The organism is Streptomyces sp. CA-210063 (assembly GCF_024612015.1).
GTDB lineage: Bacteria > Actinomycetota > Actinomycetes > Streptomycetales > Streptomycetaceae > Streptomyces.
In genome coordinates this window covers 9,877,723-9,993,065 of record NZ_CP102512.1, presented here as the reverse complement: position 1 = coordinate 9,993,065, position 115,343 = coordinate 9,877,723, and the positions used below count along the sequence as shown (strand labels likewise).

Annotated in this window: 84 protein-coding genes and 3 pseudogenes (2 of these 87 only partly in view); 49 read left to right on the top strand and 38 right to left on the bottom strand. The window is 71.6% G+C overall.

Translation table 11 applies throughout. The annotated features are described in order from the left end of the window. The 3 genes from JIX56_RS43780 to JIX56_RS43765 form a co-directional block, all read right to left on the bottom strand. Positions 1-1,565, bottom strand: the beginning of a protein-coding gene (locus tag JIX56_RS43780) for a type I polyketide synthase (RefSeq protein WP_443032085.1). It extends 9,676 nt beyond the left edge of the window; the window shows 1,565 of its 11,241 coding nt (coding positions 1-1,565); it begins with the start codon at positions 1,563-1,565; its stop codon lies off the left edge, out of view. Positions 1,566-1,589: 24 nt separating this feature from the next. Continuing rightward, positions 1,590-10,907: a type I polyketide synthase gene (locus JIX56_RS43770; protein ID WP_306819914.1), complete on the bottom strand. Its 9,318-nt coding sequence runs from the start codon at positions 10,905-10,907 to the stop codon at positions 1,590-1,592. Positions 10,908-10,992: 85 nt separating this feature from the next. Further along, complete coding sequence (locus tag JIX56_RS43765; protein WP_257549497.1) at positions 10,993-11,523, bottom strand: NlmOI; 531 nt, start codon at positions 11,521-11,523, stop codon at positions 10,993-10,995. A 218-nt stretch (positions 11,524-11,741) separates the two neighbouring features. On the opposite strand from JIX56_RS43765, the gene JIX56_RS43760 reads away from it, so the two are divergent. After that, complete coding sequence (locus tag JIX56_RS43760) at positions 11,742-12,953, top strand: cytochrome P450 (RefSeq protein WP_257549496.1); 1,212 nt, start codon at positions 11,742-11,744, stop codon at positions 12,951-12,953. A 170-nt stretch (positions 12,954-13,123) separates the two neighbouring features. Here JIX56_RS43760 and JIX56_RS43755 read toward each other — a convergent pair whose 3' ends face one another. The 7 genes and pseudogenes from JIX56_RS43755 to JIX56_RS43720 form a co-directional block, all read right to left on the bottom strand. Continuing rightward, positions 13,124-14,338 (bottom strand): cytochrome P450, encoded by a 1,215-nt coding sequence (locus tag JIX56_RS43755; RefSeq protein WP_257549495.1) that lies wholly within the window; start codon positions 14,336-14,338, stop codon positions 13,124-13,126. A gap of 63 nt (positions 14,339-14,401) precedes the next feature. Further along, positions 14,402-15,403 (bottom strand): 3-oxoacyl-ACP synthase III family protein, encoded by a 1,002-nt coding sequence (locus tag JIX56_RS43750; protein WP_257549494.1) that lies wholly within the window; start codon positions 15,401-15,403, stop codon positions 14,402-14,404. Next, a complete protein-coding gene (gene ccrA / locus JIX56_RS43745; protein WP_257549493.1) occupies positions 15,400-16,767 on the bottom strand; it encodes a crotonyl-CoA carboxylase/reductase in 1,368 nt (455 codons plus the stop codon). The genes JIX56_RS43750 and ccrA overlap by 4 nt, the downstream gene beginning before the upstream one ends. Positions 16,768-16,886: 119 nt before the next feature. Then, on the bottom strand, positions 16,887-17,099 hold the full coding sequence (locus JIX56_RS43740; RefSeq protein WP_257549491.1) for a DUF5988 family protein: 213 nt from the start codon (positions 17,097-17,099) through the stop codon (positions 16,887-16,889). Positions 17,100-17,280: 181 nt separating this feature from the next. Further along, positions 17,281-19,830, bottom strand: a complete 2,550-nt coding sequence (locus tag JIX56_RS43735) for a LuxR family transcriptional regulator (RefSeq protein WP_257549489.1) — start codon at positions 19,828-19,830, stop codon at positions 17,281-17,283. A gap of 503 nt (positions 19,831-20,333) precedes the next feature. After that, a pseudogene (locus tag JIX56_RS43730) lies at positions 20,334-26,884 on the bottom strand (type I polyketide synthase). 114 nt (positions 26,885-26,998) lie between these two features. Further along, entirely contained in the window at positions 26,999-33,613 is a 6,615-nt protein-coding gene (locus JIX56_RS43720; protein ID WP_257549487.1) for a type I polyketide synthase, read from the bottom strand. A 245-nt stretch (positions 33,614-33,858) separates the two neighbouring features. Between JIX56_RS43720 and JIX56_RS43715 the strand changes: the two genes are divergently transcribed. The 4 genes from JIX56_RS43715 (at position 33,859) to JIX56_RS43700 (ending at position 37,026) form a co-directional block, all read left to right on the top strand. Continuing rightward, entirely contained in the window at positions 33,859-34,632 is a 774-nt protein-coding gene (locus JIX56_RS43715; RefSeq protein WP_306819913.1) for a thioesterase II family protein, read from the top strand. A gap of 1 nt (position 34,633) precedes the next feature. Then, positions 34,634-35,497, top strand: a complete 864-nt coding sequence (locus JIX56_RS43710) for a metallophosphoesterase family protein (RefSeq protein ID WP_257549485.1) — start codon at positions 34,634-34,636, stop codon at positions 35,495-35,497. Between the two features lie 7 nt (positions 35,498-35,504). Further along, positions 35,505-36,227, top strand: a complete 723-nt coding sequence (locus tag JIX56_RS43705; protein ID WP_443032084.1) for a 4'-phosphopantetheinyl transferase family protein — start codon at positions 35,505-35,507, stop codon at positions 36,225-36,227. A gap of 229 nt (positions 36,228-36,456) precedes the next feature. Beyond that, the gene (locus JIX56_RS43700; RefSeq protein ID WP_257549483.1) at positions 36,457-37,026 is read left to right on the top strand and encodes a TetR/AcrR family transcriptional regulator; all 570 of its coding nucleotides are present in this window, start codon (positions 36,457-36,459) and stop codon (positions 37,024-37,026) included. Positions 37,027-37,123: 97 nt separating this feature from the next. On the opposite strand, the gene JIX56_RS43695 is transcribed toward JIX56_RS43700, so the two are convergent. Together JIX56_RS43695 and JIX56_RS43690 are read right to left on the bottom strand one after the other, a co-directional pair. After that, on the bottom strand, positions 37,124-37,366 hold the full coding sequence (locus tag JIX56_RS43695) for a hypothetical protein (protein WP_257549482.1): 243 nt from the start codon (positions 37,364-37,366) through the stop codon (positions 37,124-37,126). An 866-nt stretch (positions 37,367-38,232) separates the two neighbouring features. Further along, positions 38,233-38,529, bottom strand: coding sequence for a hypothetical protein (locus JIX56_RS43690; RefSeq protein ID WP_257549481.1), 297 nt, complete (start codon positions 38,527-38,529; stop codon positions 38,233-38,235). 346 nt (positions 38,530-38,875) lie between these two features. On the opposite strand from JIX56_RS43690, the gene JIX56_RS43685 reads away from it, so the two are divergent. After that, positions 38,876-39,706: an alpha/beta fold hydrolase gene (locus JIX56_RS43685; protein ID WP_257549480.1), complete on the top strand. Its 831-nt coding sequence runs from the start codon at positions 38,876-38,878 to the stop codon at positions 39,704-39,706. A 79-nt stretch (positions 39,707-39,785) separates the two neighbouring features. After that, a complete protein-coding gene (locus JIX56_RS43680; RefSeq protein WP_257549479.1) occupies positions 39,786-40,658 on the top strand; it encodes a GNAT family N-acetyltransferase in 873 nt (290 codons plus the stop codon). 68 nt (positions 40,659-40,726) lie between these two features. Here JIX56_RS43680 and JIX56_RS43675 read toward each other — a convergent pair whose 3' ends face one another. Next, positions 40,727-41,710 (bottom strand): hypothetical protein, encoded by a 984-nt coding sequence (locus JIX56_RS43675; RefSeq protein ID WP_257549478.1) that lies wholly within the window; start codon positions 41,708-41,710, stop codon positions 40,727-40,729. A gap of 499 nt (positions 41,711-42,209) precedes the next feature. Further along, entirely contained in the window at positions 42,210-42,431 is a 222-nt protein-coding gene (locus JIX56_RS43670; RefSeq protein WP_257549477.1) for a hypothetical protein, read from the bottom strand. Positions 42,432-43,078: 647 nt separating this feature from the next. Here JIX56_RS43670 and JIX56_RS43665 point away from each other — a divergent pair. The 4 genes and pseudogenes from JIX56_RS43665 to JIX56_RS48220 all read left to right on the top strand — a co-directional run. Continuing rightward, the gene (locus JIX56_RS43665; RefSeq protein WP_257549476.1) at positions 43,079-44,299 is read left to right on the top strand and encodes an SGNH/GDSL hydrolase family protein; all 1,221 of its coding nucleotides are present in this window, start codon (positions 43,079-43,081) and stop codon (positions 44,297-44,299) included. A 45-nt stretch (positions 44,300-44,344) separates the two neighbouring features. Beyond that, positions 44,345-45,685 (top strand): FAD-dependent monooxygenase, encoded by a 1,341-nt coding sequence (locus tag JIX56_RS43660; protein WP_257549475.1) that lies wholly within the window; start codon positions 44,345-44,347, stop codon positions 45,683-45,685. Between the two features lie 507 nt (positions 45,686-46,192). Continuing rightward, on the top strand, positions 46,193-48,100 hold the full coding sequence (locus JIX56_RS43655; RefSeq protein WP_257549473.1) for a hypothetical protein: 1,908 nt from the start codon (positions 46,193-46,195) through the stop codon (positions 48,098-48,100). A 97-nt stretch (positions 48,101-48,197) separates the two neighbouring features. Beyond that, positions 48,198-48,447: pseudogene (locus tag JIX56_RS48220) on the top strand (transposase); the annotation flags it as partial. A 342-nt stretch (positions 48,448-48,789) separates the two neighbouring features. Here JIX56_RS48220 and JIX56_RS43645 read toward each other — a convergent pair. Further along, complete coding sequence (locus JIX56_RS43645) at positions 48,790-49,236, bottom strand: DUF1772 domain-containing protein (RefSeq protein WP_257549471.1); 447 nt, start codon at positions 49,234-49,236, stop codon at positions 48,790-48,792. 91 nt (positions 49,237-49,327) lie between these two features. Between JIX56_RS43645 and JIX56_RS43640 the strand changes: the two genes are divergently transcribed. The 7 genes from JIX56_RS43640 to JIX56_RS43610 all read left to right on the top strand — a co-directional run bounded on the left by JIX56_RS43640 (position 49,328) and on the right by JIX56_RS43610 (position 53,484). Continuing rightward, positions 49,328-49,906: a TetR/AcrR family transcriptional regulator gene (locus JIX56_RS43640; RefSeq protein ID WP_257549469.1), complete on the top strand. Its 579-nt coding sequence runs from the start codon at positions 49,328-49,330 to the stop codon at positions 49,904-49,906. A gap of 62 nt (positions 49,907-49,968) precedes the next feature. Beyond that, the gene (locus JIX56_RS43635; protein ID WP_306819912.1) at positions 49,969-50,247 is read left to right on the top strand and encodes an ArsR/SmtB family transcription factor; all 279 of its coding nucleotides are present in this window, start codon (positions 49,969-49,971) and stop codon (positions 50,245-50,247) included. Between the two features lie 37 nt (positions 50,248-50,284). Further along, positions 50,285-50,566: a hypothetical protein gene (locus JIX56_RS43630; RefSeq protein WP_257549467.1), complete on the top strand. Its 282-nt coding sequence runs from the start codon at positions 50,285-50,287 to the stop codon at positions 50,564-50,566. 87 nt (positions 50,567-50,653) lie between these two features. After that, the gene (locus JIX56_RS43625; protein ID WP_257549466.1) at positions 50,654-51,007 is read left to right on the top strand and encodes a hypothetical protein; all 354 of its coding nucleotides are present in this window, start codon (positions 50,654-50,656) and stop codon (positions 51,005-51,007) included. Between the two features lie 419 nt (positions 51,008-51,426). Continuing rightward, positions 51,427-52,419: a dihydroxyacetone kinase subunit DhaK gene (dhaK, locus tag JIX56_RS43620; RefSeq protein WP_257549464.1), complete on the top strand. Its 993-nt coding sequence runs from the start codon at positions 51,427-51,429 to the stop codon at positions 52,417-52,419. Positions 52,420-52,463: 44 nt separating this feature from the next. Further along, positions 52,464-53,081 (top strand): dihydroxyacetone kinase subunit DhaL, encoded by a 618-nt coding sequence (gene dhaL / locus JIX56_RS43615; RefSeq protein ID WP_257549462.1) that lies wholly within the window; start codon positions 52,464-52,466, stop codon positions 53,079-53,081. Beyond that, positions 53,074-53,484 (top strand): PTS-dependent dihydroxyacetone kinase phosphotransferase subunit DhaM, encoded by a 411-nt coding sequence (locus JIX56_RS43610; protein ID WP_257549460.1) that lies wholly within the window; start codon positions 53,074-53,076, stop codon positions 53,482-53,484. Before dhaL ends, JIX56_RS43610 begins: the two co-directional genes overlap by 8 nt. 96 nt (positions 53,485-53,580) lie before the next feature. Here JIX56_RS43610 and JIX56_RS43605 read toward each other — a convergent pair whose 3' ends face one another. Beyond that, the gene (locus JIX56_RS43605) at positions 53,581-54,264 is read right to left on the bottom strand and encodes a glycoside hydrolase family 75 protein (protein WP_257549458.1); all 684 of its coding nucleotides are present in this window, start codon (positions 54,262-54,264) and stop codon (positions 53,581-53,583) included. Positions 54,265-54,715: 451 nt separating this feature from the next. On the opposite strand from JIX56_RS43605, the gene JIX56_RS43600 reads away from it, so the two are divergent. Both JIX56_RS43600 and JIX56_RS43595 read left to right on the top strand, forming a co-directional pair. Beyond that, positions 54,716-55,696 carry a fibronectin type III domain-containing protein gene (locus JIX56_RS43600; RefSeq protein WP_257549456.1) on the top strand — a complete coding sequence of 327 codons (981 nt, stop codon included), beginning with the start codon at positions 54,716-54,718 and terminating at the stop codon, positions 55,694-55,696. A gap of 206 nt (positions 55,697-55,902) precedes the next feature. Beyond that, positions 55,903-56,451: a hypothetical protein gene (locus JIX56_RS43595; RefSeq protein WP_257549454.1), complete on the top strand. Its 549-nt coding sequence runs from the start codon at positions 55,903-55,905 to the stop codon at positions 56,449-56,451. Positions 56,452-56,490: 39 nt separating this feature from the next. Here the strand turns inward: JIX56_RS43595 and JIX56_RS43590 are convergent, their stop codons facing one another. The 4 genes from JIX56_RS43590 to JIX56_RS43575 all read right to left on the bottom strand — a co-directional run bounded on the left by JIX56_RS43590 (position 56,491) and on the right by JIX56_RS43575 (position 60,949). Next, positions 56,491-57,066: a PadR family transcriptional regulator gene (locus JIX56_RS43590; protein WP_257549452.1), complete on the bottom strand. Its 576-nt coding sequence runs from the start codon at positions 57,064-57,066 to the stop codon at positions 56,491-56,493. A gap of 59 nt (positions 57,067-57,125) precedes the next feature. Beyond that, positions 57,126-59,141 carry an NADPH-dependent 2,4-dienoyl-CoA reductase gene (locus tag JIX56_RS43585; protein ID WP_257549450.1) on the bottom strand — a complete coding sequence of 672 codons (2,016 nt, stop codon included), beginning with the start codon at positions 59,139-59,141 and terminating at the stop codon, positions 57,126-57,128. A gap of 143 nt (positions 59,142-59,284) precedes the next feature. Further along, positions 59,285-60,061, bottom strand: coding sequence for a putative protein N(5)-glutamine methyltransferase (locus JIX56_RS43580; protein ID WP_257549449.1), 777 nt, complete (start codon positions 60,059-60,061; stop codon positions 59,285-59,287). Positions 60,062-60,223: 162 nt separating this feature from the next. After that, the gene (locus JIX56_RS43575) at positions 60,224-60,949 is read right to left on the bottom strand and encodes a GNAT family N-acetyltransferase (RefSeq protein WP_257549447.1); all 726 of its coding nucleotides are present in this window, start codon (positions 60,947-60,949) and stop codon (positions 60,224-60,226) included. Positions 60,950-61,160: 211 nt separating this feature from the next. Between JIX56_RS43575 and JIX56_RS43570 the strand changes: the two genes are divergently transcribed. The 7 genes from JIX56_RS43570 (at position 61,161) to JIX56_RS43540 (ending at position 67,944) form a co-directional block, all read left to right on the top strand. Further along, entirely contained in the window at positions 61,161-61,766 is a 606-nt protein-coding gene (locus JIX56_RS43570; protein WP_257549445.1) for a sulfite oxidase-like oxidoreductase, read from the top strand. Beyond that, the gene (locus JIX56_RS43565; RefSeq protein WP_257549443.1) at positions 61,759-62,529 is read left to right on the top strand and encodes a ferredoxin reductase; all 771 of its coding nucleotides are present in this window, start codon (positions 61,759-61,761) and stop codon (positions 62,527-62,529) included. Before JIX56_RS43570 ends, JIX56_RS43565 begins: the two co-directional genes overlap by 8 nt. Positions 62,530-62,685: 156 nt before the next feature. Further along, positions 62,686-63,270, top strand: a complete 585-nt coding sequence (locus JIX56_RS43560) for an Rv1733c family protein (RefSeq protein WP_257549441.1) — start codon at positions 62,686-62,688, stop codon at positions 63,268-63,270. Positions 63,271-63,453: 183 nt separating this feature from the next. Further along, a complete protein-coding gene (locus JIX56_RS43555) occupies positions 63,454-63,972 on the top strand; it encodes a DUF485 domain-containing protein (RefSeq protein ID WP_257549439.1) in 519 nt (172 codons plus the stop codon). Then, positions 63,966-65,564, top strand: coding sequence for a solute symporter family protein (locus JIX56_RS43550; protein ID WP_257549437.1), 1,599 nt, complete (start codon positions 63,966-63,968; stop codon positions 65,562-65,564). The genes JIX56_RS43555 and JIX56_RS43550 overlap by 7 nt, the downstream gene beginning before the upstream one ends. Positions 65,565-65,668: 104 nt before the next feature. Then, the gene (locus JIX56_RS43545; protein ID WP_257549435.1) at positions 65,669-66,637 is read left to right on the top strand and encodes an acetylxylan esterase; all 969 of its coding nucleotides are present in this window, start codon (positions 65,669-65,671) and stop codon (positions 66,635-66,637) included. A 152-nt stretch (positions 66,638-66,789) separates the two neighbouring features. Beyond that, entirely contained in the window at positions 66,790-67,944 is a 1,155-nt protein-coding gene (locus JIX56_RS43540; protein WP_257549433.1) for a serine hydrolase domain-containing protein, read from the top strand. A gap of 156 nt (positions 67,945-68,100) precedes the next feature. Here the strand turns inward: JIX56_RS43540 and JIX56_RS43535 are convergent, their stop codons facing one another. Next, positions 68,101-68,841, bottom strand: coding sequence for a class I SAM-dependent methyltransferase (locus JIX56_RS43535; protein ID WP_257549431.1), 741 nt, complete (start codon positions 68,839-68,841; stop codon positions 68,101-68,103). Between the two features lie 64 nt (positions 68,842-68,905). On the opposite strand from JIX56_RS43535, the gene JIX56_RS43530 reads away from it, so the two are divergent. Next, positions 68,906-70,492: an alpha-amylase family glycosyl hydrolase gene (locus JIX56_RS43530; RefSeq protein WP_257549429.1), complete on the top strand. Its 1,587-nt coding sequence runs from the start codon at positions 68,906-68,908 to the stop codon at positions 70,490-70,492. Between the two features lie 176 nt (positions 70,493-70,668). Here the strand turns inward: JIX56_RS43530 and JIX56_RS43525 are convergent, their stop codons facing one another. Further along, the gene (locus tag JIX56_RS43525; RefSeq protein WP_257549427.1) at positions 70,669-72,516 is read right to left on the bottom strand and encodes a sulfatase-like hydrolase/transferase; all 1,848 of its coding nucleotides are present in this window, start codon (positions 72,514-72,516) and stop codon (positions 70,669-70,671) included. A 375-nt stretch (positions 72,517-72,891) separates the two neighbouring features. Between JIX56_RS43525 and rho the strand changes: the two genes are divergently transcribed. Continuing rightward, positions 72,892-74,034, top strand: coding sequence for a transcription termination factor Rho (gene rho / locus JIX56_RS43520; RefSeq protein ID WP_257549425.1), 1,143 nt, complete (start codon positions 72,892-72,894; stop codon positions 74,032-74,034). A 79-nt stretch (positions 74,035-74,113) separates the two neighbouring features. Next, the gene (locus tag JIX56_RS43515) at positions 74,114-75,301 is read left to right on the top strand and encodes a D-alanyl-D-alanine carboxypeptidase family protein (protein WP_257549424.1); all 1,188 of its coding nucleotides are present in this window, start codon (positions 74,114-74,116) and stop codon (positions 75,299-75,301) included. A gap of 275 nt (positions 75,302-75,576) precedes the next feature. On the opposite strand, the pseudogene JIX56_RS43510 reads toward JIX56_RS43515, so the two are convergent. The 10 genes and pseudogenes from JIX56_RS43510 to crcB (JIX56_RS43465) form a co-directional block, all read right to left on the bottom strand. Further along, positions 75,577-76,179, bottom strand: a pseudogene (locus JIX56_RS43510) (glycosyltransferase 87 family protein); the annotation flags it as partial. Between the two features lie 251 nt (positions 76,180-76,430). Further along, on the bottom strand, positions 76,431-77,819 hold the full coding sequence (gene mptB / locus JIX56_RS43505) for a polyprenol phosphomannose-dependent alpha 1,6 mannosyltransferase MptB (protein ID WP_257551454.1): 1,389 nt from the start codon (positions 77,817-77,819) through the stop codon (positions 76,431-76,433). Positions 77,820-77,986: 167 nt separating this feature from the next. Next, positions 77,987-78,925 (bottom strand): glutaminase, encoded by a 939-nt coding sequence (locus JIX56_RS43500; RefSeq protein WP_257549422.1) that lies wholly within the window; start codon positions 78,923-78,925, stop codon positions 77,987-77,989. 79 nt (positions 78,926-79,004) lie between these two features. Continuing rightward, positions 79,005-80,417: an aspartate ammonia-lyase gene (gene aspA / locus JIX56_RS43495; protein WP_257549420.1), complete on the bottom strand. Its 1,413-nt coding sequence runs from the start codon at positions 80,415-80,417 to the stop codon at positions 79,005-79,007. A 418-nt stretch (positions 80,418-80,835) separates the two neighbouring features. Continuing rightward, complete coding sequence (locus JIX56_RS43490; protein ID WP_257551453.1) at positions 80,836-81,876, bottom strand: asparaginase; 1,041 nt, start codon at positions 81,874-81,876, stop codon at positions 80,836-80,838. Positions 81,877-81,887: 11 nt separating this feature from the next. Beyond that, positions 81,888-83,348 carry an amino acid permease gene (locus JIX56_RS43485; protein WP_257549418.1) on the bottom strand — a complete coding sequence of 487 codons (1,461 nt, stop codon included), beginning with the start codon at positions 83,346-83,348 and terminating at the stop codon, positions 81,888-81,890. Then, on the bottom strand, positions 83,345-84,076 hold the full coding sequence (locus tag JIX56_RS43480; RefSeq protein WP_257549416.1) for a FadR/GntR family transcriptional regulator: 732 nt from the start codon (positions 84,074-84,076) through the stop codon (positions 83,345-83,347). The genes JIX56_RS43485 and JIX56_RS43480 overlap by 4 nt, the downstream gene beginning before the upstream one ends. A 120-nt stretch (positions 84,077-84,196) precedes the next feature. Continuing rightward, positions 84,197-85,030 (bottom strand): undecaprenyl-diphosphate phosphatase, encoded by an 834-nt coding sequence (locus JIX56_RS43475; protein ID WP_257549414.1) that lies wholly within the window; start codon positions 85,028-85,030, stop codon positions 84,197-84,199. Between the two features lie 117 nt (positions 85,031-85,147). Then, positions 85,148-85,522, bottom strand: a complete 375-nt coding sequence (gene crcB / locus JIX56_RS43470; RefSeq protein ID WP_257549413.1) for a fluoride efflux transporter CrcB — start codon at positions 85,520-85,522, stop codon at positions 85,148-85,150. Then, positions 85,519-86,079, bottom strand: a complete 561-nt coding sequence (crcB, locus tag JIX56_RS43465) for a fluoride efflux transporter CrcB (protein ID WP_257549411.1) — start codon at positions 86,077-86,079, stop codon at positions 85,519-85,521. The genes crcB (JIX56_RS43470) and crcB (JIX56_RS43465) overlap by 4 nt, the downstream gene beginning before the upstream one ends. A gap of 749 nt (positions 86,080-86,828) precedes the next feature. On the opposite strand from crcB (JIX56_RS43465), the gene JIX56_RS43460 reads away from it, so the two are divergent. Continuing rightward, the gene (locus JIX56_RS43460) at positions 86,829-87,665 is read left to right on the top strand and encodes a hypothetical protein (RefSeq protein ID WP_257549409.1); all 837 of its coding nucleotides are present in this window, start codon (positions 86,829-86,831) and stop codon (positions 87,663-87,665) included. A 74-nt stretch (positions 87,666-87,739) separates the two neighbouring features. On the opposite strand, the gene JIX56_RS43455 is transcribed toward JIX56_RS43460, so the two are convergent. Together JIX56_RS43455 and JIX56_RS43450 are read right to left on the bottom strand one after the other, a co-directional pair. Next, positions 87,740-89,308 (bottom strand): glycoside hydrolase family 53 protein, encoded by a 1,569-nt coding sequence (locus JIX56_RS43455; RefSeq protein WP_257549407.1) that lies wholly within the window; start codon positions 89,306-89,308, stop codon positions 87,740-87,742. Between the two features lie 132 nt (positions 89,309-89,440). Continuing rightward, the gene (locus tag JIX56_RS43450; RefSeq protein ID WP_257549405.1) at positions 89,441-91,462 is read right to left on the bottom strand and encodes a beta-galactosidase; all 2,022 of its coding nucleotides are present in this window, start codon (positions 91,460-91,462) and stop codon (positions 89,441-89,443) included. 185 nt (positions 91,463-91,647) lie between these two features. On the opposite strand from JIX56_RS43450, the gene JIX56_RS43445 reads away from it, so the two are divergent. The 5 genes from JIX56_RS43445 to JIX56_RS43425 all read left to right on the top strand — a co-directional run bounded on the left by JIX56_RS43445 (position 91,648) and on the right by JIX56_RS43425 (position 96,810). Continuing rightward, a complete protein-coding gene (locus JIX56_RS43445) occupies positions 91,648-92,970 on the top strand; it encodes an extracellular solute-binding protein (protein WP_257549403.1) in 1,323 nt (440 codons plus the stop codon). Next, a complete protein-coding gene (locus JIX56_RS43440) occupies positions 92,967-93,890 on the top strand; it encodes a carbohydrate ABC transporter permease (RefSeq protein WP_257549401.1) in 924 nt (307 codons plus the stop codon). Before JIX56_RS43445 ends, JIX56_RS43440 begins: the two co-directional genes overlap by 4 nt. Beyond that, positions 93,887-94,792 carry a carbohydrate ABC transporter permease gene (locus tag JIX56_RS43435; protein WP_257549399.1) on the top strand — a complete coding sequence of 302 codons (906 nt, stop codon included), beginning with the start codon at positions 93,887-93,889 and terminating at the stop codon, positions 94,790-94,792. The genes JIX56_RS43440 and JIX56_RS43435 overlap by 4 nt, the downstream gene beginning before the upstream one ends. Further along, a complete protein-coding gene (locus tag JIX56_RS43430) occupies positions 94,789-95,820 on the top strand; it encodes a LacI family DNA-binding transcriptional regulator (RefSeq protein ID WP_257549397.1) in 1,032 nt (343 codons plus the stop codon). The genes JIX56_RS43435 and JIX56_RS43430 overlap by 4 nt, the downstream gene beginning before the upstream one ends. Positions 95,821-96,009: 189 nt before the next feature. Further along, complete coding sequence (locus JIX56_RS43425; protein ID WP_257549395.1) at positions 96,010-96,810, top strand: VOC family protein; 801 nt, start codon at positions 96,010-96,012, stop codon at positions 96,808-96,810. Here JIX56_RS43425 and JIX56_RS43420 read toward each other — a convergent pair. From JIX56_RS43420 to JIX56_RS43410, 3 genes are all read right to left on the bottom strand, one after another. Beyond that, the gene (locus JIX56_RS43420) at positions 96,793-97,338 is read right to left on the bottom strand and encodes a hypothetical protein (RefSeq protein WP_257549393.1); all 546 of its coding nucleotides are present in this window, start codon (positions 97,336-97,338) and stop codon (positions 96,793-96,795) included. The genes JIX56_RS43425 and JIX56_RS43420 overlap by 18 nt on opposite strands. A gap of 104 nt (positions 97,339-97,442) precedes the next feature. Continuing rightward, entirely contained in the window at positions 97,443-99,569 is a 2,127-nt protein-coding gene (gene glgX, locus JIX56_RS43415; RefSeq protein ID WP_257549391.1) for a glycogen debranching protein GlgX, read from the bottom strand. Further along, positions 99,566-100,081, bottom strand: coding sequence for a pep a2 (locus tag JIX56_RS43410; RefSeq protein ID WP_257549389.1), 516 nt, complete (start codon positions 100,079-100,081; stop codon positions 99,566-99,568). The genes glgX and JIX56_RS43410 overlap by 4 nt, the downstream gene beginning before the upstream one ends. 314 nt (positions 100,082-100,395) lie before the next feature. Between JIX56_RS43410 and JIX56_RS43405 the strand changes: the two genes are divergently transcribed. The 7 genes from JIX56_RS43405 to JIX56_RS43375 all read left to right on the top strand — a co-directional run bounded on the left by JIX56_RS43405 (position 100,396) and on the right by JIX56_RS43375 (position 109,259). Further along, positions 100,396-100,764 carry a DUF5133 domain-containing protein gene (locus JIX56_RS43405; protein WP_257549387.1) on the top strand — a complete coding sequence of 123 codons (369 nt, stop codon included), beginning with the start codon at positions 100,396-100,398 and terminating at the stop codon, positions 100,762-100,764. Positions 100,765-100,824: 60 nt separating this feature from the next. Further along, positions 100,825-102,840, top strand: a complete 2,016-nt coding sequence (locus tag JIX56_RS43400) for an alpha-1,4-glucan--maltose-1-phosphate maltosyltransferase (protein WP_257549385.1) — start codon at positions 100,825-100,827, stop codon at positions 102,838-102,840. Further along, a complete protein-coding gene (gene treS / locus JIX56_RS43395; protein ID WP_257549383.1) occupies positions 102,837-104,555 on the top strand; it encodes a maltose alpha-D-glucosyltransferase in 1,719 nt (572 codons plus the stop codon). Before JIX56_RS43400 ends, treS begins: the two co-directional genes overlap by 4 nt. A gap of 29 nt (positions 104,556-104,584) precedes the next feature. Beyond that, positions 104,585-105,973, top strand: a complete 1,389-nt coding sequence (locus JIX56_RS43390; RefSeq protein WP_257549381.1) for a maltokinase N-terminal cap-like domain-containing protein — start codon at positions 104,585-104,587, stop codon at positions 105,971-105,973. Positions 105,974-105,977: 4 nt separating this feature from the next. Continuing rightward, positions 105,978-108,215: a 1,4-alpha-glucan branching enzyme gene (gene glgB / locus JIX56_RS43385; protein WP_257549379.1), complete on the top strand. Its 2,238-nt coding sequence runs from the start codon at positions 105,978-105,980 to the stop codon at positions 108,213-108,215. A gap of 217 nt (positions 108,216-108,432) precedes the next feature. Next, entirely contained in the window at positions 108,433-108,786 is a 354-nt protein-coding gene (locus tag JIX56_RS43380; RefSeq protein WP_257549377.1) for a VOC family protein, read from the top strand. A gap of 71 nt (positions 108,787-108,857) precedes the next feature. Next, the gene (locus JIX56_RS43375) at positions 108,858-109,259 is read left to right on the top strand and encodes a MarR family winged helix-turn-helix transcriptional regulator (RefSeq protein WP_257549375.1); all 402 of its coding nucleotides are present in this window, start codon (positions 108,858-108,860) and stop codon (positions 109,257-109,259) included. Between the two features lie 57 nt (positions 109,260-109,316). Here JIX56_RS43375 and JIX56_RS43370 read toward each other — a convergent pair whose 3' ends face one another. Then, entirely contained in the window at positions 109,317-110,165 is an 849-nt protein-coding gene (locus JIX56_RS43370) for a LysR family transcriptional regulator (protein WP_257549373.1), read from the bottom strand. Positions 110,166-110,502: 337 nt separating this feature from the next. On the opposite strand from JIX56_RS43370, the gene JIX56_RS43365 reads away from it, so the two are divergent. The 6 genes in view from JIX56_RS43365 to JIX56_RS43340 are tightly spaced (at most 23 nt apart) and all read left to right on the top strand, a layout consistent with a single transcriptional unit that may run on beyond the window. Beyond that, on the top strand, positions 110,503-111,219 hold the full coding sequence (locus JIX56_RS43365; protein ID WP_257549371.1) for an alpha/beta hydrolase: 717 nt from the start codon (positions 110,503-110,505) through the stop codon (positions 111,217-111,219). Then, entirely contained in the window at positions 111,216-112,085 is an 870-nt protein-coding gene (locus tag JIX56_RS43360; RefSeq protein ID WP_443031980.1) for a sulfurtransferase, read from the top strand. The genes JIX56_RS43365 and JIX56_RS43360 overlap by 4 nt, the downstream gene beginning before the upstream one ends. Continuing rightward, a complete protein-coding gene (locus JIX56_RS43355; RefSeq protein ID WP_257549369.1) occupies positions 112,082-112,954 on the top strand; it encodes an ABC transporter permease in 873 nt (290 codons plus the stop codon). The genes JIX56_RS43360 and JIX56_RS43355 overlap by 4 nt, the downstream gene beginning before the upstream one ends. Before the next feature lie 5 nt (positions 112,955-112,959). Next, positions 112,960-113,706: an ABC transporter ATP-binding protein gene (locus JIX56_RS43350; RefSeq protein ID WP_257549367.1), complete on the top strand. Its 747-nt coding sequence runs from the start codon at positions 112,960-112,962 to the stop codon at positions 113,704-113,706. A gap of 8 nt (positions 113,707-113,714) precedes the next feature. Further along, positions 113,715-114,689, top strand: a complete 975-nt coding sequence (locus JIX56_RS43345; protein ID WP_257551451.1) for an ABC transporter substrate-binding protein — start codon at positions 113,715-113,717, stop codon at positions 114,687-114,689. A gap of 23 nt (positions 114,690-114,712) precedes the next feature. Continuing rightward, on the top strand, positions 114,713-115,343 hold the 5' portion of the coding sequence (locus JIX56_RS43340; RefSeq protein WP_257549365.1) for an LLM class flavin-dependent oxidoreductase. The gene runs 470 nt beyond the window's last position; only the first 631 of its 1,101 coding nucleotides appear in the window; it begins with the start codon at positions 114,713-114,715; its stop codon lies beyond the right edge, outside the window.

The window sequence follows — 115,343 nt, the reverse complement described above, 5'->3', positions numbered from 1 at the left end:
GTCGACACGGCGTGCCGGTGGAGTGTGCGGGCCTGTGCGCGCAGCGCCGCCTCGGTGCGGGCGGTGAGCGGCCAGGGCAGCAGGGGCGGTTCCGCGAAGGGCCGCGTGGCCGGGGTCTTCGGGGCTGTCGCGTCGTCGGCCGGTACGGCATCGGTCTCGGCCGGTACGGCATCGGTCTCGGCCGGTACGGCATCGGTCTTGGCCGGTACGGCATCGGTCTCGGCCGGTACGGAGTCCGCGTCGGCCGGCGGCTGTTCGACGATGACGTGGGCGTTGGTGCCGCTGATGCCGAACGAGGACACGGCGGCCCGGCGCGGACGCCCCGTCTCGGGCCACGGCCGCTCCCGCGTCAGCAGTTCGACGGCGCCGGCGGCCCAGTCCACCTCAGGGGTGGGCTCGGCGGCGTGCAGGGTGCGGGGCAGGACGCCGTGGCGCATCGCCAATACCGTCTTGATGACTCCGGCGACGCCGGCGGCGGCCTGGGTGTGGCCGATGTTGGACTTCAGGGAGCCGAGCCACAACGGCCGGTCCGCGGGGCGGTCCTGGCCGTACACGGCGAGCAGCGCCTCGGCCTCGATGGGGTCGCCGAGCCGGGTGCCGGTGCCGTGCGCCTCGACCGTGTCGACGTCCGCCGCCGTCAGTCCGGCCGCGGTGAGCGCGGCGCGGATGACCCGTTCCTGGGCGGGGCCGCTGGGGGCGGTGAGGCCGTTGGACGCGCCGTCCTGGTTGACGGCCGAGCCCCGCACGATCGCGAGGACCGGGTGGCCGTTGCGGCGTGCGTCCGACAGCCGCTCGACGAGCAGCAGGGCGGCGCCCTCGGACCAGCCGGTGCCGTCCGCGCCCGCCCCGAACGCCTTGCAGCGGCCGTCCGCGGCGAGACCGCCGTGCCGTTCGAAGCTGAGGAACATGCCGGGCGTGGGCAGCACACACACCCCGCCGGCCAGGGCCAGGTCGCAGTCACCGCGCCGCAGCGCGTCCGCGGCGAGATGGAGGGCGACCAGGGAGGACGAGCAGGCGGTGTCCACGGTGACCGCGGGGCCGTCGAAGTCGAAGGTGTAGGCGATGCGGCCGGAGGCGACGCTCGCCGTGGTGCCGGTCAGGACATGTCCGCCGACGTCGTCGGGTGCCTCGTCGAGGCGGGGTCCGTAGTCCTGGGCGACGAGTCCCGCGAACACGCCGGTCCGTTTGGCGGCGGGCGATCCGGGGTCGATCCCGGCGCGTTCGAAGGCCTCCCAGGAGGTCTCCAGGAGCAGCCGCTGCTGTGGATCCATCGCGGCGGCCTCACGCGGCGAGATCCCGAAGAAGGCGGCGTCGAAGCCGGCCACGTCCGGCAGGAACCCGCCGGGGAACGAGACGTCCCAGCCGCGGTCCGCGGGGACCGCTCCGATGGCGTCCCGGCCGGCCGCCACCAGCTCCCACAGCCGCCCCGGCGAATCCGCGCCGCCCGGCAGCCGGCAGGCCATGCCGACGACGGCGACCGGCTCGTGCGCGCTCGCCTCGGCCCGGCGCAACCGCCCCCGGGTCTCGTGCAGTTCGGCCGTGACGCGCTTGAGGTACTCGACCAGCTTCTCTGCTTCCGCCATGTCCCGTCACTCCCCGTGCTCTCGCCGGCCGGTCCCGAATTCCTGATCGATGAACGAGAAGATCTCGTCGACGCTCGCGGCCCGCAGCGCGGCACGCACGTCCTCGTCCCCGCTGTCGCCCGCCGCCGCGTCCGCCACGTCGCCACCGGCCGCCACGCCGGTGGCGTACCGCTCCTCGCACCGGGCCAGCAGGGCGCGCAGTCTCGTGACGGCGCGGTCCAGGTCCGGCGGGTCCGCGGGTGTGCTCGCCAAGAGGGCCTCCAGGCGGCCGATGCCCTCGTCGAGGGTCCCGGCGGCGGTGTCGGCCGGTGGGCCAATCCGGGTGCGCAGGTAGCGGGCCACGGCCATGGGTGTGGGCTGGTTGAACAGCAGCCCGGCCGGCATACGGTGGCCGGTCGCGGCCGTGAGCCGGTTGCGCAGTTCCACGCCCATCAGCGAGTCGAACCCCAACTCCTTGAAGGTGCGGGCCGGTTCGACGCGGCGGCCGTCGCGGTGGCCGAGCACGGCGGCGGCGTGAGCGCGTACGTGGTCGAGGAGCGCGGTCTCCTGGTCCTGGGCGGAACGGCCGGCCAACAGCTGGTCGAGGGTGCCGTCGCCCGGCCGGTCGAGGGCGGACGCCGGGCCCGCGTCCGTGCCGGGCGCCGTCGTCTCGCGCCAGGCGGAGCCGGCGAGTTCGCGGTACAGCGGCAGGGCCCGGCCCTCGTGCGCGGCGCGGCGTACGCCCGGCAGGGACAACGCCAGCGGCAGCCGCAGGGCCGGTCCGGGCCGCTGCCAGGCCGCGTCGAGGAGGGCCAGGCCGTGCGCGGCGTCGAGGGGCAGCAGTCCGGCGTCGCGCATACGGCGCAGATCGGTGGCGGTGAGCCCGCCGGTCATGCCCGAGGTGGACGTCCAGGGGCCCCAGGCGAGCGAGACGGCGGGCAGTCCACGGCTGCGCCGCAGCTGGGCCAGGGCGTCGAGGAAGGTGTTCCCGGCCGCGTAACTGCCTTGCCCCGCCGCGCCGTTGACCCCGGAGACGGAGGAGAACAGCACGAAGGCGGCCAGGTCGGTGCCGGCGGTCAGCTCGTGCAGGTGCCAGGCGGCGTCGATCTTGGGCCGCAGTACCCGGTCGAGGTCGCCGGGGTCGATGGCCTCGACCACGGCGTCGTGCAGAACGCCCGCCGTGTGCACGACCGCCGTCAGCGGCCGGTCGGCGGGGACGCCGGCGATGACGGCCGCCAGCGCGTCCCGGTCGGCGGCGTCGCAGGCGGCGACGGTGACCCGCACACCGGGTTCGGCGCGCAGCGCGGCGATCGTCTCCCGGGCGTCCGGTGTGTCGGCGCCCCGGCGGCTGACCAGGAGCAGGTTGCGGGCACCGTGCCGGGTGACCAGGTGCCGGGCGACCATGCGGCCGAGGGCGCCGGTTCCGCCGGTGACGAGGACGGTGCCGTCGGGGTCGAAGGGCCGCCGCGGTTCGGGGGTGGTGGCGTCGGGGTCGAAGGGCCGCCGCGGTTCGGGGGTGGTGGCGTCGGGGCCGACGGGCCGCCGCGGTTCGGGAATGGTGGCGTCGGGGCCGACGGGCCCCCGCAGTTCGGGAATGGTGGCGTCGGGGCCGACGGGCCCCCGCAGTTCGGGAATGGTGGCGTCGGGGCCGACGGGCCCCCGCAGTTCGGGAATGGTGGCGGGTGCCGCGGGAGACACGATCCGTGGTGCGTACAGCCGCCCCCCGCGCACCGCGATCTGTGGTTCGCCACTGGCCACGGCGGCGGGCAGCGCGCCGGCCGAGGCGGGGTCGTCGTCGAGGTCGACGAGGAGGAACCGGCCGGGGTGTTCGGTCTGCGCCGAGCGGAACAGGCCCCACACGGGCGCCTGGGCGGGGTCGCACGGTCCGTCGTCGGTGGCGACCGCGCGGCGGGTGACGACGACGAGCCGGGTGTCGGCGAGCCGGTCGTCGGCGAGCCAGGTCCTGGCCAGCCGGGCGGCCCGGTGCGCGGCGGCCCGGGCGGCGTCCGCCATCCGGTCGCCGGCCATGGTGAGCTGCCCCGTCCCGGCCACGGTGAGCTGACCGGTCCCGGGCGCCGTGGGCTGCCCCGTCCCGGGCACGGTGAGCTGACCGGTCCAAGGCGCGGTGGGCTGACCCGTCCCGGCCACGGTGAGCTGACCCGTCCCGGGCACGGTGAGCTGACCGGTCCAAGGCGCGGTGGGCTGCCCCGTCCCGCCCCCGCCGTCACCGGTGGGCGTCGGGTGCGGCGCGGAGCCGCAGCGGGTGACCAGCAGGTCGGGCGTGGTGCCGGCGGCGGTCAACGAGTCGAGGTCCGGGTGGAGTTCGGCGCCGGGCAGGGCGTCGGTGAGTTCCGTGTCGCCGAGCAGTGCCCAGCGCGCGGCAGGCGTGCCGGGGGGTGCCGTGACCGGGTGCCAGGCCAGTTCGTACGGCGTGTCGGTGTCGTAGAGGCCCGGCGTCCGCCCTGCGTCGGCGGGCAGGGGGCTCGGGCGGAGCGCGCCGAGGGTTGCGACGGGCCGCCCGGCGGGGTCGGTGAGCCGGACGGTGACGGTGTCGCCGTCGGCGGGGGTGATCCTCGCCCGCAGCGGGCCGGACGCGTGAGGGGACACGGTGACCTCGCGGTAGTCGGCCCCCGGCCAGTTCTCCGTGTCGTCCGGCCGGGTCGCCCGCAGGGCGTGCAGGACGCCCTCCAGCAGCCCCGGGTGCAGTCCGAAGTCGGCGGCCTCGGCGCCGTCCGTGTGCGGCGGCACCAGTTCGGCCCAGAGCTCGTCGCCGCGCCGCCACATCGCGCGCGGCCCGGCGAAGGCCGGTCCGTACGTCATGCCGTGTGCGGCGTCCCGGTCCTCGTGGTCGCCGATCTGCTGCCTGTCGACAGGCTCGGCGTCCGCCGGAGGCCATGGAGCCGGCTCGTCCACCGGTGGCCACTCCCCCTGCGTGTCAGCGGGCACGGCGGGGGCCAGGACGCCCTCGGCATGGTGCGTCCACGGGGCGGCGCCGTCCTCGGGCCGGGTGTGCACGGTCACCGCACGCCGGCCGCCGGGATCCGGCGCTCCGACGACGACCTGGAGGTCCAGTCCGGCCCGGTCGGGCAGCACGAGGGGTGCGGTCGGCCGCAGTTCGGCGACCTGCCCCGCGCCGGTCTCGCGGGCCGCGGTCACAGCGAGGTCCAGCAGGACGGTGGAGGGGACGAGGGGGGTGCCGTGGACGGTGCGGTCGGCGAGCCAGGGGTGGGTGGTCCTGGAGATCCGGCCGCTCAGCAGGGTGTGCCCCGTGTCCGCGAGAGCGACGGCCGTGGTGAGGACGGGGTGGTCGAGCGGTGTCGCACCGGGCTGGACGGCCGAACCGGCCGGAGCGGTGCGCGCCCAGTACCGCCGGCGTTGAAAGGCGTAGGTGGGCAGGGCGTCGGGAGCGGCGGGCCGCCGCCCGGCGAAGACCGCGTCCCAGTCGGGGTCGGCTCCCGCGAGGTGCAGCCGGGCGAGCGCCGCAGTGGCGGTGTAGGGCTCCGGCTGGTCCCTGCGCAGTACGGGCACGATGAGCGGCGAGGTCCGCGGGTCCGCGCCGGCCCCCTCGGCCTCGGCTTCCCGGACGAGTGCGCACAGGACGGCGTCGGGCCCCAGTTCCACGTACCGGGTCACGCCCAGCGAGCGGAGCGTGCGCACTCCGTCGTGGAAGCGGACGGTTCCCCGCACGTGGCGGACCCAGTGGCCGGGCGAGCACAGGTCGCTCTCCGTGGCCGGTTCACCCGTCAGGTCGCTGATCACCGAGCGGATCGGCGGGTGGTACGTGACGGAACGGGCGACCTCCTCGAACTCGGCGAGCATCGCGTCCATGTGGGGCGAGTGGAACGCGTGCGAGACGCGCAGGGCACGGGTGCGGCGACCCCGTCGGGCCCAGGCGCCCGCGATCTCGCGCACCGCGTCCGCGTCGCCGGAGATCACCACGGACGTCGGTCCGTTGACGGCGGCGAGGCCGACCTCCTGGGCACGGGCGGCGAGTTCGGGCAGGATCTCGTCCTCGGTCGCCTCGACGGCCGCCATGGCTCCGGTGGCGGGCAGCGCCTGCATCAGCCGGCCGCGGGCGGCGACCAGCGCGCAGGCGTCGGGCAGGGTGAGCACTCCGGCGACGTGGGCGGCGGCCAGTTCGCCGACGGAGTGCCCGAGCAGGTGGTCGGGGGCGATTCCCCAGTGCTCCAGCAGCCGGAAGAGCGCCACTTCGAGGGCGAACAGGGCGGGCTGGGCGTACTCGGTGCGGTCGAGCGGTTCCGGTTCGTCGGCGAGCGCCTTCAGCAGCGGATGGGTGAGGTGCGCGTCGAGGTGTACGGCGATGTCGTCCAGGGCGTCGCGGAACGCGGGCTGGGCCGCGTACAGGGCCATGCCCATGCCCGGCCGCTGGCTGCCCTGGCCGGTGAAGAGGAAGGCGGTGCGCCCGGCTTCGGCCACCGACCGGAACGCGGTGGGTGTCTCGGCGCCGGCGGCCAGGGCGTCCAGTCCGGCCAGCGCCTCCTCGCGGTCGGCGGCGACGACTGCCGCCCGGTGCGGCAGGGCGGCCCGGGTGACGGCGAGCGCACAGCCGATCCCGGCCACGGCTCCCTCGGGCGCGGCCTCGGAGGTGGTCCGGGTCAGCCGCGTACGCAGCCGGTGGGCCTGGGCCCGCAGCGCGTCCTCGGTCGCGGCCGACAGGACCAGCGGTACGGGTGCGGAGGCGGCGAGGGCTTCGGGAGCGGGGGCGGCGGGAGCGGGGGCATCCGGAGCCTTGCCGTCGGAGGCGTCGGAGGCCGCCGCCTCGTGCGTGGACTCCTCCAGGACGACGTGGGCGTTGGTGCCGCTGATGCCGAACGACGACACCCCGGCCCGGCGCGGGCGTCCCTCCTCCCCCGGCCACTCCCGCGCCTCGGTCAGCAGGGTGACGGAGCCGGCCGACCAGTCGACCCGGGGTGAGGGTTCGTCCACGTGCAGGGTGCGGGGCAGCGTGCCGTGGCGCATCGCCATGACCGTCTTGATGACGCCCGCCACACCGGCGGCGGCCTGCGCATGACCGATGTTGGACTTCAACGAGCCGAGATACAGCGGCCGTTCACGGTCCTGCCCGTAGGTGGCGAGCACCGCGTGCGCCTCGATCGGGTCCCCCAGCCGGGTTCCGGTGCCATGCGCCTCCACCGCGTCCACCTCGGCCGCCTGCAGCCCGGCGTCCTCCAGCGCCGCACGGATCACCCGCTGCTGGGCGAGCCCGTTCGGCGCGGTCAACCCGTTCGACGCACCGTCCTGGTTGACCGCCGAACCACGTACGACCGCGAGCACCGGGTGACCGTTGCGGCGCGCGTCGGACAACCGCTCCACGAGCAGCACACCCACCCCCTCCGACCAGCCCGTGCCGTCGGCCGCCGCCGCGAACGCCTTGCACCGCCCGTCCACCGCCAGCCCGCCCTGCCGCTCGAACTCGGCGAACAGACCGGGCGTGGCCATCACCGTCACGCCGGCGGCGAGCGCGAGCGAGCACTCGCCGCGCCGCAGCGCCTGGGCGGCGAGATGGAGGGCGACCAGCGAGGAGGAGCACGCGGTGTCGACCGTGACGGCGGGGCCCTCGCAGCCGAAGACGTAGGAGAGACGGCCGGACAGGACGCCGGCGGTGTTCCCGGTGAGCAGATGGCCGCGCAGGTCGTCCGTGGCCTCGTGCAGCCGGGGGCCGTACTCCTGGGACATGGCGCCCACGTAGACGCCGGTAGGGGTGGAGCGCAGCGCGGACGGGGCGACGCCGGCGCGTTCCAGAGCCTCCCAGGCGGTCTCCAGGAGCAGCCGTTGCTGCGGGTCCATCGCGAGGGCCTCGCGCGGTGAGATGCCGAAGAGGTCCGCGTCGAAGTCGGCGGCGTCGGCGAGGAATCCACCACGGTGGTCCGCGCGGTCCCAACCACGGTCGGCCGGCGGCCCGGAGATCGTGTCGGCCTCGTCCAGGAGGGCCTGCCACAGCTGTTCGGGACTGGAGATCCCCCCGGGCAGTCGGCAGGCCATGCCGACGACCGCGATCGGTTCGTCGGCGGCCGTCGGCACCGCGGGCCGGTGCGGGGCCACTGCGGGCGCCGCGGGCCCGGGAGCGATGTCCGGGTCCGCGCTCAGGTGGGCGGCGAGCGCTGTGGGTGTGGGGTGCTCGAACAGCAGAGTGGTGGGCAGCCGTCGTCCGGTCGCGGCACTGAGGCGGTTGCGCAGTTCGAGGGCGAGGTGGGAGTCGAAGCCGAGGTCCTTGAAGGTCAGCCCGGGGGTGATGGCGGCCGCGTGGTCGTGGCCGAGCACGACGGCGGCCTCGGCGCGTACGAGGTCCAGCAGGTCGGCAGGGGTGGTGCGGGCGGACGGTGTCGCGGCCTCGGACGGAGCCGGAGCCTCGGAGATCGCCGGAGCCGGAGCCGGAGCCTCGGACGGTGCCGGAGTCTCCGGCTGGGCAGGGGCGGTCGCCGTTTCGGCGGGCTCCTCCACCGCGCGGCGTTCGTCGGCGCGGGCCGTCGCGGGAGCCAGCCAGTGCCTGCTCCGCTGGAAGGCGTAGGTGGGCAGTTCGGTCCGGGGGCGGTGTCCGGCGAGGGCGGGCGTCCAGTCGACGTCGACCCCCTGGACGAACGCCTGCGCGAGGGACGTCGCCATCTGCTCGGGGCCGCCGTGGTGGCGGCGCAGTGTGGGGACGACCACCGGCTCGGCGCCGGAGCGTTCCACGGCGGCGGCCACGGCGGTGGTGAGCACCGGGTGGGGGCTGATCTCGACGAAGGTGCGGTGTCCCGCCCGGGCGAGTGCCGTCACGGCGGGTTCGAAGGCGACCGTCTCGCGCAGGTTCCGGTACCAGTAGGCGCCGTCCGGCACGGGGTCGGTCGTGCCCCGAACGACGGTGGAGTGGAACGGCACACGGCCGGAACTCGGGGTGATGTGGGCGAGGTCGGCGAGAAGTTCCTCGCGGATGGCCTCGACGTAGGAGGAGTGGGAGGCGTAGTCGACGGCGACGCGGCGGGCGCGGATGTCGTCCGCCGCGCAGGAGGCGAGGAGTTCGTCCAGCGCGTCGGGCGCGCCGGCCACCACGACGGCGTCGGGGCCGTTGACGGCGGCGAGTTCGAGCCGGCCGCCCAGCGCCGCCAGCCGGCCCAGGACGGCGTCCTCGGACTCGGAGACGGCGACCATGCCGCCGTGTCCGGAGAGTCGGCGGCCGATCAGCCCGGCGCGCCGTACGACGATCGTCGCGCCGTCCTCCAGGGAGAGCGCGCCGGCCACGCAGGCGGCGGCGACCTCACCCTGAGAGTGGCCGACGACCGCGGCCGGCTCCACGCCGTACGCGCGCCAGAGCTCCGCGAGGCTCACCATGACGGCCCACAGGACGGGCTGGAGCACATCGACCCGGTCGAGGTCCGGCGCGCCGGGTGCCCCGCGCAGCACGTCGGTGGGAGACCAGTCGACGCATGCCGTCAGGGCGCGTTCGCACCGTGCCCAGCAGTCGGCGAACGCGGGCTCGGCGTCGAGGAGTTCCACCGCCATGCCCGCCCACTGGGAGCCCTGTCCGGGGAACACGAAGACGGGTCCGGGGGCGGCGGGGTCGGTCTCCGGGCCGGTCGCGGTGACGAGACCGGGCGCGGACGCGCCCCGGGCGAGCGCGGCGAGGGCGCCGCGTCGGGCCGAGGGGGCCGTGCCGAGGACGACCGCGCGGTGGGGGAAGACGGTCCGTGAGGTCAGCAGTGCGTGGGCGAGATCGGCCGGGTCGGCGTCGGGGCCGGGGCCGGTGTCCAGGAGCCGCCGTGCCTGTTCGGCGAGAGCCTGTGGGGTCCGGGCGGAGATGACCCACGGCGCGGCGGTGGGCGCGGGCGCCTCGGTGGGCGGGGTGTCGTCGCCCGTCCAGGAGGCGAGGACCACATGGCAGTTGGTGCCTCCGAGACCGAAGGAGCTGACGCCCGCGATCCGGGGTCCGTCGGTGTCCGGCCAGGGCTCGGTGGCGCGCTGGACGGTCAGCCGCAGGTCGTCCAGCGGGATCCGGGGACTGGGGGTCTCGTGGTGCAGGGTCGGTACCAGTCGCCCGTCGCGCAGGCACAGCACCGCCTTGATGAGCCCGGCGATGCCCGCCGCGCCCTCCAGGTGGCCGATGTTGGTCTTGACCGAGCCCACGCGCAGGCGTTGTCCGGCGGGGCGGGCCACGCCCAGGGCGGCGCCGAGCGCGGCGGCCTCGACCGGGTCGCCCTCGGGCGTGCCGGTGCCGTGCAGTTCGACGTACTGGACGGCCGCCGGGTCGGTCGCGGCCCGGGCGCAGGCGCTGAGGATCACCTCGCGCTGTGCGTCGGGGTCGGGGGCCGTGAGCGCGCTGCCGCCGCCGTCGTTGTTGACGGCGCTGCCGCGGATCACGCAGTGGATCCGGTCGCCGTCGGCGAGCGCCGCCGACAGGGGTTTGAGGACGACCAGGCCTCCGCCCTCACCGCGTGCGTAGCCGTTGGCGCGGGCGTCGAAGGTGTGGCAGCGGCCGTCCGGGGAGAGGGCGCCGAGCCGGGTGAGCGCGAGGGTGCTGTCCGGGGAGAGGATCAGGTTGACGCCGCCGGCGAGCGCGAGCGCGCACTCGCCGCGGCGCAGGCTCTCGACGGCCAGGTGGACGGCGACGAGCGAGGAGGACTGCCCGGTGTCGACCGTCAGGCTCGGGCCGCGCAGTCCGAGGGTGTACGAGACACGGTTGGCGAGGACGGAACGCTGCAGTCCGGTGAAGGTGTGCGGGGTGACGGCGTCGGGTCCGCGCTCCTGCACGAGCCGGGCGTAGTCGTCGGCGATGGCGCCGACGAACACACCGGTGCCGCCTGGGGCCTGTTGCGAAAGTCCCGTCGTCCGCCCGAAGGGCGGGGCCGGCGGCGTCCGGTGCGTGCTCTCGGCGTGCCGGGTGCAGGCCCTCGTACTGGATGTACTTGGGTCTGTGCCCGGTGCGGCGGTGGGGACACCTCCCGCTCGAGCGAAGCCGAGAGCGGGGGGGCATGCCGGGCGTCGCCGGGCAGGCGGGACTTTCGCAACAGGCCCTGGGCCGGCGGTGACGATGCCGGCGTGTTCCAGCGCCTCCCAGGCGAGTTCCAGCAGCAGGCGCTGCTGGGGGTCCGTCGCCGCGGCCTCGCGCGGGGAAACGCCGAAGAATCCGGCGTCGAACCGGTCGACCTCGCTGAGGAAGCCGCCCCGGAGGCCGGTCTCGGACAGGCCGGTCCCGGACAGGCCTGGGACGACGCTTCGGCGTTCGGCCGGTACCTCGGCGACGGCGTCACCGCCGCGGGCGAGCAGTTCGGCGAACTCCGACGGGCTGCCGGCCCCCGGCAGGCGGCACGCGACGCCGACGACGGCGATCGCCTCGGACCCACCCGGCATCCGGTTCCTCCATGTGTTCGAGGTGCTCGAGAACGTGCGGGACAACGTGTGCCGTCCGGCGGCGCGCGGCCGGCGGCAGCCCGGCTCAGAACCGGGAGAAGGTGAGCAGGTCCCCGGGGACGAGTTCGTCGCCGACGACGATGAAGCCCTTCTTCTCGAAGTGGTTGTCGTCGATCACCGTGAAGTCGTCCACGAACCGGTGCCGTCCGCCGAACACGGCGCTGTCGCCGGTGATCGTGAAGTGGCCGTCGACCCAGCCGGGGCTGGTGAACGTGCCGTGGTGGCCCCAGTCGTCGTAGTAGAAGCAGGCGAAGGACTTGTCGACGTCGCTCCAGCCGAGGAGCCAGGTGGCCACGATGCCGGGCACCGGGATGTTCTGGGTCCACTCGTAGAACCGGCCGTCGGCCAGCGGGCGTGCGGAGCAGGTGGCCTCGCCGGTGCTGACCTGTTCGGTGGTCAGATTCGTGTACGCGATGCGAAAGTCCCCGAGAATGAAGTCGAGCTGCGCCATTTCCGGTGCCACTTCGCCCCGGGTCGGGAACACGATTTCACCGCTGTCGGCGGGAACGGAATCCCGCAATGCCTCGTCCGAGGACGGTACGGACTGCGCGCTCATGGCCAACTCCTGGAGATCGGAACGCCGTTCCTTGCCCTTGGGAAGTTATGGACCGGCGGATGCCGCGCACAAGCCCGGCCGGATCGGATAGGGGTGCCGGGCGGGCTTTTCGGGGGCTGCACGGAACGGCTAGGGGTGTTTGTCGCGTGAGGACGGCGAATACGCTCGCGCAGACGGGACCGGCTCACCGTCCGGGACCTTCCAGAAGGAGCGAGACGATGACGACCGAACAGCAGTCTCCGGCATCCGAGACGCAGGACGACTTTCCGTCCCTGCTGGCCTGGTTGACGAAGAACCGGCGGGAACGGCCAGTCATGCCCGACGCGTTCCCGGGCCTCTGGCATGTTTTCCGTTACGCCGATGTCGCCCAGGTGATCTCGGACACCGCGGCCTATTCCAGCGACATGTCCGCCATCATTCCGACCCACCCGGACACGGCGTGGATGGCGAAGGGGAACGTGGTCGGCATGGACCCGCCGATACACCGTCGGCTGCGGTCGCTGGTCAGCAAGGCGTTCACACCGCGCCTGGTGGCCGGTCTGGAGCCGAGGATCACGGAACTGACCACCGGTCTGCTCGACGCGGTGGCCGGCCGGGACCGGTTCGACCTGGTGGAGGCCGTCACCCACCCGCTGCCCGTCTTCGTGATCGCCGAGCTGCTCGGCATCCCCGTGTCGGACCGTGCCCTGTTCGAGAAGTGGGCGCTGGCGTTCATCGCGGCCAACGGGGGCGGCGAGAGCGCGCTGCCGAGCGAGGAGAACGTCCTCGCCTTCGCCGAGACCGCCCGGGAGATGCGCGCCTACATGCTGGAGTTCGTCGCCCGGCGGCGCGCGGAGCCGACGGACGACCTGATCAGCCAGCTGGCCACGGCCCGCACCGAGGACGGGCAGCTGGACGACGACGAGATCATCGGCTTCGCCGGCACCCTGCTGATGGCCGGTCACATCACCACCACGGCCGTACTGGGCAGCACGGTGCTGTGCCTGGACGAGAACCCGGGGGCGCTGGCCGAGGTCCGCCGGGACCGCTCCCTGGTGCCGGCCGCGGTCGAGGAGGCCGTACGGCTGCGCCCGGCGTTCTCCCGGCTGGTCCGGATGACCAGGCAGGAGTCGGAACTGGGCGGCGAGAAGATCCCCGCCGGTCAGGTACTGACGCTGTGGACGGTGTCGGCCAACCGGGACCCGGAGCGGTTCGACGCCCCCGACAGCTTCGACCTCCACCGCGACCAGGGCCGCCACCTGGGCTTCGGGCAGGGTCTGCACTTCTGCATGGGCGCGCCCCTGGCCCGTCTGGAGGCACGGATCGTGCTGAATCTGCTGCTGGACCGTTTCCCGGAGCTGACGGTGGCCGCGGGAGACGACGCGGTGGCGTACCACCACCCGAAGAACGTGGTCGGTCCGCGTCGGCTGACCGTCGAGGTGGCCGGCTGAGAAACCGCGGTTCCCGGGAGGGGACCGGCGCTTCGCGCCGAATGGTCCACGCGTCCGCTCCGAATGCGTGGACCATTCGGCGTTTTCGGGCCCGGATCGGCGGCCGGGTCCTCACGCGCCCCGGCCCCGCCGGATGATCTCCGGCGGGGCGGGGTGCGAGGAAGGGCAGGTCACCAGGTGACGGGCATGCGCTCGATCTCGGGGTGCCAGCCGGGCCTGTTGGGCAGCTCACCGACGGCGAGCTTCAGACCGGGCAGCCGGCGGAAGAGGGTGCCGTAGGCGACTTCGAGGCCGATCTTGGTGAGGTTGGCGCCGAGGCAGTGGTGGATGCCGGAGCCGAAGGCCAGATGGCCGCGGCCCGTACGGCGGACGTCCAGCCGGTCGGGGGACGGGTATTCGGCGGGGTCCCGGTTGGCGGCGCCGTTGGCGACCACCACGCCCTCACCCGCGCGGATGAGCAGACCGCCGACCTCGACGTCCTCCAGGGCGACCCGCGGCATCAGGTCCAGCGGGCTGATCAGCCGCATCATCTCGTCGACGGCGCGGGGCAGCAGCCCGGCGTCCTCCTGGACGAGCTCCACCTGGTCGGGGTTCTCCAGGAACAGCCCGACGCCCGCGGTCAGCATGGCCTGGACCGGGGACTGTCCGGCGATGAAGATCAGGAAGCACAGGTTGGCCAGCTCGGTCTTGCTGAGGGTTCCGGTGTTCACGTGCTTCTCGATCACCCGGCTGGTCGGGTCGTCCCCGGGGTTCTCCTGCTTTTCGTCGATGAAGCGCAGGAAGTACTGCTGCAGCGCGACCATCCGGTCCGCCACCTCGTTGCCGACCTGTTCGGTGTCGACGACCGAGATGGCCTTTTCCTTCACCTCACGGCTGTCCAGGAGCCAGGCCTGCATATCGGCGTATTCCATGCCGAGCGCCCAGCAGGTGATGGTGCCCGAAAAGGGTTCGGCGAACGCGGCGACCAGATCCGCCTCATTTCCGCGGGCCTCCATGGCGTCGATGAGTTCGTCGGCCTTCCGCTGCATCTGCGGGCGCAGCAGCTCGGCGCGGCGCAGGGTGAATTCACTCACGACGGACTTGCGCTGCACGGAATGCTGCGGTGGATCCATGGTGAACAGCATCGGAAACGCTCGCGAGGCCTCGAACGCCTCGGCGTAGATGGGGTATCCGGGATTGGTGATGTCGGAGCTGAAGCGGGCGTCGTTGAGAACGGCGCGGGCCTGGTCGTGACGGGTGATCAGCCAGACACGCTTTCCGCTGTACAGGCGTCCCGGCGCGGGAGCGCCCGTGGCCCGCATCGAGCGGTACTCCTCGGGCGGCGCGTAGGGACACTTTCTCAGCAGAGGAAACTCGATGTCGGCGGGAGTGGTGGCTTCGGACACGGGGCGTTCCTTCGATACGAGGAGCCGGGCGGGGAAACGCGGTGATGTACGCGCGTCGATGACCTACGGGTTTCGGGCCGACCAGCGCAGCAGGCACAGCCCGGCCGCCATGCCCGCGCCGAAACCGGCGAGCAGCACCAGTTCGCCGTCGGCCAGCAGGCCCGCGCGGGCGGCCTCGTCCAGGGCCACGGGCACCGAAGCGGCGCCCATGTTCCCGTACTTGACGAGCGGGGTGTGGGTGTGGGCGCCGGTGAGACCGCAGCGCTCGACCAGTTCGCCGAGGAGCACCCCGTTGGCCTGGTGCGGCACGAAGTGCGCGATCCGGTCCAGGGGGGTGCCGGTCCTCTCCAGCAGGGGGCCGATCATCGGAGGCACGTTCCGCATGACGAAGTCGGCGACGCCGCGTCCGGTCATCCGCAGGAAGTGCCCGCCGTTCGCGACGGTGTCAGCGGAGGCGGGCACGCGGCTGCCACCGCCCTCGATCCAGATCAGTTCATGGACGTCGCCGCGCCCCGCGAGTTCGGTGTCGAGGATGCCGTACGGCTCCGGCACGGCCCCGACCACGGCGGCGCCGGCGGCGTCCCCGAGGAGGACGGCGGTGCCGCGGTCGTCGTAGTCGAGGAAGCGCGAGTAGAGGTCGGCGCCGATCACCAGGGCGAGGCTGCCGGGGCGCTGGGCCACCAGGGCGCGGGCGACGTCGAGGGCGTAGACGAAGCCGGCGCAGGCGATGTTGATGTCGAAGCAGACCGCGCGGTGGGCACCGAGCGCGTTCTGCACCAGCGACGAGGTGGGCGGCAGGGGCGCGTCGCCGGTGGAGGTGGCGACGATGAGGTGGTCGATCCGGTCGGCGTCGACGCCGGCCCGCGCGAGCGCGGCGGTGGCGGCGTGCCGGGCCAGGTCGGAGGTGGCCTCGTGCGGGGCCGCGTACCGGCGTCCCTGGATCAGGGTGCGGCGGCCTATCCACTCGGCGGTGATGTTCGGGACGCGGCGGGCTATCTCCTCGTTGGTGATCTCCTCCTTGGGGAGGTAGGAACCGGTGCCGAGGATGCCGATGTTCGGGGTCATGCGGTCACCGCCAGTGCGCCGGGCACGTCCACGGCGAAGGGGCGCAGCGGGTTGAGCCGGTCGGCGCCGATCCGCTCGCGCAGTTCGGGGTCGGTGACGCCGAGGCCCGGTTCGGGGGCCAGGCACAGCACGCCGACCTTGCCGATGTGCTCGTTGCGCTGCACCAGCCGGGTGGCCTCGCCGATCTCGTCCAGGGGGAAGAGCGAGGACAGCACCGGCATGATCCGGCCCTGACCGAACAGGCGGGCGCATTCCCACTGTTCGTGCAGGTTGGCGACATGGCTGCCCATCACTCGCTTGAGCTTCATCCACAGGTACCGGTTGTCGTAGCGGTGCCGGTATCCCGTGCTGGAGCCGCAGGTGATCACCGTGCCACCGCGCCGGACCACGAAGACGGACATGCCGAAGGTGGCCTGTCCGACGTGTTCGAAGACGATGTGCGGGTCCTCGCCGGTCGCACGGCGGATGGCCGCCCCGAGCCGTTTGCCGTCGGCGATGGCCTGCTCGAAGTCCTCGCCGTCGCCCCCGCCGATGCCGATCTCCTCGCGGTCGATGACGATGTCGCAGCCGAGGGCACGCAGCGCCTCGGCCTTGCGGGGCGAGCCGACGACGCCGACGGGGATGCCGCCACCGCTCTTGACGAACTGCACGGCGTAGGCGCCGATTCCGCCGGTGGCGCCCCAGATCAGCACCACGTCACCCTGCTTCATCCGGGCGCCGCGGTCCCCGACGAGCATCCGGTAGGAGGTGCCGGCGCAGGCGGGCACACACGCGGCCTCCTCCCAGGTCAGATGGGCGGGCTTGGGGATGAGCTGACTGGCCCGGGCGAGGCAGTAGTGGGCGAGGCCGCCGAAGTTGGTCTCGTAGCCCCAGGCGAGCTGGTGCTCGCCGAGCATGCCGTCGGCCTGGGAGATGGCCTCCTGCTCGTCGACGCAGGCGGCGTTCACCAGGACGTGGTCGCCCACGCGCCAGCGGCGTACCGCCGAGCCGACCCGGACGACGACACCGGCCGCGTCCGAGCCGAGGACGTGGTAGGGCTGGTCGTGGCGGGCCGCCCAGCCGCCCTGCTTGCCGTAGGAGGCGAGGAAGCGGAAGGTCGGCAGGGGTTCGAAGATGGCGGACCAGACGGTGTTGTAGTTGATCGAGCTGGCCATGACGGCGATGAGGACCTCGTCCGGCGCCGGCTCCGGCATCGGCACGGCGCCGACCCGGAGCGTCTTGCGTACGTCCTTGTCCTCCACGCCCCGGAAGACGTCCACGTCCTCGACACGGAGGTGGGCAGCCGTGAACTCCTCCGGCAGAGCCGCACGCTCCAGGTCCGCGGGGCTCGCGCCCGCCAGCACCGCATCACTCACAGAACCCATGACGGCCTTTCCTCGTACGGCTTTCGGTGTCGACGACGCTAGGCGAGGATCCACCCCCTAACGCCACCCCTCAGAATGCTGAATGACCCCTGAATACCCCCGGCCCTGACCGAAGGGATTCATTCCGCGATGGCGGTCCGCATGGTCCAGCGGAAGACGGCGACTTCCTCGCCGTTGAGGGTGGTGAATTCACCTTCGTGGACGAAGTGCTCGTATCCCGCGCCGAAGCGGTGCTTGATCTTCTCGGTGAGTGAGGTGGTGAACCGCGTCCGTTCCTCGTCGGTCAGGGAGGAAGGGCCACCGGACAGCAGTACTTTGAAGTTCTTCATCATGTGAGTCTCCGGTCGTCTCGGATTTACGGACGGGCGGCGGCGGATTTCCCGTCGCCGCGGCACAACCGTCATCAGGGAATGTGACATTCGCCTCCGGGGCGGACAACCCCTATGTGCACGGCGCGGTACGGTCCCGCGCCCCATAGGGGGAGTTTTCCGGCCCGTCATTCAGGCGGAGCGCTCAGGCCGTCTCCCGCAGTTCCGGTTTGATATGCAACGGGAGTTCCTGGCGCGAGGTGATGTCGAGTTTCTTGTAGACCCGGGTCAGATGCTGCTCGACGGTGCTGACGGTGATGTACAGCTCCGCGGAGATCTCCCGGTTGGTCAGCCCCTGGGCCGCGAGCACGGCGACCTTGCGTTCGGATTCACTGAGGCTGGCCGCCGGGTCGGGGACCACGGCAGGACCGTGCGACGGCCGCTGCGGGTGGCTCCCCCCGAGGCACAGGAAGGCGATCCGGTCGATGAGCGGACCGCCCGCCCCGCACTCGTCCGCCAGTTGCTGGGCCTTGCGCAGGGCCAGGTCCGCCCGCGCGGGCTGGTCCAGGGCCCGGTAGGCCTCGGCCAGTTCGGTGAGGACCCGGGCCAGCTCCCAGGCGCTGCCGGTCGCCTGCAGATCCTCCGCTGCCCGGGTCAGCAGGCTCGGCCGCTCGGAGGCGTCCGCGAGCTGTGCCTTGACCCGCAGCCACCGGCCGTCCACGGGCGCGTGCTGGGCGAGCAGTTGGCCGGCCTCGTGCTCGTTGCCGAGCCGCAGCCACGCCTCCGCCGCGTCGATCCGCCACGACGGCCGGAGACTGTCGTGCAGGTGCCACCTCTCGGCACGCTGTCCGACGGTCAGGAAGTCGGACAGCGCCAGCCGCGGGCGGTTGACGGCCAGCAGAAACCGGCCCCTGGCCCTGACGTAGGGGATCGAGTAGACGCTGGTGAAGAACCCCTCGGGGACGGGTCGGTCCAGGAGCCGCGCGGCCTCCTCGTACCGGCCGGTCGCCGTGCGCACCGTGATCAGCACCGCGAGGGGACCGCCGTACAGCCAGCAGCTGGGCGCCTCTCCGGCCAGGTCCACGACCTCCGCGGCGTACGACTCCGCGTCCGTCAGCCGGCCCATGGCGAGCGCGGCGTCGGCCCGGACGGCCATGAAGAGCTGCCGCCAGCCCTCGGCGCCGCGCTTGTCCGCCTCGCGCATGAAGTGCTCGGACCAGAGGGCCGCGCGGTCCGGCCGGCCGGCCGTCACCAGGTTCGTCAGCTCGGGCAGGATCAGGGCGAGCGTGGTGTCGCCGAGTACGGACGTCCGCAGCTGTTCCTCGGTCTCGTGCACGTGACGTGCCCGCTCGGGAAGTTCCTCGGCGGGCGGGTCGCTCCACGAGGTCGTGCCGGTGCTCCCCCCGTCGCCGACCACCGCGGGCGAGGGCCAAGCGGCCAAGGCGTCCGGTGTGTTCGGGACGAAGGGCATGAGCCGCATCCAGGCCTCGCAGACGGAGTCGGGCCGCGGAGCACCGAGCGGGGCCTCGGCGACCGGTCCGGACACGGCCTCGACGATCAGCGCCGCCTCACCCAGCCGACCGTGCCTGATCAGCAGCCGCGCCCTCAGCTCGGCCGACGCGGGACAGGCATCCACCCCGTGTTCGCAATCGGCGGGGGCCAGGTTGTGCACGTACCACTGCTCGGCCCGCCAGGGGTCCGTGCGCAGCATGACCTGGAAACACTTGACGGTGAGGCGGGCCCGTTCCCAGCAGTCGGTCGCACCCTCGCGGGCGACTCTCAGACACGTGTCAGCGAAATGCGTGTCGTCCTGTTCCAGCGCCTCGTCGGCTGCCCGTTGGAGCGTGGCGATGTGCCAGGGAGCGACCGCCGAGCCGACCTGGAGCAGATAGCCGGCGATGGTACGGGCGTCGGTGCCGCGTTCACGCAGGACCTCGGCCGCGCCGAGGAGCACCGTGGCGCGCTCGCCGGATCCGAGGTACTCCAGCACGGCGGCTTCGATCACGGGATGCCGCAGCCGCCCCGCCTGCGTCAGTCCGGCGGCCTGCAGGAGGCTCTCACCACGCGCGACCTCGGCCGCGTCCAGGCGCAGGACCGCCGCGAGGCTCGCGGAGTCGGAGAACTCCCGGAGAGCGGCCATGCCCACCGCGGCCAGCGCGGCGTACGGCCCGCTGCCGAGGACGCAGTCCAGGGCCGCCCGGGCGAACAGCCCGCCGGGCCGCAGCCACGACGCCGCGCACCGGATTCCGGTGTGCGGACGGATCTCCTCGACCAGGGCACGCACGAGCAGCGGATTTCCGCCGCTCGCCGCGTAGAGCGACTCACGCAGGGCCTCGTCCTCGGCCACGCCGCCGAAGGTGTCCAGCAGTTCCCCTGTCCGGTCCCGGTCCAGGGGGTGCAGCCTGATCCGGTGGAGGTTGGGCTGACGCAGGAGGTCGCATTGGAAGTCCAGGCCGCGCGGGCCGCCCAGCGGCAGCAGGCTGACGACCAGCATCACCCTGCATTTCCGCAGCCGCCTGCGCGTGGCTTCCAGGAGCCAGCGCCACTTGAGCTCCTCGCGGCCGTGCGGATCGTCGAGACAGACGACCAGCGGCGACTTTTCGGCCAAGGCCGCCAGCTGGTCGGTGAACGCCTGGAACTCCGCGGAGCCGTACGAGTCCGACACCTTCGGCCATGACGCCGGTGCGCACCCGAGGCCACGTGAGTCGAGGACGGTCGCTCCTGACTCACGGGCGTGCTGGGCGAAGACTTCCATGAGGTCGGTCTTCCCACTGCCGGCGCCACCTTCCAGAACCACAGTCAGGGCGTCACCGCGTTCACATTCGACAAGGAAGGACTTCATGAGCCGCAACTTGTCGTACCGACCGGAGAGCAACATAGATGTTTCCCCAATCACATCCCACGTTCCCCTGCCGGACTCCTCGGGGTGAGAGGAGAACCGGACGGGACGCAGCACGAATTGCATAAAGTGATGTCCGATATGTTCACCACCACGGCGAAGATCGGATCGATCAGGACATTGCCCATGCCGCCGATTCCCCCTGATCAGCCGAGTGAGGTCCGACCACACCGTGAGCAGAACGAGCGGAATTCGATGTCGTCATTGATGCGGAACCCACGCTCGCCTGCCTCCGTACGGCGGGCACGGGCGGTCACAGTCACCCGCTCCGAGCCCGGTGGCTCACTTCCGAATCTCAATTTATCCAAGATCGACGCACCCACGGAAGTACGCATTCCGGAAAGGCGTGAATCCGACGATCAAGGTTTAGTCGAACGCCCTTCACGGGAATTGAACGCGTTGGTGCCTTCGGCGGAGTATCTCGACCGGGCCATCCGCACGAGGGCCTCGGCGTCCATCTCGCGAATCTCGCCGCTCTGATCCGCCTCCGTGCCCGAGGGCGCGGATGTCGCGGGCGAGGGCGCCGCGCCTGACGCGAGCGCCAGCAGTTGGTCCAGGAGCCCGCTGTCGCGCAGCCTGTCCAGGGGCACGGACATGATGAGGCTGCGCACCTCCGCCTCCTTCGCACCGCCGTCCGCCGCGCCGCCCACGGCACCGGCCGCCGGGACGAGGGCGGCCGACAGATGGGTGGCGAGCGCGTCCAGTCTCGGATGGTCGAAGACCAGTGTCGCGGGGAGCCGCAGCCCGGTGGCGGAATTGAGCCGATTACGCAACTCGACCGCCGTGAGGGAGTCGAACCCCATCTCGCGGAACGACCGCTCGGGATCGACCAGCCCCGCAGTCTCGTGGCCGAGGACGGCGGCGACCTGGTTGCGGACGAGGGTGAGCACGGCGGCCGCCCGCCGCTCCTCGGGCAGGGCCACAAGGCGCCTGCGCAGCACTTCTCCGGGCTCGTGCGTCTCCTGGGCCGCCCGCCGGCGTGCCCGGACTCCCGCCGGCCCGAGCAGGTGGTGGAACAGCGGCGGGAGCGGCTCCCGCGTGTGCCGTGCCCGCAGTGCCCCGGTGTCGAGCGGCGCCGCCACCACGGCCGCGGCGGCGGCTCTGCCGAGCAGGGCCTCGTCGAACAGGGCGAGGGCCTCGTCCGTCGGCAGGGCCCGGAACCCACCGGAGCGCAACCGCCGGTGGTCGGCAGCGTCCAGATGGGCCGTCAGGGCGCTGGTCTGTTCCCACAGTCCCCAGCCGACGGACACCGCGGGCAGTCCGAGGGCCCGGCGCCGGTGGGCGAAGGCGTCGAGATAGGCGTTGGCCGCGGCGTAGTTGGCCTGCCCGGGCGAGCCCAGGGCCGCGGCGGCCGAGGAGAAGAGCAGGAACAGCCGTACGCCCGGCTGGAGTTCGGTGAGCCGGTGCAGCTGCCGGACGCCGTGTGCCTTGGGCCGGAGCACGGCGGAGAGCCGTTCCGGGGTCAGGGAGCCGATCGCCCCGTCGTCGGTGGTGCCCGCGCAGTGCACGATGCCCGCCAGCCGCTGTCCCCGGGCGGTGATGCTGTCGTGCAGCCGGGCCGGCACATCGGGGTCCCCGATGTCGCCGGCCTCGACCACCACGTCGGCGCCCGCTGTGGCGAGTTCGACGCGCAGCGCCTCGGTCTCGGGTGATTCCGAGCCGGAGCGGGACAGGAGGAGCAGATGGCGTGCTCCATGGCGGGTGACGAGATGCCGGGCGACGAGGGCCCCCAGGGTGCCGGTGCCGCCGGTCACCAGCACGGTCTCGCCGGGCGCGAACCCGGCCGGGGGAAGGGTGAGGACGGCCTTGCCCACGAGGGCCGCCTGCGCGAGCGCCCGGAAGGCCTGGGGTGCGCGGTGGATGTCCCAGGTGGTCGTGGCGGGCGGGGTGAGCGTTCCGTCGTCGAACAGCGTCTTCAGCTCGCGCAGGATCTCCTGGATCCGTTCCGGGCCGGGATCGGCCAGATCGAACGGCCGGTACTCGACACCCGGATGGTCGACGGCGAGCCTGCCCGGATCACGCGGATCGGTCTTGCCCATCTCGACGAAGCGGCCTCCTCGCGGCAGCAGCCCCAGCGAGGCGTCGATGAACTCGCCGGCCAGGCAGTTCAGGACGATGTCCATGCCACGGCCGTCGGTGGCGCGCAGGAACGCCTCGTGGAAGTCGGTGGTGCGCGAGTCCGCGATGTGCGCGTCGTCGAGACCGGCCGCGCGCAGCGCCTCCCACTTGGGCCGGGAGGCGGTCGCGTACACCTCCGCCCCCAGATGGCGGGCGAGTTGCACGGCGGCGGATCCGACACCGCCCGCACCGGCGTGGATCAGCACCCGGTCGCCCGCACGCAACCGGCCGAGGTCCACCAGTCCGTGGTACGCGGTGAGGAACGCCACGGTGGCCGAGGCGCCCTGTACGTCGCTCCAGGCGTCGGGCACCGGGGCGAGCAGCCGGGCGTCGGCGACGGAGGTGGGCGCGAAGGGCGTGTCGAGGGTGCCCATGACGCGGTCGCCGGGCACCGGCCGGACGACACCGGGCCCCGTCTCGGTCACCACGCCGCACCCCTCGCTGCCGAGCCGGGCCGCGTCCGGGTACATGCCGAGCGCGATCAGGGTGTCCCGGAAGTTCAGACCCGCCGCTCGGACGGCCACCCGTACCTGTCCCTCGGCGAGTTCCCCGGCGGCGCCCGGATCGGGGACCAGCGCGAGGTTGCCGAACGATCCCGGCTCGGTGACGTCCAGCCGCCAGTGGTCGCGGCCGGCCGGCTCGGTCAGGACGTCCGGTTCCCCGGCGGCCCGGACCAGGCGCCGTCCGTACACGGTGCCGCCGCGTACGGCGACCTCGGGTTCGCCGGTGGCGAGTGCCACGTCGAGCGCGGCCGGGGTGAGCGGCTCACCGTCGCCCGCCATGTCCACGAGGACGATCCGGCCCGGCTCCTCGGCCTGGGCGGAGCGCAGCAGTCCGGCGAGTGCGGCGTGGGCGGTACCGGTGGCGCTGGTCGCGGCGCCGGGCACGGGAGCGGCATCGCGCGTGACGACCACCAGCGGCACGGCGGCGGATCGGGCGGCGCCGAGCCAGTCGCGCACCAGGTCGAGCCCCCACACCGTGGCCCGCTCGGCCGCCTCGACCGAGTCGTTCCCGTCGGCGTCACCGGCGTCCTCGGCGTCGGCGTCCTCGGCAGCCATGACGGGGCAGCAGGCGACGACCGCCGACGGGGCCAGGTCGCCCACACCGAGCGCGGAGTCCAGCTCTCCCACCGTGCCGAAGCTCCGCGCACCTTCCACGGGGACCGGTCCGAGCGACACATAGGTACCGGCTGCGGGGGCATGGGCCGGGAGCTTCGACCACGCGACGCGCAGCAGCGCGTCGGCCCCGTCCGGGACAGCCGGGGCCAGTTGGTGCGGGGACACCGTCCGGAAGGCCAGTTCGTCCACGGACACGACCGGGGCACCGAGGGCGTCCACGGCGTGCAGGGACAGTCCGTCGTCCCCGGCCGGAGCGAGCCGGACCCGCAGCGAGGTGGCGCCCGTCGCGTACGCCGTGACGCCCGACCACGAGAATGGCAGCCGGGCGCCGCCGTCCAGGGTGCCCGGCAGGAGACCGGCACCGTGCAGGGCCGAGTCGAGGAGCGCGGGGTGCACGACGAATCCGTCGCCGCCCCGCGCCGGGTCCGTCTCGACCTCGGCGAACACCTCGTCGCCACGGCGCCAGGCGGCACGCAGCCCTTGGAACGCGGGCCCGTACCCGAAGCCCGCCGTCGCCATCTTCTCGTAGACGCCCTCCAGTTCGACCGGCTCGGCACCGACCGGAGGCCACGCTCCGAGCTCGAAGTCGGGCTTCGGGTCCCCGCCCAGCACGGCGCTGCCGTGCCGGGTCCACTCACCGTCGCCAAACTGTTCGGCACGGGAGAAGAACCGTACGGCCCGGTGCCCTTCCTCGTCCGTCTCGTCCACCACGATCTGGAGCCGCACGGCCTCGGGCCCGGGCAGCAGCAGAGGTGCTTCGAGTACGAGTTCGTCGAGACGGGGTGTGCCCAGCCGCTCCCCCGCCCACAGGGCCAGTTCGACGAAGGCGGTGCCGGGCAGCAGCACGGTGCCCAGCACGGCATGGTCGGCCATCCAGGGCTGATCCTTCAGCGACAGCCGCCCCGTGAACACCGTCGGTCCGTCGTCGGCCGGCTCCACGACGGCACCGAGCAGCGGGTGTTCGGCCCGGCCGAGCCCGGCGAGAGCGGCGTCACCGAGCCTGGCGCCGGGCACCTCCACCCAGTAACGGCGGTGTTGGAAGGCGTAGGTCGGCAGGTCCACCGGCCGGGCATCCATACCGTCGAAGTACGTGCTCCACTCGACCGGCGCGCCGTGCGCGTATGCCTCGCCCAGGGACAGCAACAGCCGCTCCGGACCACCCTCGCCCCGGCGCAAGGTCCCCGTCACGGCCACCTCACGCCCGGCCGCCTGAGCGGTGTCCTGCACCGCACCCGTCAGCACCGGATGCGGACTCACCTCCACGAAGACTCCGAAGCCCTGCTCCAGCAAGGCCCCCGTGGCCCGCTCGAACTCCACCGGCTGCCGCAGATTCCGGAACCAGTACCCGCCGTCCAGCTCCGCCGTGTCCACCCGCCCACCCGTCACCGACGAGTAGAACGGCACGCGCGACGACACCGGCGCCACACCGCCGAGCAGCCCGGCCAACTCCTCCCGCAAGCCCTCGACCTGGACGGAGTGGGAGGCGTAGTCCACCTCGATCCGCCTCGCCCGGGCGCCTCGAGCGACCGCCTCCGCAATCACCTCGTCCAACGCGTCCGGAGCACCGGCGACCACCACGGAGGACGGGCCGTTGACGGCAGCCAGGTCCACCCGACCGTCCGCCACCGCCTTCAGACCACGAACCTCATCCGCCGGCAACTGCACCGACGCCATGCCACCGTGCCCGGACAGGGCCACGATCGCCTTCGAACGCAGCGCCACCACCCGTGCGCCGTCCTCCAACGACAACGCCCCGGCCACCACAGCGGCCGCGATCTCACCCTGGGAGTGACCCACGACAGCGGCCGGCTCCACCCCGTACGACCGCCACACCTCCGCCAGACTCACCATCACCGCCCACAACACCGGCTGGACCACATCCACCCGGCCCAACCCACCACCGTCGCGGAGCACTTCAGACAGCGACCAGTCCACGAACACCGACAACGCCCGCTCACACTCGGCCATCCGGGACGCGAACACCGGCGAAGAATCCAGCAACTCCACCGCCATCCCCACCCACTGCGACCCCTGACCCGGAAACACGAAGACGGCACCGGAGTCCCCGGCCCGGCCCGAGACCACCCCCCACCCGGCCGCCCCTCCGCCACAGCCGACAGGCCCCGCAGCAACTCCTCCCGCCCACCCCCGACGACCACCGCCCGATGCTCCAACGCCGCCCGCGACACCGCCAACGACCAACCGATGTCCACGGGACGTTCCGCTGTGCAGGTCAGCAACCGTGCCGCCTGTCCCCGCAGCGCGGCCTCACTGCGCCCCGACAGCACCCAGGGCACGACCTGCCCGCCCTCACCCGGCTCCGACAACGCCCCCTCGTCATCCCCCTGCTCGAGGATGATGTGCGCGTTGGTGCCGCTGATCCCGAACGACGACACCGCCATCCGCCGCGGACGCCCCGCCTCCCCCGGCCACTCCCGCGCCTCGGTCAGCAACTCCACCGCGCCCGCCGACCAGTCGACCTGCCGTGACGGCGTGTCCACGTGCAGGGTCCGCGGCAGCACCCCGTGGCGCAGCGCCATGACCGTCTTGATCACACCGCCGACTCCGGCGGCGGCCACCGTATGGCCGACGTTCGACTTCAACGAGCCGACGTACAACGGCCGTTCACGACGCTGCCCGTACGTCGCGAGCAACGCCTGCGCCTCGATCGGATCCCCCAGCCGGGTCCCCGTGCCGTGCGCCTCCACCGCGTCCACATCCGACGCCGACAGCCCAGCGCTCGTCAACGCGTCCCGGATCACCCGCTGTTGGGACGGACCGTTGGGGGCGGTCATGCCGTTGGAGGCGCCGTCCTGGTTCACGGCCGAACCCCGTACCACCGCCAGCACCGGATGCCCGTGGCGCCGCGCGTCCGACAGCCTTTCCACCATCAGCACACCCGCGCCCTCGCCCCAGCCGGTGCCGTCGGCGGCGTCCGCGAACGCCTTGCAGCGGCCGTCGGAGGCCAGGCCGCCCTGCCGGGCGAACTCGGGGAAAATGCCCGGCGTCGACATCACCGTCACACCGCCGGCGAGCGCGAGGTCGCACTCGCCGGAGCGCAGCGCCTGCACGGCGAGGTGCAGGGCGACGAGGGAGGACGAGCAGGCGGTGTCGATGGTCAGCGCCGGGCCCTCCAGGCCGAGCGTGTACGCCACCCGGCCGGACATGACGCTGCTGGTCATGCCGGTGAGGGAGGGGGATTCCTCGGAGTCCCGACCCATCGCCAGCAGACCGACGAAATCCTCCGAACCGCCGCCGAAGAAGACACCGGTACGGCTGCCGCGCAGCGACGTCGGATCGATGCCCGCCCGCTCCACCGCCTCCCACGACACCTCCAGCAGCAGCCGCTGCTGCGGGTCCATCGCCAGCGCCTCACGCGGCGAGATCCCGAAGAACTCCGCGTCGAACCCCGCGGGATCACGGAGGAAGCCGCCCTCCATGGTCACCGACGACCCCACGCCGCCGGCCTCCTCGTACAACTCCTCGAGAGGCCAGCCCCGGTCCTCGGGGAAGGCCGATATCGCGTCGACGCCGTCGGCCACCATGCGCCACAGGTCCTCTGCGGAGGCGACCCCTCCGGGGAACCGGCAGGCCATGCCGGTGACGGCGATCGGCTCCCGGGCCTTGTCCTGCGTCTCCCTCAGCTGTTCGCGCAGTTCGCGGGCGTCGGCGATGGCCCGTTTGAGGTAGTCGCGGAGTTTGCTCTCCGTGGCCGTGCCGGGCGTGGGGGGTGTGCTGGGCATGCGTGCGTCACTTCCTCGGGTGGTCGTGCCGGCTCACCGGCCGGGTCAGGACAGCCGGAATCCGTCGTCGACCATGGCGAAGAGATCGTCGTCGGTGGCGGAGTCGAGAGCGGGGTCGGCCGAGTCGCCCTGTGGCTTCCGCCAGGTCTCCAGCAGCGCCCACAGGCGGTCGTCGAGGTCCTTGCGGTCCGGGTCGTCGGGTGCCACCGCCGCCAGGGAGCCGGCCAGGGCTTCGAGGACGGCCAGCGCCTCCTGGGCCGGCGACACCTCGGGCGGCGCGAGTTCCGTGCGCAGCAGGGTGGCCACCGCCTCGGGCGTGGGGTGGTCGAAGACCAGGGTGGCGGGCAGCCGCAGGCCGGTGGCGGCGCCGAGGCTGTTGCGCAGCTCGACCGCGGTCAGGGAGTCGAAGCCCAGCTCGCGGAAGGTCCGTTGGGCGCCGAGGGATGCGGGTGATCCGTGGCCGAGGACCGTGGCCGTGTGCGTGTGGACCAGGTCGAGCAGCAGCCGGTCGCGCTCGGTGTCGGCCAGGGCGGCCAGTCGCTCGGCCAGTCGGGGCTCACCGGCCGCGCCCGGGTCGGCCGTGGCCGCGCGGCGCAGTACGGAGGTCTTGACCAGGCCTCGGAAGACGGGGGCCAGCGTCCCCGCCTCGGCCTGCCCGCGCAGCGCTGCGGTGTCCAGGGCGATGGGTGCGACGGCGTGGGTGTCGGCGGTCACGGCGGTGTCGAGCAGGGCGAGTCCGTGTTCGGCGGTCAGGGGAAGCAGTCCCGACCTGGCCATCCGGCGCTGGTCGGTGTCGCTGAGCCCGGCGGTCATGCCCGCGGACTGCTCCCAGGCTCCCCACAGCAGGGAGAGGCCGGCATGGCCCCGGGCCCGGCGGTGGGCGGCGAGCGCGTCCAAGTAGGTGTTGGCGGCGGCGTAGTTGGCCTGGCCCGGGTTGCCGGTGAAGCCGGAGGCGGAGGAGAACAGGACGAACAGGGCCGGGTCATGGCCGAGTTCACGGGTGAGCGCGTGCAGATGCGCGGCGGCGTCGACCTTGGGGAGCAGGGTGCGGTGCAGTTGCCCGTCGGTGAGCGTGGCGGCCAGTCCGTCGTCGAGGACACCCGCGGTGTGCACGATCGCGGTCGGCGCACGGTCCAGTCCGGCGAGTACGGCGCGCAGGGCGTCGCGGTCCGCGGTGTCGCACGCGGTGACGGTGACGTCGACGGCACCGGCCGCGCGCAGGTCGGCTTCGAGCAGGTCCGCTCCGGGGGCGTCCGGGCCTCGGCGGCTGAGCAGCAGCAGGTGCCGGGCTCCGTGGCGGGCGACGAGGTGCCGGGTGACGAGACCGCCGAGGTTGCCGCTGGCGCCGGTGACGACGAAGGTGCCCTCGGGGTCGGGGCGCCTGGGGACGGTGAGGACGGCCTTGCCGATCAGCTTGGCCTGGCTCAGCGCGCGGAACGCGTCCCGGGCCCGGCGTACGTCCCACACGGTCGACGGCGGTGGGGTGAGGGCGCCTTGGGCGAAGAGGTCGAGGACGGCGGTGAGCATCTCGCGCATCCGGTCGGGCGCGGCTTCCTGGAGGTCGTACGCCTGGTAGGCGACGCCGGGGTGGGCGGCGGCCACGGCTTCGGGCTCACGGATGTCCGTCTTGCCCATCTCCAGGAAGTGGCCGCCGCGGGGCAGCAGTCGCAGGCCCGCGTCGACGAACTCTCCCGCCAGGCAGTCCAGTACGACGTCCATGCCCTGGCCGCCGGTGGTTTCGAGGAAGTGGTCGGCGAAGCCGAGGCCGCGCGAGTCGGCGGTGTGGGCGTCGTCGAGTCCGGCGGCGCTCAGCACGTGCCGCTTGGGCGCGCTGGCGGTCGCGTACACCTCGGCGCCGAGGTGGCGGGCGAGTTGGACGGCCGCGGTGCCGACACCTCCCGCCCCGGCATGGACCAGGACCTTCTGCCCGGGTCGTACGCCGGCCAGGTCCACCAGGCCGTAGTAGGCGGTCAGATAGGCGATGGGTACGGCGGCGGCCTGCTCGAAGGTCCAGTCGCCGGGCATCGGGGCGAGCCAGCGGTGGTCGGTGACGGCGACCGGGCCGAAGGCCGCGGGGGCGAGGCCGAGCACCCGGTCGCCGGGGGCCAGACCGGAGACGCCCGGTCCGACGGCGGCGACGACACCGGCGAGTTCGCCGCCGAGGCCGCGCAGTCCGGGGACGAGGCCGAGGGCGACGACGACGTCCCGGAAGTTCACTCCGGCGGCGCGTACGTCGACGCGTACCTGGCCGGGGCCGAGCGGTGCGGTGAGGTCGTCGGGGGCGGGGACGAGCGCCAGGTCGTCGATGGTGCCGCCGTCGCCGGCCCGGTCGAGGACCCAGGGGCCGGGCCCGGGCGGCGGAAGCAGGGCCGGGTGGCCGCTGAACGGGGTGAGCCGTGGGGCGTGGGCGGTGCCGGAGCGCAGGGCGAGCCGGGGTTCGGCGGCGGTGACGGCCCGGTGCAGGGCGGCGGCCGTGCGGTCGTCGCCGTCCCGGTCGAGCACGGTGATCCGGTCGGGGTTCTCGTGTGCGGCGGAGCCGAGCAGCCCCCACACCGCGGCGGCGACCGGGTCGGGCTCGGGGTCCTCGTCGGTGACTCGTACGGCGTGTCGCAGCAGGACGACCAGGCGGGCGGCGGCGAAGGTGTCGTCGCCGAGCCATCGGCGGACGGTGCCGAGTGCTTCCTCGGTGGCGGTGTGGACGGCCTCGACGGCGGCGGGATCGCCGGGGTCGGTGCCGGCCGGCAGGGCGGCGTCCAGGGAGAGGACCACGTGATCGGCGCCCGCGGTGGCGGTCAGGTCCGGCCGGTGCTCCGCCCCGGGCAGCGCGGGCAGCCGGGCCGGGTCTCCGAGGAGGGCCCAACCACCGGTTGCGGGAGCCGTGTCGGGCAGCGGCACCGGCTCCCAGCCGGGCAGGTGGAGCGCGTCCGCGAGGTCGGCGGCGCGGTCCGTGCCGGTGGCCACGAGGGTGGGGGCGGCGCGGACGGTGAGCGCGCGCACGGTCGCCACCGGCGTGCCGGTGGGATCGGCGAGCGTGAGCGCGAGGGTGTCGGGGCCGGTGGGCGTCAGCCGGACACGCAGGGCGGTGGCGCCGGTGGCGTGCAGGGTCACCCGGTCCCAGACGAACGGCAGGCGGCCCTCGCCGGGCGCGGCGGCGAAGGGTTCACCGGCGAAGACCGCGGCGTGCAGCGCGGCGTCCGCGAGCGCGGGATGCAGCGCGAAGGCCGTGGCGTCGGCCGCGACGGTGTCGGGCAGCGCGACCTCGGCGTAGACCTCGTTCCCGGCCCGCCAGGCCCGGCGCACTCCCTGGAAGGCGGGGCCGTAGGCGAACCCGGCGGCGGCGAAGTCGTCGTAGAGCGAGCCGGTTTCGAGCGGGGAGGCGTCGGCGGGAGGCCAGGAGCCGTTCGTCGCCGAGGCGATGTCGTCCTCGGTGGGGTCGTCCTCGGTGGGGTCGAGGATTCCGTCGGCGTGGGTGATCCACTCGTCGTCGTCGGCGGTCTCCGGCTGGGAGGCGACGCCGAAGGACCGGCGGCCGTCCGCGTCGGGCCCGGCGACGACCACCTGGACGCGTACCCCGCCGGTGGCGGGCAGCACCAGCGGGGCCTGGAGGACCAGTTCGGCCACCGACAGCGCGGCCCGGCCCGTGGCGTCGAGCCGGGAGGCCGCGTGCAGGGCTATGTCCATGAAGGCCGTGCCCGGTACGAGGACGGTGTCGCCCACGGCGTGGTCGGCCAGCCAGGGGTGGGTGTCCAGGCCGAGACGACCGGTCAGCAGGAGGGTGCCGGTGCCGGCGAGGGTGACGGCGGCTCCCAGCAGGGGGTGTCCGGCGGCGGGCAGTCCGGCCGCGCTGGTGGCCGCGGTGGACGGCTTGGGGCGCAGCCAGTAGCGCTGCCGCTGGAAGGCGTAGGTCGGCAACGGTACGTGAGCGGCGTCCCGTCCCGCGAAGCAGACGGCCCGGTCGACCGGGACTCCGGCGGTGTGGAGCCGGGCGAGCGCGGTGACGAAGGTGCGGGTCTCCGGCTGGTCGCGGCGCTGGGCCGCGACCCGCAGGGTGTCGTCCTCGGGGCCGCCGTCGGCGGCGGCCGTCAGCACCGCGTCCGGGCCCAGTTCGAGGAGGGCGGTGGCGCCCGCCTCGCGCAGGGTGCGGGTCACGTCGTGGAAGCGGACGGTGTCCCGGACCTGGCGGGCCCAGTAGCCGGGCACCCTCCACGCCGCGTCGTCCTGGAGGGTGCCGGTGATGCTGGAGACGACGGGAATGACCGGCGGCCGGAATTCCAGCGTGCCCGCGATGGCGCGGAACTCGTCCAGCATGGGGTCCATCAGCGGCGAGTGGAAGGCGTGCGAGACCCGCAGCCGCCGGGTGCGGCGGCCGATGCCCGCGAAGTGCTCGGCGACGGAGGCGACCGCGGCGGCCGTGCCGGAGGCGACCACGGACCGCTCACCGTTGACCGCGGCCAGGGCGACGGCGTTGTCCTGCCCGGCGATCAGCGGGGTGACCTCCTCCTCGGTCGCCTCCAGCGCGACCATCGCGCCGCCGGACGGCAGTGCCTGCATCAGCCGGCCGCGGGCGGCCACCAGCACGCAGGCGTCGGTCAGGGTCAGCATGCCGCTGACGTGGGCGGCGGTGAGTTCGCCGATGGAGTGGCCGGCCACGTACCGGGGCTTGACACCCCAGCTCTCGACCAGCCGGAAGAGCGCCACCTCCATCGCGAAGGTCGCCGCCTGGGTGTACTGGGTCTCGTCGAGCAGTTCGGCGGAGGCTGTGCCCGGCTCGGCGAACACGAGGTCGCGCAGCGGCTGTCCGAGTCGCCCGTCGAGTTCCGCGCAGACGTCGTCGAAGGCCCGGGCGTACGCCGGGAAGGTCTCGTACAACTCCCGTCCCATGCCGGGGCGTTGGGCGCCCTGGCCGGTGAAGAGGAAGGCGCAGACCTGTTCTGTGGCCAGGCCCGTGACCAGTCCGGGAGCGGGCTCGCCGGTGGCGCAGGCGGTGAGGCCCCGCACCAGTTCGGCACGGTCGGCGGCCACCACCACGGCCCGGTGTTCGAGTGCGGCACGGGCGGTGGCCGTGGTGTGACCGAGGTCGAGGAGCCGGTGACCGTCCTGCCCGGCGACCAGATCGGCCAGCCCGGCGGCCTGCGCGCGCAGGGCCTCGGCGTCGCGGGCGGAGACGAAGACGGGGACGGCGGGCAGCAGTGGAGCGGGGGCGGTCGCCTCCGCGGCCGGCGCTTCGGCGGGACCGTCCTCCTCGTCGCCCCGCCCGGCTTCGGACTCGTCTGCCGCCGGGGCCTGTTCGAGGATGACATGGGCGTTGGTGCCGCTCACACCGAACGAGGAGACCGCGGCCCGCCGGGGCCGGCCGAGGTCGGGCCAGTCGCGAGGTTCGGTGAGGAGTTCGACGGCGCCTTCGGTCCAGTCCACCTGTGGTGTCGCCGTGTCGACGTGGAGCGTGCGGGGCAGCTTTCCGTGCCGTATCGCCATCACCATCTTGATGACTCCGGCGGCGCCCGCGGCGGCCTGGGTGTGCGCCAGGTTGGATTTGACCGAGCCCAGCCACAGCGGATGCCCCTCGGGCCGCTCCTTGCCGTAGGTGGCGAGCAGCGCCTGCGCCTCCACGGGGTCGCCGAGCCGGGTGCCGGTGCCGTGCGCCTCGACGGCGTCGACGTCCGCGGCGGTCAGCCGGGCGTTGGCCAGGGCCTGGCGGATGACCCGCTGCTGGGAGGGGCCGTTGGGCGCGGTGAGGCCGTTGCTGGCGCCGTCCTGGTTGACCGCGGTGCCGCGGATCACGGCGAGCACCCGGTGCCCGCGGCGCCGGGCGTCCGACAGGCGCTCCACGGCGAGCAGGGCCGCGCCCTCGCCCCACCCGGTCCCGTCGGCGGCGCCGGCGAACGACTTGCACCGGCCGTCGGCGGCGAGACCGCCCTGGCGGGAGTTCTCGACGAAGGTGGACGGGGTGGCCATGACGGTGACACCGCCGGCCAGCGCCAGATCGCATTCGCCGGCCCGCAGTGCCTGGGCGGCGAGGTGGAGCGTGACCAGCGAGGAGGAGCACGCCGTGTCCACGGTGACGGCCGGGCCCTCGAAGCCGAACGTGTAGGCCACGCGCCCGGAGACCACGCTGCCCGCGACTCCGGTGCTCAGGAAGCCCTGGACCTCGTCGGGCATGGTCGACAGTTCACCGGCGTAGTCGTGGTACATGAGCCCGGCGTAGACGCCGGTGCGGCTCCCGGTCAGGGTGCCGGGGTCGACGCCCGCGTGCTCCAGGGCCTCCCAGGCCACCTCCAGCAGGAGCCGCTGCTGGGGGTCCATGGCGAGGGCCTCGCGCGGGGAGATGCCGAAGAAGCCGGCGTCGAACTCGGCCGCGTCGTGCAGGAACGCGCCCTCGCGGGCGTGGCTGGTGCCCAGCCGGTCGGGATCGGGGGCGAACAGCGCGTCGAAGTCCCAGCCGCGGTCCTCGGGCATGGGGCCCACGGCGTCCCGGCCGTCGTCGACCAGGCGCCACAGCTCGTCGGGGCCGGTGACCCCGCCCGGGAACCGGCAGCCGATGCCGACGATCGCGACGGGTTCGCTGCCGGCGTCCTCCAACTGCTTGAGCCGTCTGTGCGCCTTGCGCAGATCACCGGTCATACGGCGGATGTACTCGACGAGCCGAGCTTCGTCCGTCACTGGAACCCCCGGGGTCTGAGCCGTGCGGATGACACCAGGAGCCGATGGCCGCCGACGGGTGCGGCACGTCGAAGTCGCCCTGGGTACTTGGAGTTTCAATGGAAAGGTGTTTCCGGTCGGTGCGACACCCCTGACCTCGCGGGGGCGTGATAGGGGTGCGGTCAGGGGCCGTACCCGCCGTGCGCGGCACCCCGCGGCTGTTAGCTTCCGAGGACAGGCCTCCCCCGAGCGATCCGGAGCCGCAGGTGACCGCGCAGAGCAAGGACAGGGATCTCTGGATCCGCCGCTACCACGCCGCCGAGGACAGTGACATACGGCTGCTGTGCCTGCCGCATGCGGGAGGCTCGGCGAGCTTCTACTTCCCGGTCTCCGAGGCGCTCGCCCCGCGGGTCGAGGTGCTCGCGGTGCAGTACCCCGGCCGCCAGGACCGACGACTCGAACCTTGTGTGGAGACCCTCCCCGAACTCGCCGACCGGCTGCTGCCGTTGCTCATGGACGGGTGGACGGACAAGCCGCTGGCCCTGTTCGGCCACAGCATGGGCGCGTCGCTCGCCTTCGAGCTGGCCGGCCTGTTGGAGCAGCGGGCCGGCGTGGTGCCACTGATGCTGTTCGCGTCGGGGCGCCGGGCACCGTCCCGGTTCAGGGAGGAGGACGACGTGCACCGGCGCGGTGACGAGGCGCTGCTCGCCGAGATCAAGCGGCTGGCCGGCACGGACAGCCGGATCCTCGGCGACGACGAGGTGCTGCGCATGGTGCTGCCGGCGATCCGCAGCGACTACCGCGCCGCCGAGCTGTACCGCCCGGAGCGGGTGCACCGGCTGAGGTGCCCGGTCACGGCGCTGGTCGGCGACCGCGATCCCAAGGCCCCGCTGGACGACGTACGGGCGTGGCGGGAGCACACCGGCAGCACCTTCGAAATGGAGGTGTATCCCGGTGGCCACTTCTACCTGACCGATCAGGCGCCGCGGGTGATCCGGCGGATCGAGGACGCGCTGACCGGCGCGGCGGCAGATCACTGACATGGCGCCACGACCGAGGCTGCTGGCCGTCAGCGATCTTCACATCTCGTACGAGGAGAACCGGCAGTACCTCGACCGGCTCCGCCCGGGCACCGACGAGGACTGGCTGATCGTCGCCGGTGACGTGGCCGAGCGGGCCGCGGACATCGAGCACGCGCTCGGCCTGCTGTCCCGCCGGTTCGCCAAGGTGATCTGGGTGCCGGGCAACCACGAGCTGTGGACCGTCGACGACGACACGCTCCGGCTGCGCGGCGAGGCCCGCTACCGCCACCTGGTGGACCTGTGCCGCGGGCTCGGAGTCGTCACCCCTGAGGACCCCTACCCGGTGTGGCGGGGCCCGGGCGGACCGGTGGTCGTGGCCCCCTTGTTCCTGTTGTACGACTACACGTTCCGCCCCGAGGGAACCACCACCACGGAGCAGGCCCTGGAACGGGCGTACGAGGCGGGGGTCGTCTGCAGCGACGAGTTCCGGCTCTTCCCCGACCCCTATCCGGACCGTGCGTCGTGGTGCCGGGCGAGGGTGGCGGAGACCGAGCACCGGCTGACCGGGCTCGATCCCTCGGCGGCCACGGTGCTCGTCAACCACTGGCCGCTGCTGCGTGAGCCGACGCGGGTGCTGTGGTACCCGGAGTTCGCGCTGTGGTGCGGTACGGAACTGACCGCCGACTGGCACGTCCGCTTCCGGGCGGCGGCCGTCGTCTACGGGCATCTGCACATTCCCCGTACGACGACGCATGACGGCGTCCGGTTCGAGGAGGTTTCCATCGGCTACCCGCGCGAGTGGCGGCGCCGCGGCCATCCGCGTGGCCTCCTGCGCGACATCCTTCCGGCGTCGGTTCCCGCGACCGCGGAATGGGCCGGGTGATCGCGTGGTGCTCCGGGAACTGGTGCCGGCGTCGGTCGCCGTATCCGAGACCTTCCCGGGCGGCGGTCCGGACGTGGGTTCCGGATGCCCGCCCGCGACCGGACGCCTCTTCCCCGAGGAGGCCGTCCTGGTGCGTGACGCGGTCGCGGCCAGGCGGGACGAGTTCGTCGACGGGCGGACCTGTGCCCGCCGGGCGCTGTCGGCCCTCGGGGTGCCGGAAGCGCCCCTGCTGCCGTACGACCGGGGCTGCCCCCGGTGGCCCGTGGGCACGCTGGGCAGCATCACGCACTGCGCCGGCTATCGGGCGGCCGCCGTGGCGACGACCGCCCAGGTCCTCGCCCTGGGGGTCGACGCGGAGCCGCACGCCCCGACCCCGGACGGGATCCTGGAGGCCATCGCCCGGCCGGAGGAACGCGAGCGACACCGGACGCTGACGCGCGCACTGCCCCACGTGCACTGGGACCGGCTGCTGTTCTCCGCGAAGGAGAGCGTCTACAAGTCCTGGTTCCCGCTGACCCGGCGCCCGCTGGAGTTCGAGGACGCCGACATCGTCCTGACACCGGACGCGGCGGGGCGGCCTCCCGGCACCGGCTCCTTCACGGCCAGGATCCTGGTGCCCGCTCCGACGGCCTCCGACGGCCGGTCCCTCGCCACGCTGCGGGGCCACTGGCTGATACGCGCGGGCCTCGTCGTCACCGCCATCGCCGTGCCCACGACGCGCCCCCGGTAGGCGACACACCGAGCGCGACCGCCGGCAGGACGCCGGGCTACCGCGCCGGAGTTCGAGCCACTGCGGCAGCTCACCAGCGGCCTCCGCTCGATCCTCTCCACGACGCCCGGGCCGACGCCGGCCTGCCCCGGGGCCGGGTGATGATGGCCGCGTCAGCCGGGACCGGGCCATTGACCGAGCCTAAAACCGATCGGTTTCCATTTGGTCCGCATCGAGTTAACCTCGCTGTATGACGACGGAAGTGAAGCCAAGTACCAGAGAGCGGCTGCTGGAGGCGGCGGCCACGCTCACCTACCGGGACGGTGTCGGTATCGGCGTCGAGGCGCTGTGCAAGGCGGCGGGGGTGTCGAAGCGTTCCCTGTACCAGCTGTTCGAGAGCAAGGACGAACTGCTGGCAGCGAGCCTGGAGGAGCGTGCCTCCGCCTATGTGGCGACCCTCCTGCCCGCGCCGGACGACGGCCGGTCACCCCGCGAGCGGATCCTGCACGTCTTCGAACGGGTGGAGTCGCAGGCGGTTACACCGGAGTTCCGGGGCTGCCGGTACCTGGCGGTTCAGATCGAGCTCAAGGACCAGAACCACCCCGCGAGCCGGGTGGCCCACCGGATCAAGGCGAACCTGACGGCGTTCTTCCGTTCCGAGGCCGAACAGGGCGGGGCGAGCGATCCCGACCTGCTGGCCCGGCAGCTCATCCTGGTCTTCGACGGCGCCAGCGCCCGCGCGGGAATCGGAGCCGACACGCTCACCGGGCTCGTCGCACCCACCGTGACCACCCTGCTCGCCGCGGCAGGCGTACGCTGACGCACCCTTTTCGGCGCGGCCCGGTGACCGCTGCGCTCTCCGGGCTGATGCCTGTCTCCGGCAGCCGGAGCGGCTCCCACCGGGTAGCCCGTTGCCGTCAGAACGCGCGGCTGCGGTCGAACCAGGCCAGGGCCTCGTGTGCGGGGATCCGCGGGGAGGCGAGTCGGGCGAGTTGGAGTACGGCGGTGGCGGCGTCCTCACGCTCGGCCGTGTGGATGCCGTCGATCCCGTTGAGCGCGCGGGTGAACCCCTCGATGGCCTCTCGGGCGGCGGCGTGCCCATCGGTGTCGGCTGTGCTGCTGCGGTCGAGGCTCTTGGCGGCGGTCCTGAAGGCGGTCACAGCCTGCTTGGCGGTCTTTCGGGGCCAGGCTGTGAAGGGAAGCCCGGACTCGGCCACGAACCAGGAGGCTGTGCGTAGTTGACTGACTTGCCACACGGCCGAGGCTGTCCGTCCCCCGTGGGCTGTTGTCTCCCATCGAGTGGCCAGGCCACGCTTCTTGAGGTCTGCTCGCAGGCGCTTCCCGACATCAGCCAGGCCCGTCAACGCCGGCAGTGCCCGTGCGCCGGCGGATCCGTCGGCCGGTGCCGGGAAACTGCCCGGCGCCGGCCGGCTGGGAAGGCGCAACGCGACCCGTGGCAGCGGCCCGGGCGCGGGAACCACGGTCAGTACGGACGGGTCGCCCGCGAAGACGACCTCGTTGAACCCGGTGCCGGGCGGCTGCTTGACCGTGATCGACCCTGCCCAGAACCGCCGCAATATCTCGCACGGCAGGGAGGTTACCGACAACGAACTGGGCCATTGGTGTGATGACGGCGCTACGGCGTTGTCGTTGGTCCGGATTGCGCGTTGTGCCGTCTGTGGAACCTCCTTGTGGTGACGCTGTGCCGTCCGCGGCCCCTGCTTGGAGCTCGCTTGCTCGGAGCATCAGCCCCGGCGCCCGTACGCTGCTGCGTGATCAGCTTGTCGACGTGATCGCCCGCGTGCGCTCGGGGGCCGCGTCCGTGGAAGCGGTGGCCTGTGGGAGTGATGGTCCGCTCACTGGAGCGGAGCGCGCCACGACGGAAAGCGGCGTCCCGCAGCGTGCTGGGCAGGACGGGACAAACAGCATCGGGGACACAGGTAGCCGATCGTGACAGCGCCGAGCGGCCCTGAGACGCTCACCATGGGCTCGGCCGGCCCGGACTTCGTGCCCGGATCGCTGACAGCTATCGGTGGGGGACGGCGAGTTCACGGCCGTGGTAGAAGCCCTCCCGCTCCTCGGCGACGTACGGGGCCATGGCCGCACGCCGCTGCTTCTCCGATTCGGAGTCCCGCCAGGAGTCGCAGGCCTCCTCGGAGTCCCAGAAGGACACCCCGGTGATCTCCTGTCCGTCCTTCGACCAGTAGGCGAAGGCACGGCGCAGACCCCGTGGGGAGGGCTCGGGGCGCCATGCACTCTCGAACTCCTCCAGGGTGCCCGGCCGAAGGCGGCGCGTGGTCACCCAGACGAAGTGCTCCTCCATCGCAGCCTCCTCCGCAACGCCGGGCCGGTTCGACGGCCCCTTGGAACCACCGTAGGGACGAGGAGCCGTTTGTGCCTGCGGGGCTCTCGCTTCGCTGGCGCGGTTCCGGGGCCGCGACTCCCCGGGGGCAGGGCCTCTCGAATGGCATCTGTGACCGACTTCATCCACAGTGAACCGTAGCGAATGGCGGAATCAAGCAGAATTTCGCGATGTTTCCCATGTAGTGCTCCATGTCCAGCTCCTCCGCCAGGCAGGACAGGCGCGATTCGTGCAGGGGAGGTGAACGGCCACGGGCATTCCTCTCAGGCCACAGCTGACAGTGCCGGGGCTGTCACCGGCGCGCGGTGTGGGTGTCGAGGCGAGCAGGGCGGTGGTACGCCTGGCCCGGCTCCCGCTCGACCTGGCCGCGGATGGCGTCGGACAGCTGACCGGGCTGCTGGACCGTGCCCTGCACGGGCGGCCGACGGGCCCGGGTGACCCGTTCCCCGCCGATTCGGGTATTCCCGTGCTGTTGGTGCACGGGCTGGCCGACGGCGCATCGGTCATCCCGCCGCTGGAGCGCGAGCTGCGCGGGGACGGCGTGGGGCCCTTCATCCCGGTCGCGTGCAACGCGTTCGGCCAGGACATCCGCACGGCCGCCCGGGCGATGGGCGAGCGCGTCGAGCAGGCGTGTGCCCACGGCGGGGGGCGGACCGCGGTCGTGATCGGATACAGCCTGGGCGGGCTGATCGCCCGCTACTACGTGCAGCGGCTCGGCGGTGACGCGCACGTGCCGCTGGTGATCACGCTGGCGACGCCGCACGGCGGAACCGCCACCGCCCTGCTGGCCCCGGCCCATCCGCTGCTGCGCCAGCTACGGCCGGGAAGCGATCTGCTGACCGAACTCGCCGAACCCGCTCCGGGATGCCGCACCCAGTTCGTGGCCTTCTACAGCGATCTGGACGAGGCCGTCATCCCCGCCACCAGGGGCCGCATCGACCATCCTGACCTCAAGGCACGCAATGTGCTGGTGCCGGGCGTCGGCCACCTGACGCTGCCCCTTCACCGGCCGGTCATCGACGAGACGCGCGCGCTGCTGGCCGCAGCCCAGGCCATGTTCGCCGTATGTACACCGAACGGCGACGGTCCGCGACCCGGTGGGCAGGTCGCCCGCGACACAGTCGCCGATTCCCCGTGACAGCAGGGACAGAACGGGAGGAGGCTGAAGGAGAGCCGGCAAACCGGGAAACACGTCAGCACCTCTGCGGACGGACACCATGGTCTCTTCGCCCAGCCCCGAGAACGGGCCGACGGTGCGCCCGTTCCGTCCCGACGACGAACCGCGGGTGCGAGAACTGATCGATGCCGAGCGGCTGCCGGGACAGCCGCCCTGCACCCCGGAAAGGATGGCCGCCTCGCGTTGCGGTCCTGTTCCTCCGGTCGGCTGGGCGGTACGGGACCGGCCTCAGATCAGTGTCCTGGCCGGTGCCGGGGACCGGCCTCAAGGGGCCATCGCGTATCTGTCATGGGCCGATGTGCACACCGGGGTGATCTGCTGGGTCCACGCCCACGAGAAACCCTCTGCCCTGCGTGCCCTGATCGAGCACGCCCTCGCCTCGCTCGCCCACTGCTCGCTGATCGAGGCATTCGTCGGCGGTCCCCCAGGTCCGCTGGGACCGGGCGGTCTGCCCCGCGCCCACCGCGGCGCCACCCATGACGTCCTGCTGCACAGTGGCTTCACCGGCCGCTGCCAGGGCCGCTATCTGTACTGCGCGCTGTCCCCCGAGCTCCCGCCGGCCGAACCGGTCGCCGATGTCGTCCCCTGCGGCTTCCCCCAAGGCCAGCGGCTGATCGTCCGCGAGGCGGCCGAGCCGGTCGCGGAAGCCGTGATCAGCCTGGGACCCGACCGCACCGCGACCGTGTACTGGATCGAGACCCTGCCCACTCACCGCCGCCGCGGCCTGGGCCACGAGTTGCTCGGCCAGGCCCTGTCGCTGCTGGCCGAGCGAGGTGCGACCGAGGTCGCCCTCGTCGTCGACGACCCCGCGCACGCCGGACAGGACAGCCAGGCCGCGCCCCGGCTCTTCGACTCCTTCGGCTTCACCCTCGTCGACCAGCTGTGGACCTACCAGTGCCGACACCCCGCGTGAGCCGGGGGTGTGACAGCGGCCCCGAAAGGACCGCTGTCACGACGGGACCCTGCCCGATCCCGGGCGGGTCAGGCGGGGATGCGTTCCGCGGCGGAGAGGATGCTGGAGCGTGTCCGGTGACGACGCTCGTAGGTCAGCACCCGCCGGGTGATGCCCTCTTGCGCGTCACCGAGCCGCTTGATGATCTCGTCCTCGTTCATGCTGTCGTAGCCGGGCCAGGGCTCCGGCCCGAGCAGATCAGCGATCCGGCTCAGGATCGCGGGGCGGGCCGCATGGGCACGCTCGTACGCGCCGACCGCGGCCAGATCCCCCTGGGTCAGGTACGGGAGCCGCTCGAGGATCTCCCTCGTGCCGAGCCTGCGGTAGTCGGGGACCGGCAACTCGAAGTCCCTGATCAGGGCCCCCTCGGGTGCCCCCTGGAGCCGGTCCGCACCCGGCATGCGCTCGGCCGTCTCCCGCAGCCAGCTGCTCCAGGCGCGCACCGCATGGGCAGCGCCCGTGGCCTTCGAACCGTCCGTGGTCTGAGCGGCCACCATCGCGGCCTCGGCGCGCTGCTCGAGACTGCCGCCGAGCTCTTCCAGCGCCTCCTCGTGGTCGCGACGGATCGAACTGAGCAGCTCCGAGCTGGCGGCGTCCTGGGTCTCCTGGGCGATACGCTCGGCCGCCCGGCAGATGGCCATGGCGAACGCGGTGACCGCGTACTCGTCCTCGACGTTCTTCAGCAGCTGGTGCTCCGTCGCCGTTCCCCGCCCTCGGAGCACGGCGTTGGGAACGGCCATGGTCACGTCGATGGGCAGCCGGGCGGCCTGCCCGGTCAGGCGCCAGGCGTTTCCCAGCGCGGTCTGCACCAGTCCGCGGGACCGCAGGGTTCCGAGACGTTCGTCGATGCGGTAGATGTGCCCCCGGGCGTCGCCGGCGCGACGCTCCAGGACCTCCCGGTACTCCCCGGCGGGCGTGCCCGCGAGGTGGGCTCTGAAGCGGTTGGCCAGCGCGACTTCGGCCTTGCGGACCTCAAGCAGCGCCGGAACGAGCATGTCTGAAGCTACGGCCATCACGTTTCCTTCGGCTAGTCCGATGCTCGGCGTGGATCGGCCGGTAACCGGTCCGCACCCTGTCCCACAGTGACCACGTATGACCACTTCCGCATCTCCAGCCCCGCCCGGCTCACCCGACACGATGTGGCGGCCGACTGCGCCGAAGAGGCCGGCCGGTTCGATGAGCGCGTCCGTTCCGTCGCGCCGCGCATGTCGGCCTCAGTCACCCGGTGCTCCCGCAGCCACTGCGCCAAAGGGGTCACGATGACGAGTTCTCTTCCCACGCCATGGCCGTACGGCTGCACGCCCTGGAGACGACCGGCCTGACTGGTGCGCGGGATGCAGCCAAGACCTTCGCCCGGAGTTTTGCGGCCGAGGGTGAGGCGAACTGTCACTGTGCGCCAGCTGAAAGGTGATCGGCACCTTCCCGAGTGCTACGGATCGCGGCGCCGATCGATTGCTGCGCTGTGGCCTTCGAAAGGGGGCGTGGGACGTACCAGAGCTGGATCGACGCGGATCAGGGCGGCCGATACATCCAGTTGCCAGCCCGCTGTGTACCCCGGGCGAGGTCCTTGTCACCGAGGGCCGTCCGGGTGCGCGTGCTCAGTGTGTGGATGTGCGGGTCCGTGGGGTCGTGGGCGCCGCGGAGGCGGGCGGCCGCGCCGAGTGTGGCGGCCGCGTCGCGGTGGCGCTCGTGCAGTTCCGCGAGGCCGGCGACGGTCACTGCCACGGTCGCCACGACGGGCAGATCCTGGCGCGTGTGCGGCGCCCGGCTCGTCGTCGGATGCGGCCACATCCAGCCGGTAGCCGCCTGCGGCCTGCATTGACCGCGGCAGAGGAGCCGAGCGCCCGGCGAAGGCGCGACACAAGCGCCTGCAGGGCATGTGCGGGACCGGCCGGAGGGTTCTCGGGCCAGATCGCGTCGATGAGGATGCTCTGGGCGACCGCGCGCCCACCGGCGAGCGCGAGACGTACCACCAGCCCTTGGAGACGGGTCCCTGGAACAGACAAGTCACGGTCACCACGAGATGCCTGGAACGTGCCGAGCAACGTGATGCGAAGCCGCGCGTCCCCATCCATGGGCTGATCTTCGCGCGAGCGCAGCCGGCGAGCCAAATGTGCGCCCAGTCTCCGTGCCGCCCCAGTCGCCCCAACCGCCCCAGTGGCCCCAGTGGCCCCAGTGGCCCCAGCCGCCACGAAATCGAAGCCGCCGGCGTGTGCACAGCGCTGACATGGCCGTGCACACGCCGGCTGATCCCCATGGGGCTCGTGTCAGCGCGGTGTGTGCCCGGTGTGAGCGGCCCTCGCCAGTGTGTGGATGGTGCGGCCGACACCACGAGCGCCGCGATGACGCCGGACTGCCCCACCCGAGAATGGAGAGACGCGATGACTGGGACCACCAGCACTACGGCCGCAGGCAAGGGCCACACCACGGAGCATGCCTGGGTACGGACGTGGGGGGCCGCACCCCACGCACCGATCGAGGAATTCGGGCCCCTTCCCTCGTTCGCCGACACGACCCTGCGCCAGGTGGTGCGCATCAGCGGGGGCGGGAACCAGGTGCGCCTCCGCCTCACCAACGAGTACGGCACCGAGCCCCTGATCATCGGGGCGGCGCAGATCGCTTTCGCCGCGCCCGACGGCAGTGTCCGGCCGGGCAGCGACCGGGTGCTGACCTTCGCCGGCAAGCCGGGCGCCACCGTCCCAGTCGGCGCGCCGATGCTCAGCGACCCGATCGAGCTGCCGTTGCCCGCCCTGTCCGAGCTGTCCATCAGCCTCTACCTGCCCGACGCCGTCAAGAGCACCACCTGTCATGCCATGGGCGTACAGACCTCATGGAGCATCCCGGGCAACGCCGTCGCCGCCCTCACCCTCCCGGCGGAGGCCACGTCCCTGCCGCTGCAGGCCCTTGTCTCCGCGATCGACGTGCTCCCCGACGGTCCGGCCACCGCGATCGCGATCATCGGCGACTCCAACACCGACTGCTCCGGCACCACCCCGGACACCCATCGCCGCTGGACGGACCGCCTGGCCGAACGCCTGGCCGAGCAGAACGGACGCACCGCCCACGTCTCCAATCAGGGGATCAGTGGAAACCGGATGCTGAACGAGGGCCTGGGTGAGGCGGTGCTGGCCCGCTTCGATCGTGATGTGCTGGCCACTCCGGGGCTCGGCTACGTCGTCATCGCCATCGGGCTCGGCGACATCGGCGTCTCCTACCCGCCCCAGGACGGCAGCGGCCCGTCGGACGACTTCCTCGCCATGTTCCCCGGCGCGCCGGTGACGGCCGACGACCTCATCGCCGGCTACGTCCAGTTGGTCGCCCGGGCCCGGGCCCGCGGGGTGCGGGTCTACGGCGCCACACTCACTCCCTACGAGGGCGACGAGATCTTCACGCCGGAAGGCGAGCGCGTACGCCGGGCGGTCAACGAGTGGATCCGCACCAACGGCGCCTTCGACGCGGTCCTCGACTTCGACGCCGTCTGGCGCGACCCGGCCCACCCCGCCCGTATCCAGGACGGACTCCATGCGGGCGATCACCTGCACGGCAGCGACGCAGGCTGTCGGGTCCTTGGCGACTCGATCGACCTGACGCTGTTCCGGTGACGCCCACTCACGCATCGGTGATCGTTGAGATGAAGGGAAAATCTTGTGCATGACGTAGTGATCGCGGGCGCAGGTCCCGTCGGACTGCTCCTGGCCTGTGAGCTCGGTCTCGCGGGGTGCGACGTCCTGGTCCTGGAGCAGGAGCCGGAGACAGGCACCCCCTGGAAGGCGCTTCCCCTGGGTATGCGAGGCCTGTCCGCAGCGTCGGTCGAGGTGTTCCACCGCCGCGGGATGCTGCGGCCGCTGCTGACCGCGTCCGGCGCCCACAGCTATGGCAGTGCCGATCCCGAGGCGCAGGTGGCGCCGGCGCCGCGAAGCGTGAGCCAGTTCGCCGGCATGATGCTCGATCCGGCCGACATCGCCGCCGACGCCCTGCCGTACCGGCTTCCCAGCCCCGTGCTGGAAGGCGTGATGACCAGTCTCGAAGCGGTCGAGACGGTTCTGGCCGGGCGGGCGGCCGAGGTCGGGGGGGAAATTCGCCGCGGAAGGCAGGTCACGGGCCTGCGACAGGATGCGGAGGGCGTCCTTGTACAGGCTGGGGAGGACGAGTGTGCGGCGCGCTGGCTTGTCGGCTGCGACGGAGGACGCAGCACGGTGCGCGGCCTCGCGGGCTTCGAGTTCACCGGCACTCAACCACTGTTCACCGGCTACACCATGCTCGCCGCCGTCGCCGACCCCGCCACGCTGCAGCGCGCGAACGGGTGTCGGCTGTCGCCCATGCCGGCGATGAGAGGCGGATCGTCGCGGCGTCGTTCTGTGCTTGCGCACGAGAGGTCGGCCGGGGAGAGTGCCAATGATGTGAGGGCCGGTCGGAGAACTGCGTCGTGCGACATGGGGGCTACAAGGATGTGCGTGTGGGACGCGGCGGCCAAGGAAGCGGAGGTCGCCAGGTTTCTTCGCGACTACTCGCCAGTAGTCCAAGCCGACAGCAGGCATCCTGCACTTCGCGGCTGTGACGAGGTCGCCTGGTCCGAGATTCCTGGATGTCCCGCCGCGATACCAGCCGTGCTGCGTGGTCTGCTCGATCCGGTCGCTGCTCCTGAGGCCAAGCGAGTGCTCACCAATGTCCTGATGGACAACGTCTTCCAGATGAGCGCTGCGATGCCGGCAGTTCTGCCGTTCCTGCTCCGCCTCGTGGCCGAACCGCGGGTTCCCGTCCGGTCCGAGCTGCTCGACATCCTCCTCGTTGCCGCCGAGTTCTCCCGGCCAGTCGATGCGGGTGACGACAAGGCGGTACTGATCTTCGGTTGTGATGGTGATCATCCGGAACGTGAGCAGTGCAGGGCCGTCTTCGCCGAGCACGCGAGCTTGCTGACCAGGTTGCCGGCCGGACTGATCAGCGCTGCTGACCGGGCATGTCTTGAGCAGGCCGCAGGGTTGCTGTGATCGCGTGCCTTGGCCTTGGCACTGCGCGGCGGTTCACGCTGCCTGCGGAGCTGTGCCGACTTCCGTGGAGAGGGAATCTCACGGATGGCAAGATTCCCCATTTGCCCCATCTGGACTACAACCTTCCGGTGCTGCCGGCCGTCTCACCCGGCGTCAGAGTTATGCGACCAAGCGCGTCGAAGGGGGACATGATGCGAGGTATCAGAGCGGCAGTGGCGGTGCTCGTGCTCGCGGGCGCCACGCTGGACTTTCAAAACACCCCCTAGCCCTCAGCCGGCCCGGCAGGAACGCCATGGTTGCGCCCCTCGCCGCCGAGCTCAACCAGGACTTGTCGGGCGGTCTCTGACGCGACGGCGCCTGAGATCGCCCGGACAAGTCCCAGAGGGGCCAACCCGAACCGGGCGGGGCCGAACGACATCGCAGCCAATGACGTGTGCGCGGGTGAGGGCCGGTTGCGCCTGGGCTGAGGGCCTTGTCCCACCGCGAGTCGGCGGGGATCATGACCGCGTGCAGCGCCGAGAAAAACTCCACGAACTGCTCCCGTGCGCCGGACTCACGGTCGTCGAGGACGTGCGGCCGGGCAGCCTGTTCCCGCCGGAGGCCGGCTGGCGGATCGCGCGGGGGATCGCGGCGCCGGACGGCGCGGTCCGGGAAGCGCTCGACGCCGCGTGGTGGCGCCGCCTCGCAGATGCCGACGGCGAGTTCCTGGTGGCCGTCCTCGGACATCGGATCGGCGGCAACGACTCCTGGTGGACCCGGGTCCGCTACGCCGGCGGTGTGCCGGGGCTGACCGGCGACCCCGGGTTCGTGGCGCTCTCCCTCGACGGGCAGGTGCTGCTGGCGGAGGTGCCCGGTGCGGACGGGCCTCGGGTGACGGCCCTCGACCGACTGCCGGAGCGGCTGGAGGAGGCCGCCGCGGCCGCCGGGCGCGAGACGGAGGTCGAGCGCGCCGAGGCGTGGGCGGCGGTGCCCGGCCGGCCGGCATGGCCTTTGCACTGGGTGGAGGGGATCGGGTCCAATCCGGCCGCGCCGGACGAGCTGCTGATCCGGCTGCTGGATGTGGAGGGGGGCTTCCTGGACGGCTGCGACCGGCCCGCAGTACTCGACGCCGCCGTGGCGCATCCCGATCCGCGGGTGCGCTCGATGCCCGCGGACACCTTCCGGCCCAAGCTCACGTCCGATCAGTGGGTACGCCTGGTCCGCGCCGAACCGTCGCCGAGCCGGCGCGTGCTCTGGGCCGAGCATGCCTGCGCCTGGGGCGTCGAACTCCCCGGGGACCTGTACGACGACCTCCTCGCCGGCCCGTCCCGCGCTCAGGCCGCCCAACTCCCGGGGCTCCCCGCACACCACCTCCCCAGCCTCGCGGCCGACGCCGATCCCCGGGTGCGGGCGACTGCCTGCGCCCGATGGCAAGACCTCGCCGCGCCGCTGCGGGCGCGACTGCTGGCCGACACCGACGACGCGGTGCGTACGACGGCGCTGCTCGCCCACCACACCGACGTCCCGATGCCTCGCGAGGTTTTCGCCGCGCTGCCCGTGCCCCGGCGCGCGCTCGAACAGTGCCGTCTCTCGCCCGAGCTGGAGGCGGAGCTGGTCCGGGACGGGGACGCGGAGGTACGCCGAACGCTGGCCGCCAACCCGCGGCTCAGTGCACACGGCGTCGCCGTCCTGGCGGAGGACCCGTACGACGACATCCGCTCGGCGGTGGCACTGCGGCCCGACCTCAACGAGGAGCAGCGTGCCGCGGTGCGCTACGACTTCGACCCGACGTCGATGTCGCGCACTCTGCCCTGGGTCAAGGGCCTGCACGGTGACGCCGAAGCGATGCGCCGCCTCGCCGTATCGTCCCATCCGCTCATCCGCCGAAGCGTGGCCCGTGCCCGGCGTCTTCCGCCGGACGTCGTGGAGCGTCTGGCGCGGGACGAGGACCGGACGGTCCGCCTGTTCCTCGCCGAATCGTGCGATGACGCGCCGGCCGAGATGCTGCTGGAGGTCTGGCGCTGGTGGGACGGCAGCTTCAGTCACCCCGACCGGCCCCGCAGCCACCCCAACTTCCCCCGTACGGGCCTGCTGCGCTACGCCGGCGACCCCGGTGGGCGGATGCGCCGCCTGGCCCTGGACGATCCGGAGTCCACGCCTGCCGACGTCGCACGTCTCGCCCGCGACCCAGAAGCCGAGGTGCGCCGTCGCGCGGCCGAGGACACCCGGCTGTCACCGGCCGACGCGGTGCGGCTGCTGAACGACCCCGAGGCTTACGTCCGCGGGACCGCGGTGCGCAATCCGCGGCTGCCGGCCCGTGTCCTGGCCGGGCTGCTGCACGACCGCGACACGGCATGCGCGGCGGTCACCAACCCGGCGATCCCGGTCCCCGTCCTGCACCGCATCCTGGCTGCGGCCGCGACAGCCCCGCGCTGAACACCGCCACCCCGCACGGCGGCCGTGACGGTCTGACCTGAACTCCGACACACCCCCGCCCGGCTCGAGTTGGCCCCACCAGGGCACGTATCGGGTTGTGATCAATGAGCGGGAGTTCATCGAGCCGTACCTGTCGATCGGCGAGTACGGCCCGTACCCGGTGCGGCTGCGGCAGCAGTTCGAGGGGGCATGTGGCGGTTTCGGATGGGCGGGCAGTGGCGGGAAATGCCACCGACTTCGGTGCCCGGTCGACCGTCCACAACCGTTTCCGGCAGTGGCGCGACGCCGGTGTCTTCGAGTCCCTGTTGGAGGGGCTGACAGCAGAGGCTGCGAAGCCGTCGACCACGGCGCCGAGCCCTACAAGGAGAGGAACACCGTCGAGCGCCTGATCAACAAGCTCAAGGCGTGGCGGGGCATCGCGACCCGGTACGACAAGACCCCGGAAAGCTGCCTCGCCGGGCTTCACCTGCGTGCCTCGGCGATCTGGATCAAAGACCTCACCCGAACCAGAGCCGCAAGCCGCGCAGGCCATCGAGGGACGGAGCTTGTATCGAGGGACGGAGCTTGTCGGGATCACAGTTGTGGGCTGTCTGCGGCAGTCGCTTCCCGGATGTCGGGAGTGTTCGGTGGCCCGCTGCCGCCCGGGGAACGGGGATCGTGTGCCACCAGCGCGCTGTCGGCCCGCGGGCTCAGGCGAGGGCGGCGACCAGCAGGGTGAAGGCGGCGATGATGACGGCGACGCGGACGTAGTGGAAGCGGTCCCAGCGGTTCTTCTGCTCCTTCCAGTCCTCGGGCCGGTTCTCGGGGGTCCACGTCTTGCTCCGGTTGTTGATCGGGACGAGCAGCAGAAGCGACATGATCACGCTCAGGATCAGCAGCGCGGCGGCGATGACGACGAGGCCGGCGCCGGAGGCGGGCCATCCGGCGACGGCCCAGACGGCGGTGAGGACGAGCGAGGTGATGTACCAGACCGGCATCAGGGCGCCGAGCATCCGGCCCCCGTGGGCGCGGCCGAGCACGCCGCTGTCCTCGGGGAGGGCGTTGAGGATCGGGTTGATGACGAAGGCGACGGAGAACTCCACCCCCACCATCAGGCCGACGACCACGGTGGTGAACACCTCGAGTGCGTTGAGCATGATGACCCCTCCAGGGATCTAGCGCCGCTAGATGATGAAGCAACGCTAATGCTACTGCCGCTCGATTGTCTAGCAGTGCTAGGATCACATCATGTCGGTACAGGAACGCAAGCAGCGCGAACGGGCGGAGCGTGAACGCCTCATCGTGGCGACAGCCCGCGAACTCGCCGAGCAGCAGGGCTGGGACGCGGTCACCACCCGCCGGCTCGCCGAGCGCATCGAGTACAGCCAGCCCGTCCTCTACAGCCATTTCCGCGGCAAGCGCGAGATCATCGGCGCCGTCGCCCTCGAGGGTGCCGCCGAGATGGCCGCGGCGCTGCGGGGCGCGACCTCCGCCGCGGACGGCCTCCGCACCCGGGTCACCGCCCTGGCCCGCGCCTACCTCGACTTCGCCGAACGCAACCCGGCGGTCTACGACGCCATGTTCCAGCTCGACGGCGGCCTGGCGTTCGCGCACGAGGACACCCCCGAGCCACTGAAGGACGCCTTCGCCGCTCTGCTGGAGACTCTCGGCGAGGTAGCCGGGGACGGCGTCCACCCGGGACTGTTCACCGAGGTGTTCTGGGCGGCCCTGCACGGACTGGCCACGCTGACCCGGGCGCGACGGCTCCCGCCGGAGGACACCGAGCGCCGGGTGGAGCTGCTGGTGGACCGGCTCGCCAAGGTCTGACACACCACTCCAGCAGGCATGCGGCCGGGGTCCCGATCGGCGATGCCACGGCCGGCGCTGCCGTGTGGGACGTCAGCGAGTCCGGTGGCCAGGCGCTCGGTGACCTACGGGGACGCACCCGGGCCGCAGCGCTGAACGCGATCGCCGAAGGTTGCAGCACGACAGAGTTGGCGCGCCGCCTGAACATTTCGTCGGCGGCCGCGAACCAGCACGCGACCGTGCTGCGCAACGCCAGTCTGATCACCACCAGCCGGGACGGCAAGGCGGTGCTCCACACCGTGACGTCCCTGGGCACCGCACTGCTGAACTCCGTTTCCCGGAACCCGCCATTGAACCCTTGATCGGCGTCGTTTCGAGCGGGCGGTGATGGAGCGGGCAGTGCCCGAACCGATCGCGCCGGAGCTGCCGGTGCCGGAACTGCCCCACACCCGGATCATCGAGCGGACCCGCCACCGCTACGACGACGTCCACGGCCTGTTAGGGAAGGGCTGGGCGATCAGTGCCATCGCCCGGCGCCTGAACCTCGACCGCAAGCCCGTGCGCCGCTTCCGCGACACCGACCTCGACCAGCCGCTGGCCTCGGCCGGCGACCGCGGGCCTCACCCTGCCGTGGAGTTCCGGTGTCGTCGAAGGGCACGTGAACCGGGTGAAAGCGCTTAAGCGAGCGATGTATGGCCGGCCTCGTTCGAACTCCTCCGGACCCGTGCTTACCCAGTTATGAACGCGGAGTACCCGATACTTACGCAGGTGGGCATACCTACCAGCGATCACAGTGGCCAGCCGCTCGACGCTGCTCTGGCAGACATGGCCAACAACGTCTGCGGCATCATCCGGGGGAGCATCGATCCGGCCCAGGTGGCATCTCGCTTGGGCGCACTCGGCTGGAGGACACGGTCGGCCTCCTGGTACTCCTTTGAAGCCGAGACCGCTTGGTGCCACGTCGAAATCGACAAGACCGACGAGGGGACGACCTTGATCAACGGCGTCATCGACCCGCAGCGGATCGATGACCTGACGAGGCTTCTCGCCAGGCTCGGCTGGCAGCACAACCTCGAACTCTCCGATGAGGACAACAACATCCTCGAAGAGCGTCACCACTGACCGGCCGCATCACGAATCCGCGGCCAGAGCCCCGCTGGAATATCGGTCACCCATCAGCGCCGGGTCGAGCCGTCGTGCACCCGGTCCGTGCCGAGCTCAGGGAAGACCCTCATTCCGGACCGCCCGTGGCGCAACCGGCAGAGCCTCAGGCACCCTGGCACGCTCATGAGCGTGCATGCGCGTGACCTTCGCTGCTGCAAGGTCGATACTTCCAGCAGATGCGATCCCGCCGACCCCGTGCCCGACCACTCCAGATATCTGACACCCCGTCATCAAAGTCAGCACTCAGTCAGCATCAGTACCGCCAGAGCCCGCCAACGACCGCCGGGAACCGCCGATATCGACAACCAGCCAAGCCCATGATGACCTGTGAAGCCGCGGGCCGGAGGCTCGTCCACTCATCTCACCAGGAGGTACCCATGAGAATGCTCATCAACGTCGCGGAGACCGTTGTCGCGGATGCGTTGCGGGGTATGGCGGTCGCGCATCCCGAGTTGACCGTGGACGTGGAGAACCGGGTGGTGGTGCGGCGGGACGCGCCGGTGGCCGGGAAGGTGGGGCTGGTTTCCGGGGGCGGGTCGGGACATGAGCCGTTGCACGGTGGGTTCGTGGGGCCGGGGATGCTGTCGGCGGCCTGTCCCGGTGAGGTGTTCACGTCGCCCGTGCCGGACCAGATGGTGCGGGCCGCGGCGGCCGTGGACAGCGGGGCCGGGGTGTTGTTCATCGTGAAGAACTACACCGGTGACGTGCTGAACTTCGACATGGCGGCCGAACTCGCCGAGGACGAGGGCATCCGGATCGCCAAGGTGCTGGTCAACGACGACGTGGCCGTGACCGACAGTCTCTACACGGCCGGGCGGCGCGGCACGGGGGCGACCCTGTTCGTGGAGAAGATCGCGGGCGCCGCCGCCGAGGAGGGGCAGCCGTTGGAGCGGGTCGAGGCGTTGGCCCGGCAGGTCAATGAGAACTCCCGCAGTTTCGGTGTGGCCCTCAGCGCCTGCAGCACACCGGCCAAGGGCAGCCCGACCTTCGATCTCCCCGCCGGAGAGCTGGAGTTGGGTGTCGGCATCCACGGTGAACCGGGACGTGAGCGGCGCGCGATGATGACCTCGCGCGAGATCGCCGACTTCTCGGTGAACGCCGTCCTGGACGACATGAGCCCGCGCAACCCGGTGCTGCTGCTCGTCAACGGCATGGGCGCGACGCCGCTGCTGGAGCTGTACGGCTTCAACGCGGAGGTGCAGCGCGTGCTCACCGAGCGCGGGGTCGCCGTGGCCCGCACCCTCGTCGGCAACTACGTCACCTCGCTCGACATGGCCGGCGCCTCGGTGACGCTCTGCCAGGTCGACGAGGAGTTGCTGCGGCTGTACGACGCGCCGGTGAGGACTCCGGGACTGCGCTGGGGTGCGTGACGCACCCGTAGGCAGTCGATTCTCATACCACGCAAGGAGATTACGTGCTCGACGCCGACTTCTTCCGTCGTTGGATGACGGCCACCGCGGCCTCGGTGGCCCATGAGGCCGAGCGGCTCACGGCGCTCGACTCGCCCATCGGGGACGCCGACCACGGCAGCAATCTGCACCGCGGGTTCACCGCCGTGGCGGCCGTGCTCGAGAAGGAGGCGCCGGACACGCCCGGCGCCGTCCTCATACTCGCCGGACGGCAGCTCATCTCGACCGTCGGCGGCGCGTCCGGCCCGCTGTACGGCACCCTGCTGCGCCGTACCGGCAAGGCGCTCGGCGACGCCGCCGAGGTGAGCGAGGAACAGCTCACGGACGCACTGCGCGCCGGGGTCGACGCGGTGATGACGCTGGGCGGAGCCGCGCCGGGCGACAAGACCATGATCGACTCGCTGGTCCCGGCCGTGGACGCGCTCGCCGAGTCGTTCACCGCAGCGCGGGCCGCCGCCGACGAAGGCGCCCTGGCGACCACGCCGTTGCAGGCCCGCAAGGGCCGGGCCAGCTACCTCGGCGAGCGGAGCATCGGGCACCAGGACCCCGGTGCCACATCCGCCGCGCTGCTGATCGCGGCCCTCGCCACCGCCGCCGAGGCCCCGGAGGCCACCGATGTCTGACGAGAAGCTCGTCGGCATCGTGCTGGTGTCCCACAGCGCCGCCGTCGCCGCCTCGGTCGCCGAGTTGGCGCAGGGGCTGGCGGGTGCGGGCGCCACCGTTCCCGTCGCCCCGGCGGGCGGCACCGAGGACGGCGGCCTGGGCACCAGCGCCGAACTGATCTCGGCGGCGGCCGCCTCCGTCGACCGCGGCGCCGGGGTGGCGGTCCTCACGGACCTCGGCAGCGCGGTCCTCACCGTGAAGGCCCTCCTCGCCGAGGGCGACGAACTCCCCGCCCACACCCGCCTGGTCGACGCCCCGTTCGTCGAGGGCGCCGTCGCCGCGGTCGTCACGGCCTCGACGGGCGCGGACCTCGCGGCGGTGGCGAGCGCGGCTTCGGACGCGTACGCGTATCGGAAGGAGTGACCCGCCGAGCAAGTGCCTCTTGGGTGAGGGGCCCTGCCACTCCCTCAGGCGGCGGGCCCCGCAGGCATGTTCAGCTCGCCTCCCCGCAACGTATCGCTAGCCCTGCACCAACTTCCGCGCCAGTTCCTCCCCTTGCTCCACCGCCGCCTCCTGGTCCTCGATCGGGCTCACCCGGGAGTCCTCGAAGACGATGTAGGTGACGCCGGAGGCGGTGCCGCCGCTGCGCGGGTCGGGGCGGATGCCGAGGGCCTCGGCCGTGGCGTACGAGGCCTCGCCGATGATGTTCTTGGGGCCGGTGTCACCGACGACGGCGTACTGGATCCGGCCCTCGTAGACGACGGCGGCGACCGAACCGCCCTTGATGCCGTGGACGCGGTAGTCCCAGGTGCGACTCGGGGTGGGCACGACGATGAACGGCAGGGTCTCGGAGCGGAGATACCGTCCGTCGGACTGCCGGAAGGAAGTCGTGGGCTGGAACCACGGGTCGGTGTCGGGGTTGCAGCGCGGGCTCGGCCGGCCGTCGCAGTCGATGTCCATGTCCGCCTTCCAGAACACCGCGCCGTCGAGACCGCAGACGGGGACGACCGCGGGGGTGCCGGCGTCGCTGCGGTAGAGCCCCTCCGACACCCGAACGCACCCGCGCACCCTCGCCAGCAGGTCGGCGGCGGTCACGCTGCCCTCACGCTGGAGGAACTGCTGCGGGTGGGCGAGGGCGGGCAGGGCGACGGGGGCCAGCAGGGCGGCGCCGACGGCGGCCGGCATCAAGGAGCGGACACGCACGATGGGGAACCCTCTCCTGGGGGACATGGCGGACACTCACCCCAAGTTCGTGCGGGCAGGAGAGGTCGGCCACCGGGAGGGGGCCGGACGGATCACGGCGCCCGCCTCGCGGGTGCGCGGCCGAGGGCCCGGGCCGAACTCGGCCCCGGCCGCTCGGCCGCTCTCGGCGGCGCGGGATCGGCGACGACAGCGGCCCGCGCCGTACGGCGTGAACTGACCTGCTGCGCAAGAGAGTTCACGCCGTATCAGGGCACCAGCATACGTAGCCGTGCGCAGTGCCGCGCGCAGTGCCGTGAACCGCGCCGGGGCCACCGCGGGGATCGCGGCGAGCATCCGCGCGGCGCACATGTACTCAGGACGCAACCCTTGATGTGACCGCGTCAGGCATGTCATACATGGAGACAGGTACAGACCAATCCCGCCGTGGTTCGACGTCCGAGGGGGCAGCATCGTGCGAGGCGTTCCCATCCCGGCACTCGCCCTGGTGCCGTTGCTCTGCGGCTCACTGCTCCTCACGGCCGCCTGCGGCATGGACGAGAGCCCCGGTCGCCGTCCGCCTCCGGCCCCGCCCGGCGTCACCGCCGCCGCGGGCAGCGCCACCAGCGTGCACGTCATGTGGAACCGGGCGTCCGGTGAGCCGGAGATCGCCGGATACGAGGTGTACCGGGGCCGGACGAAGGTGAAGGACGTGCCGGGCGGCGAGCACATGGTGGACATCACCCGGCTCGAACCGTCCACCACGTACGTGTTCACGGTCCGGGCCCGTGGCGCCGCCGGGGATCTCGGGCCGCCCAGCGCGGAGGTCCGCGCCACGACACCCGCCGCCGCGCCGGCCGACCGGCGGACCCCGAGCCGGCCGGGGCGCCTCGGCGGAAAGGTGGTCGGGAGCAAGGCGGTCCAGCTGTCCTGGGGGCGGTCGACGGACGACCGGGGCGTGGTGTCGTACGACATCCTGCAGGGCGGTTCGAAGATCCACAGTGTGGGTGGGGCGCAGACGGCGGCCGTGGTCACGGGGTTGCGGCCCGGCACCCGGTACTCCTTCACCGTGCGGGCGCGGGACGCGGCGGACAACGTCTCGCCCGTGAGCCGGGCGGTACGGCTCACCACCGCGCCGGGGGCGGACGACGGGCGGGGCACCGCGCCCACCGGGTTCCGCGCCGGCATGCGCCGGGCCGACGGGGCGTACTCCATCGAGCTGTCCTGGGTGCCGCCGCGTGCCGACGGTGTGATCACGGAGTACGAGATCCAGCTCGACGGGCGGCCTGCGACCACGCTCGTCTGGGGCGGGACCCCGCCCCGGGGCCGAGCCACGTACAGCTTCTACGTGGGCCGGGAGGCCGGGGTGGCGTACCGGGTGCGGATCCGGGCGAAGCTGCCGGACGGGAGCTGGGGCGGACTCTCGGCGGAACGGACGGTGACGACCGCCGGGTGAGCCGGGTCGACCACCGCCGGGTGAGCGCGGTCGGCCGCCGCCGGGTGAGCCAGGTCCCCCGCACGGCGGAATCCGTCACCTGCCCGGGGGCGGTCCGCATGCGGGCGGGGCGAAGGGCACGTTGGCTCACCCTCAGGCAGCACGGGTCTCCCGATCCTCGGCGGCGCAAGGGATGCCGCCAACCGTGCCGCTGGAGGGCAGACCCCATGCGTACGTCTCAGATACTCCTCCGCTCCGGCCTGACGGTGGCCGCCGCCGCGCTGCCGATCGCCCTGACCGCGCCGGCCGCCGCCGTCACCACGGGGATCTCGGTGAGCACCACGGGATCCTCGGTCACGGTCACCACCAGCGATTGCCCCAACAGCACCAACGGCGTGTTCGGCAACGCCTCACTGCTCTCCAACGGGCAGGCGAACTTCTCCCAGGGGCGTCAGGCGACGCTCACCGGCACGAGCACCACCCAGTCCGCGGCCTGGTCGAACGTGCTCCCCGGCACGTACACCGTGATCGTGGTGTGCAGGGACGGGAACACGGCGGGCACCCAGTCGGTCATCGTCACCGCCGCCACCCCCACCATCTCCACGACCGCCTCGCCCTCGACCGCCTCGCCCTCCCTGGGCGTCATGGGCGGCGTCGGCGGTGCCACCCAGGAGTACGGCACCGCCACCCTCGTGGGCGGCGGGGCACTGGTGGCCGCCGGCACGGTGGCCGCGGTCTGGTACCTGCGCCGGCGCGCCAAGCCGCACCGGCTGTGAGCCACGCGTGGGCGGTCGCCGTGTGACACGGACGGCCGCCTACTCGCTCCCCGAACGCTCCGCGCGGCCACCGGTGTCCCCCGGCAGCCGCTCGAACTCCTCCAGGGCGTTGGCCAGCCACTGGGTCCAGAAGGTCTCCAGGTCGATGCCGGCCCGCAGGATCAGATGCTGGAGCCGGTCCTGAGCCGTGTCCCGGCCGGGTCCGAAGTCCCGCTTCTCGATCTCCTCGTACTCGGCCAACTGCCGCCGGTGCAGGACCAGATGGCGGCGCAGGTCGTCCTCAAGACCGGTCGTGCCGACCACCGCCGCGGCGCGCAGCCGTACGAACAGGGCGTCACGCCACGGCTTGGGGTCCTGGGGCGAGGAGGTCCAGCGGGCCAGTTCGTCACGGCCGGCCGGCAGGACCTCGTAGCTCTTCTTCTGGCCCCGCGTCGGAGCCTCGCTCGGCAGGGCCCTGATGTGGCCCTGCGCCTGAAGTTTTCCCAGCTCGCGATAGATCTGCTGGTGCGTCGCCGACCAGAAGTAGCCGATCGACCGGTCGAACCGCCGGGTCAGCTCCAGGCCCGAGGAGGGCTTTTCGAGCAGGGCGGTGAGGATCGCGTGCGGGAGTGACATGGGCTCATCCTAGGAAGGCCCACGGCGCCGAAGCCCGCGCCGAGCCCCCGCCCGGCCTCCTACAGCGCCGCCGCCAGCTCGGTCCCCTGTTTGATCGCGCGTTTGGCGTCCAGTTCGGCCGCCACGTCGGCGCCGCCGATGAGGTGCGCGGAGCGCCCGGCGGCGACCAGGGCGTCGTAGAGGTCGCGGCGCGGGTCCTGCCCGGTGCAGAGCACGACCGTGTCGACCTCCAGGACCTGGCGGACGCCGTCGACGGTGACGTGCAGCCCGGCGTCGTCGATCAGGTCGTACTGGACGCCGGGGACCATGGTGACGCCGCGGTGCTTGAGTTCGGTGCGGTGGATCCAGCCGGTGGTCTTGCCGAGTCCGGCGCCGACCTTGGAGGTCTTGCGCTGGAGAAGGTGCACCGAGCGCGGCGGGGCGGGGCGCTCGGGGGCGGCGAGGCCGCCGGGGGCGCGGTAGTCCATGTCGACGCCCCACTGCCGGAAGTACGCCGCCGGGTCCTCGCTCGCCTTCTCCCCGCCGTCGGTCAGGTATGCGGCGACGTCGAAGCCGATGCCGCCGGCGCCGAGGATCGCGACGCGGTCGCCCACGGGGGCGCCGTCGCGCAGGACGTCCAGGTAGCCGAGGACCTTGGGGTGGTCCACGCCGGGGAGTTCGGGGGCGCGCGGGGTGACGCCGGTGGCGACGACGACCTCGTCGTAGGCCGTGAGGTCGTCGGCCGCGACGCGCGTGTCGAGTCGTATGTCGACGCCGTGCGCGTCGAGCCGGTTGCGGAAGTAGCGCAGGGTCTCGTCGAACTCCTGCTTGCCGGGGACCTTGCGGGCCACGTTGAGCTGGCCGCCGATCTCGCTCGCGGCGTCGAACAGCGTGACCTCGTGGCCGCGTTCGGCCGCGCTCACCGCGCAGGCGAGGCCGGCCGGGCCGGCGCCGACGACGGCGACGCGCAGGCGCCGCCGGGTCGGAGAGAGCACCAGCTCCGTCTCGTGGCAGGCGCGCGGGTTGACCAGACAGGAGGTGATCTTGCCGCTGAAGGTGTGGTCGAGGCAGGCCTGGTTGCAGCCGATGCAGGTGTTGATGGCGTCGGAGCGTCCGTCGCGGGCCTTGTTGACGAACTCCGGGTCGGCGAGCATCGGGCGGGCCATGGACACCATGTCGCCATGGCCGTCGGCCAGCAACTCCTCGGCCAGTTCAGGGGTGTTGATGCGGTTCGTCATCACGAGCGGCACCGAGACCGCGCCCATGAGCTTCTTGGTGACCCAGGTGTAGGCGCCGCGCGGCACGGAGGTCGCGATGGTGGGGATGCGGGCCTCGTGCCAGCCGATGCCGGTGTTGATGAGGGTCGCCCCGGCCGCCTCGACGGCTTTCGCCAGCGTGACCACCTCGTCGAAGCTGGACCCGCCGGGCACGAGGTCGAGCATCGACAGCCGGTAGACGACGATGAAGTCCTCGCCGACCGCCTCGCGCACCCGGCGCACGATCTCGACGGGGAAGCGCGTGCGGTTCTCGTACGAGCCGCCCCAGCGGTCGTCGCGGTGGTTGGTCCCGGCGGCGATGAACTCGTTGATCAGATAGCCCTCGGAGCCCATGATCTCGACGCCGTCGTACCCGGCCTGCCGGGCGAGCCGGGCCGCCCGCGCGTAGTCGTCGATCGTCTGCTCGACCTCGGTGTCGGTGAGGGCGTGCGGGACGTACGGGCTGATCGGGGCCTGGAGGGCGCTCGGCGCGACCAGGTCACGGTGGTAGGCGTACCGCCCGAAGTGCAGGATCTGCATCGCGATCCGGCCGCCCTCGCGGTGTACGGCCTCGGTGATCTCGCGGTGCTGTTCGGCCTCGGCGTCGGTGGTGAGCTTGGCGCCGCCCTCGTACGGCCGGCCGGCCTCGTTGGGCGCGATGCCGCCGGTGACGATGAGACCCACTCCCCCGCGCGCCCGGGCCGCGTAGAACTCCGCCATGCGCTCGAAGCCGCGCGCGGCCTCCTCCAGGCCGACGTGCATGGAGCCCATGAGGACGCGGTTGGGGAGTGTGGTGAAGCCCAGGTCGAGCGGGCTCAGCAGGTGCGGGTAACGGCTCATGGGGCCCTCCGTGCGTGGCGTCGTCCCCACCGTTGTAGACGACGCCACGCAGTTTATGCAACTAGTTGCACAATGGCTGAGGGCAAGGCCACATCAAGGCGAGTGGAAGCCTCGGCATGTCCCTCAGCGCCTTGGCCCCGATCTCAGGGCCGGGTGCCGATCACCACGTGGGCGTATCTCTCCTCCGGGACGGCCGCGTGCGCGGTGAGGCCGGAGCGGCGCAGGGCGTCGAGGGCGTGCGAGGCCTGGCGTTCGCTCGTCTCGACGAGCAGGCAGCCGCCCGGGGCGAGCCACTCGGGGGCCTCGGCGGCGACCCTGCGCAGGACGTCGAGGCCGTCCCTGCCGCCGTCGAGGGCGACGAGCGGTTCATGGTCGCGGGCCTCGCTCGGCAGGAGCGGGACCTCGCCGGTGGGGACGTACGGCACGTTCGCCGCGAGGATGTCGACGTGGCCCCGCAGCCGGGCGGGCAGCGCCGCGAAGAGGTCGCCCTCGTGGGCGTGGCCGCCGTGCGGCGCGATGTTGCGGCGGGCACAGCGGACCGCCGCCGGGTCGATGTCGGCGGCGTGGAGTTCGGCTCCGTCGAGCGACGCGGCCAGGGCGGCGCCCACCGCGCCGGAGCCGCAGCAGAGGTCGACGACGACGCGGGCGCCGGGGACCGTGGCGAGGGCCCGCTCGACGAGGAACTCGGTGCGGCGGCGGGGAACGAACACACCGGGTTCCACGGTGATGCGCAGGCCCGCGAACTCAGCCCAGCCGAGGACGAGTTCGAGGGGCAGGCCCGCGACGCGCCGGTCGACCATGGCGGCGGCCTCGTCCGGGGTGCGCGCGGTGGTGAGGATCAACTCCGCCTCGTCCTCGGCGAAGACGCAGCCGGCGGCGCGAAGTGCCGTGACGACAGAGGTGGTGGAAAGAAGTGGCATGAGAGCCGAGAGCCTTTCGGTGGGCCGAAGGGCGCTCCCGCGGTGGGCCTATCGGCGGTACACCGCGACGCGTTGAGATGAGAGCACCCGACCTGACACAGCGGTAATGGGTCTCACCTCCTCGGTCCACGTGGCGACTGGCCCGGTCACCTTACCGCATGGTCATGGCAGGTCCACGGGTATGCGGGCCCCCGTGAACCGGGTGGTGCCGCGCAGCCGGAAGCCCAGCGACTCGTACAGCCGGACGGCCCCCGTGTTGGCCGCGGCGGCCTGCAGGAAGGGGATTTCGCCGCGCTCGCGGATGCCGTGGGCGACGGCGTGGACCAGCCGGGTGGCGAGGCCCTCGCCGCGGAACGCCGGGTCGGTACAGACCGCGCTGATCTCGGTCCAGCCGGGTGGGTGCAACCGCTCGCCGGCCATCGCGGCAAGGGCGCCGCCCCGGCGTATGCCGAGGTAGGTGCCGAGTTCGATCGTGCGCGGCAGGAAGGGGCCGGGTCGCGTGCGTTCGACCAGGTCGAGCGCCTCGGGCACATCGGCCGGGCCGAGCCGTACGGCCTCCTCGTCCGGCGCGGCGGCGACACCGTCGTCGACGAGCAGGACGCCCTCCAGGTCGAAGGTGATCTCCCAGTCGGCGGGGAAGCGCCCCTCGTAGGCCGCGACCGCGAACTCCCCGCCGGGGCCCGCCATCGCCGCCAGGTCCGTCCAGTCGACGGCGTCGGGCTCGTCGGGCAGGGCGAGCCACGGCGACACCTCGACGGGATAGCGCAGTACCCGGCCGCGCTTCTCGGCGAAGTGGGCGTGCGGTCCGGTGAGGGAGGCGAGCGTGGGGTTGTCGAGGACGTGCGGCGCGGTGCCCGTGCCCTCGATGTCGCTCACGTACTCGGCCATGCTCCCGCTCTCCTCCGCTGCTGTCAGGTCACCGGCCGTATCCGACCGGCTTCGGCTTCAGGTGCCGGGAAGATCGTAGGGGGCGCCGTTCTCGAGGTGCCGGGAATTCCCTACGGGCGTGATGACCGCCGACCGCCCCGGGCGCGGAGCGTGGTTCACCGCCACGTACGGTTGTACGACTCAGCCATCACCGCCGTCACGTTGGACCCCCATGAACGTCACCCGAGGCTTCACCGGACGCCCTCGCGTCCCCCGTCCAGGTCTGCCGCCCGGCCAGTACGACTCCGGCGACGACTGGCCCGTCCTGTCCGCCGAGGTCACGCCCGACCTCGCGCCCGCCGACTGGACGTTCCGGATCGACGGTCTGGTGGCCGAGCCGCGCTCCTGGGACTGGGACGAGGCGCACACGCTGCCCGCGTCGGTGTACGAGGGCGCCATCCACTGTGTGACGAGTTGGTCGAAGTTCGGGGTGCGGTTCGGCGGAGTGTCGCTGGACGCGTTCCTGGACGTGGTCCGGCCCGACGCGTCCGCCACCCACGCGGTCGCGTACGCGCACAGTGGCTACACCACGAACCTTCCGCTCGCCGACCTCACCGGCGGGCGCGCCTGGATCGCCTGGGAGTACGACGGCGAGCCGCTGCCCGCCGAGCACGGCGGGCCGGCGCGGCTGCTGGTGCCGCACCTGTACTTCTGGAAGAGCGCCAAGTGGATCGCCGGCCTGACGCTCCTCGACCACGACGAGCCCGGCTTCTGGGAGCAAAACGGCTATCACGCGCGGGGCAACCCGTGGGAGGAGCAGCGGTACTCCGGTGACTGAGACAGCGACCACTGGAGGTTTCACGCCGCCCACGCGCTTCGCCGTACCCGGGCGCATCGCCGTGAGCGACCGGGCGGCGGCGGTCTGGCAGACGGCGACGCTGACGGAGATCCGGCGGGAGACGCCATCCGTGGCCACGTTCCGGTTCGCGGTGCCCGGGTGGGCGGGGCATCTGCCCGGACAGCATCTGATGCTGCGGTTGACCGCCGGGGACGGCTACACGGCGCAGCGCCACTACTCGCTGGCGTCCCCGCCCGACGACGCCGGGCACATCGAGCTGACCCTGGACCACGTCGAGGGCGGTGAGGTCTCCGGGTGGTTCCACACCGAGGCCCGGCCCGGTGACGAGGTGGCGGTGCGGGGCCCGCTCAGCGGTTTCTTCGCCTGGCCCGGGGACCGGCCGGCGCTGCTGGTCGGGGCCGGCTCGGGTGTCGTACCGCTGATGTCGATGATCCGCCACCACCGGGCGCGCGGCCTCGACGTACCCCTGCGGCTGCTGGTGTCCGCGCGTGGGCCCGAGGAGCTGATCTACGCGGCGGAGTACGGCGCGGAGACCACCGCCGTGTTCACGCGCCGGGCGCCCGACGGGGTGCCGGTGGGCCGGCTGTCGGCGGAGCACGTGGCGCCGCTGCTGGCCGAGCGGCCGCCGGGCGGATGGGAGGCCTATGTGTGCGGCTCCAACGCGTTCGCCGAGCACGCCTCACGGCTGCTGGTCGAGGCCGGGCAGCCGGTGCACCGTATCCGTATCGAGCGGTTCGGCTGACACGTCCGGCCCGGACAGCGCGCCCCGCTGGTTCGCACTTCCATGATTTCTGGCGCAAACCATGCCATCGCGTCCTCTTTCGGGTACACCGGAAGTGCGGACCAGTCCTAACCGGGGTTCTCGTACAGGAGGACCACGCCGGTGAGGGAGGGCGAGATGCGAGGCCAGATGTTCGGATGGCGCTGGCGCCCCAATCCGCTGCGCCGGCGCTCGGACGTCGTCGAGGCGTGGACGGTGCTGCTCGTCGTGTTCCTCCTCGTCCTCGGCGCCCCGGCGGCCGGGATCGCGGTGGGCCGGTGGGCCCACGGGGACGCGCGGGCGCATGCCGCGGCCGAGCGCGCCGCCCTCGACCGGGTCAGCGCCGTGGTCGTCGAGAACGCCCCGGACCCGGTGCCCACGGCCCACGGCGACAAGCAGCCCATGTACTGGGTGAAGGCCCGCTGGACCGAGCCCGCCGGCGGCTCCCGGACCGGCGAGGCTCGGGTGCCGGCGGGCACCGACCGCGGTGACCGCGCCGACGTCTGGCTGGACTCGGCGGGCCGCAGCGTCCAGGCGCCGCCGACCGACACCGCCGTCTGGCAGCACGCACTGTCCATGGGGACCTGTGCCACGGGCGGCGTCGTCGGCATCGTGCTGCTCGGGCATCTCGTCGTACGCCGGGTCGCCATCCGGCATCGGCTGGCCGAATGGGAACAGGAGTGGGCGCGTACGGGCCCCGAGTGGGGGCACCGCTGGGCATGACCATAAGACAAGAACATTGCTCAGCCAATGGCTGCGCACCGCATGTCAGCCACCCTCGAAACATCCACAAAATCCATCTCCTCAACGCAGTTGATACTTCAAGAGCCTTGCTGACATACTCCGCTTCCTCCCCCACAGTTTCCGCACAGTGGCTCGACTCCCGCGATTGTCGAATTCCCTGCGATGATCACCGCGACCGGACCGGGTCGACTGCGAGACATAAGGCAGCGAAGAGGGTGCATTGTGTCCAACTACACGGCACGGTACGACAGTTCCGTCCCGTTTCCTCCCCCGCCCAACCAGGGAGGTGATCCGTTTTCCCCTTCTCCCGCATCCGGCGCGGGGCGCACGCAGACAAGCCGACAGCCCATACACGCACACCCTGAATTTCGTTCAATAAGCGCCGCATATCGCAGATTCGGTGTATGGGCGACCTCGCTGTCCGTAGGTGGATTCCTGACGTACGTCCTGCTGTCGAGTTTCGTACCAGGAGTAATGAACCAGCGGCTGATCGGGCATCTGACGCTGGGACTGACCCTCGGCCTGGCCCAGTTCGCCGTCATGGGGGTGACCGCGTACCTGTACGTACGGCACATGCGGAAGAACTTCGACCCGGTCGCCCGCCGGCTCCGTGCCCACCTGGAGGAGAGTGAGGCCGAGCAGCGTCGCGTTCCGGCCGGACGGCGGCTGCGCACATGGTGACCTTCTCCGCGAGTGTGGCCGACGCCTTCAGCCTGCGGCTGACGTTCGTGCTGTTCCTGTCCGTCGTCGTGATCACCCTGTTCACCGCGTTGCTGACGGCTCCGCAGCGCGACGAGATCAGCGAGTTCTACCTCGGCAACCGTGACATGTCGCCGCTGCGCAACGGCCTCGCGATGTGCGGCGACTACCTCTCGGCCGCGACACTGCTCGGCAGCACCGGCCTCGTCGCCCTGACCGGGTACGACGGTCTGCTCTACCTCGGCGGCACGGTCGTCGCCTGGATGATGGTCCTGCTCCTCATCGCCGAACCCCTGCGCAACTCGGGCAGGTTCACGCTCGGCGACGCCCTGGCCCGGCGGCTCCCACTGCAGCAACGATCCGTCCGGCTGGCGCTCGCCGTCTGCACGCTCACCGTCTGCACCCTCTATCTGGTGGCCCAACTGGTCGGCAGCATCGCGCTGATGACACAGTTCGTGGGGGAACCCGGCCCGACCACGCGGACGATGGTCGTGATCATCATCGGCACGATCGTGACGATCTACGCGGCGATCGGAGGCATGCCGGGTGCCACCTTCATCCAGGTGGTCAAGGCCGTGATGCTCGTCGCCGGTGTCACCGTGGTCGCCGTGCTGGTGTTGAACCGCTTCGACTGGAACATCGACAGCCTCCTGGCGTCCGCGACCGCGGGCAGCGGGCTGGGCGGCGAGTACCTCCAGCCGGGCCTGCGCTACGGGGCGGGCCCCATCAGCAAGATCGACTTCTTCAGTCTGCAACTGGCCATCGTGCTCGGGCTCGCCGCACTCCCCCACGTGATGATGCGGCTGCTCGCGCCCCGCAAGACCCGGGTACTGCGCGCCTCGGTGGTGTGGGCCGTGGGTCTCGTCGGGTTCGTGTGCCTGATGGCCGGTGTGCTGGGCCTCGGCGCCACCGCCGTCGTGGGCCGGGACACCATCTCGGACATCGACCACAAGGGCGACGCGGCCGTACTGCTGCTCGCCCACGAACTCGGCGGCGAAGTCCTCACCGCGATCGTCTCGGCCCTGGCCTTCGTCACGCTCCTCGCGGTGGCGGCCGGACTCACCCTCGCCGCCGCCTCGTCCGTCGCCCACGACCTCTACGGCGAGGTGATCCGCAAGGGCAAGGCCAAGGAGGCGCAGGAGCTGGGCGTCGCCCGGATCGCGGCGGTGGCCATGGGCGTCCTCGGCATGATGTTCGCCCTGCTGGCCTGGGGCACCAACACGGCCACCCTGGCGTTCCTGGCCTTCGCGATCGCCGCGTCCGCCATCCTGCCGACCATCGTCTACAGCCTGTTCTGGCGCGGGTTCACCGCCCGCGGCGCCCTGCTCAGCCTGTACGGCGGTCTGGCCACGTCGGTCCTGCTCGTGCTGTTCTCCCCGGTCGTCTCGTCCACCCCCGACTCGGTCTACCCCCACGCCGACTTCGCGTGGTTCCCGCTGCAGAACCCGGGCATCGTGTCGATCCCGGCGGGCTTCCTGCTGGGGTGGCTCGGCTCCCGCCTCGGTCCCCGGCAGGAGGAGACCGTGTACGAGGACTTCGAGGTCCGGGCCCTGATCGGGGCCGACCAGAGGTGAGCCGTGGGGCGTCGCGGCCCGGAAAGAAACACTCTTGGCGGGCCCGCGGCGCCCCACGTACGGTGTGATCATCCGCACACCCAGAACTCAAAAGGTGGTCCTTCATGGCCCTGTTCGACCTGCCCCTGGACGAGCTCCGTGGTTATCGAAGCGCTTCAACGGAGCCCGAGGACTTCGACGCCTTCTGGGCGAAGACGCTCCAGGAGGCCCGCGAGCACGACCTCGGCGCCCGTTTCGAGCCGGTGGAGACCCACCTGAAGACGGTCGAGGTGTACGACGTCACGTACTCCGGGTTCGGCGGGCACCCGGTCAAGGGCTGGTTCGTCCTCCCGGCCCAGGCCACCGAACCGCTGCCCACCGTCGTGGAGTTCATCGGCTACGGCGGGGGCCGCGGCCTGCCCCACACCCACCTCCTGTGGGCCTCGGCGGGCTACGCGCACTTCGTCATGGACACCCGGGGCCAGGGCAGCGCCTGGGGCGGAGGCGGCGACACCCCCGACCCGGTGGGCGGCGCACCGGCCTTCCCCGGTTTCATGACCCGGGGCATCGACGCCCCCGAGAACTACTACTACCGCCGGGTCTATACGGACGCCGTACGCGCGGTGGAGGCCGCCCGCTCCCACCCGCTGACCGACGCCGCTCGCACGGCCGTCGTCGGCTCCAGCCAGGGCGGCGGCATCTCCATCGCGGTCGGCGGGCTCGTCCCGGACCTGGTGGCGGTCGCGCCCGATGTGCCGTTCCTGTGCGACTTCCCGCGCTCCACGACCATCACCGACCGCGATCCGTACCGCGAGATCGGCAAGTACCTCAAGACCCACCGCGGCCGCACCGAGCAGGTCGGGCGCACCCTCGCCTACTTCGACGCGGTGCACTTCGCCGCGCGCGGCCGGGCCGCCGCCCTCTTCTCGGCGGCCCTGGAGGACCAGACCTGCCCGCCCTCCACGGTCTTCGCGGCGTTCAACGCCTGGGCCGAGGCCAACAAGCGCATCGAGGTCTACGACTTCAACGACCACGAGGGCGGCGGCCCCTTCCAGGAGGCGGTCAAGCTGCGCTGGCTGGCCTCGCAGTTCTGAGAGGGCCGGGCAGCCCGGGCACCGCCCAGGCCGCGCGGGTGCCGGTGACAGCGGTTCCGCCGCACGGGTTCCCTCCTGTCCGACCAGTCGGTATGTTCAGGGAGCCCGGGTGGTCCGCGCCCGGGTGACCTGCGTGGACGACGGAGGGGTGCATGTCTGAGGTGCGGGGTCACTGCGAGGCACGGTTCCAGGCCGTGCGGAGCGCGTTCGAGGAGAACTTCGACGCGCGTGACGAGCTGGGCGCGGCGGTCACGGTGACGCTGCACGGGGAGACCGTGGTGGACCTGTGGGGCGGCTGGGCCGACGGGGCGCGGACCCGCCCCTGGGAGCGGGACACCCTGGTGAACGTGTGGTCCACGTCCAAGGGCCCGACCGCGCTGTGCGCGCACCTCCTCACGGACCGGGGGCTGCTCGACCTGGACGCCCCGGTGGCCGCGTACTGGCCGGAGTTCGCGGCGGCGGGCAAGGAGGGTGTACTCGTACGTCATCTGTTGTCGCACCGGTCGGGGCTCGCCGGGCCGCGTGAGCCGCACTCGTTCGCGCAGCTGTGCGACTGGGAGCTGACGGTGAAGCGGCTCGCGGCGCAGGAGCCCTGGTGGGAGCCGGGCACGCAGTCGGGGTACCACGCGATGACGTTCGGTTTCCTCGTCGGCGAGGTGGTCCGGCGGGTGTCGGGGCTGCTGCCGGGCGCGTTCCTGGAGCGGGACGTCACCGGGCCGCTCGGTATCGACTTCACGATCGGGCTGCCGGACGCGAAGGCGTCGAGGGCGGCCGAGCTGGTCCATCCGCCGACCGCGACGACCAGTGAACAGGCCGCGATCTTCGCCCAGTTGACGCCCACCGCGCTGGCCGCCCTCGCCAACCCGGTGGTCGGCGCCGCCGAGGCCAACAGCCCCGAGTGGCGGGCCGCCGAGGTCCCGGCCGCCAACGGCCACGGCACCGCCCGGGCGGTCGCCGCGCTGTACGGGATCCTCGCGCTGCGGGGCACCTGGGGCGGGCAGCGGGTGCTGTCACCGGAGGCGGCCGAGCGGGTCCGTGAGGCCCAGGGCGGCTGCCGTGACCTGGTGCTGGGCGCGGGGTTCGGCCGCGACACGGAGATCGGCCTCGGGCTGTGGCTGAGCGGCCCGCACGGCTCGTACGGGCCGAACCCGAGGGCTTTCGGCCACGACGGCTACGGCGGCTCCTGCGGCCTCGCCGATCCGGAAGCGGGCGTCTCCCTCGGCTATGTCATGAACCGCATGGGCCCGCGCATCGCCGACGACCCGCGCAAGATGGCGCTGGTCGACGCGCTGTACAGCGCACTCTGACGCGCCGGGGTCGGCCGGCGAACGGCTGGAGCGCCTGCGCCACCGGTGCGGAGCCACCCGGTACACCTCGTTGAAGCGCCGGGTGAACTGATCAAGGCGCGGACTCGCCCCGTCGAACCGCGCCCCCTGCCGGAATCCGGCGATCACCCGAACCGGTCACCCCTTGTGGGTGGCCACCACCATCCGGCACCGCGGGCTGCCGTCGGCGCGCTGCCCGAACTCGGGCAGCGCGAACAGTTCCACCTCGAAGCCGGCGCGTTCCAGCTCGGTCCGTACGACGCCGAGCCGGAACGGCCGGTAGTACATGACGAACGGCGGCCGCCAGACCGCGTTGCGCACCCGCATCGCCGCGTCGAAGCCGAGCGCCGCCCAGTACCAGGGTGAGCGCGGCGGGGCGGGCGCCGGCAGCGGGAAGGCGAAGCGGCCGCCCGGCCGCAGCACGGAGTGGACCTGGGCGAACAGTCCCGGCAGCTCGTCCGGCAGGAAGTGCCCGAACGCGCCGAAGCTGACGGCCAGATCGAAGACGGGGGCGAAGGGGAGGGCGCGGGCGTCGCCGCGCACCCAGGAGACGCGGGGGCCGCCGGGGTCGGGGGCGCCGGAGCCCACCTGCTCCCTCCCCACCGCCAGCATCCCCGCGCTGATGTCGACGCCGGTGACGCTCTCCCGGCACACCTCGCGCAGCACCTCCATCCCGGCCCCGGTGCCGCAGCAGAGGTCAAGCCCGTACTCGAACGGCCCCATCGACGACAGGGCCGCCCCGACCGCGTCCAGGACGCTGTCCGGCGTACGGAACGGGGTCTGGTCGAACTTCGGCGCGAGCAGGTCGTAGCCGTGTTCGACGGACGAGAGCGCCTGAACGGCGAGTTCGCGGAGGCTGGGGCCTTGCGGGGTGAACATCACGTCAGCTTAGGCCTTGGCTCGGGGCAGCGGGCGGCGTACGCCCTCGCCTATGGTCCGGTACATGACTTCGTTCCGTCCTGCCCCGACCTGGCTGGCCGACGCCGTCTTCTACCAGATCTATCCGCAGTCCTTCGCCGACTCCGACGGAGACGGCATCGGGGACTTCGCCGGAATCACCGACCACCTCGACCATCTGTCCTGGCTGGGCGTCGACACCGTCTGGCTGAACCCCTGCTTCGTGTCACCGTTCCGCGACGCCGGGTACGACGTCGCCGACTATCTGAACGTCGCCCCGCGCTACGGCTCGAACGACGACCTGGCGGGGCTCGTCGACGAGGCGGGCCGCCGGGGCATCCGGATCCTGCTGGACCTCGTCGCCGGGCACACGTCCATCGACCACCCGTGGTTCCAGGCCGCCGCGAACGACCCCGACGACCACCGCTACATCTGGACGGCACAGGGCCGCCCCGACGGCTTCGTCGCCTCTCCCGGGACCCGCCCGGGCGCGTACCTCCCGAACTTCTTCGACTCCCAGCCGGCCCTCAACTTCGGCTACGCGCGCGGGAATCCGGCCGAACCCTGGCGGCTGCCGGTCGACGCTGACGGCCCGCGCGCCAACCGCCACGCGCTCCGCACGATCATGGATCACTGGCTGGGCCTCGGTCTCGCCGGCTTCCGTGTCGACATGGCCTCGTCGCTCGTCAAGGACGACCCGGGCAAGGTCGAGACCGCCCGTATCTGGACGGAACTGCGGCACTGGCTGGACACCGCCCACCCGGACGCCGTGCTGCTCGCCGAATGGGGCGAGCCGGAGGTCTCGATCCCGGCCGGCTTCCACGCCGACTTCTTCCTCCACTTCGGAGGCCCCACCGACGGCCTCGCCCTGCGCTCGCTCTGGAACAACGGCGAGGGCACGGTCGAGGAGACCTGGGATCCGCTCGACTGCTTCTTCGACGCGAGCGGCAGGGGATCACCGCGCCCCTTCGTCGAGGCCTGGCGACAGGCGACCACAGCCGTCGACGGCACGGGCTCCATCTCCCTGCCCACCTCCAACCACGACTTCTCCCGCCTCAACTGCGGACCCCGCACGGCCGACCAGCTCCCCGCCGCCTTCGCCTTCCAGCTGACGTGGCCGACGCTCCCGGCGATCTACTACGGCGACGAGATCGGCATGCGCTACGTCCCGGGCCTGCCCGACAAGGAGGGCAGCGTCCTCGGCCCCCGCTACAACCGCGCGGGCTCCCGCACCCCCATGCAGTGGGACGACACCCCGAACGCGGGCTTCTCCACCGCCCCTGCCGACCGCCTCTACCTCCCCGTGGACCCCTCCCCCGACCGCCCGACCGTCGCCGCCCAGCGCGCCGACGACACCTCCCTCCTCCCTCTCGTACGCCGCCTGATCGCCCTGCGCAGGCGCACTCCGGAGCTGGGCTCCAACGGCTCGGTGGAGGTGCTGAACGTGGGGTATCCGTTCGTGTACGTGCGGGGTGGGCGGTACCTGGTGGTGGTCAACCCGCAGCGGCACGAGGCGAGTTGCCCGTACGCGGTTGCCGTCGACAGCGCCCTGGAGGCACAGGGCGTGGAGATCGCCGACGGCACCATCACCGCGCAGGGCTTCGGGTACGGGATCTTCGAACTCGGCGGATGATCGTCAGGGCCCCGGTCCTGGTCCGCGGTCGGTGTCCGTGGAGCCGTATGCCGCTCCCGCCGTGTTCCGCGACCCAGGGGGCGACGGGCTCGGCGGCAGCCGGATCGACACTCTGCCGTGCAGCGGTCCGGAACGCGAGGAGGCCGGGGCGGTGGGCCCCGGCCTCCTCGGTGTGTCTACCGTCCGGGCGAGTCGGCGACAGTCGGCTCCTCGCCGTACGCGGTGAGGAAGCGGTCGCGGAAGGAGTCCATACGCCATACGGGAGCGTCGTCGCCGGGCCGCAGGCCGTCGGACCAACCCCAGTCGTCGATCTTTTCGAGGACCTTCGGGTCGCGGGCGACGATGGTGACGGGTACGTCGTGGTCGGCGCCGTTGCCGCTGACGCTGGCCATGGGCTGGTGGTCGCCGAGGAAGACCAGCACGGTGTTCTCGTCGCCGTACTTCTCCACGTACTCAAGGAGGCTGTGCAGCGAGTACTGGACGGACTTGCCGTACTCCTCCTTCACCTCGACGGGGTCGGTGAACACGTCCGCGGGGTCCTTGCCCGCCTTTTCGACGCCCTGGTAGACCGAGCCGTCGCCGACCTCCTCCCAGCCGATCATCTCCGGCAGCGGCGCCCACGGCTGGTGGCTGGAGGTCAGGATGATCTCCGACATCAGCGGCTTGCCGCCCTTCTTGGCGGCCTCCAGACGCTCGAACGCGGTGAGGGCGTACTGGTCGGGCATGGTCGACCAGCTGAACTTCGGCCCCTGGTAGCCGAGATCGCGGGAGTCGTAGACCTTGTCGAAGCCGTAGAAGTCGCCTTCCGGCCAGTTGTACTGGACGCCGGGCACGACGCCGACCGTCCGCCAGGCACCCGTCTTGGCGAACGCGCCGGGCAGGGTGAGGCGTTCGCCGGCGGTGACCGTGCGGTAGCGGCTCTGGTTGTCGATCCACAGGCCGGTCAGGAACGTGGAGTGGCCGAGCCAGCTGCTGCCGCCGTACGTCGCGGAGGTCAGCCAGCCGCTCTTCGCCGCGAACCCGGCCTTGGTCAGCGCCTCGCCCTCCTCGTCGAGCGCCGCGTTCACGCCCGGCGCGATGGCCGGGTCCTCGAGGGCGGCGCGGCCGTAGCTCTCGACGAAGGAGATCATGACGTCCTTGCCGCGCAGTCCGGTCAGCAGCTGGTCGGCGGGCACCTCGGCGAACTTGTCCTTCTTGACCTCCTTGGCGAACGCGGCCTCGTCCCTGAGCGTCTCCCGCACCCGGTCCCAGCGGTCCTGCACGAACCCGATGGTGTTCCGGGAGGCGACCGCGGTGTTCTCGATCGGTGTCAGGCCGAGCGCCGCGCAGGTGATCCACACGGTTCCGGCGACGATCGTGCCCTTGGTCGCCCGGTCGCGGTCGCTGACCAGGAGGTTCACCAGCCGCACCACCGCCAGCGACATGACGACGAACAGCAGCAGCACCAGGACCGCGAGGCCGATCACGGCGACCTTGGCGCCCGTACCGCCGAGGGTGTCCTGCGTGTACGACTCGGCGTCGTCGAGCAGCCCCCAGTCGAGGACCACGTTGAAGCCGCGGCCTAGGAACTGGTTGAAGCCGATGTCCAGCGCCTTCACGACCACCAGCGCGGCCAGGCCCACCCCGATGACGACCGCCGCGACCAGCCTCGGCCTGCGGGGCAGAACGAGCAGCAGGGCGGCACCGAGGATCGGCTCCACCGGTATCCGCAGGAACTGCCGCGCCACGAAGTACTCGGCCTGGCCCGGCATGAGCAGCGCGAAGAACACCAGGGCGGCGGCCAGCGCGGTGATGCCCCAGGAGAGGCCGCGTGCGGCGACCGGGTACTTCTGCTGGAACGCCGTCCGGTACCTCCGCCATCGGCGGACGGGCCCGCCGGTCTGCGCCGGCGTGTCCTCGACGGGGCTGTCCGACGCCGACGGGTCCGACGCCGACGGGTCCACCGCCGACGACTTGCCCGTCTCGTCCGCCTCGTCCGTCTCGTCCGTGTCCGGTGAGGGGCTGGAGCGCGTGAAGAGCGACACGCGACGTTCCTTCCGTGCGAAGACCGCTGGTGGTGCCCCCATCTGTACGGGGGACCCGCGCCATCAGTTCAAAGACCACGGGTAAGCCATCGGCAAGGAACTCCCCAACGGCCCACCACTAGTGGTGGTACAATTAGCTTGGCACGTGTGTATCGCCCGTTCCCGGGCTCCGGTGCCGCTCTCTCTCAGATCCTGAGATCTCTCCGCTGAACCGCCCGTCGATTCCCGACCGGCCCTCGGCTTCCCCGTACCACCCGCGACGCACAGGCCGCCTCTCACACGCGGCCCTGAACGGCTCAGCCGTAGCCCGGGTGTGTGCCTTCCCCTCCCCTTCCCCCATGCGTTTCCCTCACGTCCTTGAAAGGACCCCCACTCATGACCACCACCACACTCGAACGCACTTCCACAGATCGGCAGCCTCCGGCCCGGGTCACCGGCGTCCTGGAGATCGCACAGGGCGGGCAGGGACACCTGCGCGCCGAGCGCGGCCTGCCCACCGCCGCCGACCCGCAGGTCCCCGCCGCGCTGATCCGCCGGTACGGCCTGCGCAAGGGCGACACCGTCGAGGGCGTACGCGACGGCCGGCGCGGCCTCACCGAGGTCGAGCGGATCAACGGCCGTACGCCCCAAGAGCTGCGCGGCCGCCCGCACTTCCACGACCTCACCCCGCTGCACCCGCGCGAGCGGCTGCGGCTCGAACACCCGGCGAGCGGACTGACGGGCCGTCTGGTCGACCTCGTGGCCCCCGTCGGCAAGGGCCAGCGCGGGTTGATCGTGGCCCCGCCCAAGACCGGCAAGACGGTGCTGCTCCAGCAGGTGGCCGCCGCGATCGCCGCCAACCACCCCGAGGCCCGCCTGATGGTGGTGCTCCTCGACGAACGGCCCGAGGAGGTGACCGACATGCGGCGCTCCGTGCGGGGCGAGGTGTACGCCTCGACGTTCGACCGCTCCCCCAAGCAGCACATCGCACTCGCCGAACTCGTCGTGGAACGCGCCAAGCGCCTCGTCGAACAGGGCGAGGACGTCGTGATCCTGCTGGACTCCCTGACCCGGCTGTGCCGGGCCCACAACAACGCGGCCGCCGCCGGTGGCCGCACCCTCAGCGGCGGTGTCGACGCCGCCGCGCTCCAGGGCCCGAAGCGGCTCTTCGGCGCCGCCCGGCTGACCGAGGAGGCCGGTTCCCTCACCATCCTGGCCACCGCCCTGGTGGAGACCGGCTCCCGTGCCGACGACTTCTTCTTCGAGGAGCTCAAGGGCACCGGCAACATGGAACTCCGCCTGGACCGCGCCCTCGCCGACCGGCGCGTCTTCCCCGCCGTCGACATCACCCCGTCCGGCACCCGCCGCGAGGAACTCCTCCTGACACCGGGCGAGTTGAGCGCCGTACGAGGGCTGCGGCGCGCCCTGCGGTCCCGCGAGGGACAGGCCAACCTCGAAACGCTCCTTGAGCGGCTGCGCGCCACCCCGGACAACGCGACGTTCCTGCGCCAGGTGCAGCCCACGCTGCCGACGGCATGACGTGAGGCATCCGGGTGCTCGATCCGCTCACTCGGCCCGGCATCCCGGACTACGGCACGTCCGTTTCTACGTTTGCGGTATGACCATCGGATTCTCATCCCGTACCTCCCGTGTGGCCCGCGTCGCCGTCTGCTGCTCCGCCGTCTGTACGCTCGCTGCCCTGGCCGTCGCGACGAACCCGGAGGGCGCCGGCCTCCCGTTCGGGACGGGCGCACAGGACGCCAAGGCCGGGCAGGAGCCGCCGTCGCTCTACCGGCCGGGGACACAGGCGCGGCCACGGGCCGGGGCGCCCCGCGTGCCCCGGGACGTCTCCGCGGTGTCGTGGCTGGTGGCCGACGCCGGTACCGGCGAGGTGCTCGCCGCGCACAACGCGCACCGCAAACTGCCGCCGGCGAGCACGCTGAAGGCGCTGTTCGCGCTCACCGTGCTGCCGGGCCTGCCGGCGGGTCTGAGACACACCGTCGAGCGTGCGGAGCTGGCGGGCGTCGGCGCCGGAAGCAGTCTGGTCGGCGTGAAGGAGAACCGCACCTACCGGGTGGCCGACCTGTGGCGCGGTGTCTTCCTCAGCTCGGGCAACGACGCCGTACGCGTCCTGGCCGCCCTCAACGGCGGCTGGCGGGCCACTGCGGAGCAGATGCAGGACAAGGCCCGCTCCCTGGGCGCCCGGGACACCCGGGTCGTCTCGCCCGACGGCTACGACGCGCCCGGCCAGGTGTCGTCCGCGTACGACCTGGCGGTGTTCGGTCGGGCCGGGCTGCGCAACGCGGAGTTCGCCGCGTACTGCTCCACGGCCACGGCGAAGTTCCCGGCGGGTGGCTGGTCGTACGACATCCAGAACACCAACCGGCTGCTCACCGGCGCCGGTGTCGACCGCTACCCGGGGCTGATCGGCATCAAGAACGGCTACACCAGCAAGGCGGGCAACACCCTGATCGCCGCCGCGAAACGGGGCGGACGCACCCTCGTCGTCACGGTGATGCGGCCCCGGACGGGCGGCGGCCTCGCCGTCTACGAGGAGGCACGGTCGCTCCTCGACTGGGGTTTCCGTGCCGCCGGGCGCGTCGACGCCGTGGGCTCCCTCGTGCCGCCGCGCCCGGCGGCGGCTCCTCAGACCGGCCCCGAGTCACCGCCCGTCCTTGAGGAGAAGGAGGAAGTCACCGGTCCCGGCTGGCCGGCGGCGGGCGTGATCACGGGCGCGGCCGGACTCGGTGCGGCGGCCGTGGCACTGGCTCTGCGGCTCAAGAGCGGTCGGCTCGTCCGGGACTGACCGATCGGCAGCCACAGCAGCAGGCCGAGCGTGATCCACACATAGGTGTTGCTGCCGACGAAGCCGCCGATGCCGGACGCGTCGTCGAACCACAGCCAGACGACGCTGCTGCACAGCGCCGCGTAGAGCGTCGCCGCGAGCGGCAGCAGCCGGCGGTGTCTCAGCAGCACGGCGAAGGACGGCAGCAGCCAGACCAGATGGTGCACCCAGGTGATCGGGCTGACCAGGCACGCGGTCAGCCCGGTGAGAGCGAACGCGGCGGTCCAGTCCTCGGCGCGAGCCGCCGTACGCACCCGCCACGCCCACACGCACAGCACCCCGAGCACGAGCAACGCCCACACGGCGCGGCTCGGTTCGTGCGGTGCCACGAGCCGGGCCAGGACGCCTTGCAGCGACTGGTTGGAGACGTAGTCGAGACGGCCGATGCGGCTGGTGTCCCACAGGGCCTCGGTCCAGTAGAAGCGTGAGGCGGACGGGGCGATCCAGGCCGCCGCCGCGGTGGCGGCCGCGGCGACGGCGGTCGCGAGCCCGGCGGCCCGCCACCGCCGGGCGAGGAGCAGCATCCCGATGAAGATCGCGGGCGTCAGCTTGATCGCCGCCGCCAGACCGATGCCCACGCCCGCCCAGCGCGCCCGGCCGGTGGACAGCAGCCACGCGTCCGTGAGCACGAGAGCGAGCAGCAGAAGGTTGACCTGGCCGAAGCTGAAGGTGTCCCGCAGCGGTTCGAACAGGGCGAGCGCGCAGAGGACGAGGGAGGTGCCGAACCAGCCGTAGCGGCGCAGACGCGGCCCGGCCAGCACGCACAGGACGGCCGCGAGCGCCGCCAGGTTCAGTCCCAGGCACAGCACGATCGCCGTGCGCAGCCCGACCAGCGCCATCGGCAGCATGGCGACGGCCGCGAACGGCGGATAGGTGAAGCCGTAGGTGGTGCCGGGCACCAGGTAGTCGTAGATACGGCCGTCGTGGTGGACCCAGGTGTCGATGGTGCCGTGGTAGACGCGCAGGTCGAACCAGTCGCGCAGGAGCGGCACGGTCGCGGTGAACACGGTGACGGTGACGGCCAGGCCGAGGACGAACAGGATCCGGGCGCGGTCGGTGCGCAGCGCGAACCGCCGGTGACGCGGTTCGCTCATGCCGTCCGCTCCAGGACCGGCGCCTGAGCGGCCTGATGGGCCTGCCACAGCACGACCACCGCGAGGACTCCCCCGCACACCGCCAGGGCTATCTGCTCGGTGTCCGCCGGGTAGCCGCTCGGCAGGACGGCGAGCGCGAGCACCCCGCTGGCGGCCGCGATCCGGCGCTGCACGGAGTCGTTCCGCGCGGCGGCGGCGATGAGGAACAGACCCCACAGGGCGTACCAGGGACGGATCGCCGGGCCCAGCACGGCGACGACGGCCAGGCTGAGACCCAGCGCGTACACCGGTCCGGGTCTCAACCGGAGCCATATGAACAGGACGAGGGCCAGGGTCACCAGGAGTCCGGCGGCGCGCCAGGCCGGGAGCGCGAGGGGGGCGAGGTCGCTGCCCAGGTCGTGGAGCAGGGTGCCGGTGGCGCGGCCGAGGACGCTGGTGAGCGACCAGTTCTGCGGGGACACCGGGGTGCGCAGGGCGGCGATCCACCCGTATCCCGTGCCGGCCAGGGTGGTCGCGGCGGCCGTGGTGGCCGAGGCGACGGCCAGCGTGGCCGCCGTCGTCCGTATCCATCCGGTACGGCCGCGCATCACGATCAGCGCCAGCAGGCCGAGCGCGGCGGGGGCCTTGACCAGCGCGGCGAGCGTCACGAGGACGACACCGAGGAGATACCAGCGGCCCCGCGCGGCCACCAGCCCGACCCCCAGCAGACCCAGCATCATCGCGTCGTTGTGGGCCCCGGCCACCAGGTGCAGGAGCACGAGCGGGTTGAGCGCGCCGAGCCAGAGGGCGACGGCCGGGTCGGCCCCACTGTGCCGGGCGAGGCGGGGCAGCGCCACGGCCATCAGGGCCACACCGAGGAGGGCGATCATGCGCATGCCGATGAGTCCGGCCGGTATCCGTCCTTCGGTGAGACCGGAGAGCCCGGAGGCCATGGCGAGGAAGACCGGCCCGTACGGCGTCGCCGTGTGCCGCCACATCGGTGCCACCTCGTCGGCGAGCGGTCCGCCGAGCCGGGCGGGCCCGTGCACATAGACGTCGATGTGCGCGTCGACCATGGCGCCCTGGGCGAGGTAGCTGTACACGTCCCGGCTGAACAGCGGCGGCGCGAGCAGCAGGGGGGCCGCCCAGACGGCCAGCACGAGGAGCAGGGCGCGCGGTGTCGGGGGTTCGGGGCCGCGTATCACCTTCCCCAGCAGCGCCCAGGCGGCTATCAGCAGGACGACGCCGAAGTAAACACCGACCAACCCCAGCGCACCGCGTCCGGATGTCGGCGAGAGCAGATCCTGGACCGGCAGGGCGCCGGCGGTCTCACCTCCCAGGGCGAGGAAAGCGGATCCGGCCAGGCCAAGGGCCTGGCAGCGGCGGAGGTCGACGGGAAAAGCGATGGCCAACACTCGGTCAGCGTGTCAACGCCGGGTGGCGGGGAGGCGACGTGGCGCCTTCCTGCCGGGTACCAGGACGTGACCATGAGCGAACCCGCCGCCGGTCGGCGCCACGGGTTCGATGGCGGCGACGGTCGTGCCGACGGCCCGTCAGAAGATCGACAATCCTGTCAGAAGATCGACAGTCCCGTCAGGGTCGTGAATCGGGTCAGTGCCGCCACGCCCGCCACCGAGTTGCCCCGTTCGTCCAGGCCCGGACTCCACACGCACAGCGTGCAGCGGCCCGGTACGACGGCGATGATGCCGCCGCCCACACCGCTCTTGCCGGGGAGGCCCACGCGGTAGGCGAAGTCGCCGGCCGCGTCGTACGTCCCGCAGGTGAGCATCACCGCGTTGACCTGCTTCGCCTGACTCCGGGTCAGCAGGCGGGTCCCGTCGGCGCGGACACCGTGGCGGGCCAGGAAGGTGGTGGCGAGGGCGAGATCCGCGCAGGACGCGGTGAGGGAGCACTGCCGGAAGTACTGGTCCAGCAGGGCCGGCACCGGGTTGTCGATGTTGCCGTACGACGCCATGAAGTGGGCGAGCGCCGCGTTGCGATCGCCGTGCGCCGACTCGGAGGCGGCGATCTGGGCGTCGAAGTCCAGTTCCGGGTTGCCGCTCTCCGAGCGGAGGAAGGACAACAGCTCGCCCGCCGCGTCGCCGGTACGGGTGTGCAGGCGATCGGTGACGACGAGGGCACCCGCGTTGATGAACGGGTTGCGCGGGATGCCGGCCTCGTACTCCAGCTGGACCAGGGAGTTGAAGGGGTTGCCCGAGGGCTCGCGGCCCACGTGCTCCCAGAGGGCGTCGCCCTCCCGCGCCAGGTCGAGGGCGAGGGTGAAGACCTTGGTGATGGACTGCGTGGAGAACGGCTCCCGCCAGTCCCCCACGCCGTACACCGTGCCGTCGAGTTCCGCGACGGCCATGCCGAAGCTGCGCGGATCGCAGGCCGCGAGCGCCGGGATGTAGTCGGCGGGCCGGCCCCGGCCCGGGGTCCGTTCGATCTCCTCGGCGATGCGTTCCAGGACCGGCTGGAAGGTGAGGGACGACGTCGTTGTCATGATCACCATTGTGCCTCCGTGCCGGTCCTGGCGCGTCGCCGCAGGTCAGGAGAGGGCCAGGTCGGGGATGTGTCAGCCCTGGGGTGCGTCAGGCGAGGGGTGCGCTGCCCGCGAGCACCTCGGGCCTCAGCAGCTCCCGGAGCCGTTCGGCGGGCAACAGGCCCTTCTCCTGGACGAGTTCGGCCACGCCCCGGCCGGTGGCGAGGGCCTCCTTGGCGATGTCGGTGGCCGCCGTGTACCCGATGTGCGGGTTGAGGGCGGTCACCAGGCCGATGGAGTTCTCCACGGCCGCGCGCAGCTCCTCCTCGTTGGCGGTGATGCCGTCGACGCAGCGCTCGGCGAGGGTGAGGCAGGCGGCGCGCAGGTGGGTGATGGACTCGGACAGGGAGTGCAGGATGATCGGTTCGAAGGCGTTCAGCTGGAGCTGTCCGGCCTCGGCCGCCATCGTGATCGTGACGTCGTTGCCGATCACCTCGAAGGCGACCTGGTTGACGACCTCGGGGATCACCGGGTTGACCTTGCCGGGCATGATGCTCGAACCCGCCTGCACGGGCGGGAGGTTGATCTCGTTGAGGCCCGCGCGCGGCCCGGAGGAGAGCAGCCGCAGGTCGTTGCAGCTCTTGGAGAGCTTGACGGCGACGCGCTTGAGGACGCCCGACATCTGGACGAACGCGCCGCAGTCCTGGGTGGCTTCGACCAGGTTGGCGGCGGTGACCAGCGGCAGCCCCGTGATCGCCGCGAGGTGGCGGCGGGCCGACTCGGCGTATCCGGCGGGTGCGTTGAGGCCGGTGCCGATGGCGGTGGCGCCCAGGTTGATCTCATGGATCAGCTCGACGGCCTCGTCGAGACGGCTCCGGTCCTCGTCGATCATGACGGCGAACGCGGAGAACTCCTGACCGAGCGTCATGGGAACCGCGTCCTGCAACTGCGTACGGCCCATCTTGAGGACCTCGCGGAACTCGACGGCCTTACGGGCGAACGAGTCCTGAAGCACCGCCATCGCCTTGAGCAGTCCCTGCACCGCGAAGACCGTCGCGATCTTGACGGCGGTCGGGTAGACGTCGTTGGTGGACTGGCCGAGGTTGACGTCCTCGTTGGGGTGCAGGTACTCGTACTGCCCCTTGGCGTGGCCCAGCAGCTCCAACGCCCGGTTGGCGACGACCTCATTGGCGTTCATGTTGGTGGAGGTGCCGGCGCCGCCCTGGACGACGTCGACGACGAACTGGTCGTGCAGTTTGCCGTCGCGGATCTCCCGGCAGGCCTCGATGATCGCGGCGGCCTTCTCGGGGGCGAGCAGACCGAGTTCCTCGTTGGCGCGGGCGGCGGCCTCCTTGACGGCGGCCAGGGCGTCGATGAGATGGGGGTAGGCGGAGATCGGGGTGCCCGTGATGGGGAAGTTCTCCCTGGCGCGCAGGGTGTGGACGCCCCAGTACGCGTCGGCGGGGACGTCACGGTCTCCGAGCAGATCGTGTTCGCTGCGGGTGGCTGCGGCGGCGGTCATGGCGGGGTGGGCCTTTCTTCGTAGGGTGCGGGTGGGCGAACGGGGCGTACGACGTCTGCGGCGGGTCCTTTTTCGCCCCCGCCGCCCCTACCCGTCCCATCCCAGGGGCTGCGCCCCTTCGACCCGCAAGGGGTGCGTTTTCGGGTGCGGGTGGGTGGGGGGCTGGTCGCGCAGTTCCCCGCGCCCCTGAAAAGCAGGGGCTGCGCCCCTGACTTTTCGGCCCGCAGGGCCGTCGTCTTTCAGGCCCGCAGGGCCTGGTCTTTCAGGGGCGCGGGGAACTGCGCGACCAGCCCCCCACTCACCCGCACCCGCCGAACCACCCCACCGCCCGAGCTCTCACGCGTAGCGGGGTCGAAGGGGCAGCGCCCCTGGGGATGGGACGGGTAGGGGCGACGGGGGCGGAAATGCGCCGGAACGACTACTGGCGCGGCAGTGGATCCAGTGCGCGGACCGGGCGGATCCGGCCGACCTCGCGGCCGCCCCCCAGGAGGGCCTCGCCCGCGAAGGCGGCGAGCGCCTCGGGGGCGACCCCCGCCCGTGCGAGCGCCGCCGCAGTCACCGGCACCCGGGCCCGGTTCGCCCCGTCCGCGATCTTGACGGCGACGGCCCGGCCGTCCGGGAGCGCGGCGACCTGGACGCCCTCGAAGCCGTCCTTGGTGAGCAGCCCGGGCACGGCCCGCATCAGCTCGGCCACATCACGCCCGGCGCCGGACGCCAGCTCGACGTGGTCGCGCATCGCGTCGGCGACCGTGCGCTCGGGGGTGCCCTCGGCGGCGGTGGTGATCCGGGCGAGGGCGCGGGCCAGGCCGTGCAGGGAGACGGAGAAGAGAGGGGCGCCGCAGCCGTCGACGGTCACCCGGGCGATGGCCTGCCCGGTGAGGTCCTCCACGATCTCGGCGATGGCCTGCTGCAACGGGTGCGCCGGGTCGAGGTAGTTCTCCAGGGACCAGCCGTTGAGCCGGCAGGTGTAGAGCATGGCCGCGTGCTTGCCGGAACAGTTCTGCGCGAGCCGCGAGGGCTGTCGGCCCTCACGTATCCACTGGTCCCGCACCGCCGGGTCGTACGGCAGGTCGGTGACGTTGCGCAGATCGTCCTCGGTGGCCCCGGCCAGCTCCAGGATCTGCCGGGCTCCGGCGAGGTGGCGTTCCTCGCCGGAGTGGCTGGCCGCGGTCAGGGACAGCAGTTCGCCGTCCAGGGGCAGTCCGGCGCGCAGCATCGCCACGGCCTGGACCGGCTTGAGCGCCGACCGGGGGTAGAACGCCGCCTCGATGTCGCCGAGTTGGAGTTCCACCTCCCCGTCGGCCCTCAGCACCACGACGGAGCCGTAGTGGATGCCCTCGATGACACCTCCGCGTACGAGGTGGGCGACGGGGGCGTGGAGCGGTTCCCGGATCGCGGGGGCCGCGGCCACCGGAGCCGCAGGGATCGCCGCGGCGCCGGTGGTCGTGGGGTCGTACATCACTGCCTGGTTCACTTCTTCGCTCCGGCCGACTGCTGGGCGACCCGGCGTCGTACGCCGAACCACCCCGCGATCAGCGCCAATACGATCAGGGGGAGGCACAGCACGGTCGTCCGGCCGGCGCCGCCGTCCGCGTACATCAGGACCAGGACCGACGCCAGGAAGAACAGCGTCACCAGCTCGGTCCACGGGGAGCCGGGCAGCCGGTAGCTCGGCCGGGTCAGCTCGCCCTTCTCGGTCTTCTGCCAGAACACCAGGTGACAGATCATGATCATGCCCCAGGTGCAGATGATGCCGATCGCGGCGAAGTTGAGCACGATCTCGAACGCCTCGGCCGGGACCACGAAGTTGAGCCCGACGCCCAGCACACAGATACCGCTGGTGAGCAGGATGCCGCCGTAGGGGACCTGGCTGCGGCTCATCACGCCGGTGAACTTCGGGGCGGAGCCCGCCATCGACATGGAGCGCAGGATGCGGCCGGTGGAGTACAGGCCCGAGTTGAGCGAGGACATGGCCGCGGTCATCACGACCAGGTTCATGATGCCGCCGGCCGCCGGGATGCCGATGTTGGAGAGCACGGTGACGAAGGGACTCTCGCCGGCCTTGTACGAGGACCAGGGCAGCAGCATCGCCAGCAGAAGGACGGAGCCGACGTAGAACAGACCGACGCGCCACATGATCGAGTTGATCGCCTTGGGCATGATCTTCTCGGGGTTCTCGGTCTCACCGGCGGCGACGCCGACCAGCTCGACGGAGGCGTAGGCGAAGACGACGCCCTGGATGATCAGCAGCATGGGCAGCAGGCCGTTGGGAAAGATGCCGCCGTTGTCGGTGATCAGGGACGGGCCGGGGGTGTGGCCGTCGACGGGCTGCTGGGTGACCAGCAGGAAGATGCCGATCAGCATGAAGATGACGAGTGCGCTGACCTTGATGATCGCGAACCAGAACTCCAGTTCGCCGAACATCTTCACCGAGATCAGGTTCACGGCGAGGACGATCCCGAGCGCGATGAGCGCGATCACCCACTGCGGGATGTCGGAGAACATGCCCCAGTAGTGGGTGTAGAGGGCGACCGCGGTGATGTCGGCGATACCGGTGGTGGCCCAGTTCAGGAAGTACATCCAGCCGGCCGTGTACGCGCCCTTCTCGCCGAGGAACTCCCGGGCGTAGGACACGAAGGCTCCGGACGAGGGCCGGTAGAGGACCAGTTCGCCGAGGGCGCGGACGACGAGGAAGGCGAAGAGTCCGCAGACCGCGTACGCGATGAAGAGGGACGGGCCGGCGTCGACGAGACGGCCGCCGGCGCCGAGGAAGAGGCCGGTGCCGATCGCGCCGCCGATGGCGATCATGTTGACGTGGCGGGACTTCAGGGACTTGCTGTAGCCGGCGTCTCCGGCGTCGACGTGACCGGAGGGTTGCCCGGCCCGTACGGCGTCGTCTACGGCGTCTTTTTCGAGGGACTGCTCGCTCACGCCTCGGGTCCGCCTTCCGTGGAGCTTTCCGTGCGGGGGGAACGCACGATGTCGGTGAGGGTGGTCTCGACGCGGTCGAGGTGGTGGGACATGGCCTCCACCGCGTCGTGTTCGGAACCGTCGATCAGCGCCTCGACGATGGCCCGGTGCTCGCGGTTGGACTGCTCGCGACGGCCGCCCAGTTCGTTGAGGAAGGCCGACTGGCGGGCCAGCGCGTCCCGGATCTCCTCGATCACCCGGCGGAACACCGGGTTCTGGGCGGCCTCGGCCACCGCCAGATGGAAGAGCGTGTCCATCGCGACCCAGGCGGTGGTGTCGGTCTCCCGCTCCATCCGGTCCAGCAGATGCGCCAGATGGTCCAGGTTCTCCGGGGTGCGGCGCACCGCCGCGTACCCGGCGACCGGGATCTCCACATGTCGGCGCACTTCGAGCAGGTCGCTCGCCGCGTAGTCGCCGAAGGTGGGGTCCTCGACGGCGTTCGCGATCACGAAGGTGCCCTTGCCGGTGCGGGACTGGGTCAGGCCCATCACCTGGAGAGCGCGCAGCGCCTCACGGAGCACCGGACGGCTCACTTCGAGCTGCCGGCAGAGCTCCGCCTCCGAGGGAAGCTTGTCCCCGATGGCGTACGTGCCGCGCTCGATGGCGTCGCGGAGGTGGGTGAGCACCGCTTCCATGGCGCTGACGCGCCGGGGTGCCGAGCCACCTGTCTGGCTGTCTGACAGGTTCACGGGGGTGATCCTGCGGGTGACAGGAGGGGGCTGTCAAGGGGCCGCGGATTGGATCTTCCAGGTCACGGGCGGTTGTGGATCAGCGCCGCGTCACGCATCGGTGGCGCGGACGGAGCGCCGTCAGCTGAGTCCGCCCGCGCCGAGCAGTCCGAAGAGGAGCACCCCGACGACGATCCGGTAGGACACGAACACATTGAGCGAGTGCCTGGTCACGAACTTCAGCAGCCAGGCGACGGAAGCGTACGCGACCGCGAACGAGACGGTGGTGCCGGCGATCAGCGGGGCCGCGCCCACCCCCGCGCCGAGGGCGTCCTTGAGTTCGTACAGGCCGGCGCCCGTGAGGGCCGGGATGCCGAGGAAGAAGGAGAGCCGGGTGGCCGCGACCCGGTCGAGGTCGAGCAGCAGCGCGGTGGACATGGTGGCGCCGGAGCGGGAGAAGCCGGGGAAGAGCAGGGCGAGGATCTGGGAACCGCCGACCAGCATCGCGTCCCGGAACCGGGTGTCGCCCTCCGCGCGCCTGCGCCGGCCCACCTGCTCCGCGACCCACATCACACCGCTGCCGACGATCAGCGATCCGGCCACCACCCACAGCGAGGCGAGCGGCCCCTCGATGAGCGACCGGGCGGCTGCCCCCACGACCACGATCGGGATCGTCGCGGCGATCACCCACCACGCGAACCGGTAGTCGCGGTCCTGCCGTTCCTTCGCGTCGAACAGTCCACGGAACCAGGCGGAGCCGATCCGCGCGATGTCGTTGCGGAAGTACACGAGCACCGCGGCGATCGCACCCACCTGGATGACCGCCGAGAACCCGACGACGGCCTTGTCCTCGACCTGGATCCCCATGAGCCCCTCGGTGATCTTCAGATGACCGGTGGAGGACACCGGCAGGAACTCCGTCACTCCCTCCACCGCTCCGAGGACGACGGCCTGACCGACGGTGATGGTGCTCATGGGGTCCAGTTCTGCTCGGCGACGGCATGCGGAAGGAACATGAGGGAGGAACACGAGGGAGGAATTCGTACTACGGGCGGGTAAGGACCCCGCCTGCGGCCGGGCAGGCGCCCCCGCCTACGACCAGAGGGCCTCCGCGAGCGCCACCCCCACGAAGACCGCGCCCAGCCCCGCCACCACGCTCGCGATCACGTTGGCGGCGGCGTGGAAGCGGGCGCCGTCCTGGGCGAGACGCAGAGTCTCGTACGAGAAGGTCGAGTACGTGGTGAGCGCCCCGCACAGTCCGGTGCCGAGCAGAAGATGCAGGTGGGAGGTGGCTGCGCCGGCCGTGACAGCGCCGGTGAGGACGCCGAGGACCAGGGATCCGGCGACGTTGACGGTGAACGTGCCCCACGGGAAGACCGTGTCGTGGCGGGACTGCACGGCCCGGTCGGTGAGATAGCGCAGGGGCGCGCCGAGCATTCCGCCGACGATGACGAGCACCCAGTTCACGACGACCTCTTACCTTTCTCACGCGTTTCGGTGGGGCCGGTCTGCCGCGTTGGCGTCGGCCCGGTCCGCTGTGTGTGGGTCGGCCCGGTCCGCAGGGTCAGTCGTGCCGTCGTCGCCGCGAGCCAGACCGCCGCGAGGGCGGCGAGGAGGGTCGCGGCGAGATAGGCGAGGGCGGTGGCCGGGCGGCCCTGCTCCATGAGGCGCTGGATGTCGACGGCGTACGTCGAGAACGTGGTGAAGCCGCCGAGCACCCCGGTGCCGAAGAAGGGGCGGACCAGGCGGTGGACCGCCCATCTCTCCGTGATCAGGACCATGAAGAGGCCGATCACGAAGCAGCCGACGACGTTCACCCAGAACGTGGTCCAGGGGAAGCCGGCGGTCCCCACGGGCCAGAGCAGGGAGGCGCCGTAGCGGGCCGTCGCCCCGATGCCGCCGCCGATGGCGACGACCGCGATCACGGGCGCCTGGCCGTGCCAGGGAGCGGGCCGCGGCGGGTCGGCGACCGGTGCGTCGGGGGAATGAAGGGCTTCGGGTCCGTCCGGGTGCGGGACTGGCATGCGCGTACGTCTCCTACTCGCCGGGGCCCGGACGACTGCCGGGCGCGCTCCGTCGCAAGCAGGGACCGTTGGCGGCGTCGATGCCGCGGTTCGGGTACGGCGGGCCCCACCGCCGCGCCGCGAGGGGGATCGCGGCTGGTCGACAGCGTAGCGCGGCCGCCGTCCGTGCCGTACTGGGCCGGTGGCGAGCGTGGACTCGCCGCGGCCGGGCTTCGCCGGTACCGGGCCCCGGCCAGGCGCAGCCGTCTTTCGCCTCTGACCGACTCCGGCCATCGCTCAGCAGGCCTTCCCCGGCCCACACAGGAGCATGCGGCCGTGACCGGCGGCCTCGCGGCGCTCGGTGGATGCCCTCGCAGCGCGGCGCAACGCCCCGTGGCCTGGCTCGGCCCCGACGCGGACCGTGGGCCGGGCCTGGGCCTGGGCCTGCGCCTGGGGGCTGGGGCCGGCGCGACGCCGACCCTGGGCCTCGGCCCTGCCCGACCCGGGCCGCTCAGCCCGCCTTTCCCGGCAGCTCGCACACTGCGACTGCCCACTCCCACCGGCTCCCCGGGATCAGTCGGCCCGGCGACGCAGGCGCTGGTGACCCTGCGGAAGCGGAGCGGTGGTCGTGAGTCCGCCCTGCCCCCACGTCCGTCATGTCCACCTCCCGGTCGTCCGCCCGCTGCCCGCGGTGGTCCATCCCGGCAGAGGGCCGGGCCGCCCCTCGTGACCTCGGGTTACGGTGGCCGCCACCGACCAGGGAGACCGCCGTGCCCGCTCGCCCCAGCCTGCTGTACGTCACCGACCTCGCCTACCCGGCCCGTGGGCGGCGCTACTGCGACGAGGACATCTTTCTCACCTCCCGGCTGCGCGCGGACTTCGACATCGCCCTGTGCCACCCGCTGGACGCCACGGCCCTGATGGACGGTTTCGACGCCGTCGTGGTCCGCAACAGCGGACCCGTCCTGCACTATCAGCAGGAGTACGACACCTTCCGCGAGCGGGCGACGGCACTCGGCATCCCCGTCTACAACCCGCTGACCGGCCGCGCCGACATGGTCGGCAAGCAGTACCTGCTGGACCTCGCCGGGGCCGGGTACCCGGTGATACCCACGGTCGACCGACCCGAGGACCTGGAACGGCTGCCCGAGACCGCCTCGTACGCGGTCAAGCCGAAGGCGGGCGCCGACTCCATCGGCCTGCGCTTCGTGACCAGGGCCGAACTCGCGGGCCTGACCTGGGGTGATGTCCTCGTCCAGCCGCGCGTCGACTTCCGTTACGAGGTGTCCTTCTCCTACGTCGACGACATGTTCCAGTACGCGCTGTACGCGCCCGATCCCGACCGGCGCTGGGTTCTGGAGCCCTACGAGGCCACGGAGGCCGACCTCGACTTCGCCCGGAAGTTCGTCAACTGGAACACGCTGGACCAGGGGATCCAGAGGGTGGACGCGTGCCGCACCCCAGCAGGTGACCTGCTCCTGGTCGAACTGGAGGACCTCAACCCCTACCTCTCCCTGGACCGCGTGCCCGAGTCGGTCCAGGACGCGTTCGTCACCGCGATGGCGGACTCATTGCACCGTTTCCTGGGCACGGTCGGCCGGCCCTGAGCGGCCGGAGGGCCCGTACGCCGAGGCGTACGGGCCCTCCTTCACTCACCCATCGGTCACAGGCGACCGGTCGGCTAGCGGTGGCTGAACCACGCCATCGCCGGAAGCGCCCTGTCGTCGTAGCCGAACAGCGCCTGGTTCTCCCAGCCGTTGCCGGAGGACGAGTCCGTCGGGTCCCAGCCGTTGCCGGTGCGGGCGGTCCAGGTGGACTCCCAGTAGAAGATTCCGAGGCCGCGGCCGTTCGGGACGGCCTCGACGATGCTCGCGATGTCCTTCATCCAGCGGGTCTGACCGGCGGTCGTGGCCGGATAGCCGGACACGAGTTCGCTGCTCAGGTCGATGATGTTCTCGTGCGAGTCCTCGCTGTCGAGGCGGAAGGGGTAGGCCGTCTCGGCGACGAAGACCGGCTTGCCGTAGCGGGACGCCGCGTCGTCCAGGGTCGTCTGGAAGTCGGCGAGCGTGCCGTGCCAGTAGCCGTAGTACGACAGGCCGATGACGTCGAACTTCACGCCGTTGGACACCGCGCTGTCGAACCACCAGCGCGTGCCGGACAGGTCACCGCCCTTGGCGAGGTGCAGCGCCACCTGGGTGGAGGAGTTGACGTCCTTGACCGCGTCGTAGCCGGAGTTGAGCAGACCGGCGAGCTGCGACCAGTTGGAGGTGGAGCCCGCGTTCCACAGCATGCCGCCGTTGATCTCGTTGCCGACCTGGACCATGTCGGCGGTGGTGCCCTGAGCCTTGAGGGCGTTGAGGACGTCGTGGGTGTGGTTGTAGACGTCCGTCCTCAGCTGGCTGTAGCTGTGCCCGGTCCACGGGGACGGCACGGTCTGTGCGCCCGGGTCGGCCCAGGTGTCCGAGTAGTGGAAGTCCACCAGCAGCTTCATGCCCTGCGCCTTGATGCGCTTGGCGGCGGCGAGCACACGCGTCTTGTTGTTGTAGCCGTCGGCGGGGTTCACCCAGACCTTGACGCGCGCGTAGTTCTGACCGGCGCCCTTGAGGATGGCGAGCGCGTCGCCGGTGGTGCCGGAGCTGTTCTTGTAGACGCCGCCGAGGGCCTCGCTCTTGATGAGCGACGACACGTCGGAGCCCTTGATGGACAGGCCCGTCGTACCGGACGCGAAGGTCAGGTCGTCGACGTTGATCCAGTTACCGGCGTTCGCGTCGGAGTTGATGCTGATGGTGCACTGGTTGTTCGTCACCGCGATGGAGGTGACGATCCGGATCCAGCCGCTGGAGGAGACCGGGATGTCGGTGCGCTGCTCGGCGCTGCCGCAGTTCTTCAGCGCGATGTACGCGGAGTTCTGGCCACCGCCGGAACGCACCCACGCGGTGAGCTTGTAGTTCCCGTTGGTCAGCCCGGACAGGTACTGGTACGTCTCCACCTTGTAGGCCGAGGCCGCGTAGTGGGAGAGACGGTAACTGCCGCCGTGGCCACCGGACTCGGTGAAGGAGGCGGAGTTCTGCCCGGCCGCCGAGTACGTCGACCAGCCGGCCGGCGTCGCGGTCCCGGTGCCGTCGGACTCGAAGCCCCCGTTGGTGAGTGTGGAGGCGGCGGATGCCGAGGTGGCGGGCAGGGTGGTGAGCGCCAGGCCTGCGAACAGCGGTATCAGCAGGGCCCTGAGGGCGCGTCTCGCGTGGAACATCGTCGTCCCTTCGACGAAGGTGGGGATCTGGTTGCACAGGTGCTGTGGCGGCGCCGCACCCGAAGGCCGTGGGCGCGACGCCGCCGTGACCGACCGGATGTCCCCAGAGATCCGGCCGGTGTTCGGGGGTGATCAGGCGTCGAGTCGTACGACCCTGACGCCGCCGGCGGGTACGACGAGGCGGCTCGCCGCGCGTTCGCCGGTCAGGAGCTCGGTGCCGTCCGTGTCGAGCGGCACCTTCGCGTCGAGCGCGGTGTGGTTGATCGCGAAGAGGAAGTCGCCCGACTCCCCCGTCCGGCGGACCACTTCGATGTCGCGCGGCAGATCGGCGCGCGGCGCGATGCCCGCGTCGTCGGCGGCCCAGCCGAGGAGCGCGTCAAGACCGGCCGGGTCCAAGCGGGTCGAGACGTACCAGGCGGAGCCCTCGCCGAGCCGGTGCCGGGTGACGGCGGGCCGGTCGGCGGTGAGTCCGTCGGCGTAGGTCCACACGGTCTCGGCGCCGCGCGGCACCACGAACTCGGTCCACACGTCACCGGTCAGCTCGGAGCCGTCGGGCCCGGTGATCCGGACGCTCTCCCCGCCGAGCAGCGGCGAGAACTCCTCGACGGTCAGGCCGAGTACGTCCCGCAGAGCACCGGGGTACGGGCCCTCGTGGACGGCGTCGTGCTCGTCGACGATCCCGGAGAAGTACGAGACGACGAGGGTGCCGCCGTTGTCGACGTACGCCTTGAGGTTGTTCCCCGCCGCTTCCGTCATCAGGTACAGCGCGGGTACGACGACAAGGGGATAGGCCGACAAGTCGGCTTCCGGGTGGGCGAAGTCGACCGTGAGGTGGCGGTCGTAGAGGGCCTCGTAGAAGGCGTCGGCGCGTTCGCGGGCCTCGTGGTCCTCGCTGGGGCGCCAGGCGAGGTTCTGCGCCCACCAGGACTGCCAGTCCCACAGGACGGCCACGTCGGCGACGGTCCGGCTGCCGCGGATCTGGCTGAGCGAGTCCAGGGAGGCACCGAGTTCGACGACCTCGCGCCAGACCCGGGAGTCGGTCCCGGCCTGCGGCAGCATCGCCGAGTGGAACTTCTCGGCGCCGCGCCGGGACTGCCGCCACTGGAAGAACATGGCGCCGTCGGAGCCGCGGGCCACATGGGCGAGGGAGTTGCGGGCCATCTGGCCGGGGGCCTTGGCGGGGTTGCGGGCCTGCCAGTTGACGCCCGAGGTGGAGTGCTCCAGGAGCAGCCAGGGGGCGCCGGCGCCGACCGAGCGGGTGATGTCGGCGGCCATCGCGAGGTTCACATGGGTGCGGCGGCCGTCGGTGATCAGGTAGTGGTCGTTGGTGACGAGGTCGACCTCGCGGCCCCAGGCCCAGTAGTCGATGGAGTCGCACTGGCTGAGCGCGGTCATGAAGTTGGTGGTGACCGGGATGCCGGGCGCCAGGCGGTGCAGGATGTCCCGCTCGGCGACGAAGTTCTCGCGGATGGTCTCGTCGGCGAACCGCTTGTAGTCGAGCGCCTGGCCGGGGTTGCCGACCGTGGGTGCCACGCGGGGTGGGTTGATCTGCGCGAAGTCGGTGTAGCGCTGCCCCCAGAAGGCGGTGCCCCAGGCCTCGTTGACCGCCTCGACCGTGCCGTACGTGCGCTCCAGCCAGCGGCGGAAGTGCGCGGCGCAGGAGTCGCAGTAGCAGGCGGAGACGGGGACGCCGTACTCGTTGTGCACGTGCCACAGGGCGAGCGCCGGGTGGTCGGCGTAGCGCTCGGCGAGCTTGGTCGTGATGTTCGCGGCGGCGGCCCGGTAGTCGGCGTTGCTGTGGCAGATGGCGCCGCGTGAGCCGAACTCGTAGCGGGTGCCGTCGGCGGCCACGGGCAGCGCCTCGGGGTGCTCGCGGTAGAACCACACGGGCGGTACGACGGTGGGGGTGCCGAGGTCGGCGCGGATGCCGTTCTCGTGCAGCAGGTCGAGCAGACGGTCGAGCCAGGCGAAGTCGTACACCCCGCGCTCGGTCTCCAGCAGAGCCCAGGAGAAGATGCCGACACTCACCATCGTGACGCCGGCCTCGCGCATCAGCCGGACGTCCTCGTGCCAGACGGTTTCCGGCCACTGCTCCGGGTTGTAGTCCCCACCGAAGGCGAGCCTGGTGAGGCCCGTGGGGGTGGTCTCCGGCATGGATCTCTCCCGTTTGGTCGATCATTTGGGAACGTGCACACACGGTGGCAGCGGTGCGAGCCCAACATAACCGCACAGCAACAACCATTGACAAGTGTCCGGGATGTTTCTCTACTGTGAACGCTCACAGAAGCATGGCACGGTCTTCGCGTCAGACGAGGACCCAGGTCAGGGGAGAAAGATCCATGCCCAACATCACGAAGCACCGGCGATTTGTGGCCACTGCCGTCGCCGTCGCGCTCGGCGCCACCACACTTGCCGCCTGTGGCGGGTCCGAGGACGACAGCGAGGCCCAGTCGGGGCCGGCGAAGCTGACGTACTGGACCTGGACGCCGGGCATGGACAAGGTCGTGGACCTGTGGAACAAGGGTCCCGGCAAGGAGCAGCAGATCACCGTCACGGTGAAGAAGCAGGCCTCCGGCGACACCCTCGTCACCAAGATCCTCACCGCGCACAAGGCGGGCAAGGGCCCGGACCTGGTGCAGGCCGAGTACCAGGCGCTGCCGACGCTGGTCAGCAATGACGCGGTCGCCGACATCGCGGACGAGGCGGGCGACGCGAAGAGCAAGTTCGCCGACGGTGTCTGGCAGCAGACCACGCTGGGCTCGGACGCCGTCTACGCGATCCCGCAGGACATCGGGCCGATGATGTTCTACTACCGCGAGGACCTGTTCAAGAAGTACGACCTGACCGTTCCGAAGACCTGGGACGAGTTCGCCGAGACCGCGCGGAAGCTGAAGAAGGAAGACTCCGACGTCGACCTCACCACCTTCTCCGCGGCCGATTCCGGTCTCTTCGCCGGTCTCGCCCAGCAGGCGGGCGCCCAGTGGTGGACCACCGAGGGTCAGAAGTGGAAGGTCGGCATCGACGACGAGGCGACGCAGAAGGTCGCCGACTTCTGGGGCGGCCTGGTCAAGGAGGGCGCCGTCGACAACCAGCCGATGTACACCCCGGCCTGGAACAAGGCGATCAACACCGGCAAGCAGATCGCCTGGGTCAGCGCCGTGTGGGCGCCGGGCACGCTGACCACCGCCGCGCCCGACACCGCAGGCAAGTGGAAGGTGGCGCCGCTGCCGCAGTGGTCGTCGTCGGAGAACACCACCGGCAGCTGGGGCGGCTCGTCGACCGCCGTGACCACGGACTCGAAGAACAAGGGTGCCGCCGCGAAGTTCGCCGCCTGGCTGAACACGGACCCTCAGGCGCTGACCGCGCTGGCGAAGGAGGGCGGCATCTACCCGGCCGCCACGACCGCGCAGACCAGTGACGCGTTCGCCGAGCCGCCGGCCTTCTTCTCCAACCAGGCCGACTTCTACACCACGGCCTCCGAGATCGCGAAGACCACGGCGCCCTCCGCGTGGGGCCCGAACGTGAACGTCGCGTACACCAGCTTCAAGGACGCGTTCGGCGCCGCCGCCAAGAACAAGTCGGACTTCGGTGCCGCCCTGAAGACCATGCAGGACGACACGGTCGCCGACATGAAGAAGCAGGGCTTCGAGGTCGCGGAGTGACGACGGCACGCCGGAGGCCGTACGGGGTCAAGGGGGCCCCGTACGCCTTCCTCCTCCCCGCGACGGTCCTCTTCGCCCTGTTCTTCGCGCTGCCCATCGGCTACGCGGTCTGGCTCAGCCTGCACAAGGTGCAGGTCAAGGGCCTGGGCCTCGGCTCGGGCGCGCGCAGCGAGGTGTGGGCGGGCTTCGAGAACTACGCCGACGCCCTGACCGACTCCGAACTGCTGGACGGCGCGCTGCGCGTGCTCGGCTACGGCGCGATCGTGGTCCCGGTCATGCTCGGTCTGGCGCTGGTCTTCGCCCTGATGCTGGACAGCGACAAGGTGCGGCTGGCCCCCTTCACCCGGCTGGCGATCTTCCTGCCGTACGCCGTCCCGGGCGTCGTGGCGGCCCTGCTCTGGGGCTTCCTCTACCTCCCGGACGTCAGCCCCTTCTACTTCGTGCTGGAGAAGCTGGGGCTCCCGCAGCCGGACCTGCTGGACGGCGGCGGTCTGTACGCGGCCCTTTCGAACATCGCGATCTGGGGCGGCACCGGCTTCAACATGATCGTCATCTACACCTCGCTGCAGGCGATCCCCGCCGAGGTGTACGAGGCGGCGAAGCTGGACGGCGCGACCCCGCTGCAGACCGCCCTGAAGATCAAGATCCCGATGGTGGCGCCCTCGCTCGTGCTGACCTTCTTCTTCTCGATCATCGCCACGCTCCAGGTGTTCAGCGAGCCGACCACCCTCAAGCCCCTCACCAACTCGGTCTCCACCACATGGAGTCCGCTGATGAAGGTGCACCGGGACGCGTTCGGCGAGGGCGACATCTACTCGGCGGCCGCCGGCGCGGTGATCATCGCCGTGGCCACCCTGGTCCTCTCCTTCGGCTTCCTCAGGGCCGCGAACTCCCGTACCAAGCAGGAGGCAGCACGATGAGTTCTCTTGCCGTCCGCAAGGCCGCCCCGGCGGCCGGCACCACGCCCGGCACCGCCCAGGGCCCGCCGCTGCGCCGCCGGATCGCGCTCGTCCCGACGCTCACCCTGCTGCTGGGCGCGATCTACTGTCTGCTGCCCGTGGCGTGGGTGCTGATCGCGGCCACGAAGTCGGGCAGCGAGCTGTTCTCGACGTTCACGTTCCTGCCGGGCAGCGGCTTCGCGGACAACCTGTCCGACCTGAACGCCTACCGCGACGGCATCTACTGGCAGTGGATGGGCAACTCCGCCCTGTACGCCGGTCTCGGCGCCCTCCTGTCGACGGCCGTCTCCGCCATCAGCGGCTACGCGCTGGCGATCTACCGCTTCAAGGGCCGCGAGACCGTCTTCAACGTCCTGATGGCGGGCGTGCTGATGCCGCCGGTGATCCTCGCGATCCCGCAGTACCTGCTGATGGCGAAGGCGGACCTGGCGGACAGCTACTGGTCGGTGCTGCTGCCGCTGGTCCTCTCCCCGTACGGCGTGTATCTCTCCCGGATCTACGCCGCTGCCGCCGTGCCCTCCGACGTGGTCGAGGCCGGGCGGATGGACGGGGCGAGCGAGTGGCGGATCTTCACGCGGATCGCGCTGCCGATGATGGTGCCGGGTCTGGTGACGGTCTTCCTGTTCCAGTTCGTGGCCGTCTGGAACAACTTCCTGCTGCCGTACATCATGCTCAGCGACGACGAGAAGTTCCCGATCACGCTGGGCCTGTTCACGCTTCTCGAGCAGGGCGCGAACACTCCGGCGCTCTACACCCTGGTGATCACGGGTGCGCTGCTCGCGGTGATCCCGCTGATCGCGCTCTTCCTGGTCATCCAGCGGTTCTGGAGCCTCGACCTGCTCTCCGGGGCCGTAAAGTCATGACCATGAGCAGCACGGGGGGCCGGCGCAGGCCGCCGACCATTCACGATGTGGCGCGCGAGGCGGGAGTCTCCCGGGGCACCGTCTCACGCGTGCTCAACGGCGGTCACTACGTCAGCCCGACGGCCGCCGAGGCGGTCAACGCCGCGATCCGCAAGACGGGTTATGTCGTCAACCGGCACGCGCGGTCGCTGATCACCGGCCGCTCGGACTCCATCGGCTTCCTGTTGACCGAGCCGCAGGAGAAGCTCTTCGAGGACCCCAACTTCAATGTCCTGCTGCGGAGTTGCACCCAGGCGCTGGCCGCGCACGACATCCCGCTGCTGCTGATGCTGGCCGGCACGGAGGACGAGCGGCGCCGGATCACGCGGTACATCACGGCGGGCCACGTCGACGGCGTGCTGCTGGTGTCCAGCCACTCCGCGGATCCGGTCGCCGAGGAACTGCGCGAGGCGGGGGTGCCCCTCGTCCAGTGCGGCAAACCCATGGGCCGGGGCTCCAAGGTGAGTTATGTGGCCGCGGACGACCGGGACGGGGCCCGTGACATGGTGCGCCATCTGCTGTCGCTGGGCCGCCGTCGCATCGGTGTCGTGACCGGCCCGCTGGACAGCCCGGGTGGTGTCGACCGCCTCGCCGGCTACAAGGAGGTGCTCACGGAGGCGGGCGTCGAGATCGACGAGCGCCTCATCACCTCCGGTGACTACAGCCGGGCCAGTGGCGAGGCGGGCGCCGAACGGCTGCTGGAGCGGGCCCCGGACATGGACGCCGTGTTCGTGGCCTCCGACCTGATGGCGCAGGGCGCCCTGACGGCGCTGCGCCGGGCGGGCCGCCGGGTCCCCGAGGACGTGTCCGTGGGCGGCTTCGACGACTCCGCCGCGGCGACGGAGTCCACCCCCGCCCTCACCACGATCCGCCAGCCCTACGACCGCATCAGCAACGAGATGGTGCGAGTGCTGCTGGCCCAGATCGGCGGCGAGGACCCGGCGGCGGTGATCCTCCCGACGGAGCTGGTACGGCGCGAGTCGACCTGACACCCTCGAACGGCGCCGGCGTAATGACCCGGGGTGTCCGGTCATCACCCGAACGGTCGTCCGAAGTTTCCGTCACGACCGGGGTCGGAGCGCCGCGCGAGGGTACTCGACGCGCACCGGTCCCGGATCGGGTTGGACACTGGAGTGCGGCCGGTGTGGGCCGGCGGACGAGACCAGGACGCGACTGCCATGAACAGCGACAGCAAACTCAGGGGTGCGGAGAACGTCGTCTCCAGCCATTCCGTCTTCGGGGCCCCCTGCTGGGTGAGCCTCACCAGCCGTGACCTTCCGGCCACGGAGAACTTCTACGCCGCCGTGCTGGGCTGGCGGTGGCGCACGGCCAAGCTCGGCGACCACTTCCGGATCGCGCTGGCGGACGGGGTGCCGGTCGCCGGGATCGCCGGAGTGGCGGACCTGTGGCAGATGGCGGTCGCCTGGACCCCGTACTTCGCCGTGTCCGACGCGGACGCGGCGGCGGGCCGGGCCAGGGAACGCGGCGGTACGGTCGCGGTCGGCCCCCTCTCCTTCCCTCCCGGCCGCGCCGCCCTCCTGGCGGACCGCCACGGGGCCTCCTTCGGCATCTGGGAGGGGGCGCTCTTCACCGACTGGGAGACCTGGCGCAAGGCAGCCCCGGCCTTTGTCCGGCTCCACACCCGGGACGCCTTCGACGCCGCGATCTTCTACGGCGAGGTCCTGGAGTGGGCCACCGAGAAGCCCGGCTGCTGCGAGGTCCGCTACGAGGCGAACGAGGTCGTCCTGCGCAGCGAGGGCGAGGTGGTGGCCCGGATCACCTCGGGCGCGCTGGAAGCCGCGCCCGACCCCACGATCCGCCCGCACTGGCAGGTCCACTTCGCCGTCGCGGACGTGGCGGTCTGCGTCGAGGCCGCCCAGCACCACGGCGGCACGGTCCTCTCGCACGACGCGGACGAGGCGGTGCTCCGCGACCCGGACGGCGCCCAGTTCACGATCACCTCACGCACCCGACGCTGACCGCCGCGGCCACCGGGCGGCGGGCTGCCGCGGTGACGAGTAGAGGTACTGCTTCTCCCCCAGAGGCTGCCCGGTGACGTGCCCGCGCCAGAGCAGCAGGCCGTGACGCCGTTCCCAGTACGCCGAGTACGTCCCGGTCACCAGCCGCGCCGGCACGAACAGCAGCGGCAGGAAGGCGGCCAAGGACTCCCACGCCAGGGCGACGACCAGACTGGCCGCCGTCAGGAAGCCGACGAAGGGCAGGCCGAAGCTGCGACGGAGGGATTCCTGAGGCGTGGGCAGCACCGCCTCGGGGTCCGCCAGGGGCAGCGCTGTCTCGAACTCGCGTTTCTCGCTGCCCGGCCAGCCGACCGTGCAGGACAACAGCCCGGAGACCGCGAGGACGGCGGCGACGCCGAGACCCGTCCGCCAGAGTTCGGCATCGGACTTGGGCACGTCGCGCAGCCAGAGCACCAGGGGCACGGTCACGATCAGGGCGCACGCCGCCTCGACTGCGGTGATCAACTCATGGTGGACGTACCTGACCACTGTTCTCCCCCTCCGCGCCCGCCTCCCCAGGGCAGGGCGCACTACTCCTCATGCCCGCCGTCGGCGTGGCACACCCCGGTCGGGGAGCGGTGTTCGCCGCTCGTTCACGCCGCCCGCGACGGCCGCGACAGCAGCACCAGCCCCCGGGCCTCGACGGTGATCTCCGCGCCCGCCTTGTACTCGGACTCGTCCGGGACACCGTCCGGTTCCGCGGCCGTGTCGATCCGCGTCGTCCAGCGCTCGCCGTACGTGGCGCCGGGCAGGCGGAAGGCCATCGGCTCCCAGTGGCTGTTCAGCAGGAACAGGAAGGAGTCGTCGACGACGGGGCGGCCGTAGGGGTCGGGTTCGGCGATGGCGTCACCGTTGAGGAAGACGGCGACGGAGTGGGCGTCGGAGCGGTCCCAGTCGGCGTCGGTCATCTCCTGGGCGTTCGGCAGCAGCCAGACCAGGTCGGGGAGCGGCTGGTCCGCGCGGGTCGGCGTGTCGCCTCGGAAGAAGCGGCGGCGGCGCAGCACGGGGTGGGCGGCGCGCAGGGCGATGAGGTCACGGGTGAAGGCCAGCAGCCCGCGTCGTTCGTCGTCCAGGTGCCAGTCGAGCCATGAGACCTCGTTGTCCTGGCAGTAGGCGTTGTTGTTGCCGCGCTGGGTGCGGCCCGACTCGTCGCCGTGGCAGAGCATCGGGATGCCCTGGGACAACAGCAGCGTGGCCAGGAGGTTGCGCTGCTGGCGGGCGCGGAGCGCACGGACACGGGGGTCCTTGGTGGGGCCTTCGACTCCGCAGTTCCAGGACCGGTTGACGTTCTCGCCGTCCCGGTTGCCCTCGCCGTTGGCCTCGTTGTGCTTGTCGTTGTACGAGACCAGGTCGCGCAGGGTGAAACCGTCGTGGGCGGTCACGAAGTTGACGCTGGCGCGCGGGCGGCGCCGGCTGTGTTCGTACAGGTCGGAGGAGCCGGTCAGCCGGGAGGCGAACTCGCCGAGCGTGTGCGGGCGGCCGCGCCAGAAGTCCCGTACGGCGTCCCGGTACTTGCCGTTCCACTCCGACCACAGCGGCGGGAAGTTGCCGACCTGGTAGCCGCCCTCGCCGACGTCCCACGGTTCGGCGATCAGTTTGACGCGGCTGATCACCGGGTCCTGCTGGATCAGGTCGAAGAACGCCGACAGCCGGTCCACCTCGTGGAACTGCCGGGCCAGGGTGGCCGCGAGGTCGAAGCGGAAGCCGTCGACGTGCATCTCGGTGACCCAGTACCGCAGCGAGTCCATGATGAGCTGAAGGACGTACGGGTGACGCATCAGCAGGCTGTTGCCGGTGCCGGTGGTGTCGTAGTAGTGGCTCCAGTCGCCGTCCACCAGACGGTAGTACGAGCTGTTGTCGATGCCCCGGAAGGAGAGGGTGGGGCCCTTCTCGTTGCCCTCGGCGGTGTGGTTGTAGACCACGTCGAGGATCACTTCGAGGCCGGCCGCGTGCAGCGCCTTGACCATCGACTTGAACTCGGTGACCTGCTGGCCCCGGGTGCCCTGGGCGGCGTAGGCGTTGTGCGGCGCGAAGAAGCCGATGGTGTTGTAGCCCCAGTAGTTGCTGAGGCCCCGGTCCTGGAGGACGCCGTCCTGCACGAACTGGTGCACGGGCATCAGCTCGATCGCGGTCACGCCCAGCGAGGTGAGGTGCTCGACGACGGCGGGGTGGGCCAACCCGGCGTAGGTGCCGCGCAGTTCGGCGGGGACGTCGGGGTGGATGCGGGTGAGGCCGCGGACATGGGCCTCGTAGATGACGGTGTCGGCATACGGCCTGCGGGGCGGGCGGTCGTCTCCCCAGTCGAAGAACGGGTCGGTGACCACGCCGAGCATGGTGTGCCCGGCGCTGTCGGCGCCGGGTTCGTAGAGGGAGGGGTGGTTGTCCGTCTGCCCGTCCACGGCTGTGGTGTACGGGTCGAGGAGCAGCTTCGCCGGATCGCAGCGGTGGCCGGCGGCCGGGTCCCAGGGGCCGTGCACGCGGTAGCCGTAGCGCTGCCCCGGTCCGACGCCGGGGAGGTGGCCGTGCCAGACGAAGCCGTCGACCTCGGTGAGCGGGACGGAGCGGTGGCGGCCCCGGTCGTCGACGAGGACGAGGTCGACGCGTTCGGCGACCTCGCTGAACAGCGCGAAGTTGGTGCCGGTGCCGTCGTAGGACGCGCCCAGCGGGTAGGGGTGCCCGCTCCACACGGGCACCCCTTTCCTGACACGCCGCGCGGTCACCGCGCGTCTTCGCGTGTGTCCGGCGCCTCGCCGCCGGGCGCGCCGGCGAGCACGGCGACGGGGATCTCGCGGGGTACTTGGAGCACTTCCCGCAGGTCCGGTTCGGGTGCCGTCGGGACCAGGGGCACGCTCTGGTCGACCGGCGCCCGTTGGGTGAACCAGATGACCGTGCTGCCGGTGTCGGTGGCGCAGCAGCCCCAGCCGTCGCTCAGCGCGGCGATGCGGGTCAGGCAGGGGCGCAGTTCACGGTCCGGGCGCAGCTCACGGTCGTTCTCGCCCACCGCGGCGATGAGGTGCTGGCCGTTCCACCACATCTCGATCGAGGTGTTCTTGTCCGTCGCGTGTTCCGCGATCGCGCGGAGCAGCAGGTCGGCGCTGTGGCAGACGGGCTCGACGAGGGTCTCCAGGTCCCAGAACCGGAGGTGAGCGGCCAGGATGCGCCTGACCTGTCCGACCCGTTCCGGACTGACTTCCATGTCGAGGTGGTAGTAGCGAGGCACTGCGGTCTTCATCGTCGTTGGCTCCTCACCGGCGAAGCTCCCGCTTCTTCTCGTCCCTGGGGAACGAGGCCGAGTCGTCCTTTGCGGAGCGGGCCCGAGCACGAAGCGTGAGCACCGATCTCTTCTGAGTCAGCTCCAGAGTGGGAGGGCTACGCCATTCGTGCAACACGAGCGACTCCCGAGGTAGTTGAAGAGCCAACAAGACGGTGGGTGGTTGCCCGTGCACCATGAGTGAAGCATCGGCTCCGCGAGGCGTCGGTGCCCCTCAGCGCACGACCTCCCCCGGGAAGCGTGCTCCACCGAGAGTGCCGGGAGGTGATCAGCACATGTTGCTGCCCGCCAAGAACGAGGTGGCCAGACAGCTGCGGCGCTACCGCACCTGGGAACGGGTGATGCTCGCGTCCCCGACCGACCGCACGGCCCGGGAGAACTTCGAGGACTCGGGATACACGCTGTGCGTGCTGATGGGCAAGCGCTGCGCCCGCGAGGCCGTGACGGCCGCCGAGCGCTATCTCCAGACGAGCCTGCCCGCCTACCTCCAGGAACAGACCGGCCACCTCAAGCAGGACCAGTCCGGCCAGACCCGCAAGGAGCAACCGGGCGCGGCCCGCAAGGAGCAGAGCGGCCAGCGCCGCCAGGGCCGTGCGGCCAGGCGGGGTCCACCGTCCGGCCGGCGTTCCAAGGCAGGGCGGTAGGACCCGTTCAGTACCCGTTCGGCGTAGCGCCGATCCCCGAGCACGGCGGAGGTGAGACCCATGAGCCCGACCCCGGCCCCGGCCATCGGCCGCGTCCCCATCCGGGACGTCCGCCCGCTCGTCGAGTGCGGCAGGCGTCCCGCGAAGGCGGTCGTCGGCGAGACCTTCGAGGTCACCGCGACGCTCTTCCGGGAGGGGCACGGCGTGGTCGCCGCCCATGTCGTGCTCAAGGACCCGGAGGGCCGCCCGGCCCCGTGCACCCCGATGCGCGAGCTCGCCCGGGGCACCGACCGCTGGGGCGCCTGCGTCACCCCCACCTCCGTGGGCCGGTGGACCTACCGCGTGGAGGCCTGGAGCGACCCGATCGCCACCTGGCGCCACCATGCCCACATCAAGATCCCGGCCGGTATCGACCCCGGACTCGTCCTGGAGGAGGGCGCCGAGCTGTACGCGCGCGCCGCCGCCGGGGTGCCGGAGGGCGACGGGCACCTCGCCCTGTTGACGGCCGTCGGAAAACTCCGCGACGACACTCTTCCGGTCGTCGACCGTCTGGCGGCGGCGCTGGCGCCGGAGGTGGAGGAGGTCCTCACCCGCCATCCCCTGCGCGAACTGGTCACCTCCAGCGAACCGTTGCCCCTGCTGGTCGAGCGGGAACGGGCGCTGTTCGGGTCCTGGTACGAGTTCTTCCCGCGTTCCGAGGGCACCCCCGAGCAGCCCCACGGAACCTTCCGTACCGCCGCCCGCCGCCTGCCCGCGATCGCCGCCATGGGCTTCGACGTCGTCTACCTGCCACCGATCCACCCGATCGGCACCACCTTCCGCAAGGGCCGCAACAACACCCTCTCCCCCACCCCCGACGACGTCGGCGTCCCCTGGGCCATCGGCTCCCCCGAAGGCGGCCACGACGCCATCCACCCCGACCTGGGCACCCTCGAGGACTTCGACCACTTCGTCGCCCGCGCACAGGAACTGGGCCTGGAAGTCGCCCTGGACTTCGCCCTGCAGTGCTCCCCGGACCATCCCTGGGTGCAGAAACACCCCGAGTGGTTCCACCACCGCCCCGACGGCACGATCGCCTACGCGGAGAACCCGCCGAAGAAGTACCAGGACATCTACCCCATCGCCTTCGACGCCGACATGCCCGGCCTCATCGCCGAGACCACCCGGATCCTGCGGCACTGGATGGACCACGGGGTCCGCGTCTTCCGCGTCGACAACCCCCACACCAAACCGGTCGTCTTCTGGGAACAGGTGATCGCCGACATCAACGCCACCGACCCGGACGTCATCTTCCTGGCCGAGGCCTTCACCCGCCCCGCGATGATGCACACCCTGGCCGCGACCGGCTTCCAGCAGTCCTACACCTACTTCACCTGGCGCAACAGCAAACAGGAGCTGACGGAGTACGCCACGGAGCTGGCGGGTGAGGCGGCCGCCTATATGCGGCCGAACTTCTTCGTCAACACCCCCGACATCCTCCACGCCTTCCTCCAGAACGGCGGACGGCCGGCCTTCGAGCTGCGCGCGGTGCTGGCCGCGACGCTCTCGCCGACCTGGGGCGTCTACTCCGGCTACGAACTGTGCGAGAACACCCCGCTCAAACCCGGCAGCGAGGAGTACCTCGACTCGGAGAAGTACCAACTCCGCCCACGCGACTGGGACGCAGCCGAACAAGACGGACGTACGATCGCGCCCCTCATCACCGCGCTCAACGACATCAGGCGGCGCCACCCCGCCCTGCACGCGCTCAGGAACCTGCGCTTCCACCACACCGACAACGACGCGGTGATCGCGTACAGCAAGCGTGCGGGCTCGGACGCGGTCGTGGTGGTCGTCAACCTCGACCCCCATCACACCCAGGCGGCCTGGGTCTCGCTCGACATGGCGGAACTCGGCCTCGGCATGGACGAAAACGTGCCAGTACGCGACGAGTTGACAGGCGAGACCCACCGCTGGGGAAGGACGAACTACGTGTGCCTGACACCCGGACGGGCGCCCGCACACGTCTTCCACGTCCAGCTCCACGCCGAGAGCTCGTCCTCCTCGTCGCAGATCGGAGGGTCAGGTACGCCATGACCATGAACGCACCCATCCCGGACACCTTCGAGGACACTCCGCAGAAGGACCGGGACCCGGACTGGTTCAAACGCGCCGTCTTCTACGAAGTCCTCGTCCGCTCCTTCCAGGACAGCAACGGCGACGGCATCGGCGACCTCAAGGGCCTGACCGCCAAACTCGACTATCTCCAGTGGCTGGGCATCGACTGCATCTGGCTCCCGCCCTTCTTCAAATCACCCCTCAGGGACGGCGGCTACGACGTCTCCGACTACACCGCCGTCCTCCCCGAATTCGGTGACCTCGCCGACTTCGTGGAATTCGTCGACGCCGCCCACCAACGCGGCATGCGCGTCATCATCGACTTCGTCATGAACCACACCAGCGACCAGCACCCGTGGTTCCAGGAATCGAGGAAAGACCCCGACGGCCCCTACGGCGACTACTACGTCTGGGCCGACGACGACAAGCAGTTCCAGGACGCCCGCATCATCTTCGTCGACACCGAAGCCTCCAACTGGACCTTCGACCCCGTCCGCAAGCAGTACTTCTGGCACCGGTTCTTCTCCCACCAACCGGACCTCAACTACGAGAACCCCGCTGTCCGAGAAGAAATGCTGGCCGCTCTCAGGTTCTGGCTGGACCTGGGCATCGACGGCTTCCGCCTCGACGCCGTCCCCTACCTCTACCAGGAGGAAGGCACCAACTGCGAGAACCTGCCGGCCACCCACGCGTTCCTCAAGCACGTCCGCCGGGAGATCGACGCGCTGTACCCGGACACGGTCATCCTCGCGGAGGCGAACCAGTGGCCGGAAGACGTGGTCGACTACTTCGGCGACTTCCGGAGCGGCGGCGACGAATGCCACATGGCTTTCCATTTCCCGGTGATGCCACGCATCTTCATGGCCGTACGGAGGGAATCGCGCTATCCGGTCTCGGAAATCCTCGCCAAGACCCCGGCCATTCCGTCGAACTGCCAGTGGGGCATCTTCCTGCGCAACCACGACGAGCTGACCCTCGAAATGGTCACCGACGAAGAACGCGACTACATGTACGCGGAGTACGCGAAAGACCCGCGTATGCGCGCCAACATCGGCATCAGGCGCCGGCTCGCCCCACTCCTCGACAACGACCGCAACCAGATCGAGCTGTTCACCGCCCTGCTCCTGTCCCTCCCCGGCTCGCCGATCCTCTACTACGGCGACGAGATCGGCATGGGCGACAACATCTGGCTCGGCGACCGCGACGCCGTACGCACCCCGATGCAGTGGACGCCCGACCGCAACGCGGGCTTCTCCTCCTGCGATCCCGGACGCCTCTACCTGCCGACGATCATGGACCCGGTCTACGGCTACCAGGTGACGAACGTCGAGGCGTCGATGTCCTCCCCCTCGTCGCTGCTCCACTGGACCCGCCGGATGATCGAGATCCGGAAACAGAACACGGCGTTCGGCCTCGGGACCTATACCGAATTGCAGTCGTCCAACCCCGCCGTGCTGGCGTATCTCCGGGAGTACAAAGACGACCTGGTGCTGTGCGTGAACAACTTCTCGCGCTTCGCGCAGCCCACCGAACTCGACCTGCGCGCCTACGAAGGACGCCACCCCGTCGAACTCATCGGCGGCGTCCGTTTCCCCGCCATCGGTGAACTGCCCTATCTGCTCACCCTCGCGGGCCACGGCTTCTACTGGTTCCGGCTCTCCCGAGTCCTCTCCCGCGCTGCCCGAGGGCGTTGAAGCGTGGGCCGGCGAAAGGACGCGTCACCATGCCGAAGACCGCAACCGCATTGCTCCGGCCGAGCAGCGACGGGGTCGCCGCCGACCTCATGACCTCGCTCGCCGGACTGCTGCGCGAGTGGCTGCCGAGGCAGCGCTGGTTCGCCGGCAAGGACCGGCCGGTCACGGATCTCGCCCTGCTGTCGATGACCGAGCTGTATCCGGGCTGTCTGCACCTGCTCGTGCACACCGGTCAGCCGAGTCACCCCGGCCACTGCGGGGTGCCCGCGCCCGACGGCACCCCCCTCGACGGTGACTGCTACCAACTGCTGCTCGGTGTGCGCGAACATCTGGTGCCGCGCCTGAGCCGGGCGCTCATCGGGCAGGCCCATGAGGGGCCGCTCGCCGGTCTGACGGTGTACGACGCGCTGTATGACCCTCGCTCGGCCCAGTTGCTCCTCGACCGGCTGCGGCACCCCGGTACGGCGGGCCCGTTGTGCTTCGAGGCGGACCCGGACGTACGGGTACCGGCCGGGCTGGCGCCGCGGCTGCTGGACGCCGAGCAGTCCAACTCCTCGCTGGTGTACGGGGACGCGTACATCCTGAAGGTCTTCCGGCGCATCCAGCCCGGTGTGAACCCCGATCTGGAGGTGCCGGACGCGCTGGCCGGTCAGGGGTGTGGGCGGGTGCCCGCTCCGGTGGCCTGGTTCCGGACGACCGATCCGTTCCCGGCGACGCTCGGTGTGCTGCAGCCGTTCCTGCCCGACGCGTCCGACGGCTGGACGCTGGCGCTCGGCGCGCTCGCCACCGGGAACGACTTCACGGCGCAGGCCCGTGAGCTGGGGCGGGCCACGGCGGAGGTGCACCTCGCGCTGGCCTCGGCCTTCCCCTCCGGGCCCCATGACGAGAACGGGCGGACGGCGGCCGCGATGACCGAGCGGCTGGACGTCGCCGCGCGCTGCGTACCGGCGCTGCAGCCGTTCGTCCCCGGTCTGCGCACGGCCTTCCGCGCCCTGCTCTCCTGCGATGTCGGGCCGCCCGCCCAGCGCATCCACGGCGATCTGCACCTGGGTCAGGTGCTGCGGGCCGGCCGGGAGTGGTTCGTGATCGACTTCGAGGGAGAGCCGTCCCGTCCGCTCGCCGAGCGGTGCGGCACGCAGTCCCCGGTGCGGGACATCGCCGGGATGCTGCGCTCCTTCGACTATGCCGCCCGGCAGCGCCGCCCCTGGCGCCCGGAGTGGGCGCGCCGCTGCCGTGAGGCCTACTGCGCGGGCTATGCCGCCCGCGCCGGCTGGGACCCGCGCAAGAAACACGGTCTGCTGCGCGCCTACGAGACGGACCGGGCCGTGTACGAGGTCCTCTACGAGGCCCGGCACCGCCCCGACTGGCTTCCCGTACCGATGGCGGCGATCGAGCGACTCGCCGTGAGAGGAGACTGACACCGTGGCCCTGCGCGACACCACTTCCCCCGAGGCGGCGGGCCCGCCCCCGCGCAGGCCCCGGCTGACCGTGCCCGCCCCTCCCCTGGCCCCCGACGACCGTGCGCGTCTGCTCTCCGGCGCCCACCACGACCCGCACGCCCTGCTAGGCGCCCACCCTGTGCCGGGCGGGATCGCCGTACGGGCCCTGCGCCCGTACGCCCATGCGGTGAGCGTCGTGATCGACGGCGAGCGCACCTATCTCGCCTCGGAGGGTGACGGCCTCTTCTCCGTCCTGCTGCCGCTCGACGCCGTCCCCGCGTACACGCTGTTCGTGTCGTACGAGGACGTCGACCACGAGATCCACGACCCGTACCGTTTCCTGCCGGCGCTCGGCGAACTGGATCTGCATCTGATCCGTGAGGGGCGGCACGAGCAGCTGTGGAAGGCGCTCGGGGCCGAGCCGATGACCCACCAGGGCGTGACCGGCACCCGGTTCACGGTGTGGGCGCCGAACGCCCAAGGGGTGCGTGTCGCCGGGGACTTCGCCTGCTGGAACGGGACGGCGTTCCCGATGCGGTCCCTCGGTTCGTCCGGGGTCTGGGAGCTGTTCCTGCCGGGGGTGGGTGAGGGCGCCCGCTACAAGTTCGAGATCACCTCCCGGCACGGCCACCGCTTCCTCAAGGCCGACCCGATGGCACGCCAGGCCGAGATGCCCCCGGCGACGGCGTCCATCGTCACGGCGTCGCACTACGAGTGGGGCGACGCGCAGTGGATGGCCAGGCGCGGGGACACTCCGGTGCACGAGGCGCCGTTCTCCGTCTACGAGATCCATCTGCCGTCCTGGCGACCCGGACTGACGTATCGTCAACTTGCTGACGTACTCCCGGAGTACGTCTCCGATCTCGGTTTCACCCACGTGGAGCTCATGCCGGTCGCCCAGCACCCGTTCAGCGGCTCCTGGGGCTACCAGGTCACCGGCTTCTACGCGCCCACCTCACGCCTCGGCACTCCCGACGACTTCAAGTATCTGATCGACGCGCTCCACCGGGCCGGTATCGGCGTGATCGTGGACTGGGTGCCGGCCCATTTCCCCAAGGACGACTGGGCGCTCGCCCGCTTCGACGGGGAGCCCCTGTACGAACCCGGGGACTCACGGCGGGCCGAGCATCCGGACTGGGGGACGTACGAGTTCGACTTCGGCCGTACCGAGGTACGCAACTTCCTGGTGGCGAACGCCGTGTACTGGTGCGAGGAGTTCCACGTCGACGGGCTGCGGGTGGACGCGGTCGCGTCGATGCTCTACCTCGACTACTCGCGTGACTCCGGTCAGTGGTCTCCCAATGTGTTCGGCGGACGCGAGGACCTCGACGCGGTCGCCTTCCTCCAGGAGATGAACGCGACCGTGTACCGGCGGGCGCCGGGGGTGGTGACCATCGCGGAGGAGTCCACGGCCTGGGACGGCGTGACCCGCCCGACGGACAGCGGCGGTCTGGGCTTCGGGCTGAAGTGGAACATGGGGTGGATGCACGACTCGCTGGGCTACATCGAGCACGAGCCGGTGCACCGCAAGTACCACCACAACGAGATGACGTTCTCGATGATGTACGCGTACAGCGAGAACTACGTCCTGCCCATCTCGCACGACGAGGTCGTGCACGGGAAGCAGGCGTTGGTGTCGAAGATGCCGGGTGACTGGTGGCAGCGGCGGGCCGACCACCGCGCGTATCTCGGCTTCATGTGGGCCCACCCCGGCAAGCAACTCCTCTTCATGGGCCAGGAGTTCGCCCAGGGCGCGGAGTGGTCGGAGCCGCACGGCCCTGACTGGTGGCTCCTGGACCCCGCCTACGGCGCCGAAGCGGACCACCGGGGCGTACGCGACCTCGTCCGCGACCTCAACACGACCTACCGCCACACCCCCGCCCTCTGGCAGCGGGACACCGACCCGGCCGGCTTCCGGTGGGTGAGCGGGGACGCGGCCGAGGACAACGTCTTCGCGTTTCTGCGCTTCGACGCGCACGGCACGCCCTTGCTGGCCGTCTCCCACTTCAGCCCTGTGGTCCGGGAGGGCTACCGCCTCGGGGTGCCTGAGGATGTCGCGGCGTGGCAGGAGGTGCTGAACACGGACGCCGCCGCCTACGGAGGGAGCGACGTCACCAACCCCCGCCCCGTCGAGGCCGAGCTCCACGCCTGGCACGGACGGCCGGCCAGTGTCCGCGTGACCTTGCCTCCGCTGGCCACGATCTGGCTCCGCCCGGCCTAGTTTTCCGCCCCCGCCGCCCCTGCCCGTTCCCATCCCCAGGGGCTGCGCCCCTTCGGCCCCCGGCCGCGGGTCCGGTGGGGCTTTCTCGCGCAGTTCCCCGCGCCCCTTTCAGGGGCTCGGGTGTCACTGGTCAGGATCGGAGAAGCCGGTCGGCGCTGCCCCGGCCTAGCGTGGACGACAGATCCCAGCGACCGACACAACCGCGGAGGAGTACGCCATGACCGCCGGACTCAAGACCATCATCTATCCCGTCAAGGACCTCGCTCAGGCGAAAGCGCTGTTCAGTGCCCTGCTGGAGGTTGAGCCGTATGCGGACACCCCGTACTACGTCGGGTTCAAGGACGCGGGGCAGGACGTGGGCCTGGACCCCAACGGCCATGCGAAGGGGATGACGGGCCCGGTGCCGTACTGGCACGTCACCGATATCCGGGCGACGCTCGCGGGGCTGCTGGGGGCCGGTGCGGAGACGCTGGAGGACGTCCACGACGTGGGTGGCGGCCGGCTGATCGCCTCGGTGAAGGACACGGACGGAAACCTGGTCGGGCTCCTCCAGGACACCGCCGCCGAGTAGCGGGACGCGGTGATTGCACCTGCAGTAGTTGCACAGGAAATAATCGTCGGGTCCTCTGTTACCGTGCACATATGGCAGCGAACACGGCCGGTGCCCGGCTCGAGGACCAGTGGCGGGACATCCTTTCCGTGCACGCCCGCACGATGTGCGAGATCGACCGGGTACTGCACCCGCACGGCCTCGGCGCCAGCGATTTCGAGGTGCTCGACATCCTCGCGTCCGGCATGGCCGCGGCCACGGCGGCCGGGGACCTCTGCCGCGTGCAGAACATCGCGGAGAAGGTCCACCTCAGCCAGAGCGCGCTGTCCCGGCTGATCGGGCGCCTGGAGAAGGACGGCCTGGTGGAGCGGTCGATGTGCGTGGAGGACCGGCGCGGGGTGTGGGTCACCCTCACCGCCAAGGGCCGCGACCTGCACGCCGAGGTACTGCCCCTCCAGCGCGACGTCCTGGCCCGCATGTTGCGGCGGGGCTGACGTCCGTCCGTGGCTTGATCCACACCACCTGAAGGGCCGTATGTCTCGTACGGCCCTTCAGCGCAGCAGTCCCCGTACGGCCTCGAAGGCGGCCTCCACCGTGGCCCGGTCGGCGCCGGGACGGGCGAGGGCGCTCATCGGGATGGGAGTGACCGGCGGGAGTCCGGCGTACGGGGTGAGCCCGTCCGGGGCGGGACCGACGGCGGCGAGGAGGGCGACACCCTGGCCGGTGCGGGCGATGTCGAGGACACCGGCGAGGTAGCCGGCGTCGCCGACGACCGTGGCGGGGACGCCGTGCGCGGCGAGCGTCGCGATGGCCCGACGGCGGATCGCGCACGGGTCCTCGACGGCCACCAGCGGCACCGGGACAGGCGCGGCGGGGGCCTCCCAGCCGGGCGTGGCGTGCCAGGTCAAAGGCAGTCCGCCGACAGGGGTGCCCTCGGTCGCGGCCGCCTCGGTGACGTACACCGCGACATCGACGCTCCCCCGCTCCACGGCCTCGACGAGCCGCGCCGAGCGGTCGATGCGGAACCGCACCCGGCAGCCGGGACGCACCCCCTGTACGGCCGCGGTGAGCCGGGGCAGAAACTGGTCGGCCGCGTGTTCGGTGGAGCCGATGGTGACGGTGTCGACATCGACGTCGAGCAGGGCGCGTACGGCTTCGTCGTGGACGGCGAGGATGCGGCGGGCCTGCTCGACGAGGAGACGGCCGTCCGGGGTGAAACGGGTGCCTCTGCCCTCGCGTTCGACGATCGGACGGCCGAGGGTCTTCTCCAGCCTGCGCACATGCTGGCTCACCGCGGACTGGCTGAGGGTGAGGGAGCGGGCCGCGCGGTGGAAGCCGCCGCAGTCGGCTATCGCGGTCAGGCTGCGCAGGGCCACGATGTCGAGGACAGGTTGGGGCATGCGGCGACGGTAGCCGCCACCGGCCATCGATCGCGATTCCTGATCGGTTTCGATACGGAATCGTCGTTGGACGTGACACCGCACCGCCGGTCATGATGAACGCATGATTCCCGCGACCGCCTCTGCTGCCTTTCTGACGCAGCGCCGAGTCATCGACTTCGGCGTGGCGTGCAGCGCGCGCTGTCGTTGATTCGCTGATCCCCCGCCGCCGGTCTCCGGCGTTCTCGCCGCGCTCACCTCGCGTGTGCCCTCACTGAACCGACACGTGTCCGCCCGGCCTTCCGCCCGTGCGGTCCTCGGCCCCTTTTCCCTGCCCTGATACGGGAGTTGCTTCCCCATGCCCTCCTCCACACTGTCCTCGTCCTGGGACGAACCCGAAGGTCTCGCCGCGCGCGGCACGCTCATCGTGCTCGCCGGGCGGGGTGAGCACGGCGGCGTGTACGAACGGTTCGGCCGCCGTCTCGCCTTCGACGCCTACCGGGTCCGCGCGCTCGGCGACCCGACCGCCGACCCCTCCGTCCTCGACGAGGCGGCCAAGCTCCTGGCCGACGAGTCGCTGCCCGGCCCGAAGGTGCTGGTCGGCTCCGACACGGGCGCCCGCTACGCCGTACATCTCGCCGCCGAGCAGACCACGGGCCTCGACGCGCTGATCCTGGCCGGTCTGCCCATCGGGCCCTGGGTGTCCGGGAGTTGGGAGACCGAGGTCGCGGCGCGGACCGCGTGCCCCACCCATCAGGGCCGGCTCGCGCACGACCCCGGCTTCCGGCGGGGCGCGCTCGACGAGACCCCTGAGGAACTGCCGGAACTGCGCCTGGATCTCGTGGACGTCCCCGTGCTCGCGCTGCACGGCACGGACGACGCCATCAGCCCGCTCGACGGGGCACGGAACGCCTACGCGGGCCACCCCGCCGTACGGACCGTGACCTTCGACGGCGGTCGGCACGACGTCCTCAACGACGCCCTGCACCGTACGGCCGCCTCCGTGGTCGTCCTCTTCCTGGAGCGGCTCCGTCTCTCCCCCGAGCTGCCGGTCATCGCGGCGGGTCCGTCGTGAGCACGCGAACCTCGACCACCCCCATCAGCCGCGTCACCACGTCCGTCGCCGAGCTGGACGCCCTGCTCCACTCCGAGCACCCGCCCGTGCTGCTCGATGTGCGGTGGGCGCTCGGTGATCCTCATGGCCGGGAGCACTACGCGGCCGGGCACATACCGGGCGCGGTGTACGTCGACCTCGACACGGAGCTGGCCGCGCCGCCGAGTCCGGAGGGCGGGCGGCATCCCCTGCCCGAGCTCGCCGATCTGCGGGCCGCAGCACGGCGTTGGGGCGTCGGGGAGGGCCGGTCGGTCGTCGTGTACGACGATCTGGGCAACGCGGCGGCGGCCCGGGCATGGTGGCTGTTGCGGTTCGCCGGGGTGACCGAGGTGAAGCTGCTGGACGGGGCGTTGGCCGCGTGGAAAGCCGCCGGGCTGGAGCTGGAATCGGGTACGCCCACCCCTCCGTTGCCCGGTGATGTAGTGCTGCGGTCCGGTGGGCTGCCGGTGACCGATGCCGACGGGGTCGCCGAACTCGCCGCGTCAGGGCTGCTGTTGGACGCGCGGGCCGCCGAACGGTACCGGGGTGAGGTCGAGCCGGTGGATCCGCGGGCCGGACACATTCCGGGGGCCGTGTCGGCGCCGACCGGGGAGAACCTGGCGGCCGACGGGACGTTCCGGTCCGCCGAGGAGCTGCGGGAGCGGTTCCTGGCGAAGGGCGCCGGTGAGGCGGAGCGCATCGGCGTGTACTGCGGTTCCGGTGTCACCGCCGCCCATCAGATCGCCGCGCTCGCGATCGCCGGTTTCGAGGCGACGCTCTTCCCCGGCTCCTGGTCCGCCTGGTCCGCCGATCCGGCCCGCCCGGCCGTGAAGGGAAGCCGGCCATGACGACGAAACCACTGGTACTGCCCCAGCGGCCGACCCGCGCGGACGCGGCGCCCACGCCGACCCGCGTCACCATCCGTGGCACCGCGAAGACCGCGCGCCGCTTCACCGTCCCCCGCGCCGTACGCCGTGCCTCCGGTCCCCTCGGCCTGGTCCTGCTGTGGTTCCTGACCTCGGCGACCGGGCTGCTCCCCGAGTCGGTCCTCGCCTCCCCCGTGGATGTCGTCGAGCAGGCCGTGGAGCTGACGAAGAGCGGTGAACTCCCCAGTGCCGTCGCCGCCTCGGGGCGCCGGGCCGCCACCGGGTTCCTGATCGGGGCGACCATCGCGCTGACCCTGTCGCTGCTCGCGGGGCTGTTCCGGCTCGGTGAGGACGTCATCGACTCCTCGATGGGCATGTTCCGCGCGATCCCGTGGGTGGGCCTGATCCCGCTGTTCATCGTGTGGTTCGGCATCGAGGAGACGCCGAAGATCGCGCTGGTCGCGCTCGGGGTGACGTATCCGCTGTACTTCAACATCTACGGCGGGATCCGCTCCACGGACGCCCAACTCGTCGAGGCCGCACGGATGATGGGGCTCGGGCGGCTGGGGCTGATCACCTACGTGATCCTGCCGAGCGCGCTGCCCGGGGCTCTCGTGGGGCTCCGGTACGCGCTGTCGACGGCCTGGCTGGCGCTGGTGTTCGCCGAGCAGATCAACGCGGACGCGGGACTCGGTCATCTGATGAGCAACGCCCAGCAGTACTTCCGCACGGACGTCATCGTGCTCTGCCTCGCCGTGTACGCGCTGCTCGGCCTGGCCTGCGACTTCGCCGTACGCGTCCTGTCGCGCCGGTTGCTGACCTGGCGGGCCAACTTCGAAGGGGAGGCGTGAGCGCCATGACCACCACCGTCTCCGGCAGCCCTGTCGTGGCCAACAGCGTGGAGATACGCGGGCTCTCGCGGGCCTTCGACGGCCACACCGTGCTGCACGATCTCGATCTCGACATCCGGGAGGGCGAGTTCGTGGCCCTGCTCGGGCACAGCGGCTGCGGCAAGTCGACGTTGCTGCGGATCCTCGCCGGGCTGGACGAGGAGATCGGCGGCGAGGTGACCGTACCGGCCCGGCGCAGCGCGGCCTTCCAGTCGCCCCGGCTGCTGCCCTGGCTGAAGGTCTGGCGCAATGTGGTCCTCGGGCTGCCCGGACGGCCCGACCGGGCCGTGGCCGCGAAGGCGCTGGACGAGGTCGGTATCGCGGACCGCGCGACCGTGTGGCCGAAGACGCTCTCCGGCGGTCAGGCCCAGCGCGTCTCGCTGGCCCGAGAACTGGTCCGTGAGCCCGAACTCCTGCTCCTGGACGAGCCGTTCGGCGCGCTCGACGCCCTCACCCGGGGCAGGGTGCAGCAGTTGGTGGCCGAGCTGTGGCAGCGGCACGGCTGCGCGATCCTCCTGGTCACGCATGACGTGGAGGAGGCGCTGCTGCTCGCCGACCGGGTGCTGGTCATGGACGAGGGCCGAATCGCCCATGAGCTGACCGTCGATCTGCCCCGGCCCCGTGATCTGACCGCCCCCGAGTTCGTCTCCCTGCGCGCCCGCCTGCTGACCTGGCTCGGCGTGAACCGCACCTTGGAAGGAACCCCCTCGTGACACCCGCAGTGATACGCCGGATCACGGCCGCCGCGCTGAGCCTCACCGCCCTGCTGGCGCTGACCGGCTGTGGCGGGGACTCCTCGGCGGAGGCTTCTTCGTCGAAGAACGGCCGGGTCACGCTGACCATCGGCGACCAGGCCAAGACCCTCCAGACCATTCTCGCCGCCTCGGGCGCGCTCGAGGGCGCCGACTACCAGGTGAAGTGGGCCGAGTTCGAGGGCGCGGCCCCGCTCTACCAGGCCGTGCAGGCGAACGCCGCCGACACCACGTACTCGGCCGATCTGCCCGCCCTCCAGGCGCTCAGCGGCGGGGTGAGGTTCAAGACGGTCGCCGCGCTGAAGAACGACGGGCGGCACGTCGGGATCGTCGTCCGCGAGGGGTCCGGCATCGACAGCGTCGAGGACCTGAAGGGCCAGAAGGTCGTGGTGTCCTCGGCCAAGGGCAGCGTCTCGGAGTATCTGCTCGCCAACGTCCTCCAGGAGAACGGGCTCACGTACTCCGATGTGAAGGTCCAGTACTTGCTGCCGACCGACGCGCAGGCCGCCTTCGCCTCCGGGAGGATCAAGGTGTGGGCGACCTTCGGCGTCTACCAGGCCGTCGGTCTGGAACAGGGCGGCAAGCTGCTCGTCGACGGCGCCGACGGCCGCGTCAGCGGTTACGGCTTCATCGGCGCCTCCGACCAGGCCCTCGCGGACTCCGGGAAGAAGGCCGCGCTCGGCGACTTCCTCAAGCGGCTCGGTACGGCCCTGAAGTGGACCGACACGCACGAGGACGCGTACGCGAAGGCCATCGTGGAGCGCAACGGCGCCGACGAGTCGGTGGCGAAGACGCTCGCGTCGGCCGCGTACAGCCAGGTCCTGCCGATCGACGCCGAGGTGACCAGGACGGTCCAGGGTGTCGCCGATCTCATGAACGGCATCGGGGTCCTCGAACCGAACGTCGACGTGGCCGAGTCCGCCGACACCTCTGTCCTCAAGTGACTGGTTTGTGAAGGGAGTTCACCATGCCCGTGGAATTCATCAGCGCCGTCCACACCGCCCCCGGTGTCAACGGGCCCGCGGCGAGCGCGCGTACCGGCTTCGACCCCGGCTATCTGCGCACGTACGCACGTGCGCTGGACGACGGCGGCTTCGACCACACCCTCGTCGCCTACCACTCGGCGTCCCCGGACGCCCTCCAGCTGGCCCAGTTCGTGGCCACGCACACCGAGCGAATCCGCCCGATCCTGGCCCACCGGCCGGGTGTCATCTTCCCCACGCACGCGGCACGCGCCCTCGCGACCCTGGACCGGATCAGCGACGGCAGGCTGTCGCTGCACATCATCTCCGGGGGCAGTGACGAGGAGCAGCGGCGGGAGGGCGACTACCTCGACAAGGCGGAGCGGTACGAGCGTTCGGACGAGTACATCCAGGTGCTCAGGAAGGTGTGGACGGCCGACGGGCCCGTCTCGCACGAGGGCAAGTACTTCAGGTTCGAGGGCTACCACTCCGATGTGAAGCCGGTGAACGGGCTGATCCCGGTCTCGGTGGGCGGGTCGTCGCAGGACGCCTATCGGGTGGGCGGGCAGCAGGGTGACATCTTCGGGCTGTGGGGCGAGCCGTTGAAGGAGACGGCGGAGCAGATCGCCGCCGTGA

What these genes read in the sequence shown, in the direction of transcription:
- JIX56_RS43770 (WP_306819914.1), bottom strand. Translation starts at nt 10,907, where the DNA reads ATGCCGGGTGGGTCCGAGGCGATCGCCGTCGTCGGCGTCGCGTGCCGC.
- JIX56_RS43765 (WP_257549497.1), bottom strand. Translation starts at nt 11,523, where the DNA reads ATGAGCGCGCAGTCCGTACCGTCCTCGGACGAGGCATTGCGGGATTCC.
- JIX56_RS43760 (WP_257549496.1), top strand. Translation starts at nt 11,742, where the DNA reads ATGACGACCGAACAGCAGTCTCCGGCATCCGAGACGCAGGACGACTTT.
- JIX56_RS43750 (WP_257549494.1), bottom strand. Translation starts at nt 15,403, where the DNA reads ATGACCCCGAACATCGGCATCCTCGGCACCGGTTCCTACCTCCCCAAG.
- ccrA (WP_257549493.1), bottom strand. Translation starts at nt 16,767, where the DNA reads ATGGGTTCTGTGAGTGATGCGGTGCTGGCGGGCGCGAGCCCCGCGGAC.
- JIX56_RS43740 (WP_257549491.1), bottom strand. Translation starts at nt 17,099, where the DNA reads ATGATGAAGAACTTCAAAGTACTGCTGTCCGGTGGCCCTTCCTCCCTG.
- JIX56_RS43735 (WP_257549489.1), bottom strand. Translation starts at nt 19,830, where the DNA reads ATGGAAGTCTTCGCCCAGCACGCCCGTGAGTCAGGAGCGACCGTCCTC.
- JIX56_RS43710 (WP_257549485.1), top strand. Translation starts at nt 34,634, where the DNA reads ATGGCGCCACGACCGAGGCTGCTGGCCGTCAGCGATCTTCACATCTCG.
- JIX56_RS43700 (WP_257549483.1), top strand. Translation starts at nt 36,457, where the DNA reads ATGACGACGGAAGTGAAGCCAAGTACCAGAGAGCGGCTGCTGGAGGCG.
- JIX56_RS43690 (WP_257549481.1), bottom strand. Translation starts at nt 38,529, where the DNA reads ATGGAGGAGCACTTCGTCTGGGTGACCACGCGCCGCCTTCGGCCGGGC.
- JIX56_RS43680 (WP_257549479.1), top strand. Translation starts at nt 39,786, where the DNA reads ATGGTCTCTTCGCCCAGCCCCGAGAACGGGCCGACGGTGCGCCCGTTC.
- JIX56_RS43675 (WP_257549478.1), bottom strand. Translation starts at nt 41,710, where the DNA reads ATGGCCGTAGCTTCAGACATGCTCGTTCCGGCGCTGCTTGAGGTCCGC.
- JIX56_RS43665 (WP_257549476.1), top strand. Translation starts at nt 43,079, where the DNA reads ATGACTGGGACCACCAGCACTACGGCCGCAGGCAAGGGCCACACCACG.
- JIX56_RS43645 (WP_257549471.1), bottom strand. Translation starts at nt 49,236, where the DNA reads ATGCTCAACGCACTCGAGGTGTTCACCACCGTGGTCGTCGGCCTGATG.
- JIX56_RS43640 (WP_257549469.1), top strand. Translation starts at nt 49,328, where the DNA reads ATGTCGGTACAGGAACGCAAGCAGCGCGAACGGGCGGAGCGTGAACGC.
- dhaK (WP_257549464.1), top strand. Translation starts at nt 51,427, where the DNA reads ATGAGAATGCTCATCAACGTCGCGGAGACCGTTGTCGCGGATGCGTTG.
- JIX56_RS43610 (WP_257549460.1), top strand. Translation starts at nt 53,074, where the DNA reads ATGTCTGACGAGAAGCTCGTCGGCATCGTGCTGGTGTCCCACAGCGCC.
- JIX56_RS43595 (WP_257549454.1), top strand. Translation starts at nt 55,903, where the DNA reads ATGCGTACGTCTCAGATACTCCTCCGCTCCGGCCTGACGGTGGCCGCC.
- JIX56_RS43590 (WP_257549452.1), bottom strand. Translation starts at nt 57,066, where the DNA reads ATGTCACTCCCGCACGCGATCCTCACCGCCCTGCTCGAAAAGCCCTCC.
- JIX56_RS43585 (WP_257549450.1), bottom strand. Translation starts at nt 59,141, where the DNA reads ATGAGCCGTTACCCGCACCTGCTGAGCCCGCTCGACCTGGGCTTCACC.
- JIX56_RS43580 (WP_257549449.1), bottom strand. Translation starts at nt 60,061, where the DNA reads ATGCCACTTCTTTCCACCACCTCTGTCGTCACGGCACTTCGCGCCGCC.
- JIX56_RS43575 (WP_257549447.1), bottom strand. Translation starts at nt 60,949, where the DNA reads ATGGCCGAGTACGTGAGCGACATCGAGGGCACGGGCACCGCGCCGCAC.
- JIX56_RS43570 (WP_257549445.1), top strand. Translation starts at nt 61,161, where the DNA reads ATGAACGTCACCCGAGGCTTCACCGGACGCCCTCGCGTCCCCCGTCCA.
- JIX56_RS43560 (WP_257549441.1), top strand. Translation starts at nt 62,686, where the DNA reads ATGCGAGGCCAGATGTTCGGATGGCGCTGGCGCCCCAATCCGCTGCGC.
- JIX56_RS43555 (WP_257549439.1), top strand. Translation starts at nt 63,454, where the DNA reads ATGATCACCGCGACCGGACCGGGTCGACTGCGAGACATAAGGCAGCGA.
- JIX56_RS43550 (WP_257549437.1), top strand. Translation starts at nt 63,966, where the DNA reads ATGGTGACCTTCTCCGCGAGTGTGGCCGACGCCTTCAGCCTGCGGCTG.
- JIX56_RS43545 (WP_257549435.1), top strand. Translation starts at nt 65,669, where the DNA reads ATGGCCCTGTTCGACCTGCCCCTGGACGAGCTCCGTGGTTATCGAAGC.
- JIX56_RS43540 (WP_257549433.1), top strand. Translation starts at nt 66,790, where the DNA reads ATGTCTGAGGTGCGGGGTCACTGCGAGGCACGGTTCCAGGCCGTGCGG.
- JIX56_RS43535 (WP_257549431.1), bottom strand. Translation starts at nt 68,841, where the DNA reads ATGTTCACCCCGCAAGGCCCCAGCCTCCGCGAACTCGCCGTTCAGGCG.
- JIX56_RS43530 (WP_257549429.1), top strand. Translation starts at nt 68,906, where the DNA reads ATGACTTCGTTCCGTCCTGCCCCGACCTGGCTGGCCGACGCCGTCTTC.
- rho (WP_257549425.1), top strand. Translation starts at nt 72,892, where the DNA reads ATGACCACCACCACACTCGAACGCACTTCCACAGATCGGCAGCCTCCG.
- JIX56_RS43515 (WP_257549424.1), top strand. Translation starts at nt 74,114, where the DNA reads ATGACCATCGGATTCTCATCCCGTACCTCCCGTGTGGCCCGCGTCGCC.
- JIX56_RS43500 (WP_257549422.1), bottom strand. Translation starts at nt 78,925, where the DNA reads ATGGTGATCATGACAACGACGTCGTCCCTCACCTTCCAGCCGGTCCTG.
- aspA (WP_257549420.1), bottom strand. Translation starts at nt 80,417, where the DNA reads ATGACCGCCGCCGCAGCCACCCGCAGCGAACACGATCTGCTCGGAGAC.
- JIX56_RS43490 (WP_257551453.1), bottom strand. Translation starts at nt 81,876, where the DNA reads ATGTACGACCCCACGACCACCGGCGCCGCGGCGATCCCTGCGGCTCCG.
- JIX56_RS43475 (WP_257549414.1), bottom strand. Translation starts at nt 85,030, where the DNA reads ATGAGCACCATCACCGTCGGTCAGGCCGTCGTCCTCGGAGCGGTGGAG.
- crcB (WP_257549411.1), bottom strand. Translation starts at nt 86,079, where the DNA reads ATGCCAGTCCCGCACCCGGACGGACCCGAAGCCCTTCATTCCCCCGAC.
- JIX56_RS43455 (WP_257549407.1), bottom strand. Translation starts at nt 89,308, where the DNA reads ATGTTCCACGCGAGACGCGCCCTCAGGGCCCTGCTGATACCGCTGTTC.
- JIX56_RS43450 (WP_257549405.1), bottom strand. Translation starts at nt 91,462, where the DNA reads ATGCCGGAGACCACCCCCACGGGCCTCACCAGGCTCGCCTTCGGTGGG.
- JIX56_RS43445 (WP_257549403.1), top strand. Translation starts at nt 91,648, where the DNA reads ATGCCCAACATCACGAAGCACCGGCGATTTGTGGCCACTGCCGTCGCC.
- JIX56_RS43435 (WP_257549399.1), top strand. Translation starts at nt 93,887, where the DNA reads ATGAGTTCTCTTGCCGTCCGCAAGGCCGCCCCGGCGGCCGGCACCACG.
- JIX56_RS43430 (WP_257549397.1), top strand. Translation starts at nt 94,789, where the DNA reads ATGACCATGAGCAGCACGGGGGGCCGGCGCAGGCCGCCGACCATTCAC.
- JIX56_RS43425 (WP_257549395.1), top strand. Translation starts at nt 96,010, where the DNA reads ATGAACAGCGACAGCAAACTCAGGGGTGCGGAGAACGTCGTCTCCAGC.
- JIX56_RS43410 (WP_257549389.1), bottom strand. Translation starts at nt 100,081, where the DNA reads ATGAAGACCGCAGTGCCTCGCTACTACCACCTCGACATGGAAGTCAGT.
- JIX56_RS43405 (WP_257549387.1), top strand. Translation starts at nt 100,396, where the DNA reads ATGTTGCTGCCCGCCAAGAACGAGGTGGCCAGACAGCTGCGGCGCTAC.
- JIX56_RS43400 (WP_257549385.1), top strand. Translation starts at nt 100,825, where the DNA reads ATGAGCCCGACCCCGGCCCCGGCCATCGGCCGCGTCCCCATCCGGGAC.
- treS (WP_257549383.1), top strand. Translation starts at nt 102,837, where the DNA reads ATGACCATGAACGCACCCATCCCGGACACCTTCGAGGACACTCCGCAG.
- JIX56_RS43390 (WP_257549381.1), top strand. Translation starts at nt 104,585, where the DNA reads ATGCCGAAGACCGCAACCGCATTGCTCCGGCCGAGCAGCGACGGGGTC.
- JIX56_RS43380 (WP_257549377.1), top strand. Translation starts at nt 108,433, where the DNA reads ATGACCGCCGGACTCAAGACCATCATCTATCCCGTCAAGGACCTCGCT.
- JIX56_RS43375 (WP_257549375.1), top strand. Translation starts at nt 108,858, where the DNA reads ATGGCAGCGAACACGGCCGGTGCCCGGCTCGAGGACCAGTGGCGGGAC.
- JIX56_RS43370 (WP_257549373.1), bottom strand. Translation starts at nt 110,165, where the DNA reads ATGCCCCAACCTGTCCTCGACATCGTGGCCCTGCGCAGCCTGACCGCG.
- JIX56_RS43365 (WP_257549371.1), top strand. Translation starts at nt 110,503, where the DNA reads ATGCCCTCCTCCACACTGTCCTCGTCCTGGGACGAACCCGAAGGTCTC.
- JIX56_RS43355 (WP_257549369.1), top strand. Translation starts at nt 112,082, where the DNA reads ATGACGACGAAACCACTGGTACTGCCCCAGCGGCCGACCCGCGCGGAC.
- JIX56_RS43350 (WP_257549367.1), top strand. Translation starts at nt 112,960, where the DNA reads ATGACCACCACCGTCTCCGGCAGCCCTGTCGTGGCCAACAGCGTGGAG.